General features: G+C 64.3%; 106 protein-coding genes and 1 tRNA gene (1 of these 107 only partly in view). 69 read left to right on the plus strand and 38 right to left on the minus strand.

The genetic code is table 11. The features are described 5' to 3' along the window. Positions 1 to 92: 92 nt before the first annotated feature. Complete coding sequence (locus M2320_RS05400) at positions 93 to 872, minus strand: right-handed parallel beta-helix repeat-containing protein (protein ID WP_264596393.1); 780 nt, start codon at positions 870 to 872, stop codon at positions 93 to 95. Next, positions 869 to 1,888 carry a glycosyltransferase family 2 protein gene (locus tag M2320_RS05405; RefSeq protein WP_264596394.1) on the minus strand — a complete coding sequence of 340 codons (1,020 nt, stop codon included), beginning with the start codon at positions 1,886 to 1,888 and terminating at the stop codon, positions 869 to 871. The genes M2320_RS05400 and M2320_RS05405 overlap by 4 nt, the downstream gene beginning before the upstream one ends. Before the next feature lie 152 nt (positions 1,889 to 2,040). Between M2320_RS05405 and M2320_RS05410 the strand changes: the two genes are divergently transcribed. From M2320_RS05410 to M2320_RS05420, 3 genes are all read left to right on the plus strand, one after another. Further along, positions 2,041 to 2,814 carry an FkbM family methyltransferase gene (locus M2320_RS05410; RefSeq protein ID WP_264596395.1) on the plus strand — a complete coding sequence of 258 codons (774 nt, stop codon included), beginning with the start codon at positions 2,041 to 2,043 and terminating at the stop codon, positions 2,812 to 2,814. Between the two features lie 67 nt (positions 2,815 to 2,881). Beyond that, positions 2,882 to 4,303, plus strand: coding sequence for a glycosyltransferase family 4 protein (locus M2320_RS05415; RefSeq protein WP_264596396.1), 1,422 nt, complete (start codon positions 2,882 to 2,884; stop codon positions 4,301 to 4,303). Beyond that, a complete protein-coding gene (locus tag M2320_RS05420; protein WP_264596397.1) occupies positions 4,300 to 5,577 on the plus strand; it encodes an O-antigen ligase family protein in 1,278 nt (425 codons plus the stop codon). The genes M2320_RS05415 and M2320_RS05420 overlap by 4 nt, the downstream gene beginning before the upstream one ends. Here M2320_RS05420 and M2320_RS05425 read toward each other — a convergent pair. The 11 genes from M2320_RS05425 to M2320_RS05475 all read right to left on the minus strand — a co-directional run bounded on the left by M2320_RS05425 (position 5,558) and on the right by M2320_RS05475 (position 17,772). Then, positions 5,558 to 6,973 (minus strand): class I SAM-dependent methyltransferase, encoded by a 1,416-nt coding sequence (locus M2320_RS05425; protein WP_264596398.1) that lies wholly within the window; start codon positions 6,971 to 6,973, stop codon positions 5,558 to 5,560. The genes M2320_RS05420 and M2320_RS05425 overlap by 20 nt on opposite strands. Before the next feature lie 87 nt (positions 6,974 to 7,060). Then, complete coding sequence (locus M2320_RS05430; RefSeq protein WP_264596399.1) at positions 7,061 to 8,068, minus strand: glycosyltransferase family 2 protein; 1,008 nt, start codon at positions 8,066 to 8,068, stop codon at positions 7,061 to 7,063. 20 nt (positions 8,069 to 8,088) lie between these two features. Further along, complete coding sequence (locus M2320_RS05435; RefSeq protein ID WP_264596400.1) at positions 8,089 to 9,222, minus strand: DegT/DnrJ/EryC1/StrS family aminotransferase; 1,134 nt, start codon at positions 9,220 to 9,222, stop codon at positions 8,089 to 8,091. Continuing rightward, entirely contained in the window at positions 9,219 to 10,211 is a 993-nt protein-coding gene (locus M2320_RS05440) for an NAD-dependent epimerase/dehydratase family protein (protein WP_210304508.1), read from the minus strand. The genes M2320_RS05435 and M2320_RS05440 overlap by 4 nt, the downstream gene beginning before the upstream one ends. A gap of 58 nt (positions 10,212 to 10,269) precedes the next feature. Then, positions 10,270 to 11,379: a DegT/DnrJ/EryC1/StrS family aminotransferase gene (locus M2320_RS05445; protein ID WP_264596401.1), complete on the minus strand. Its 1,110-nt coding sequence runs from the start codon at positions 11,377 to 11,379 to the stop codon at positions 10,270 to 10,272. Between the two features lie 143 nt (positions 11,380 to 11,522). Next, positions 11,523 to 12,029 carry an acyltransferase gene (locus M2320_RS05450; protein WP_264596402.1) on the minus strand — a complete coding sequence of 169 codons (507 nt, stop codon included), beginning with the start codon at positions 12,027 to 12,029 and terminating at the stop codon, positions 11,523 to 11,525. Between the two features lie 16 nt (positions 12,030 to 12,045). Continuing rightward, positions 12,046 to 13,527: an oligosaccharide flippase family protein gene (locus tag M2320_RS05455; protein WP_264596403.1), complete on the minus strand. Its 1,482-nt coding sequence runs from the start codon at positions 13,525 to 13,527 to the stop codon at positions 12,046 to 12,048. 17 nt (positions 13,528 to 13,544) lie between these two features. Then, a complete protein-coding gene (locus M2320_RS05460; protein WP_264596404.1) occupies positions 13,545 to 14,606 on the minus strand; it encodes a Gfo/Idh/MocA family protein in 1,062 nt (353 codons plus the stop codon). Positions 14,607 to 14,636: 30 nt separating this feature from the next. Next, on the minus strand, positions 14,637 to 15,911 hold the full coding sequence (gene wecC / locus M2320_RS05465) for a UDP-N-acetyl-D-mannosamine dehydrogenase (protein ID WP_264596405.1): 1,275 nt from the start codon (positions 15,909 to 15,911) through the stop codon (positions 14,637 to 14,639). Further along, positions 15,904 to 17,019, minus strand: a complete 1,116-nt coding sequence (wecB, locus tag M2320_RS05470; RefSeq protein ID WP_264596406.1) for a non-hydrolyzing UDP-N-acetylglucosamine 2-epimerase — start codon at positions 17,017 to 17,019, stop codon at positions 15,904 to 15,906. The genes wecC and wecB overlap by 8 nt, the downstream gene beginning before the upstream one ends. A 3-nt stretch (positions 17,020 to 17,022) precedes the next feature. After that, entirely contained in the window at positions 17,023 to 17,772 is a 750-nt protein-coding gene (locus tag M2320_RS05475) for a WecB/TagA/CpsF family glycosyltransferase (protein WP_264596407.1), read from the minus strand. 220 nt (positions 17,773 to 17,992) lie between these two features. Between M2320_RS05475 and M2320_RS05480 the strand changes: the two genes are divergently transcribed. Beyond that, positions 17,993 to 18,877 (plus strand): glycosyltransferase, encoded by an 885-nt coding sequence (locus tag M2320_RS05480; protein ID WP_264596408.1) that lies wholly within the window; start codon positions 17,993 to 17,995, stop codon positions 18,875 to 18,877. Here M2320_RS05480 and M2320_RS05485 read toward each other — a convergent pair whose 3' ends face one another. Genes M2320_RS05485 through M2320_RS05510 form a run of 6 tightly spaced genes read right to left on the minus strand, consistent with a single transcriptional unit; the run spans position 18,878 to position 28,776 of the window. Continuing rightward, on the minus strand, positions 18,878 to 20,038 hold the full coding sequence (locus M2320_RS05485) for a hypothetical protein (protein ID WP_264596409.1): 1,161 nt from the start codon (positions 20,036 to 20,038) through the stop codon (positions 18,878 to 18,880). Positions 20,039 to 20,050: 12 nt separating this feature from the next. Continuing rightward, positions 20,051 to 21,370, minus strand: a complete 1,320-nt coding sequence (locus tag M2320_RS05490) for an HlyD family type I secretion periplasmic adaptor subunit (RefSeq protein ID WP_264596410.1) — start codon at positions 21,368 to 21,370, stop codon at positions 20,051 to 20,053. Continuing rightward, positions 21,367 to 23,571 (minus strand): peptidase domain-containing ABC transporter, encoded by a 2,205-nt coding sequence (locus M2320_RS05495; RefSeq protein ID WP_264596411.1) that lies wholly within the window; start codon positions 23,569 to 23,571, stop codon positions 21,367 to 21,369. Before M2320_RS05495 ends, M2320_RS05490 begins: the two co-directional genes overlap by 4 nt. Continuing rightward, positions 23,549 to 23,866: a hypothetical protein gene (locus tag M2320_RS05500; RefSeq protein WP_264596412.1), complete on the minus strand. Its 318-nt coding sequence runs from the start codon at positions 23,864 to 23,866 to the stop codon at positions 23,549 to 23,551. The genes M2320_RS05495 and M2320_RS05500 overlap by 23 nt, the downstream gene beginning before the upstream one ends. A 12-nt stretch (positions 23,867 to 23,878) precedes the next feature. Further along, on the minus strand, positions 23,879 to 28,540 hold the full coding sequence (locus M2320_RS05505) for a DUF4082 domain-containing protein (protein WP_264596413.1): 4,662 nt from the start codon (positions 28,538 to 28,540) through the stop codon (positions 23,879 to 23,881). Continuing rightward, complete coding sequence (locus M2320_RS05510; protein WP_264596414.1) at positions 28,537 to 28,776, minus strand: hypothetical protein; 240 nt, start codon at positions 28,774 to 28,776, stop codon at positions 28,537 to 28,539. The genes M2320_RS05505 and M2320_RS05510 overlap by 4 nt, the downstream gene beginning before the upstream one ends. A 327-nt stretch (positions 28,777 to 29,103) precedes the next feature. Here M2320_RS05510 and M2320_RS05515 point away from each other — a divergent pair, with 327 nt between their 5' ends. The 3 genes from M2320_RS05515 to M2320_RS05525 all read left to right on the plus strand — a co-directional run bounded on the left by M2320_RS05515 (position 29,104) and on the right by M2320_RS05525 (position 34,440). Continuing rightward, positions 29,104 to 31,419 (plus strand): GNVR domain-containing protein, encoded by a 2,316-nt coding sequence (locus M2320_RS05515; RefSeq protein ID WP_264596415.1) that lies wholly within the window; start codon positions 29,104 to 29,106, stop codon positions 31,417 to 31,419. Between the two features lie 160 nt (positions 31,420 to 31,579). Next, the gene (locus tag M2320_RS05520) at positions 31,580 to 32,845 is read left to right on the plus strand and encodes a polysaccharide biosynthesis/export family protein (protein ID WP_264596416.1); all 1,266 of its coding nucleotides are present in this window, start codon (positions 31,580 to 31,582) and stop codon (positions 32,843 to 32,845) included. Positions 32,846 to 32,982: 137 nt separating this feature from the next. Next, positions 32,983 to 34,440, plus strand: coding sequence for an exopolysaccharide biosynthesis polyprenyl glycosylphosphotransferase (locus M2320_RS05525; protein ID WP_264596417.1), 1,458 nt, complete (start codon positions 32,983 to 32,985; stop codon positions 34,438 to 34,440). Here M2320_RS05525 and M2320_RS05530 read toward each other — a convergent pair. Beyond that, positions 34,437 to 34,814 carry an H-NS histone family protein gene (locus tag M2320_RS05530; RefSeq protein ID WP_264596418.1) on the minus strand — a complete coding sequence of 126 codons (378 nt, stop codon included), beginning with the start codon at positions 34,812 to 34,814 and terminating at the stop codon, positions 34,437 to 34,439. The genes M2320_RS05525 and M2320_RS05530 overlap by 4 nt on opposite strands. Before the next feature lie 470 nt (positions 34,815 to 35,284). On the opposite strand from M2320_RS05530, the gene M2320_RS05535 reads away from it, so the two are divergent. After that, positions 35,285 to 35,611 (plus strand): H-NS histone family protein, encoded by a 327-nt coding sequence (locus tag M2320_RS05535; protein WP_264596419.1) that lies wholly within the window; start codon positions 35,285 to 35,287, stop codon positions 35,609 to 35,611. 95 nt (positions 35,612 to 35,706) lie between these two features. Here the strand turns inward: M2320_RS05535 and M2320_RS05540 are convergent, their stop codons facing one another. Continuing rightward, positions 35,707 to 35,958, minus strand: a complete 252-nt coding sequence (locus M2320_RS05540) for a hypothetical protein (protein ID WP_264596420.1) — start codon at positions 35,956 to 35,958, stop codon at positions 35,707 to 35,709. A gap of 434 nt (positions 35,959 to 36,392) precedes the next feature. On the opposite strand from M2320_RS05540, the gene M2320_RS05545 reads away from it, so the two are divergent. The 5 genes from M2320_RS05545 to M2320_RS05565 are packed head-to-tail and all read left to right on the plus strand — an operon-like array spanning position 36,393 to position 39,803. Then, the gene (locus M2320_RS05545; RefSeq protein ID WP_264596421.1) at positions 36,393 to 37,010 is read left to right on the plus strand and encodes an outer membrane protein; all 618 of its coding nucleotides are present in this window, start codon (positions 36,393 to 36,395) and stop codon (positions 37,008 to 37,010) included. 42 nt (positions 37,011 to 37,052) lie between these two features. Then, positions 37,053 to 38,045 (plus strand): methylmalonyl Co-A mutase-associated GTPase MeaB, encoded by a 993-nt coding sequence (gene meaB, locus M2320_RS05550; RefSeq protein ID WP_264596422.1) that lies wholly within the window; start codon positions 37,053 to 37,055, stop codon positions 38,043 to 38,045. Then, positions 38,042 to 38,629, plus strand: coding sequence for a pyroglutamyl-peptidase I (locus tag M2320_RS05555; protein WP_264596423.1), 588 nt, complete (start codon positions 38,042 to 38,044; stop codon positions 38,627 to 38,629). Before meaB ends, M2320_RS05555 begins: the two co-directional genes overlap by 4 nt. Before the next feature lie 16 nt (positions 38,630 to 38,645). Next, on the plus strand, positions 38,646 to 39,329 hold the full coding sequence (locus tag M2320_RS05560; protein WP_264596424.1) for a TerC family protein: 684 nt from the start codon (positions 38,646 to 38,648) through the stop codon (positions 39,327 to 39,329). A 9-nt stretch (positions 39,330 to 39,338) separates the two neighbouring features. Further along, positions 39,339 to 39,803: a copper chaperone PCu(A)C gene (locus M2320_RS05565; protein WP_264596425.1), complete on the plus strand. Its 465-nt coding sequence runs from the start codon at positions 39,339 to 39,341 to the stop codon at positions 39,801 to 39,803. A gap of 10 nt (positions 39,804 to 39,813) precedes the next feature. On the opposite strand, the gene M2320_RS05570 is transcribed toward M2320_RS05565, so the two are convergent. From M2320_RS05570 to M2320_RS05585, 4 genes are read right to left on the minus strand one after another with little or no spacing between them, the layout of a single operon-like run. Beyond that, complete coding sequence (locus M2320_RS05570) at positions 39,814 to 40,086, minus strand: helix-turn-helix domain-containing protein (protein WP_264596426.1); 273 nt, start codon at positions 40,084 to 40,086, stop codon at positions 39,814 to 39,816. Next, positions 40,083 to 40,481, minus strand: coding sequence for a hypothetical protein (locus M2320_RS05575; protein ID WP_264596427.1), 399 nt, complete (start codon positions 40,479 to 40,481; stop codon positions 40,083 to 40,085). Before M2320_RS05575 ends, M2320_RS05570 begins: the two co-directional genes overlap by 4 nt. Further along, complete coding sequence (locus M2320_RS05580) at positions 40,471 to 41,154, minus strand: hypothetical protein (protein ID WP_264596428.1); 684 nt, start codon at positions 41,152 to 41,154, stop codon at positions 40,471 to 40,473. The genes M2320_RS05575 and M2320_RS05580 overlap by 11 nt, the downstream gene beginning before the upstream one ends. An 11-nt stretch (positions 41,155 to 41,165) precedes the next feature. After that, positions 41,166 to 41,675 carry a hypothetical protein gene (locus M2320_RS05585; RefSeq protein WP_264596429.1) on the minus strand — a complete coding sequence of 170 codons (510 nt, stop codon included), beginning with the start codon at positions 41,673 to 41,675 and terminating at the stop codon, positions 41,166 to 41,168. Positions 41,676 to 41,801: 126 nt separating this feature from the next. Between M2320_RS05585 and M2320_RS05590 the strand changes: the two genes are divergently transcribed. From M2320_RS05590 to M2320_RS05605, 4 genes are all read left to right on the plus strand, one after another. Next, on the plus strand, positions 41,802 to 42,536 hold the full coding sequence (locus tag M2320_RS05590; protein WP_264596430.1) for an XRE family transcriptional regulator: 735 nt from the start codon (positions 41,802 to 41,804) through the stop codon (positions 42,534 to 42,536). A gap of 280 nt (positions 42,537 to 42,816) precedes the next feature. Further along, entirely contained in the window at positions 42,817 to 43,299 is a 483-nt protein-coding gene (locus M2320_RS05595; protein WP_264596431.1) for a hypothetical protein, read from the plus strand. A 9-nt stretch (positions 43,300 to 43,308) separates the two neighbouring features. Then, the gene (locus M2320_RS05600) at positions 43,309 to 44,739 is read left to right on the plus strand and encodes a DNA-packaging protein (protein WP_264596432.1); all 1,431 of its coding nucleotides are present in this window, start codon (positions 43,309 to 43,311) and stop codon (positions 44,737 to 44,739) included. Between the two features lie 125 nt (positions 44,740 to 44,864). Further along, entirely contained in the window at positions 44,865 to 46,220 is a 1,356-nt protein-coding gene (locus tag M2320_RS05605; protein WP_264596433.1) for a phage portal protein, read from the plus strand. On the opposite strand, the gene hisC is transcribed toward M2320_RS05605, so the two are convergent. Then, positions 46,200 to 47,258, minus strand: a complete 1,059-nt coding sequence (gene hisC, locus M2320_RS05610) for a histidinol-phosphate transaminase (protein WP_264596434.1) — start codon at positions 47,256 to 47,258, stop codon at positions 46,200 to 46,202. The genes M2320_RS05605 and hisC overlap by 21 nt on opposite strands. A gap of 99 nt (positions 47,259 to 47,357) precedes the next feature. On the opposite strand from hisC, the gene M2320_RS05615 reads away from it, so the two are divergent. The 30 genes from M2320_RS05615 (at position 47,358) to M2320_RS05760 (ending at position 78,240) form a co-directional block, all read left to right on the plus strand. Beyond that, positions 47,358 to 48,350: a hypothetical protein gene (locus M2320_RS05615; RefSeq protein WP_264596435.1), complete on the plus strand. Its 993-nt coding sequence runs from the start codon at positions 47,358 to 47,360 to the stop codon at positions 48,348 to 48,350. A 34-nt stretch (positions 48,351 to 48,384) separates the two neighbouring features. Beyond that, on the plus strand, positions 48,385 to 49,893 hold the full coding sequence (locus tag M2320_RS05620; RefSeq protein ID WP_264596436.1) for a hypothetical protein: 1,509 nt from the start codon (positions 48,385 to 48,387) through the stop codon (positions 49,891 to 49,893). A 70-nt stretch (positions 49,894 to 49,963) separates the two neighbouring features. After that, positions 49,964 to 50,152 carry a hypothetical protein gene (locus tag M2320_RS05625; RefSeq protein WP_264596437.1) on the plus strand — a complete coding sequence of 63 codons (189 nt, stop codon included), beginning with the start codon at positions 49,964 to 49,966 and terminating at the stop codon, positions 50,150 to 50,152. Between the two features lie 2 nt (positions 50,153 to 50,154). Continuing rightward, complete coding sequence (locus tag M2320_RS05630) at positions 50,155 to 50,964, plus strand: head-tail connector protein (protein WP_264596535.1); 810 nt, start codon at positions 50,155 to 50,157, stop codon at positions 50,962 to 50,964. A 1-nt stretch (position 50,965) separates the two neighbouring features. Beyond that, on the plus strand, positions 50,966 to 51,466 hold the full coding sequence (locus M2320_RS05635) for a hypothetical protein (protein WP_264596438.1): 501 nt from the start codon (positions 50,966 to 50,968) through the stop codon (positions 51,464 to 51,466). Further along, positions 51,463 to 51,921: a hypothetical protein gene (locus tag M2320_RS05640; RefSeq protein WP_264596439.1), complete on the plus strand. Its 459-nt coding sequence runs from the start codon at positions 51,463 to 51,465 to the stop codon at positions 51,919 to 51,921. The genes M2320_RS05635 and M2320_RS05640 overlap by 4 nt, the downstream gene beginning before the upstream one ends. 24 nt (positions 51,922 to 51,945) lie before the next feature. Next, a complete protein-coding gene (locus M2320_RS05645; RefSeq protein WP_264596440.1) occupies positions 51,946 to 52,704 on the plus strand; it encodes a hypothetical protein in 759 nt (252 codons plus the stop codon). A gap of 1 nt (position 52,705) precedes the next feature. Further along, positions 52,706 to 53,086, plus strand: a complete 381-nt coding sequence (locus M2320_RS05650) for a hypothetical protein (protein ID WP_264596441.1) — start codon at positions 52,706 to 52,708, stop codon at positions 53,084 to 53,086. A 47-nt stretch (positions 53,087 to 53,133) separates the two neighbouring features. Next, entirely contained in the window at positions 53,134 to 53,340 is a 207-nt protein-coding gene (locus M2320_RS05655) for a hypothetical protein (RefSeq protein ID WP_184428457.1), read from the plus strand. A 15-nt stretch (positions 53,341 to 53,355) separates the two neighbouring features. After that, a complete protein-coding gene (locus M2320_RS05660) occupies positions 53,356 to 54,513 on the plus strand; it encodes a hypothetical protein (RefSeq protein WP_264596442.1) in 1,158 nt (385 codons plus the stop codon). Positions 54,514 to 54,516: 3 nt separating this feature from the next. Beyond that, a complete protein-coding gene (locus M2320_RS05665; RefSeq protein ID WP_264596443.1) occupies positions 54,517 to 56,997 on the plus strand; it encodes a baseplate megatron protein TIM-barrel domain-containing protein in 2,481 nt (826 codons plus the stop codon). After that, complete coding sequence (locus tag M2320_RS05670; protein WP_264596444.1) at positions 56,994 to 57,596, plus strand: DUF2460 domain-containing protein; 603 nt, start codon at positions 56,994 to 56,996, stop codon at positions 57,594 to 57,596. The genes M2320_RS05665 and M2320_RS05670 overlap by 4 nt, the downstream gene beginning before the upstream one ends. Beyond that, positions 57,597 to 58,505, plus strand: a complete 909-nt coding sequence (locus M2320_RS05675) for a DUF2163 domain-containing protein (RefSeq protein ID WP_264596445.1) — start codon at positions 57,597 to 57,599, stop codon at positions 58,503 to 58,505. Positions 58,506 to 58,524: 19 nt separating this feature from the next. Then, positions 58,525 to 58,980, plus strand: coding sequence for an NlpC/P60 family protein (locus M2320_RS05680; RefSeq protein WP_264596446.1), 456 nt, complete (start codon positions 58,525 to 58,527; stop codon positions 58,978 to 58,980). A gap of 3 nt (positions 58,981 to 58,983) precedes the next feature. Continuing rightward, entirely contained in the window at positions 58,984 to 61,092 is a 2,109-nt protein-coding gene (locus M2320_RS05685; protein ID WP_264596447.1) for a phage tail protein, read from the plus strand. A 14-nt stretch (positions 61,093 to 61,106) separates the two neighbouring features. Then, complete coding sequence (locus M2320_RS05690) at positions 61,107 to 62,675, plus strand: hypothetical protein (RefSeq protein WP_264596448.1); 1,569 nt, start codon at positions 61,107 to 61,109, stop codon at positions 62,673 to 62,675. Positions 62,676 to 62,684: 9 nt separating this feature from the next. Further along, a complete protein-coding gene (locus M2320_RS05695; RefSeq protein WP_264596449.1) occupies positions 62,685 to 63,134 on the plus strand; it encodes a hypothetical protein in 450 nt (149 codons plus the stop codon). 37 nt (positions 63,135 to 63,171) lie between these two features. Continuing rightward, positions 63,172 to 64,002, plus strand: a complete 831-nt coding sequence (locus M2320_RS05700; RefSeq protein ID WP_264596450.1) for a hypothetical protein — start codon at positions 63,172 to 63,174, stop codon at positions 64,000 to 64,002. Next, a complete protein-coding gene (locus M2320_RS05705) occupies positions 64,002 to 66,761 on the plus strand; it encodes a hypothetical protein (RefSeq protein ID WP_264596451.1) in 2,760 nt (919 codons plus the stop codon). Before M2320_RS05700 ends, M2320_RS05705 begins: the two co-directional genes overlap by 1 nt. Then, complete coding sequence (locus M2320_RS05710; RefSeq protein WP_264596452.1) at positions 66,758 to 67,540, plus strand: hypothetical protein; 783 nt, start codon at positions 66,758 to 66,760, stop codon at positions 67,538 to 67,540. Before M2320_RS05705 ends, M2320_RS05710 begins: the two co-directional genes overlap by 4 nt. Further along, entirely contained in the window at positions 67,537 to 69,846 is a 2,310-nt protein-coding gene (locus M2320_RS05715; RefSeq protein WP_264596453.1) for a hypothetical protein, read from the plus strand. Before M2320_RS05710 ends, M2320_RS05715 begins: the two co-directional genes overlap by 4 nt. Positions 69,847 to 69,985: 139 nt before the next feature. Next, the gene (locus M2320_RS05720; protein ID WP_264596454.1) at positions 69,986 to 70,531 is read left to right on the plus strand and encodes a peptidoglycan recognition protein family protein; all 546 of its coding nucleotides are present in this window, start codon (positions 69,986 to 69,988) and stop codon (positions 70,529 to 70,531) included. Further along, the gene (locus M2320_RS05725) at positions 70,528 to 71,043 is read left to right on the plus strand and encodes a phage tail tip lysozyme (protein WP_264596455.1); all 516 of its coding nucleotides are present in this window, start codon (positions 70,528 to 70,530) and stop codon (positions 71,041 to 71,043) included. Before M2320_RS05720 ends, M2320_RS05725 begins: the two co-directional genes overlap by 4 nt. A 77-nt stretch (positions 71,044 to 71,120) precedes the next feature. After that, the gene (locus M2320_RS05730) at positions 71,121 to 71,600 is read left to right on the plus strand and encodes a hypothetical protein (RefSeq protein WP_184428472.1); all 480 of its coding nucleotides are present in this window, start codon (positions 71,121 to 71,123) and stop codon (positions 71,598 to 71,600) included. Then, on the plus strand, positions 71,597 to 71,974 hold the full coding sequence (locus tag M2320_RS05735; RefSeq protein ID WP_264596456.1) for a hypothetical protein: 378 nt from the start codon (positions 71,597 to 71,599) through the stop codon (positions 71,972 to 71,974). Before M2320_RS05730 ends, M2320_RS05735 begins: the two co-directional genes overlap by 4 nt. An 8-nt stretch (positions 71,975 to 71,982) precedes the next feature. Next, a complete protein-coding gene (locus tag M2320_RS05740; protein WP_264596457.1) occupies positions 71,983 to 72,288 on the plus strand; it encodes a hypothetical protein in 306 nt (101 codons plus the stop codon). A gap of 55 nt (positions 72,289 to 72,343) precedes the next feature. Next, the gene (locus M2320_RS05745) at positions 72,344 to 72,601 is read left to right on the plus strand and encodes a hypothetical protein (protein ID WP_184428475.1); all 258 of its coding nucleotides are present in this window, start codon (positions 72,344 to 72,346) and stop codon (positions 72,599 to 72,601) included. Positions 72,602 to 72,771: 170 nt separating this feature from the next. After that, positions 72,772 to 73,584 carry an ImuA family protein gene (locus M2320_RS05750; RefSeq protein WP_264596458.1) on the plus strand — a complete coding sequence of 271 codons (813 nt, stop codon included), beginning with the start codon at positions 72,772 to 72,774 and terminating at the stop codon, positions 73,582 to 73,584. Next, complete coding sequence (locus M2320_RS05755; protein ID WP_264596459.1) at positions 73,508 to 75,031, plus strand: Y-family DNA polymerase; 1,524 nt, start codon at positions 73,508 to 73,510, stop codon at positions 75,029 to 75,031. Before M2320_RS05750 ends, M2320_RS05755 begins: the two co-directional genes overlap by 77 nt. Continuing rightward, positions 75,028 to 78,240 carry an error-prone DNA polymerase gene (locus tag M2320_RS05760; RefSeq protein ID WP_264596460.1) on the plus strand — a complete coding sequence of 1,071 codons (3,213 nt, stop codon included), beginning with the start codon at positions 75,028 to 75,030 and terminating at the stop codon, positions 78,238 to 78,240. Before M2320_RS05755 ends, M2320_RS05760 begins: the two co-directional genes overlap by 4 nt. Before the next feature lie 37 nt (positions 78,241 to 78,277). Here M2320_RS05760 and M2320_RS05765 read toward each other — a convergent pair. From M2320_RS05765 to adh, 3 genes are all read right to left on the minus strand, one after another. Then, a tRNA-Ala gene (locus tag M2320_RS05765) sits at positions 78,278 to 78,353 on the minus strand. A 132-nt stretch (positions 78,354 to 78,485) separates the two neighbouring features. Continuing rightward, positions 78,486 to 78,863, minus strand: coding sequence for a DUF779 domain-containing protein (locus M2320_RS05770; protein WP_264596461.1), 378 nt, complete (start codon positions 78,861 to 78,863; stop codon positions 78,486 to 78,488). A gap of 115 nt (positions 78,864 to 78,978) precedes the next feature. Continuing rightward, positions 78,979 to 80,499, minus strand: coding sequence for an aldehyde dehydrogenase (gene adh / locus M2320_RS05775; RefSeq protein ID WP_184428479.1), 1,521 nt, complete (start codon positions 80,497 to 80,499; stop codon positions 78,979 to 78,981). A 464-nt stretch (positions 80,500 to 80,963) separates the two neighbouring features. Between adh and pqqA the strand changes: the two genes are divergently transcribed. From pqqA to M2320_RS05835, 13 genes are all read left to right on the plus strand, one after another. Beyond that, positions 80,964 to 81,044, plus strand: a complete 81-nt coding sequence (gene pqqA / locus M2320_RS23340) for a pyrroloquinoline quinone precursor peptide PqqA (protein WP_184428567.1) — start codon at positions 80,964 to 80,966, stop codon at positions 81,042 to 81,044. Between the two features lie 109 nt (positions 81,045 to 81,153). Then, a complete protein-coding gene (pqqB, locus tag M2320_RS05780; RefSeq protein WP_264596462.1) occupies positions 81,154 to 82,071 on the plus strand; it encodes a pyrroloquinoline quinone biosynthesis protein PqqB in 918 nt (305 codons plus the stop codon). Further along, complete coding sequence (gene pqqD, locus M2320_RS05785) at positions 82,068 to 82,352, plus strand: pyrroloquinoline quinone biosynthesis peptide chaperone PqqD (protein WP_184428481.1); 285 nt, start codon at positions 82,068 to 82,070, stop codon at positions 82,350 to 82,352. The genes pqqB and pqqD overlap by 4 nt, the downstream gene beginning before the upstream one ends. Beyond that, on the plus strand, positions 82,349 to 83,458 hold the full coding sequence (gene pqqE / locus M2320_RS05790) for a pyrroloquinoline quinone biosynthesis protein PqqE (protein WP_264596463.1): 1,110 nt from the start codon (positions 82,349 to 82,351) through the stop codon (positions 83,456 to 83,458). Before pqqD ends, pqqE begins: the two co-directional genes overlap by 4 nt. A gap of 188 nt (positions 83,459 to 83,646) precedes the next feature. Then, positions 83,647 to 84,078, plus strand: coding sequence for a cytochrome c-550 PedF (gene pedF, locus M2320_RS05795; RefSeq protein WP_264596464.1), 432 nt, complete (start codon positions 83,647 to 83,649; stop codon positions 84,076 to 84,078). Positions 84,079 to 84,082: 4 nt separating this feature from the next. Further along, the gene (locus M2320_RS05800) at positions 84,083 to 84,925 is read left to right on the plus strand and encodes a substrate-binding periplasmic protein (protein WP_184428483.1); all 843 of its coding nucleotides are present in this window, start codon (positions 84,083 to 84,085) and stop codon (positions 84,923 to 84,925) included. Between the two features lie 140 nt (positions 84,926 to 85,065). Continuing rightward, entirely contained in the window at positions 85,066 to 86,832 is a 1,767-nt protein-coding gene (locus M2320_RS05805) for a PQQ-dependent methanol/ethanol family dehydrogenase (protein ID WP_319801415.1), read from the plus strand. Between the two features lie 161 nt (positions 86,833 to 86,993). After that, positions 86,994 to 87,668, plus strand: coding sequence for a response regulator (locus tag M2320_RS05810; protein ID WP_155445981.1), 675 nt, complete (start codon positions 86,994 to 86,996; stop codon positions 87,666 to 87,668). Between the two features lie 13 nt (positions 87,669 to 87,681). Further along, a complete protein-coding gene (locus tag M2320_RS05815) occupies positions 87,682 to 88,644 on the plus strand; it encodes an ABC transporter substrate-binding protein (protein ID WP_264596466.1) in 963 nt (320 codons plus the stop codon). After that, entirely contained in the window at positions 88,641 to 89,378 is a 738-nt protein-coding gene (locus tag M2320_RS05820) for an ABC transporter permease (RefSeq protein WP_264596467.1), read from the plus strand. Before M2320_RS05815 ends, M2320_RS05820 begins: the two co-directional genes overlap by 4 nt. After that, positions 89,368 to 90,099: an ABC transporter ATP-binding protein gene (locus M2320_RS05825; RefSeq protein ID WP_264596468.1), complete on the plus strand. Its 732-nt coding sequence runs from the start codon at positions 89,368 to 89,370 to the stop codon at positions 90,097 to 90,099. Before M2320_RS05820 ends, M2320_RS05825 begins: the two co-directional genes overlap by 11 nt. A 17-nt stretch (positions 90,100 to 90,116) precedes the next feature. Further along, positions 90,117 to 90,848 (plus strand): pyrroloquinoline-quinone synthase PqqC, encoded by a 732-nt coding sequence (pqqC, locus tag M2320_RS05830; protein ID WP_264596469.1) that lies wholly within the window; start codon positions 90,117 to 90,119, stop codon positions 90,846 to 90,848. Positions 90,849 to 90,892: 44 nt separating this feature from the next. Beyond that, on the plus strand, positions 90,893 to 92,629 hold the full coding sequence (locus M2320_RS05835) for an NAD+ synthase (protein WP_264596470.1): 1,737 nt from the start codon (positions 90,893 to 90,895) through the stop codon (positions 92,627 to 92,629). Here the strand turns inward: M2320_RS05835 and M2320_RS05840 are convergent, their stop codons facing one another. Further along, entirely contained in the window at positions 92,630 to 93,793 is a 1,164-nt protein-coding gene (locus M2320_RS05840) for a ceramide glucosyltransferase (protein WP_264596471.1), read from the minus strand. It abuts the gene before it with no gap. A 132-nt stretch (positions 93,794 to 93,925) separates the two neighbouring features. Between M2320_RS05840 and gltX the strand changes: the two genes are divergently transcribed. Next, positions 93,926 to 95,290 carry a glutamate--tRNA ligase gene (gltX, locus tag M2320_RS05845; protein ID WP_184428492.1) on the plus strand — a complete coding sequence of 455 codons (1,365 nt, stop codon included), beginning with the start codon at positions 93,926 to 93,928 and terminating at the stop codon, positions 95,288 to 95,290. 3 nt (positions 95,291 to 95,293) lie between these two features. Here the strand turns inward: gltX and M2320_RS05850 are convergent, their stop codons facing one another. The 3 genes from M2320_RS05850 to M2320_RS05860 all read right to left on the minus strand — a co-directional run bounded on the left by M2320_RS05850 (position 95,294) and on the right by M2320_RS05860 (position 98,021). Further along, the gene (locus M2320_RS05850; RefSeq protein WP_264596472.1) at positions 95,294 to 95,542 is read right to left on the minus strand and encodes a hypothetical protein; all 249 of its coding nucleotides are present in this window, start codon (positions 95,540 to 95,542) and stop codon (positions 95,294 to 95,296) included. 142 nt (positions 95,543 to 95,684) lie between these two features. Continuing rightward, complete coding sequence (locus M2320_RS05855) at positions 95,685 to 96,638, minus strand: DUF2865 domain-containing protein (RefSeq protein WP_264596473.1); 954 nt, start codon at positions 96,636 to 96,638, stop codon at positions 95,685 to 95,687. A gap of 9 nt (positions 96,639 to 96,647) precedes the next feature. Next, positions 96,648 to 98,021, minus strand: coding sequence for a class II 3-deoxy-7-phosphoheptulonate synthase (locus tag M2320_RS05860; protein ID WP_264596474.1), 1,374 nt, complete (start codon positions 98,019 to 98,021; stop codon positions 96,648 to 96,650). Positions 98,022 to 98,166: 145 nt separating this feature from the next. Between M2320_RS05860 and M2320_RS05865 the strand changes: the two genes are divergently transcribed. The 3 genes from M2320_RS05865 to M2320_RS05875 all read left to right on the plus strand — a co-directional run bounded on the left by M2320_RS05865 (position 98,167) and on the right by M2320_RS05875 (position 101,983). Beyond that, entirely contained in the window at positions 98,167 to 99,546 is a 1,380-nt protein-coding gene (locus M2320_RS05865; protein WP_264596475.1) for a hypothetical protein, read from the plus strand. A gap of 75 nt (positions 99,547 to 99,621) precedes the next feature. Beyond that, positions 99,622 to 101,073 (plus strand): ATP-binding protein, encoded by a 1,452-nt coding sequence (locus tag M2320_RS05870; protein ID WP_264596476.1) that lies wholly within the window; start codon positions 99,622 to 99,624, stop codon positions 101,071 to 101,073. Positions 101,074 to 101,191: 118 nt separating this feature from the next. Further along, complete coding sequence (locus M2320_RS05875; protein ID WP_264596477.1) at positions 101,192 to 101,983, plus strand: SH3 domain-containing protein; 792 nt, start codon at positions 101,192 to 101,194, stop codon at positions 101,981 to 101,983. A gap of 51 nt (positions 101,984 to 102,034) precedes the next feature. Here the strand turns inward: M2320_RS05875 and M2320_RS05880 are convergent, their stop codons facing one another. Next, positions 102,035 to 102,796 (minus strand): DODA-type extradiol aromatic ring-opening family dioxygenase, encoded by a 762-nt coding sequence (locus M2320_RS05880; protein WP_264596478.1) that lies wholly within the window; start codon positions 102,794 to 102,796, stop codon positions 102,035 to 102,037. A gap of 68 nt (positions 102,797 to 102,864) precedes the next feature. Between M2320_RS05880 and M2320_RS05885 the strand changes: the two genes are divergently transcribed. Together M2320_RS05885 and M2320_RS05890 are read left to right on the plus strand one after the other, a co-directional pair. After that, positions 102,865 to 103,386 carry a CreA family protein gene (locus M2320_RS05885; protein WP_184428500.1) on the plus strand — a complete coding sequence of 174 codons (522 nt, stop codon included), beginning with the start codon at positions 102,865 to 102,867 and terminating at the stop codon, positions 103,384 to 103,386. Between the two features lie 173 nt (positions 103,387 to 103,559). Beyond that, the gene (locus M2320_RS05890) at positions 103,560 to 105,062 is read left to right on the plus strand and encodes an ABC transporter substrate-binding protein (RefSeq protein ID WP_264596479.1); all 1,503 of its coding nucleotides are present in this window, start codon (positions 103,560 to 103,562) and stop codon (positions 105,060 to 105,062) included. On the opposite strand, the gene M2320_RS05895 is transcribed toward M2320_RS05890, so the two are convergent. The 3 genes from M2320_RS05895 to M2320_RS05905 all read right to left on the minus strand — a co-directional run bounded on the left by M2320_RS05895 (position 105,063) and on the right by M2320_RS05905 (position 109,211). Next, complete coding sequence (locus tag M2320_RS05895) at positions 105,063 to 105,413, minus strand: hypothetical protein (RefSeq protein ID WP_184428502.1); 351 nt, start codon at positions 105,411 to 105,413, stop codon at positions 105,063 to 105,065. It abuts the gene before it with no gap. A 126-nt stretch (positions 105,414 to 105,539) separates the two neighbouring features. Beyond that, positions 105,540 to 106,997, minus strand: a complete 1,458-nt coding sequence (locus M2320_RS05900) for a protein adenylyltransferase SelO (RefSeq protein WP_264596480.1) — start codon at positions 106,995 to 106,997, stop codon at positions 105,540 to 105,542. An 828-nt stretch (positions 106,998 to 107,825) separates the two neighbouring features. Then, entirely contained in the window at positions 107,826 to 109,211 is a 1,386-nt protein-coding gene (locus M2320_RS05905) for a M20/M25/M40 family metallo-hydrolase (RefSeq protein ID WP_264596481.1), read from the minus strand. Between the two features lie 170 nt (positions 109,212 to 109,381). Here M2320_RS05905 and M2320_RS05910 point away from each other — a divergent pair, with 170 nt between their 5' ends. Further along, positions 109,382 to 109,627, plus strand: coding sequence for a type II toxin-antitoxin system ParD family antitoxin (locus tag M2320_RS05910; protein ID WP_264596482.1), 246 nt, complete (start codon positions 109,382 to 109,384; stop codon positions 109,625 to 109,627). Beyond that, the gene (locus M2320_RS05915; protein ID WP_264596483.1) at positions 109,614 to 109,925 is read left to right on the plus strand and encodes a type II toxin-antitoxin system RelE/ParE family toxin; all 312 of its coding nucleotides are present in this window, start codon (positions 109,614 to 109,616) and stop codon (positions 109,923 to 109,925) included. The genes M2320_RS05910 and M2320_RS05915 overlap by 14 nt, the downstream gene beginning before the upstream one ends. A gap of 57 nt (positions 109,926 to 109,982) precedes the next feature. Here the strand turns inward: M2320_RS05915 and hemE are convergent, their stop codons facing one another. Continuing rightward, positions 109,983 to 111,020: a uroporphyrinogen decarboxylase gene (hemE, locus tag M2320_RS05920; protein ID WP_264596484.1), complete on the minus strand. Its 1,038-nt coding sequence runs from the start codon at positions 111,018 to 111,020 to the stop codon at positions 109,983 to 109,985. 213 nt (positions 111,021 to 111,233) lie between these two features. Between hemE and scpA the strand changes: the two genes are divergently transcribed. Next, positions 111,234 to 113,376: the 5' portion of a methylmalonyl-CoA mutase gene (scpA, locus tag M2320_RS05925; protein WP_184428569.1), read on the plus strand. It continues 17 nt past the right edge of the window; 2,143 of the gene's 2,160 nt are visible here — the first part of the coding sequence; its start codon is at positions 111,234 to 111,236; its stop codon lies beyond the right edge, outside the window.

Consider the following 113,376-nt stretch of genomic DNA (forward strand, 5'->3'; position numbering starts at 1 on the left):
ATGGGATTCCTCCCTCGCAATCACGAAGAAAGAATCGCATTGTTCAAGCCAGTTGGGAATCCCCCATTGAATCTGAAGCCGCCGAACGCGCTCTAATCCGCGCCCAGCGCCTGTCCGGAGGCGTCATCCACATTGCCCCGCCAGACCGGACTGTTGCCGCGGACGACGGCATAGCCCCATTTTCCCTTGCCGAGCCGATTGCCGATGATCGACACGCCGCTGATGGGGCCGCCATTGAACTGGCCGTCGCTGTAGATCGCGTAGCCGCCTCCCAGGAGGCGATTGCCCTCGACGCTGATGTTGGAGATGGGCTTGAAATAATTGTCGATCATCACCGCGGAGGTCTGATCGTGGTCGTTGACCACCGTGTTGTGGCTGATGACGACGTCGTGGCCGCCGTCGATCTGGATGCCGTCGTAATGCGGCGAACCCGATGCGCGCAGGTCGTGGATGTAATTGTCCCGGATCACCGAGGGCCCCGTGATGTTGAGCCCGTTCTCGACGTCATGAATGTTGTTGGCGAGGAAGGTTCCCTGGCCGTCGATGCCGTTCGAGCCTTCATTGTCGTCGCCGACGCCGTCGATCTCGGAACTTTTCACCGTCGTTCCCGTCACGCCTTCGAGGATTTTCACGACGCTGAAGGTCGCCGCTGTGATCCGGCAATTGACGAGGGTGACATTGTTCGCCTTGACCGTCACCGCGCCGCGAATGTCGAGACCGGAAATCATGGCTCCGGCTTCAGTGATCGTGAGGTCGCCGGAGGGTTTGAGAATGACGCCAGGGGGAACGCCGGTGTTGTGTGCGTCCGGCCAGGTTTCGGCGAAGGCCGAGGTCGCCAGCGCGCAGGCGCAGAGGATCAACGCGCCCCTCATGAGCGCGACCGGCTCCACGCCGGGGCGCCGGTCTCGCCGCGCAGGCCGGCCGCCAGGCCGGCGAGCGTCGCCGCGCTGGCGCCTGGCGCGCGATGAAGCAAAAAACGCAGCGCGAACAAAGCGGACAAGGCGATCCGCGCCGGCACGCTCCAGGGATGGTGCCGGCGCGCGAAATGAATGGCGTTGCGATGCTGCAGATAGACCGCGAGCCGCGACAGCGCCGCGCTGCGTCCGGCCGAGCCGGTGGTGGTGCCCCGCTTGTGCGCGACGACAGACGTGGGCGCATAGCCCAGCCCCAGTTTCTTGGCGCGCGCCCCCCAGTCGAGATCCTCAAAGAACAGAAAATAGCTGTCGTCCATCAGGCCGATCTGCTCGATGCAGCGCCGGGTGACATACATCGAGGCGCCCGAGGGGCTTTCCATCGCCTGCTCGATAGCGGCGAGGTCGATGGGCGCGTCCAGGCGCTCACCGAGCCCAATGGCGACGCTTCGGGCCGACAGCCGCCGCCACTGAAGTCCGCCGCGAAATCGCACCCGCTCGCCGTCGCCATTTTCGAGAATGGTGCTCCCGACCATGCTTTTGCCGCCGGTTTCGGCGCGGGCCACCAACGCGCCGAGCGCGTCCGGCGCCGGCTCGGCGTCGGGGTTGAGAATCCACACCCCCTTCCAGCCCTCCTGGCGCATGAGCGGGCGCAGCCAGGCGTTGACGCCCCCGGCATAGCCGAGATTGTCGTTGGCGCAGCCGATCAGGAGTGTCGTGCTCCGTCCACGCAAGGCCATGCGCTGCGCCGCGACAAAAGGCGGCGCGGAGTCGACTTTTACGGAGGCGCGGCACAGCTCCGCGTCGATCAGGCTTTCGACCAGCCGCTCGTAGGCGGCGCGCCCGCCGTTTTCACAGATGAACACATCGAAACGCGGGGCGGTCGCGGCGCGCGACAAGGCGGCGAGGCATTGAAGGATGTCTTCGCAATTGTTGTAGCCCACGATCACCACGACCGTGTCGGCGATGCCGCTCATGATCTCCTCCTGGGGGCAAAATAGGCCTGTGTCTCGGCGGACATTTAATAATTAATAATTGCGCTCATTAAAATTAAATGCAAGATTATTTTAAAGCCATCCTCGAGCGCGGCCTCCGAGCGCCGCGCCGTCCCTGTGACGGGAGTGCGTTCTTGCCAGTAAGCGCCAAAAAATTCGCGCGATCGGTTTCGCTGTTTTTTCCGGCGCTGCGGCAAAGACGGGTGGCGGCGCAGCTCGCGCTGATCGGGTGGACCCGGCGTCCCTGGCGCCCGGTCGAGGCTGTCGGCGGCCTCGTCGGCGCGGACCCAGTTATCGTCGACGTCGGCGCGAGCCGGGGCTTGTCGGTCGCCAGCATGCTGATGATGAAACCCGCCGCGCGGATCGTCGCCTTCGAGCCGATCAAGGATCTCGCCGACGCGCTCCGCGCCAGGTTTCAGGGTCGGGGCGACGTCCGCGTCTTCGGCTGCGCCCTCAGCGATTCCGATGATGTGATGACCATCCACGTCCCGGTCTACCGGGGCTGTGTGATGGACACGCTGGCCGCGCTGAGGCGCGAGGACGCCGCGGACTGGATCAATCCGGAGCGCGTCTATTGGTTCGACCCGCGCGAACTCACGGTGAAGCCGCAAAGGGTCGACGTCCTGCGCCTGGACGATCTGAATCTCGCGCCCGATATCCTGAAAATCTACGCGCAGTCCCATGAACCCGAAGTGATTGCGGGGGCGGAACAGACCATTCGTCGGCATGCGCCGGCGATCATGGCGCCCGCGCGGATACCACGGATCGACGCCAGCCTGAGAGACCTCGGCTACGCGCGCTTCGCTTTTCGCGACAACACATTCCAGGCCGAAGGCGAGGGCGATTACACATCCTGGTATTTAAGGCCCGAGCACCGTGATCGCTTCATTTATCCCTGGCGAAAATAAATCGTGGAATAAAATGAAACATGATGTTCGTTCGTTTCCTCGAGTGCAAACAGATCGGAGCAGCGGATTGAGCGATTTGGCGGCGATGACCCTTGCGCGCGTCACCCGTCTGGCGCTGCTGGCGCAACGCCTGAGCTGGCCGGCGCCGCGCTTTGTCCGCGCGGCGGGCCGCAGGCTCCTGTCGCGTTTTGGTGATGACGAACAGCTTGTGCAGGACTGGTCCTCGCCGCTGATCCTGCGCGAGAGCGCGGGCAAGCGCGCCCTGCCGGGCCCCTTGCCCCGCCCAATCTCACGCGCTGCGTCCATCTTCGCGAAGGCGCCGGACCTCACGTCCCGGCCGTTTCGCTGCCTGCTCGCGACCGGCGTGCTCGACGCCGGCGGCATGGACGAATTCGTCGCCTTCCTCACCCGCCGGCTGGCGGCGCGCGGGGTCGCCGCTTCCGTGGTCGTGACCGATCGCGGGGCCGGCGGCGGGCAACTCGCCAAATGTCTGCGCGACGAGGGGTTCGAGGTTTTCCATGACTCCATCGCATCGACGCGACGCTGGCTTGCGAAAAATCGCCCTGATGTCATCAGCGCGCACGGGCCGCCCGATTGGCTCCTCGAAGCGGCGGCCGGGCTTCGCATTCCCGTCGTCGAAACCCTCCACGGCGTGCCGACCCCGATGGCGACCGACTGGACCAGAGAAGGTCTTCGCAGCCGAGGCATCCATCGTTTCGTCGCCGTCAGTGACCTCGTGCGACGGCAATATTTGCGCGGCAATCCCGCCTTCGATCCAGAGGCGGTCGTCACCATTCCCAACGGTTACAACGACAGCCATCGCCACACGATCGACCGCGCGGCGGCGCGCAACTGGCTTGGTCTCGAAGACGAGTTCCTTTTCCTGTCGCTGGGCCGCCATGTCATGCAGAAGAACGCCTTCGGTCTGGTCTCGGCTTTCATCGAGGTCGCGCGCGCCAATCCGCGCGCGCATCTTCTGATCGCGGGGCGCATGGACGACGGAATCTACATGCGCCATGTGGCCGAGCTTCGCCGCCGCTCGCCCGCAACGGAGCGCATCCATTTGCGCAGCAATCTCGCCGATCCCTCCGTTCTGTTGAGCGCCGCGGATTGCTGCGTCATGAACCCCTTTTTCGAGGGCTGGCCGCTGGCGTCCATGGAAGCGCTTTGCGCGGGTCTGCCGACCATCATGAGCGATGTCGGCGGCGCGCGCGAACAGCTCGCGGATGGCCGGTTCGGATTTCTGGTCCCCAACCCGGCCGGCGATCCGGAGACGGTGGATTGGGACATGGCGGCGCGGGCGCGCTTTGCGCCGCAGCGCAACAAGCAGGCGCTGGTGGCGGCGATGAACGCCGTGATCGCGGACCAGGACACATGGCGCCTCTCGCGCGAGGCGCGCGCGAAAGACGCCGTTTCGCGGCTGGACGCGCGCAAATGCGTCGACCGCTATGTCGAGCTTCTCGGTCGCGCGGCGGCGGGTGCGCGATGAGCGAGGAAAAGCACACTCCCAATCTCGCGACGCGCGCCCTATGCGTCATCGGCGCGTTGTTTCCCGGCGGCATTGTCACGATCAATGCGGGCGTGAAGCTTACGGTCGGCCGCATCGGCCTGCTGCTCCTGCTCGCGCCGGCGCTGGCGGCGCTCGCAAACTCATCCCGCCGCAAGATCGCTGCGGATCTCTGGGTGCTGGTCATCGCGCTATGGATGATCGGCGTCGCCGCCTATGCCGGTGGTTCCGAAAACTTGTCCTCCGCCGGCGCCCAGGCGCTCGAATTCTCAGGCGGCTATTTTGTCGCGCGCGGGTTGTTTTCTGATCCTGCGGGGGCGCGCGCCTTGGTCGATGCGCTGAAGCCGATCCTCGTGGTCGTCGTTCTCCTTGCTTTGGTCGACACGGCGTCAGGGCGGCCGTTCGTGCACGAGACGCTTGCGCGCCTCGCCGGCGTCGGGCCGATGTTGACGCCCGACTTCCGCATGAACCTAGTGCGCGCCGTAGCGACCTTCGACCATCCCATCCTGCTGGGCTCGTTCTGCACCATCGCCGGCGTATTGTTCATGAATGCGGAACAGACGCGCGGCGGCTGGCTCCTCTGGGTCGGCCTCAGCGCCGCCGGCTGCTTTTTGGCGCTGTCCTCGGCGCCGATGTTGTCGCTGGTCATTGCGCTGGCGCTGTTCGCTTATAGCCGCGCCACGGAGCAACAGAGCTGGCGCTGGTCGCTGATCTGGTTCGTGCTCACCGTTTCAATCGCGACCATTTTTCTTGTGACCAACCACCCCGTGGGCTGGATCATCTCCCACCTGACCTTCGATCCGGTGTCGGGCTATTTTCGCTTGATGATCTGGGACCGGGCGCTGCCGATGATCGGGGACCGGCCGATCACGGGCCACGCCTTCGCCCTGTTCAACGATTATATTCTCGACACCACCGTGGACAGCGTCTGGCTGGTCCTGGGCCTGCGCTATGGCGTTCCGCTGATCGTGCTGCTGGTTCTGGCGAATGTCGCGACCATGATGCCGACGCCGCGCCCGATCGAGTCGCTCGCCGACCGTCGCATGGCGACCGGCTTTTCGATGGCGCTGTTCCTGTTCATGCTGACGGGGTTTACCGTGCACTACTGGCACTATCTCTGGATACTCTGGGGCCTGTGCCTTGGCGTGCGTGGTTCGTTGCGCGCGGATGCGCTGGCTCAGGCCGCCTCATCCGGCGTCAAGGTTTTTGCGGCGCCGATGGAATTGACGCGCGCGGTCAGGATTTCCGCGCGATGACGACGAGGTCCTGCGCTGGAACGAACCAGGGCTGACTCGCTGGCCGCCGAGCAACTTTCGTGACTTGGAGTCCGGCGCGCCCGCACCAGCGTCGCAACGTCCAGGCGGATGTCGGATGTACGCCGGTTTCGTCGAAGCCGCGCCACAGGCGCAGCGTCCGCCTGAGATAGCGCAGGCGCGGCAGGTTAGGCGCGCTGATGATCACTGCGCCGTCCGGCGCCAGCAGCGAAAGGAAGCGCCGGATCAGGTCCGCGGGCTCCTGCACGAATTCCAGCACGTCGAGGAACAGCAGAACGTCAAAAGTCGCGCCCTCCAGCGCGGTTTTGGCCGCAGCGAGATCACCCTCGACGATCGTGACGCCATTGTGCGCGAGCGCCTCGCCAAACACGGGGTCGAGCGGCAGCGCGGCGACGCTGCATTCCCGGTCGATCAGACGCCGCTCGGTCGCTCCTCGGGCGGCGCCGATCGAGAGGACTCGCGCGCGGCGCGGAACCGCCGCGACCACCTCGTCAATCGTCGGCGCGTAAAGATCCTTGGAGTGGCGCGCCTGCCAGAGCTTGCTGTCCGTCGTGAACAGCTTTCTTGCCTTGGGGCCGCCAATGCGCCGCAGCGTCTCCATCTGCCGATCCAATTCGGCCTGGCTCAGGCCGACTTTGCCGGCATATTTGTTGGAGAGGTGATGCACGACAAAATCGTTGAAACGGCTGATCGGGATCAGTTTGGTGAAGCCGCATTGCGTATAGGGGTCCGTGGAGGCGGCGCACAGCAGGTCATAGACCTCCTGGTGTGGCGTGACGTCGAAACCGCCGGAGGCGATCGCCCGCTTCAGCTGCGCGCGCGTCAAAACATAGCAGGCCGAATGCGCGTTGGTGAAATGCGCCAGCGTCAGCGAATCTCTTGTACGCACGGAGGCCGGATCCCAGCGGTAGCGCCAGTGGAAATCCGGATAGCTTCTGTGTCGCTCGGAATCCTCTTCGTATCTGACGAAACCGACGATCTCATCCTCGCGCAGGAGCGCCGAAACCTCGAGAAACGCGCGCAGGTTTCGTTCGGTGATCAGAATGTCGTCTTCGGCATAGATGAAGAGGTCGTGCGTGTCGGCGCATGAGACGAACAGGCGCTTGTGCAGAAAGGGCAGGCTCCAGGGGTCTTTCACAGGCGGAGGCTCGACGCGCACGCTGACGTCGTCGCCGAGCTTTTTGGCGATGTTCGAGAACACCACAATATCGACGACGAAAGGCATCGCGCGATAGGCCGCGATCACCCGTCGAAGATGGACGTCATTGGCGACGCCGTGACTGGCGATCGCCACAAGGATGCGCGGCGACGGCGGCGCGTGCGGATCCATCTGTGTCGTCCGCGCCGCGCGGCCCGACACTTCGAAGGAACAGTTCATGTGGCGATCTCCAAAGCGGCTTAGCTGGCCGTAAAGCGCCGTGGCGTCGGACGCATGTTGCGTCGGTCCGAAAGCAATGTCCGCGCCTCAGGCGCGGGAGGGGGCGCTGAGCACCGCCGGTCTCGCCACGCGCCTTCTGCGCTGGCGTTCGCCGACGGCATAGCGCACGGGCGCGAGCAGTTCGCTCAGCTTCATGAGGCTGGCTTCCTGCTCCGGTCGGTCGTGCCAAACGCTCGAAGCGTAACGCAGACAGTCGACCGCGCCGCGCAACTGCAGCCGCCGCAGCTTTTGATACGCCCACCAGATCCCGCGTTCGGCGAGACGTTGCGAGCACCGCCGCCGCAACGCGTCACAGTCGCGAATGCGTGGCGCCGCGTCCTGGAAGAACGACTCGAAGGCCCGCCGCAACTCGCGATCGTTCACCAGAAAATCGTGGAACCATGCGAAGTGCATGTTCACGTCATGAACGCGATAAAAAGCCTGGGCGCAGCTCAATTGGGCGACGTCGCCATGGGTCGCCAGCCGCAGCCACATCTCGAGGTCGCCGGAATGCGGGAGGTACGGTCGATAGCCGCCCACGGCTTTCTGGGCGGCGGTGCGGACGATGGCCGAGGGCGTCGAGATCGGATTCCATACCTCCGCGCAGCAGCGCGCCAGATAGTCCTGACCGGCCCAGATCTTGACCTCGGGAGACGCTACGTCGGCGGCCTGCGGAAACGCGTCCCGGAACTGCGGCGAGTCCCCGCAGACCAGAACCACCTCCGGCTGGGCGTCGAGCACCGCGCAGGCGCGACGCAACGCCCCGGGCGCTAGCGCGTCGTCAGCCGAAAGCAGAAGGAAATAGTCGGACTGCGCCCAGGCGATGCCTTCGTTGAAGGTTGCGATATGGCCCCAATTGGTCCGATGCGCGATCACGGAGACTCTCGGGTCCTCTCGGGCGAGCCGTTCAGCGACCGCGACGGACTCGTCGGCGGAACAATCGTCGATGATGAGCACGCGAATATCGGTGACGGACTGGGTGAGGACGCTGCGCATGCATTGTTCGAGATAGCGGGCGTAATTGTGGCAGGGGACGAGAATATCGACTTTCGCCATGACCTTGATCTCCGCTTCGCTCAGGATCGCAAGGCGTCCATCAGGGCCTCGGCGACGCGGTCCTGATCCGATTCGCTCATCTGCGCGTAGAGGGGCAACAGGATTGCGCGGTCCTGGGCGCGTTCGGACAGGGGCAGTCGCGCTCCGTCCTGGGCGTAGGGCGCCTCGCGATGCGCGCACATGATCCCGCGCCGGCTGGCGACGCCCCGGTCGAGTAGCTTCTGCATGATGTCGCGCTGATCGGCCCTGTCCGGCAGCCGCACACAAAAACTCTGCCAGTTCGAGCGCGCCCAGTCCGGCTCGCGGGGCAGATGCAGGCCGTCGAGATCGGCGAGCAGCTTGCCATAGCGCGCGGCGAGCGCGCGGCGCCTGGCGACCAGTTCCGGCAACCGCGCCAGCTGGCCGCGGCCGATCGCCGCCTGGATGTCGGTCATCCGGTAATTGTAGCCGACGATCAGATAGTCCTCGATGATCACCTGCTTGGCGCCGTGCCGCACTGTGTCGGGGACGCTCATGCCATGTTGCCGCAACAGCCGGAATTTTTCGTCGAGCGCCGGATCGCGCGTGGTCAGCATGCCGCCTTCGCCGGTGGTGATGACCTTGCGCGGATGGAAGGAGAAGCAGGCGATATCGCCGCGCGGGCGGCCGATAGGCTCCCATGTCCCGTCAAAACGGATTTGGCTGCCTGCGGCGCAAGCGGCGTCCTCGACCAGCGCGATCCCGTGGCGCCGCGACAGCTCCGCGAGGGCGGCGAGATCGCAGGGCATGCCCATCTGGTGGACGGCGATGATGGCGCGCGTGCGCGGCGTGATCGCTTCCCCGACGCGTGCGGGATCGATGTTGTAGCCGTCGGGTTCGATGTCGACGAAAACGGGCTTGGCGCCGCAATAGCGAATGCAATTCACCGTCGCGATGAACGAGTGACTTGGCGCAATGACCTCGTCGCCTGGCCCGATGTCGAGAGCCTTGAGCGCCATGTGCAGGGCGGCGGTGCAGTTCGAGACGGCGCAGGCGTGGGGCGCGCCCACGAGCGCCGAAAAGTCGCGCTCGAAGGCCGCGACCTCGGGCCCCTGCGACACCCAGCCGGACAGCACGGCCGCGCGCGCCGCCTCGGCCTCCTGAGCGCCGAGCAGCGGCAGGGCGATGGGGATCACGACGCCACCGCCTGCGGCCGCGGCGCCGTCAGCTCCGGACGTTCCGCCCGCCACCACTTGACCAGATCGGCCAAGCCTTTTTCCAGACTGATCGTCGCGCGGAACCCCAACAGCCTCTCCGCCTTGCCCGTCGAGGCGAGCCGGCGCGGCACCGGATTGACCGAGCGCTCGGGCGCGAATTCGGGAATCATGCCGGGCCGGCCCATCACCGAGGCGAGCGCGCGCGCCATTTGCAGCAGGCTGGTCTCCGTTCCGCTGGCGACATTGAACACTTCGTCGGTCGCCCGGGCCTTGGCCCCGAGAATATTGGCGCGCGCGACGTCGCGCACATGGACGAAATCCATGGTCTGTTCGCCGTCGCCGAAAATGACCGGGGGCAGGCCGGCCTCCAGCCGCTCCATCCAGCGGATCAGCACTTCCGTGTAGCGGCCGTGGATGTCCATGCGCTCGCCATAGACATTGAAATAGCGGAAAGCGACGTAGTCGAGCCCGTACATGTCGTTGAAGGCGCGAAACAGCCCTTCGTTGAACACTTTTGCGGCCCCGTAGAGGGTGCGGTTGTTGTAAGGATTTTGGCGTTCAGTAGTAGGGAATTCCTCGGCGAGTCCGTAGACCGAGGCCGAGGAGGCCGCGACCAGCTTTTCCACATTGTGCTGGACGCACATCTCCAGCAGATCGAAGGTCGCTTGCGCCATCACCTCCATCGCCAGACGCGGTTCGGCGGCGCAATGGGTGATGCGCAACGCCGCCTGATGGAACACGATGTCGGCGGACCGGACCAGCGAGTCCATCAGGCTCCGGTCGCGGATGTCGCCCTCGACCAGCCGCACCGGACCGCGCGCCAGCGCCCGCCTGAGGTTTTCCGGGCGTCCCCGCACCATATTGTCGACGGCGACGATCTCGATGCAGCCCTCTTCGCACAATTGGTCGACGATATGGGAGCCGACGAAACCGGCGCCGCCGGTCACGAGAATTCGTTTGCCCTTCAGATTAGCCACGGGTGTCTCCTCATGTCGAAACGCAGTTCTTTTGCGATGTCGCGACGGCCTATTGCGCCGCGGCCAGGGATGCGCCCGTCAGCAGCTGCGCCGCCTCGCTCGCGTGCTCCGGCTGCATCTCCGGATAGATCGGCAGCGACAGGAATTCCGCCGCCAGCCGTTCGGTCACGGGCAGGGCTCCCCTTGGGAAGCGTGAAGTTTCATAGGCCTTCTGCAGATGGACGGGGACGGGATAGTGGATGCCGACGCCCACGCCTGCGTCCTGCAGCGCCCTCAGCGCTTCGTCGCGGCGCGGATGGCGGATGGCGTAGACGTGATAGACATGGCGGCAGTGGCGGGGCGGCGTGGGCCGCCCGAGCCCGCTGTCCGCCAGCAGATGGTCATAGATGGCGGCGATCGCCCGCCGGGCGCGCGTCCAGGCGTCGATGTGGTTCATCTTGACGTCGAGGACGGCGCCCTGGAGCGCATCCATGCGGTAATTGAAGCCCGCGACCACGTGCCGGTATTTCGCCTCCTGGCCCCAGTCGCGCAGCAGCGCGATTTTCCGCGCCAGTTCGGGATTGGAGGTCGTCACCGCGCCGCCCTCGCCATAGGCGCCGAGGTTTTTTCCGGGATAGAAGCTGAAGCAGCCGAGATCGCCGATCGAGCCGGCGCGCCGCCCCCGGTATTCCGCGCCATGCGCCTGCGCGGCGTCCTCGATCACCACGATGCCATGGCGCCGCGCGACCGCCATGATCGGGTCCATATCGGCCATCAAGCCATGCAAATGCACGGGCAGGATGGCCTTGGTGCGCGGCGTGATCGCCTGCGGGATGCGCGCGGGTTCCATGGTCCAGGTGAGCGGATCGACATCGACAAAAACGGGACGCGCGCCGCATTGAAGAATGGCTGCGGCCGTCGCGACGAAGGTCATCGACACCGTGATGACTTCATCGCCAGGCCCGACGCCGGCGGCGAGCAGGGCGAGATGCAGGGCGGAGGATCCGCTGTTGACCGCCTTGCATTCGGTGGTCCCGCACCAGGCGGCGAAGCGCTTTTCGAAAGCCTCTACCTGGGGGCCGAGAACGTAATTGCCGCTGGCGATCACGCCCATCACGGCGGCGTCGATCTCGGGCTTGATCTGAGTGTATTGGGCTTTCAAATCAAGGAAGGGGATCACGGCGAGCCTCCGAAGGATGCTGTCAAATCAACAGCTTGGAAATTCCATATTTAATTCTATTTAAATTAAATCACAATAAAACGGAGAAAGAAATTAAATAATGCGGCGCCGCGCAAAAAATGCAGCCTCTCCCTTGCCGCGCCTCATCCCGCCGGCGCCGCCGCCTCGGCGCGCGCGCGCGCCGGCCGCGGCGCGACGATCCGCGCGGGAACGCCGGCCACGATCGCGCCCGCGGGCACATCGCGGGTGACCACCGACCCAGCGCCGACCAGCGCGCCGGCGCCGATCGTGACGCCGCAGAGAATGGTCGCGTTCGATCCGATCGAGGCGCGTTTTCCGACATGGGTCGGCGCCACCGCCCAGTCTCCTGCGCTTTGGAGTTCGCCGCTCTGGGTCGTGGCGCGCGGAAATTTGTCGTTGGTGAACATCACGCCATGGCCGATAAAGACTTCGTCGTCGATGACCACGCCTTCGCAGACAAAACTGTGCGAGGAAATCTTGCAGCGCGCGCCGATGCGCGCGCCCGCCTGAATTTCGACAAAGGTCCCGATCCGCGTCTCGTCGCCGATCGAGCAGCCGTAGAGATTGACGAGATCGGGATGGAAGATTTTGACATCGCGCCCGAGCCGCGCATCATTCTTGATCGGCATTTCTGGTCTCCCGGTTTCAGCACAGGTCGCGCCGCGGCAAGGCGGCGGCGGGCGCGGCGCGTGGAAAAACGCTCCCGGCCCCGGATTTCAATTCGGCGAGCAAGGGATGATCGGTGGCGGCGAGCGCGCCTATCCAGGCGGCGACGATCAAAGCGCCGCTCACGGCGAGGCCCGGCAGAGGATCGAGCCAGCCGGCGTCGATCGCCGCCGCGCCGATCCCAGCTGCGCAGGCGCAGCAAAAGGCGACCGCCGCGCTCTTGCGCAGCGCCCGCGCCACATCGCGCGGTCCGAAACGCAGCCGCCGCCCGATGAAGGCAATCGCCACCGCCGCCTGGAACGGCAAGGTTGCGAGGCTGGCGATCGCCACGGCTTGCACGCCCCAAAAGCTTGCTGCGAAAATCATGGCGAGCGAGGGCGGCAGCGAGATCAGCGACGAGGTCAGCGCGTCGCGAACCCGTCCGGTCGCGACCAGGACCGGATAGCTGAGGCAGGCGGCGAACAAAGCGAGCGAGCCGAGGCAGAGCCAGCGCACCAGAGGCGCCGCCTCCATCCACGTGGGCCCAAGCCACAGGCGAATGATCGGCTCCGCCAGGATCGCGACGCTGAGCAGGAAGGGCCATTGCAGCGCGGCGAGCAGCGAGGCTGATTTCAAATAGACCTGTTTCAGATCGCCGCCGGCGCGCGTCTGCGCGGCGAAGGCCGGCATGATCACCGGATTGATCGCCTGGACCACCAGCCGGTCGAACATTTGCGTGAGGGTGAGCGCGCGGCTGTAGAGGCCCACGGCGGCAAAGCCGAGCACGCGCGCGAGAAAGACTTGCGGCGCGGTATTGTAGGCGAGATTGATCAGCGCGACGCCACTGGAGACGAGGCCGAAATGGATCACCTCGCGGCACCCCGCCAGCGATGGCTTCATGAAGCGAAAGTCGCGACGCGCCATCAGCAAAGCGGCGGTCAAGGCCGCGCTTCCGGCGACGGCGCCCCAGATCGGCGCCATGGCGCCGCCGCCATGCATCGCCAGCGCGATGGAGGTGGCGGCGGTCACCACGTTTCCCGCAAGATTGGCGAGCGACAGAGCGCCGAACTTCAGGTCGCGTCGCAGCAGCGCGATCATGATCGACGAGAATGGCGTGACCGCGAAACCCAGGGCGGCGATCCTGACCCCCTCGGCCAAACCGGCCACCTGCATCCGCGCGTCCAAAACGCCGGCCAGGAGCCAGAGCCCGAGGCCCATGGCCAGCGACAAGAGCAAGGTGATGGTGAAGGCCGTGCGGATATTGGCGTCCGACAGCGACGTTTTCTGGATGATGTAATTGGCGCCGCCGAATTCCTGGGTCGAAACGGAAATGATCGTCGTGACCGCGCTCACCACTGCATAGACGCCGAATTCCGCGGGGCTGAGCAGGCGCGCCAGAACCGCCGTGGACAGGAACAGAATCAGCAGACTGGCGTAGCGTTCGACCGCCGACAGCAGGAAGGAGCGTTGCACCGGGCTCATCGCGCGCAAGCCGCCCCCTAGGCCGTCGCGCGGCGCGCGTTGCGCGCCTGCGTCACGTTTCCAAGCATCACCGGCCGCCCCTGGCCGGCCATGGACCGCGTCGCGGCTTCGAGCGTCTCGACGACGCGCAGTCCCGACACGCCATCGCACAGCGGCGTCGCGCCATTGCGGACGCAATCGACGAAATGTTCGACTTCGCTGGCGAGCGCCTCCCGGGTTGACAGATTGGGCGCCCACATGTCGCCGGCGCGATAGCCGATGCGCAACTGCTGGGCGATTTCCGGGGACGCGTCGACGGTCACTCCCTTGTCATAGACCTTGATCTTCTCGGTGGGCTCCATGTCGTCATAGACGATCATCTTCTTGCTGCCGCCGATCAGGGTTTTGCGCACTTTCACCGGCGACAGCCAGTTGACGTTCACCTGCGCCACGCAGGGGCTGTCGAAGAACAAGGTGATATGCGCCATGTTTTCCGGCGCGCCCTCGACATGGCTGCAGCCCGTGGCGGAAACGGCGACCGGCGGCTCGTCGATGAGATGGTCGACGATCGAGAGATCGTGGACCGCGAGGTCCCAGATCACGCTGACGTCGCTTTGGAACAGGCCGAGGCTGACGCGCGTGCTGTCGTAATAGTAGACGTCGCCGATCTCGCCCTTGCGCGCCAGTTCGCTGATCTTGCGCACCGCCGGCGTGTAGAGAAAGGTGTGATCGACCATCAGCACCAGACCCCGGCGATCCGCCTCGTCGATCAGGCGGCGGGCCAGATCGGCGGTCGGCGCGAGCGGCTTTTCCACCAGCACATGTTTGCCGGCGCGCAGCGCCATCAGCGCCAGATCGTAATGCGAATGGGCCGGCGTCGCCACGGCGATCGCATCTATGGCGGGGTCATCGAGCAGATCCTGATAACGCGCCGTCGCGGCGACGCCCGGATGATTTCGCGTCAGCGCGGCGAGGCGAAGCGGATCGCGGTCGGCGACGGCGACGACGCGCGCCGCCGTGCTTCCGGCGAAATTGCGCACGAGATTGGGACCCCAGTAGCCGTAACCCACGACCCCGACGCCAAGCTGGCTGCTGCGCATCTCAAATCCTTTCGCTTGGTGGTCCTGGGCTCAGGTGCGCGCCGGCATGTCCTGCCAAACACCGCGCGTGTCGATGACGTCGAGGTGGCGCCGCTCCGCGAGAGGCACGAGCTTGAACTCGTCGTGGTCGACGAGCAGGATGGCGATTTCGCAGGCGTGGATGGCTTCGTCGATATCCATGAATTCCGCACCGAGATCGGCGAGGTCGCGCGGCGGATTTCGCAGGTTCGGTTCGACGATTTTTATCCGTGAGCCATATTTGGCGACGAGATGCTGTGCGATCTCCATCGCCGGGCTCTCGCGGAGATCGTCGATATTGGCCTTGAAGGTCAGGCCGCAGCAGGCAATATTGGCATAAGGGTGATCGTCGATCAGCGCCTCTGCCTGCGCAATGATCCGATGCGTCTTGTCATTGTTGACGTCGCGACTGGTGCGCATGACGCGCGCCAGGTCGGGCGCGGAATCGATGATGAACCAGGGATCGACCGCGATGCAATGGCCGCCGACGCCTGGTCCTGGCCGCAACACATTGACGCGCGGGTGGCGGTTGGCGAGGTCGATCACTTCCCAGACATTGATGTCGAAGCGATCGCAGATCATCGACAATTCGTTGGCGAAGGCGATATTGGTGTCGCGATAGGCGTTCTCGGTGAGCTTCACCAGTTCGGCGGCCCGCGCCGTGGTCGCCACGCAGGCGCCGCGCACAAAACTCTTGTAGAAGCGCTGGGCGCGGCGGGTGCAGGCCGGCGTCACGCCGCCGATGCAGCGGTCATTGTTGATGAGTTCGGTGAGAATGCGTCCGGGCAGCACGCGCTCCGGACAATAGGCGACATTGATCGTGGCGTTGGCGTGTCCGTTGGCCTTGCCGTTCGAGCCCACATGAAGGTCCGGGCGCCGTTCGACGATCTGCGTCGCGACGCCCTCCGTCGTGCCGATGGGCGAGGTCGATTCGAGAATGACGAGATTGCCGGGCGCCAGCACATCCGCGATGCTGTCCACGGCGGCGCGCACCATGGAAAGGTCCGGCTTGTTGTCGCGGTCGATGGGCGTGGGCACGGCGATCATGAACACGTCGGCGGCCTGCGGTTTGGTCGCCGTCGTCAGCGTTCCGCTCGAAACCACTTTGGCCACGAGGCCGTCGAGATCCGGCTCGGAAATGTGGATGGTTCCGGCGGCGACGGTTTTGACGACGTCGTCTTTGGTGTCGACGCCGAGCACCTGGATGCCGCGGCTGGCGATCAGCGCCGCCGTGGGCAGGCCGATATAGCCGAGGCCCACGACACAGACTTTTTCAAATTCATGCATGGAGAAGCACCTTCACTATGCGTTCACTGGCGTGTCCGTCGCCGAACGGATTGTGCGACCGGGCCATGGCCGCATAGGTCTCGTCATCGTCGAGCAGTTTGAAGGTTTCGCCGACGATGCGGTCGTAATCGGAGCCGACCAGGCGCGCGGTGCCCGCCTCGACGCCTTCGGGCCGCTCCGTCGTCTCGCGCATCACCAGGACGGGCTTGCCGAAGGTGGGCGCCTCCTCCTGCACGCCGCCGGAATCGGTCAGCACCAGATAGGACATGGAGAGCAGGCTGACGAAATCGGTGTATTCCTGCGGCGAGATCAACGCGACGCGCGGGTGGTTGGAAAACCGCGCCGAAAAGATGTCGCGAACATTGGGATTGGGATGCACAGGCAAAACGGCGGCGACGTCCTCGCGATTGAGGATCGTCTGGAGGGCGTTGACGATGTTCTCGACGCCGCCGCCGAAGTTTTCACGCCTGTGGCAGGTCACCAGAATGATGCGCCGGTTGCCGTGTCTTTGCCTCAGGCCGTCCCAGCGACTGGCCATGGTTGGATCGGCCTCCACCTTCGCCTTGGCGAGGATGAGCGCGTCCACCACGGTATTGCCGGTGACGTGGATGCGCTCCTGCGGCACGTTTTCCGCGCGCAAAGCCTGCGCGGCGCGCTGGGTTGGGGCGAAATGCTGGTCGGCGATGGAGCCGACGATCTTTCTGTTCACCTCCTCGGGGAAGGGGGCGAAAATGTCGCCGCTGCGCAGGCCCGCCTCCACATGCGAGACGGGGATGCGGTGATAGTAGGAGGCGAGCGCCCCGATCATCGCCGTCGCGGTGTCGCCTTGCACGACGACCCGCGTCGGCTTCACCTTTTCCAGCACAGCGCCAATGTCGTTGAGCAGCCGCGCCGAGAGCGCGTCGAGCGTCTGGTTGGGCGTCATCACATTCAAATCGACGTCGGGAACGACGTTCGCGAGTCTGAGCACCTGGTCCAGCATCTGGCGGTGTTGCGCGGTGGCGCAGACCGTCACCCCCACATTTTCCGCCTTGAGGCGATGAATGACCGGGAACAGTTTTATCGCTTCCGGGCGTGTGCCGAGGAGCACGAGGATGCGCTGGTTCACGGCTCACCCCCCCACGCCGATGCGCTGGCGCACGACCGCCTGCGCCAGAATCCCCGCGAACACGGTGTTGGTGCGTATGTAGCGCCAGGCCATGCGGCGCGGCTCCTGGTAGATGCGATACAGCCACTCCAGACCCACGCGCTGCATCGTCCGGGGCGCGCGCCGCACGGCGCCGGCGAGCACGTCGAATGAGCCGCCGACGCCCATGATGAAGGGAACGCCGAGCTCGTCGCGATGGGCGGCCAGAAAACGTTCCTTGCGCGGCGTCGGCATGCCGATGAACAGGCAGTCAGCCCCGCTGGCGCGAATGGCGAGAACGATTTCCGCTTCCTGCTCCCTTGAAAAATAGCCGTCGCGCAGGCCCGCGAATTGAAGGTTTGGATGGCGTTGTCGCGTCGTCGCCGCGGCGCGCTCCAGCACGTTCGGCGCCGCGCCGAGGAAATAAGGCTTGAACCCTTCGCGGGCGCAAAGACCGAGCAATTCGTTGAGCAGGTCGACGCCGGCGACGCGGTTGCTCACGGGAAGCCCGAGCGCGCGCGCGCCCCAGACGATCCCCATGCCGTCGATCCCGACGAGGTCGCTGTTGGCGACATCGGCGGCCAGCATCGGATCGGAGCGCATGTTCACCAGCTTGGCGACATTGAGTGCGACATGCTGCAGCCGTCGCCGGCTGACCATCGCCTCCCGCGCGCGAGCAACCGTCTCCGCCATGGAGAGGACGTCAATAGGGCATCCCAGAAACGACGCGCGCATGAAACCCCTCCTGATCGGCCGGATCGCCCGCCTGCGAGCTTCACCGCGCCTGTTCGATAAATGAGATAATAAGCAGTCGATATTTAATTGCAAGCGACTTTGATTTAATTTTTAATGTCAGAGTGGAGCTCGCACCCTGCTCACATTACTGTGGAATCCGGGGAAATGCTGATTTCCCTTTCTCAAGGGTTGGGAGGGTTTAAAAATGGAATTAAATAAAATGATGATTTCAGTGATTATACCGCATTTGAACCAGCCGGAAGCGCTGGACGCCTGTCTGACGAGCCTGGACGTCCAGTCGTACGAGGGCGGGGTCGAGGTCATCGTCGTCGACAATGGCTCGCGCGCGCTTCCCGAGAATGTGATCGCGCGTCACCCGCGCGCCCGCCTGCTCAGCGAAACCCGGCCCGGCCCCGGCCCGGCGCGCAATTGCGGCGTTGCGGCGGCGCGCGGCGACATCCTCGCCTTCATCGACGCGGACTGTCGCGCCGATCGCGACTGGTTGCGCAACATTGTTTCCGCGCTGGCGGCATCGGGACCGGGCGTGGCGCTCGGCGGCGACGTCCGCATCTGGCGCGCCGACGCAACCCGCGCCAGCGCGATCGAGGCTTATGAGAGCGTGTTCGCCTATCGCTTCAAGCTCTACATCGAGAAGCACGGCTATTCCGGCACGGGCAATCTCGCCATGCGCCGCGCCGACTTCGACCGTGTCGGACCCTTCGCCGGCATCGAAATCGCCGAGGACATGGACTGGGGCAGGCGCGCCCTCGCGGCTGGCGTGCGCTGCCATTATGCGCCCGATATGGTGGTCTATCATCCCGCGCGCGGCTCGATGGAAGAGCTGTACGCCAAGTGGGATCGGCAGATCGCTCATTACCGCCGGATGGCGGAAGGCGAAAGGGCTTGGCGCCTGCGCTGGATCATTCGCGCTTTGCTGGTGCTGGCCTCGCCGCTCGCGGGCGCCGTCACGGTGATGACCAGCGACCGGGTCGCGGGCTCTGAACGTCTGACGGCCATCGCGGTGATGGTCGCGGTGCGGGTCCATCGCGCCGCGACCATGCTGTCGCTGCTGCGCCGCGAGCGCGAACTGGTCTGGAACCGCTGATTACAGGGAGAAGGCGTCGTTCTCCGTCAGTTGCGGGAGATCGACGCGCCGTCCGAACGACCAGAGAATCCAGCCGAGTTCATAGCTGCGGCATTCCAGGCGCAGCCCGAGTTTCTCCGGAGCGATCAAGCCCCCGGAGCGCCCGAGCAAAGCGTTGGAGATGGCGCGCGCCGCGCGCAAAACCTTGGCGTCGCCTTCGACTTTTCTGATCTGCGAGCGAATGGTCAGGCCGCCCGGCGCCAGCATCGGGCGCCCGAGCTGGTTTGCCCCAAAAACCCATTCAAAACCCTTGACCAGCGCTGCGGTGGCGCCGGGAATTTTTTCGCGTTCCGCCCATTCCAGCAGCGCCGGCGCCATGCCGTATTGGTGGACGGAATAGACTTCATAAAAATCGAGCACGCGGCCGCTGACGGCGTCGTAGAACCAGGGCCATTCGCCCTGCGGCCCCTGAAGCGCCATCAGTTTCTCGACGCATTGCGACGCCAGCGTGGTCGCTGAGGGATCATCCATGACGTCGCCGTAATGGTAGCAGGCGAGCGACAGATAGACCTGGGTGGCGAAGGAGGCGAACCGCCGCCGCAGGCCGGCTGGCGTGTCGCAGAACAGGCCGGATTCGCCCAGGAAACGCGCCTGCAGGAACCTGAACAGCGGCGCCGCGAATTCGCGCCAGGCGCTTTGACCGGCGCGCACCTGCGCGGCGACGCCGGTGAGCAGCATGCCGAGATCCTGCGCATGGAAATCACGCCACGCATTCGGGTCTGAGAGCAGGATGCGCAACTCGCGTGCGCAATCCCCTGGCAGTTCCAGCCCCAGCTCGGCGCCCGCCCACAGGGCCATGCCGAACGCATATTTGCGAACCGGAAGCCGCGTGAGCTCCGAAGCATTGCGCGCGAAAATGCGGTTCACGTCCAACCCGTCCGGCGGCGCCGCTACGCGCGAAAGCCCGAGCAGAACGTTGAGCGTATAGAACACGTCACTACGGGGCAGAGACTCGTTCGGCGCAGCGCGGCCATCGAGATGATAGATGTGCGACCAGCGCTCCTGCTCGGGAAGCCAGCACTTCTCCAACCCGTGCAAGGCGTAATTCACCAGCCGCGCGTTTTGGGGGGCGACAGCGGCGTCGGCCGGCTGCGCGGGCAAATCCACAGGACGAATATTCATGGCGTCACCTCGTCAATATTCGCGAATGCTCTCGTCGAGACCCCGCAAGAGCGGGTATAGGAAATAGGACATCACGCTGCGCCGCCCGACCTTCAGTTCGGCGGTCACGGCCATGCCCGGAAGCAATTGTACGCGCGCGCCGGACTCGCGCAGACGCGCATCGGTCAGGTCGACGATCACCCGATAAAACGGCGCCTTCTTTTCTCCGCCCGCTTCCGCCTTCTCGGGCGTGAACGCGTCCTGGCTGATCACCCTGACGACGCCAGAGGCGGTCCCATATTTCTGAAATGGAAAGGCCTCCAGTTTCACGCGCGCGCCTTGGCCGAGTTCGACCTGACCGATGTCGCGCCCCTCGACATTCACCTCGGCTTGCAGCGGCGAGTCGCTTGGCGCGAGCACGAACAGGGTTTCGGCCTCGCGCGCCACCGAACCGACGGTGCGGCTGCCGATTTCCAGCACCACCGCGTCGGCGGGCGCGTGCAGCACGATGAGATTGCGGCGCAGCTCCGCCTTCTTCAGCTCCTCGGCGACGCCCGCGCGCTTGGCGAGATTCTCCACCAAATCCTGATAGGCCGTGCGGCGAAAATCCTCGGCGAAAACCGCGCGGTCCGCGCGCGCCTTGTCGACCCGGTGCGCCTGATCCGCGATATTGCCGCGCACCCGCGCCAGATTGCTTTCGATCTCGAGCCGCGCATCGCGTGACAACAGCAGATTGAGCTTGGAGCCGACCTCCTTTGCGGCGAGCGCCTGGCGCATCGTCTCGATCGAACTCATGGTTTCCAAACGCTTGACCAGCACCGCTTCCTCGTCGCGTGCGGTCTTGAGATTGGCCTGGGCGGAGGCGATCTGCGCATCGTAATCCTGCATCTGCGCGTCGAAATGCGCCTTGCGCTGCACGAACACGTCGCGCTGCAAGCGTTCGTCGGCTCCGGCGGGGTCGGGCAAGCTTGCGCCCTCGAGTTCCGCCCGCAGCCGCGCGACGGTGGCGTCCAGAGCGGCCTGACGCTGGCGCAAAGCGTCGAGATCGGCTTGGGAAAAGGTGGGATCGAGCGTCGCCAGCGCGTCCCCTTTCGCCACGCGGTCGCCCACCCTCACATGCATGGTGCGGATGACCGAGGTTTCAAGCGGCTGCACCACAATGTTCGGGCTGGTGGTGATGAGCTTTCCCGGCGCCGCGACAATCGTGTCGATGCGCGAAAACGTCGCCCAGGTCAGAGCGGCCGCGATCAGCGCCAGCATAGCGTAGAGGGTGACGCGGGCGAGGCGCGGCGGCGGCCGCGTTTCGATCTCGGCCGCGTCCGACTGGAATTCGGCGACGGTTTGCGCGCTCACAGGGCCTGCCTCGTCTGTTGGCTCCACAGTCGCCGATAGCCGGCGCATTGCGACAGAAGCTTGTCGTGCCGGTCGAGATCGACGATGCGGCCGCGTTCGATCACCAGGATCTTGTGGGCGTCGGCGAGCATGGACAGGCGGTGGGAGACGATGATCACCGTGCGCCCCGCCGCGATCCGGCGCAGGTTGGTGCGCACGATCAGCTCGCTTTCCGAATCCAGCGCGCTGGTGGCCTCGTCGAGGATCAGGATGCGGGGATCGGTGACCAGCGCGCGGGCGATGGCGAGACGCTGCTTTTGGCCGCCGGAAAGGTTGCAGGCGTTCTCTTCCAGCAAAGTGTCAAAACCGCGCGGCAGCCGTTCGATGAATTCGTCGGCGCCGGCAAGCCGCGCGGCGCGCACAATTTCGGCGAAGCCGGCGCCGGGTTTCGCTCTCGCGATATTTTCGCGAACCGTGCCGCGAAACAGAAAATTGTCTTGCAGAACCATGCCGACGTTCTGGCGCAAATGCGCGAGATCGAGTTCGCGTGAATCAAAACCGTCGATCCGCAGCACGCCGGCGGACGGCTTGCGCATACCGCAAATCAGGCGCGTCAGCGTAGTTTTGCCAGAGCCGCTGCGTCCAACAATTCCAAAGATTTCGCCGGGCGCGATGGCGAAGCAGATGTCGTCGAGCGCCAGAGCGCCCTCTTCGCCATAGCGGAACGACACGTTCTCGAACTCGATTCCGCCGGCGAAATCTGGGCGCAGACCTTCGCGCGCCGCGTCGCGTTCAGGCTGCTGGTTCATCACCTCGCCAAGCATTTTGACCGCGAGCGCCACCTCCTGATATTCGTGCGCCATGGTCGTCATTTGCACCAGAGGTCCCGACACGCGTCCCGCCAGCATGTTGAAGGCGACCAGCGCGCCCACGGACAGCGCGCCGCTGAACACGTCGAGCGCGCCGAAGGCGATGATGCCGACGGTCATGAGCTTTTCGAGCAAGCCGGTCAGCGCCTGCGCGCCTGCGGAAATTTGTTCGACGCCGAACCGCATGGTGACGGCCTGGGCGCAGCGGTTGTTCCAGTCGCGGTTCTGCGCTGGCTCCATCGACAGCGCCTTGACGGTGGACATGCCGTGCACGGTTTCGACAAGCTGCGCCTGGCGCGCGCCCTCGGCGCGATAAAGCGCGTCGAGACGGCGCCGGAACGGTCCCATCAGCGCCGCCACCACCGCGCCGCTCAGCGCCGTGAACGCGAGCACGATGAGGGTCAGCTTGACGCTGTAAAGCAGCAGCACGGGAATGAACACGATCAGCGACAGCGCGTCGAGCGTGGTCAGGAACAGGCGTCCGGTGAGGAACTCGCGGATGCGCGCCGCCTGCTGCATGTGTTTGACTAGAACGCCCGCCGAAATCTGCTCGAAAAACGCCACCGGGAGTCCCATCAGGTGGCCGAAGGTTTTTGTCGCGACGCGAATGTCAATCTTGTTGGTGGCGTAGAGCAGCAGGTAGCGCCGCAGGAAATTGAATAAGGCGTCGAAAGCCAGCGCCGCGATGGCGCCCGCGACCAGCACGTAAAGCGTGGCGAAACTCTCGTGCACCAGAACCTTGTCAATGACGAGCTGGAAGAAGATGGGGAGCGCCAAGCCCAGCGCATAGAGCATCAACGCCGCGATGGCGACATCGGCGAGCAGCCGCCATTGCCGCGCCAGTTCAGGCAGAAACCAGCGCAGTCCGAAAGCGGGGGCGCTGGCGGGCTGCGCGGCCGGCTTGACGAGAATGGCCTCGCCAGACCATCGCGCGCAAAACACGTCTTTGGTGACGACCAGCGGCTCATCCTGGCGTTCGGCCAGGGGGTCGATGACGCGAACGGCCTCCGCGCCCTCGGCGCCGGGCACAACGATCCAGTTGCCGTTGGCGAGGCGCAGCAGCGCCGGATAGGCTTCGCCGAGCCGGGTCAGCCGCGTCCAGTCGAGATGCGTTGTCCTCGCGCGCAAACCAGCGTCGGCGGCCATGCGCAGCAGCAGCGCCGCGTCGACGTCGCCGTCGACCGCGTGGATATGGCGCAGGCGATCGGCGGAGAGCTCGACCCCATGCGCGCTGGCGACGCGCGCGAGACATTCGAGCGCTGTCCGGGTCGCATGGCCTGGATCGGCGGGCTCGGGCGACGGGCCGCCTTCGGCCTCGCTTTCGCGCGCTTCAGCGGAAATTGGCTGAAGCATTCGGCTTTCCCTTCGACCGCGCATGCAGCATGCCGAGGTCTTCGCCCGTCGTGGCGCGCGGCTCCGGCGTCCGGCGCACGACGCCTGCGTCAACAAGACTTTGCAGCGCCTTCTGCATGACCTCGACGGAATTGGCGAAGGCTTCCACGGACAGGATCAGGCGCTGGCGCAGCACCCGTTTCGGCGCATTGTTCTCGTCGCGCTCGGTGGGCGACAGGCTGACCAGATCGATGCGGACGATCGAGCCGCTCACGGTGATTTCGTCGACGCCATCGGTATATAGTTCGGCATGCATATGCGGCTCCTGTCACGCGAGTTGCGGCTTGAAGAGGACGTCGACGCCATAGCCGGAGGCGTTGTAGGTGTTCGCCGGGAACAGGCTTGTCGAGCCATAGGCATAGACGCCGTTGCCGCCGCTCGAGGCGGAGGAGGGGGCGGTGAGCGGCCCATTGCTGATCGAACTGGCGAACAGGTTCGGATCGACCGAATATTCGCCCGTATTGGTGTGGTAGGAGGCGATATAGGTCGTCCCCGGGGTGACCGTGACCGGCGTGGCGAAATTGACCTGCTGCCAGCCGCTCGCCGTCTCGTTGGTGAAGGTCGCAGAGGCGAGGAGGGCGCCTGTCGCGCTCCACAAATGGGCGACGTGGGTTCCGGTGTTCAGCGGCCCCTTGTAGAATTCGACGCCGGTGACCTGTCCGGCCTGCGAAGCCGTGAACTTGAAGCCGAGCTCCACGGCGAGGCTGTCGTTCTCCGTCACAATGGCCGGCGTCCATGTCGATGGGAACAGGCTGACCACGCTCGGGCTGGTCACGGACAGGCTGACATTCGCCGAGGCGGTTCCGCCCGCCGTGTCGGCGATGGAATAGGAAAAGCTCGCCGGTCCCGTGTAATTTGCATTCGGCGTGAAGGTCACGGTCTTCGCTTGCGCATTGTAGCTGACCGCGCCATTGGCGGCGTTGCTCACGCCGGTCACCGAAAGCGGCAGGCCATTGGGATCGGTGTCGTTGGCGAGCAATTGCGACGCATTGATCGTGAGCGGCGTGTTCAGCGTGGCGACAAAACCGCTGTCATTTTTGGCCACCGGGGCCTGCGTCCCCGAGGATTTGGAATAGACGACGTCCACCCAATAATTGCTCGCCTGATAGGTGTTGGTCGGAAAAGCGCTGCTCGCGCCATAGGCATAGACGCCATTGTTAGCCGCGGGCGCAGTGAGGTCGCCGCTGACCACGTTCGAGGTGAAATAATTGCTGTTGGCGGAGTAATAGCCCGATGTGTGATACGAGGCCGTATAGGTCGTCCCCGCGGTGATCGCGATGGGGCTGGCGAAATTGACCTGCTGCCAGCCGCTCGCGGTCTCATTGGTGAAGGTTGCGGAGGCGAGCAGCGCCCCGCTCGAACTCCAGAGATCGGCGACATGGGCGCCGATGTTCGAGGGACCCTTGTAGAAGCGAATTCCTGAGATCAGACCGTTCGCGGCGGCCATGAACCGCACGCCGAGCTCGACGGCGCTCGAGTCGTTTTCGGTGATGATCGCCGGCGTTGCGCTGGAGGAGAACAGGCTCTGCGTGGCCGTCGCCGGGTTGACGTTCAGCGAGACATTGGCCGATGCGGTTCCGCCGGCGGAGTCCTTGATCGTGTAAGTGAACCCAGCCGCGCCGGTAAAATTGGCCGTGGGCGTGAAGGTCACCGTCTGCGTCGATGAATTATAGGCCACAGTTCCGTTGACTGGCGCGCTGACGCTTGCGATCGACAGGGGCAAGCCGTTGGGATCGGTGTCGTTGGCGAGCAAGGCCGAGGCGGCGATGGGCAGCGCCGTATTGACCAGCGTCGTAAAGCCGCTGTCATTGGTGGCGACAGGGGGCTGCGCGCCCGACGATTTCGAATAGACGACGTCGACCCAATAATTGCTCGCCTGATAGGTGCTGGTGGGAAAGGCCCTGGTCGAGCTATAGGCATAGACGCCATTGTTTGACGCGGGCGCGGTGAGATCGCCGCTGACCAGATTGGCGGCGAAATAGTTTTCGTTGGCCGAGTAATAGCCCGAGCTGTGGTACGCCGCCGTATAGGTGGTTCCGGCGGTGATCGCGACGGGCGTGGAAAAATTCACCTGCTGCCAGCCGCTTGCGGTCTCGTTGGTAAAGGTGGCGGTGGCGAGCAGCGCGCCCGTGGAACTCCAGAGATCGGCGAAATGGGTTCCCGTGTTCGACGGCCCCTTATAGAAGCGGATGCCGGAAATCAGGCCGTTGGCGGCGGCCGTGAACCTCACCCCCAGTTCGACGGGACTCGTGTCGTTGACGGTGACGGTCGCTGGCGTCGCGTTCGCGCTGAACAGGCTTTCCGTTCCCGCGGGATTGGTCACCGTCAGCGACACGCCGGCGGAACCGGTCCCGCCCTTGGCGTCGGTGATCGAATAGGTAAAACTCGCCGCCCCGACATAGCCTGTCGTGGGGGTGAAGGTGACGGTTTGCGCGGCGGAATTGTAGACCGCAGCGCCGCCGACCGGATTGCTGACGCCCTGGAAGATCAGCGGCAGTCCGTTCGGGTCGGTGTCATTGGCGAGCAGCGTCGCCACGGGAATGGTCAGAGCGGTTTTTGCGGTCGTCGTGAATCCGCTGTCATTATTGGCCTGGGGGGCGCCGCTTCCGCCGCTGGTGTCGTTGAAGACCAGATCCACCCAATAATTGGGGCTGGAGGCCAGATAGACGCTGCCCGGAAAGGTCGAAGTCGCGCCATAGGCGAAGACGCCGTTCATTCCGCCGCCGGTTGCGGTCAGCGAGCCGTGGGTGACGCCCGGGCTGACGAAGTAGAAATCGTCGGACGCGTAATAGCCCGAATTGCCCCAATACGAGGCGGTATAGGTCGCGCCCGCCTGGATCTGGACCGGGCTGGCGAAATTGACCTGCTGCCAGCCGCTGGAGGTCTCGTTGGTGAAGGTCGCGCTCGCCAGCAGGCTTCCGGTCGAGGACCAGAGATCGCCGATATGCGTGCCGGTGTTCTGGGCGCCCTTGTAGAAACGGATGCCGGTGACGAGGCCGGAGGTCGAAGACACGAATTGCACGCCCAGCTCCACGCCGGACTTGCCGCCGGCGTCGGCGACATTGGCGGCGACGGGGGTCGCCGTGGAGGACCAGATCGACAGATTGGACGAGGGCGTGACTGTGTAGGCAGAGCCGCCGGTTGGTTTCTCCAGATTGATGCTGTCGTCGACCGCGCGACTCAGGACCGTGTAGGAGCCCGGGCCTTTGGTCGTGAACGTGTAGGACCAGGTCGCGGTCGCCGCGCCGACCGTGCTGGTGGCGGCGCGCCAGGTCTTGCCGCCGTCGCTGGACACCTCGACGCCGCCGATCACGCCGCCGCTATCGCTGGCGGTTCCCTTCACCGTGATGGCCTGTCCCTCGACGACGCTGGTTGCGGAAAGGCTGGTGATCCTGGAGGTCGGCGCCGTGTGGTCCGTCGAAGCGGCGGCCAGCGCCAGGCTCGCCTGCAAGGTTTGCGGTTGCACCCCCATTTCCGCGAGGACATTGACTGTCGCCTGCTGCACGCTCGGGTCGACCGGCTGCAGCGCGCCGTAATTGATGTCGTGGATGTCAGACAGGCCCCAGGACCAGAACACCGTGCCGGTGGAGAAAACCATCGCGCCGCTGACGGGATCGCGGAACTGGACCAGATTGTGGGTCGCGGTCCCCGGGCCGGTGGTGTTGCCATAGTCGAGCAGCAGCGTCTGCACCTGAAGCGTGGTCGAGGACAGGTCGACAAGGCCTGCGGGACGGAAGGCGTCATTGGGCGAGGTGTCCCATTCGTAGCCGAGCAGGCCCGGCGCCAGCGAGGCCGTTCCCCCCGGCGCCGTCGAGGCGACCGCCGTGTTGCGCCAGATGCGCAATTGCGTTTGGCCATAGGGAATGGTGATCGTGTCGTAACGGTCGGAATCGACCGAAAACACCTGACCGGTCAGGGAATTGGAGGGCACGCCGGCCAGCCCGCCCGATGAGGCGAAGCGCGCGTCCATGAACGTGCTGGTCGCCGTGCCCGAGGGATCGATCAGGGCATTGGCGTGGGTGTCCTTGTAATCAACGAGGGTGCGGTTGGGCGTGGCGCTGGCGTCAAGGCTGGGCGCGAGCCGGGTCTGCCAGTAAATCTCATTGCCGCTCAGGAACATCAGGCTGACGCCGGCGTGGCCGGCCGCCTGGACGTTCTTGTACTGGCTGTCGGTCCAGTATTCGTCGTGGCCGCTGTCCATATAGACCTTGTGGTTCAGCAGCAGCGAGCCATTGGTGGCGGCGTCGAGACCGGAGATATAGCTGACGTCGTAACCGTTCCGCTCCATCCAGTAGATGGTCGGAAACTCGGCCGAGAACACCATGTCGTTGGATGTGCCCAGCAGTCCGCCGTCGCGCGTGGTGATCGGGCGATTGTAGCTGACGGCATAGGCGGCGCCGCTGTCGCCTGGCCCATTGCCCTGGTAGAGATTGGCGCCGCCCCAGGGATTATAGGCCTGCCAGGTCTGATCGGCGGTCTGGAACACGATGTCGCTGGTCGACGCGTCATTGCGGACGATGAAGGGGATTTGGAAGACCTGCGCTCCATCGACAATATTGGCGATGTAGACGCCGGATGTCGCGCTCGTCGGCACTTTCCAGCTGTCAGTGACGCTCCAGTTGCCGGCGTCGACCTCGCCGGTGGTGGCGTTCCGGAGCGGCGCCGGTTGGACGACCGATGTCGTGTGCTGGAGCGAGGTGACAAAGGTCGCGCCGGCGCCGCCGTAATAGCCGAGGCGATAGATATTGATCGTGTAATTCGGATTGCCTGTCTGATTATTGACCTTGAACTGCACGGTCCCGCCGAGGTTCGTGCTGATGCCGGTGGTAAACCCCTGGATTGTTGTGGAGTCCTGCCCGGGATCGACCCACCAGGCCGACATCGGCGCGCCCGCTTTCTGGTTCTCGAGCACGATGGCGTTGCTTGTCATGGCGTGGCCTCCCCGGCGATGGCGCCTCCGGCGATCGCCGTGAACGGCGCCGAGGCGCGCCCCGAGACTTTGGTCGGCGCGGTCGTTCCGGGCGAGGCCGGGCTCGCCGGTGGCGGGGCTTGGTCAACGAGCGGCTCAACGCTCGACAGCAGAAAAAGCGCGGCGGCGCGCGGCGATGGTGAAAGAAAGCAGGCGGCCTCGCCCTGGCGTTCTGCCGGCATGGAGAGATTGATCATGGCGACCCTCGCAAGCGGTGGGTGCGGCTTGAGCTGACGATTTAATATCGGGTTGGCGATCTCGTCAAATTAAATATTAAAAATGACACAAAATTACGGTGATAAAAACCATGAAAGCCATGCTTCCTCGAGGGTGTATGGCGTAAAACTTTGCAACACAAAGAAAAATAAATGACTTCAGCAGGGCGGGGCGTCGAGTCTGATTTAAGGTCGACATCGGCGTATTTAATATATATATTTATTAAATCGAATTCAGGCCGCGGCGCGATCTCACCCTCCACCGGGGTCGAGCGCCGGCGGCGACAGGCCCGGCCGGAGAGGCGTCGCATGCTTCAGAGCAATATGCCGCATATGGAGAGAGCCCAATCGCCGTTTTCGCCCGCGCAAAATGGCGGCGGCGCCGACGAGATGATCAGCATGGTTCTCAGCCTGCTGCGCCGCCAATATCTCGTCGTCGCCGTCACCGCCGCGCTGTCGATCGCTCTGGCTGTCGTCTATCTGCGCGTCACGCCGCCGACCTTTGTGGCGGAAGCGCAGATCCTGCTCAAGAACCCGAAGTCGCCTTCGGTGCGGCAGGATTCGCCGCTCTCCGAAACCTATTTCGACGCCGCCGAAATCGAGACGCACCTGCAATTGGTGCGATCCTCGGCGGTGGCCATCGCCGTCATCAGGCAATTGAATCTTTCGCAGGATGTCGACTTCGCCGCCTCGCGGGGACTGTTCGAGCGTCTCGGCGCCTTCCTCCGCGGCCGGTCGCCCGAGGCGCCGGAGACGTCGCCCACAGCGCGCGAAGAACCCCCGGAAGCGCTGATCGACGCCTTCCTGTCGCGGCTCCAGGCGCAGCGCGTCGGCATGAGCAACATCATCGAAATCTCTTACGGGTCGCGCTCGCCCGACCATGCCGCGGAGGTCATCAACGCGGTGGCGAGCGCCTACATCAAGGAGCAAATGAACGCCAAGTTCGAGGCCAGCCGCAGCGCCACCGCCTGGCTTCAGCAGCGGTTGCAGGAGCTTGGCGACCAGGCCCACGCCGAGGAGCAGGCGGTCGAGGCCTATAAGACGAGCCACAACATCGCCTCGAGCGGCGGCAAGCCCGTCGATGACCAGCAACTCACCGAATTGAACACCCGCATCGTCGCCGCGCGCGCGCAGACGTCAGAAGCGCTGGCGCGACTGAATCGTTATGAGACCTTGCTGCGCGCCGACAGTACGACGGCTCCGTCGGAGGAATTGTCGGGCGCCCCGCTTTCTGACGCGCTCAACAGTCCGATCGTCAACGCGTTGCGCACGGAATATCTGCAGATGCAGAGGCGCGAGAGCGAATGGTCGAACCGTTACGGCGACACCCATCAGGCGGTCCGGGACCTTCGCGCGCGCATGCAAGAAATTCGCGGCTCCATCAGGGATGAAGTGCGCCGGCTCGCGGCGACCAGCCGGAGCGACTACGAGATCGCCAAAAAACGCCAGCAGGAGATCGAGAAGCTTTACGGCGAGGCGGTGAAGGCGACGCGAACGACCAATTCGGCGGAGGTCGCCCTGCGCGACATGGAAAGCCGGGCGAGGAGCTATCGCACGCTCTACGAAACCTTCCAGCAACGCTATATGGGCGCCGTTCAGCAGGAGAGTTTTCCGATCACCGAAGCGCGGGTGATCTATCCGGCTCTGCCGCCGGACAGCCAGACCAAGCCGAAAAAAAAGCTGATCCTGGCGCTTGGCGCGCTGGGCGGATTGGCGTTGGGCGTGGGCGTCGCTTTGCTGCGCGACCTGCGCGACCGCGTCTTCCGCACGCCCGCGCAGATCGAGTCCCTGCTGCATCTACCCTGTTTTTCCGTGGTGCCGCGCATGGAGGCGCCGAACAGGCGCCGGCAGACGCCGCAGGAGGATGAGGCGCAGGGGGGGGGCGAGCGCGCCCTGGCGACTGTCCACACCATCGATTCCACGGTGGTCGGCATGCCGCTGTCGCGTTTTGCCGAAACCATCCGCTCCGCCAAGATCGGCATCGACCTCAACCCGAACAAGACGCCGAACCGGGTCATCGGCGTGACTTCCGCGCTGCCGGACGAGGGCAAGAGCACGATCGCCGCGTCGCTCGCCCGGCTGATCGCCCACAGCGGCCGTAGCGTGATCCTGGTCGATTGCGACTTGCGCCATCCCTCGCTGTCGACCCAGCTCGCGCCCGACGCCAGTTTCGGCCTGATCGAGGTGATTTATGGCGCGCGCGCGCTCGAGGAGGCGATCTGGCGCGACCCACAAACCCATTTTTCCGTGCTGCCCACGGTAAGGCGACGGCCGCTGTTCCACAGCAGCGAAATGCTGGCCTCCGAGGCGACGCGGAAATTGTTCGACCATCTGCGGGACGCCTTCGACTATGTGATCGTCGATCTGCCGCCGCTGGCGCCGCTGGTCGACGCGCGCGCCACCGCCTCCTTCATCGATTGCCATCTGCTCGTGGTCGAGTGGGGCCGAACCAAGATCGACGTGGTCAAGCGCGCGCTGCATGAGGCGCCAAATGTCTACGAAAACATCGTCGGCGCCGTGCTCAACAAGACCGATCTCAAGCGTATGGCGGATTATGACCGCATCTGCCACGATTACTATGATGAAAAATACCTTTCCCGCTATGCTTCCGCCAGGGATGAGTGAAGCGGTCGTGGCGTTTCAGCAAAAAAGGTCTGTCTTTGCTTTAGCTTGGCCATAGGTTGTGGCGGAGATGCAACAGCATTGGCGATAATATATTGCAAAATAACTATTCTCTGGCCTGCGAATGACGGAGATGGCAGGTTCGGGAAAACATTCAGTTCATATGGGGGTTCCCCTGATTTCCGTATCGCAAAAATTTGCAGGGATGATCGCCGGACTTCTGGCCCTGTCGTGTTCCGCCTGCACGATCATGCCGGTCAGCGGGCCTCAGGCGGTCGACGTCACCGCGGACCCGCAAAGCGTGCAGGCGCGGATTCTGCCTTACACGCTCGTGCCCGTGACCCCCGCCGTCGTCGAGGTTCTCGGCCGTCACGTGCCCAGGCTGTCGGGCGCCTTTCTCGCGCGCACGCCGCCCAAGGCGTTCCGCTTCGGCAAGAACGACCTCGTCAGCGTCACGATCTTCGAAGCCGCCGCGGGCGGACTTTTCACCTCCAATGCCGGCGTGCGCGCCGGCAATTACATCACGGTGCCAAACCAGGCCGTTGATGAGAACGGCAACATCACGGTCCCCTACGGCGGCGAAATCCGCGCCGCTGGCCGCACCCCGGTCGAGATTCAGAACGACATCACCGCGCGCCTCAAGGCGCGGGCGCTCGAGCCGCAGGTCATCGTCGCGCTCGCGGAGCAGCGCACAGCCCTCTACAGCGTGCTCGGCGACGTCCACAATGCCGGTCGTTTCCCCGCGCAGCCCGGGGGCGAGCGCGTCCTCGACGGCATCGCGCGCGCCGGCGGGCCCGTCAGCCAGGGCTATGATGTCTGGGTCTCGCTCGAACGCAACGGACGCCGCGCCAGCGCGCCCATGGGCGCGCTCCTCGACACGCCTGCCGAGAACATCTACCTGCTGCCTAACGACGTGGTCTTCCTCTACAGCCAGCCGCAGACCTTTGTCGCCTTCGGCGCATCGGGACAGCAGGGCCAATTCAAGTTCGAGGCCTGGCGGCTCTCGCTCGCGGAGGCGCTGGCGAAGCAGGGCGGCCTCAACGATTCCCAGGCCGATCCGGCCTCCGTCTTCCTCTACCGCGGAGAGCCCCGCGCGGTTGCTCTCCAACTGGGCGTCGATGTCGCGCAATTCCCCGGTCCGGTTGTTCCTGTGATCTATCAGGTGAACCTGCGCGATCCCTCAGGCTATTTCCTCGCGCAGAAATTTCCCATGCGCAACAAGGACGTGATCTACAGCTCCAATGCGCCCTCGGTTGAAGCGACGAAATTCCTGAGCTTCGTCCGCACCGTGCTGGCCACGGTCAACGATCCTCTCATCTACGCCACCAATGGCTATGGGCTGGTCAATGTGGCCAAGGGCGGCGCCTCGACGGTGATCACGACGCCCACGCCGATCACCACGACCACGACCGTGGTGGTGCCCCAATAACGCCAAGCCGGCGCGGCCTCACGGGGCCGCGCCGGCTGTGATTTAAATATGCTCTCATTTAATTGATTATTTAATTCTTGTTTTTTTGTCGCGCATTTGTTCAATTGAGCCGCCATCCCATTCATGCGCGGTTTTTCATGAACGCCATCGACCGAACCTATGCCGTCGCGACCCGGGTCGAGCCGGGTTCGCCCCCTCCGGAGCACGGCGGCCGGAGGCGGTGGCCGATCCGCTTTCAGGCGATCGAACCGCTGGCCATGGCGGCCGACGTCATCGTCATTCTGATGTCCTGCCTGCTCGCCGGCGCCCTCAGCGGCGCCGACAGCCACGCCTTCGGCAAGGCGTTCGGCGCGGCGATCGTGATCGCGGCCCTGTTCGTCGGTCTGATGAAGATGCGCGAGCTCTATCGTCCCCTGGAGCTTCTGGCGCTGCGCAACCAGATGCGCGCCGTAACAGGCGCCTGGGTTCAGGTGTTCGTGCTGCTGGCGGCGGCCGTCGGGGCGCTCGGCATGGGGCACAACATCCTGCGCGGCGCCAGCCTGCTGGCTGTGATCGGCCTTGGCGCCCTGGTCCTGCTGCGCGTCGGCCTCAAGCGGACGCTGGTCAAGGGCTTGAACGGCCGCAAGTTCGCCGGACGAACAGTGGTGCTGATCACCGACCAGCCGAAATCTTCGACAACTGGCCTGGAGCATATGCTGGCGACGCTTGGCTTCACCGTCGCCCGACGTTTTTCGCTGCCGTCGGCGGAGGCGGGACTGGGGTACCGCAAGCGCCTCTGCGCCAGTGTGATCGACCATGTCAGCGGCTCCGACGTCGACGAGATTTTCATCGAAGCGGACCTCAAGCGCTGGCCCGAATTGCGGGCGCTTGCGGGCGAGCTGCGCGTGTTGCCGTCGCACATCAGTTTTGCGCCCGCGGGTCCCGCCGCGGAGATTCTGAGGCGCCCGGGGCGCGCGCTGGGCGGCGAAGTCTGCATCGAGTTCCAGCGCGGCCCGCACACACGGCTTGAATATGCGGCCAAGCGGACGCTCGACATCTTTGGCGCAAGTCTCGCGCTCGCCCTGCTTGCGCCGCTGCTGGCGGCGGCGGCGGTCGCGATCAAGCTGGACTCTCCGGGTCCGGTGCTGTTTCGCCAGCAGCGCTGCGGCTTCAACCGCCGGAATTTTGCCATCCGCAAGTTCCGCACCATGCGCGTGCTTGAGGATGGCGAGAACGTGGTCCAGGCGCTGCCGGTCGACAAAAGAGTGACCAGGGTGGGGAAATGGCTGCGGCGCGCCAGCATCGATGAGTTGCCGCAACTCCTCAACGTCCTTGACGGCAGCATGAGCCTCGTCGGCCCGCGCCCCCATGCGTTGGCGCATGAGAACCAGTTCGACAAGGCCGTGCGCAACTACGCCTTTCGCCGCCGCGTCAAACCGGGGCTGACAGGATGGGCGCAGGTCCACGGCTGTCGCGGACCTACGCCGACGCTGGCGGCGATCGAGCGCCGGGTCGAATACGACCTCTGGTACATCGACAACTGGAGCCTGCGGCTCGACCTGGCGATCCTGCTGCAGACGCCTCTCGAAGTCTTGCGCGGGCGAAACGCCTGCTAGCGGCGCGCGTCCTTGCTTTTCGCCGTCTCCCGGAGGGGAGGCGGGGCGCTGATGAGAAACTCATCCATGGCGCGACCGGCCTTCATCGCCGCCGCCATCCAGCGCGGCAGCTTGCCGCGGCCGGACCAGGTTTCGGAGGTTTCCGGGTTCCGATAACGCGGGACCACCACCGGATAGGCGCGGCGCGGCTTGCCGGAGGCGGCCGGCGCCGTGTCGCGGATGGCGCCGACGCCGCGGTTCAGAATGGCGAGACGCTTCTCCAGTTCCCGCTTTTCCTCCTCAATGCGGGCGGACAGCATCGCGCTGATCTCTTCGTGGAGCGACCAGAGCTCGTCCACCGACATGGAGCTGAAGTCAAATTTTTCCGCCACCATATTTTCCCTCGTGGCTTGGCTATTATTCCATCGCTTAAGCCGCATGTTTAATGCGGGCGCAGGAATCCTTTTTAGCAAGCCGCGATCCGGGTCGCCACCCATTTTCTCAACCTATTAATACGGAAACGCAATTTTCTGTGAATTTCGCCACGCTGCACGCCTCGCACACGATGGTTGCATCTAAGTACATGTTTTTAAATACGCTTGCATGCCCGGGCGGCGGGCGGCAGGCTTCCCATGATAAAAGCTTGAGCACGACGACGCGATTCCACCGGCCGCGGGTCAACGCGCGAGCATTTTTTTATTCATTTTTTATCTGGGTTGAATTTACATATATGTAGATTTAATATTAAATAAAATAAAATTAGTTTGGAAACCTCGAACCCGCCTCTGCACAGCCTCGGGTTCTGGCGACCGGCGCCGGCAAAACTGGTCGATCCCGTCGTTCCCCTTCATTTCGTGAGACTCACATGCGTATTTCCGACATCGAAGCCATGGACTTCGAAGAGCTCTGGCGTCTGCACGAGGAACTCACGCGGGTCCTCGCGGAAAAAATCGTTGCGGAAAAGCGCGAACTGGAAAAACGGCTGGCGCAGCTGGTCGGCGGCGAGGCTGGCGGCGACGCGGCGCCAGCGCGCAAATATCCGAAGGTTGTTCCAAAATACCGCAATCCCGCATCGCCTGACGAGACCTGGTCAGGACGCGGCAAGCGGCCGAAATGGCTGGTGAAGGCGCTTGCCGCCGGCCACACGCTGGACGAATTCAAGATCGATGCGGGGGGATCGGAGCGACCGTGAGGGATGAAGCGGGGAGGGCGACGCCGATGGGCGGGGCGATCGGCCCCTCCGGCGGCTTTACGCCCGCCGCCTAACGCGGTCGTGCAAATTGACCTTTAATGTCTGGATTCGCGCGAGCTTGCGAGGAGAGAGGTGGAGCGGCTCCTGAGGTCCTTCGCTAGTCGCCTGCGCACGCCGGAAATTTCCCACAGCAGCCGGTCGTAAAGTCTTATGCGGGAAGCCAAATCCGCCGGCGTGGCGGCGGTCGTGCCGAGATCGCCAAGTTGGCCATGGGCATTCCTGATCGAATCTATGGACTGACCGAGATCGGTGACGAGGGTTTGGTTGGATTGATCGGCTTTCTCCATCGGCTCACTCCGGACACGCACTGGGGCGCGAAAACGCGCGCCTTGAAGATTGCTGGTCGATCAGTGAAGCGCCACGTCCGATCCCAAACGGGTCCAGCATAGCGTCACATGGATATTCACGATTGCATATGAATGCAGCGCAAAACAAGCGTGGAAAAATCGGTAAATTCACCGACACTACGGAAAGCAAAACAATTTTTATTGCTGCGGCTCAGTCGGAATAGGCGTATGATGGAATTCTTGCGAGCTCTTGGATGCAACCTGAGGGCAGTTCCGAATTTGTGCGCAGGGAAGGGCGGTGATCGCATCGCGGCCGCTCGACGGGTGAGTTTTTGCGCCGGCCAAGGGCGGCTTTCCGGCGAAACAATCCGCTCGCCTTGTTGCCGCCGGATTGTTCGGCAAATAAACTACGGCCAAGATTGTCGAGACCTCGCATGAAATACCTCGCGCCGCTCGTCGCATTGCTGTCCGCCGCGCCTGTTCAGGCGCAAGAACTTCTGCCGTTTTTCGCCAATGACGCGACCCTGTCGGTCAAGTCCCCCTGGAACAGCCGCGGCAACGACGATTCGCGGCGCTGGGAAGGCCTGACCATGGGGACCGAGGTTTTCGCAGGCTCCGGGGTCGGCAAGGGGGGACGCGGCGGCTTTGGCGGCGCATTGAATATCGGTTATTCCAAGGAGTTCACCAACAATGTCGTGGTCGGCGTCGGCGCGACTGCCGGCTATGCGCCGTCGTTCAGCACCTACTGGCCGCGAGGGTACAATTTCGGGCTCGCCAGCGTGTCGGTCGGCTATGACATGGGCCGGTTCCTCCCCTATGTCACCGTCGGTCTGGGCACGACCAACGCCAATCCCTACGGGGCGGGCTGGCAGGGCCTCGACAGCCTCAACGGGCTGTTCGGACCCAACAATGCGACGCTGGCCACGGTCGGCGCGGGCTTCACTTACGAGGTCAACGAGCATTTACGCATCGGCGCGGAAATCAACGCCACGCAGGTGCGCGGCGCCGGATTCGGCCCCGTGCTGATCCCCCAGCCGGGCGCGCTGCCTTAAGTCTGACTTCCGCCTCGTCGCCCGCCCGCCTATAAGCGCGCCATGACCGTCCAAGCCCGCACCCTCGACATTTCCGCCCTCGCCGACAAACTGCGCGGCGGAGACCGCGCCGCCCTGGCGCGCGCCATTACGCTCGTCGAGAGCGTGAAGCCCGAACACCAGGCGCAGGCCCGCGAACTCGTTCAGAAGCTCCTGCCGCACACCGGCAAGGCGATGCGCGTCGGCATCACCGGCGTTCCCGGCGTCGGCAAATCCACCACCATCGACACGCTCGGCTCCAACCTCGTCCAGGCCGGGCAGAAGGTCGCGGTGCTCGCCGTCGATCCGTCCTCGACGCGCACCGGCGGCTCGATCCTGGGCGACAAGACCCGCATGGTCCGGCTGTCCGCGGAGCGCAACGCCTTCATCCGGCCCTCGCCATCCTCCGGCACGCTCGGCGGCGTCGCGGCGAAAACCCGGGAAACCATGCTGTTGTGCGAGGCGGCCGGCTTTGATGTGGTGGTCGTCGAAACCGTGGGCATCGGCCAGTCGGAGACGACGGTGGCCGACATGACTGATTTTTTCCTGGTGCTGATGCTTCCCGGCGCCGGCGACGAATTGCAGGGCATCAAGAAGGGGGTGCTCGAAATCGCCGACATGATCGCCATCAACAAATCGGAAGGCGAGGGGCGCAATCGGGCGGTCGCGGCCGCCGGCGAATATCGCGCGGCGCTGCACATCATGCAGCCGGCCTCGCCCAACTGGTCGCCGCCGGTCGTGCTGATTTCCGGCCTCGACAATATCGGGCTGGACGAGATGTGGGCCAAGGTGGTCGAGCATCGCCGCTGTTTCGAGGCCTCCGGCGAATTTGCGCAAAAGCGCCGGGCGCAGCAGGTCAAGTGGATGTGGACCATGCTGGAGGAGCGCCTGCACGGTCGGCTGCGCAGGGACCCGCAGGTCAAGTCCCGCCTGCATGAACTCGAAGCCCGGGTGGCCGAGGGCGCGCTGTCGCCGACTCTCGCCGTCGAGGATATTTCGACGCTGCTCGGCCTATGAGCCGCAAGTCGCTCCTGGTCGCGGGTTTCGGCGCCTTTCCAGGCCAGCGGATCAATCCGGCGCAAATCGCGGTCGAGGCCCTCGCCCGCAGGCGCGCGGCCTGCGCGTTGTCCGGCATCGACCTGCACACCGCGGTTCTGCCAGTCGATCATGCCGAATTGCCTCCGCGCCTGACAAGACTGTTTGCGGAAACCTCGCCCGACGTGGTCCTGCTGCTGGGCGTGGCGGCGCGCCGCAAAGCCCTTTCCATCGAGACGCGCGCAAGGAATCGCGTCACGCTTTTGCGCGCGGACGCCGCCAGGCGACTCGCGTGGAGCCGAGAGATCGCCCACGGCGCCCCTGACCCCTTAACAAGCCCAGCGCCCGTCGAACGGCTCGCGGCGGCGGCGCGCGCCTGCGGCGTCCCGGCGCAAGCTTCCCGCGACGCCGGCGCCTATCTCTGCAACGAAGCCTATTATTTGTCCTTGCTGATGGACCGGCGCGCCGTCTTCGTCCATTTGCCGGACTGGCGGCGCGCCGAGGTGGCGCGCGCCCTGCCGGCGCTCGAAAGTCTGGCGAAGGCGCTGACCTTCATGCAAGACTGAAGGGGGAGGGGCGCGGATGGAGCTGGATCTGACAATCGCGGCGATCGAGATGGTCTGGCTGACGCTGATGCTGGCGGGCGACGGCGGCATGACGCTGGCGCTGGCGACTCGTGCGCTTCCCGAGCGGCGCCGCCGCCTGGGCGTCAATCTCGGCGGCCTGCTGCTCATGGCGATGCGCGCCGCCAGTCTTGCCGCCGCGCTCGCCTGCGCGCCCCTGCCGGGTTTCGGCTTTTTCTGCGCCGCCGCGCTGATTTTCGCCGCCTGGCTGACGGCGCGACGGGGCGAAGCCGGCCCCCCGCCGCCGCCAACCTCCGTCAGTGGGCTCGGCGCTTTGCTTCTGGCGGTTGCGGCGCAGGACGCCCCGGTCGCCTTGACCAACATGCTGGCGGCGCAGGCGGCGGCGCAGGGGAGCCATCCGCTGGCGTGGCTGGGGCTGGCGCTGTCGCTGCCGATGCTGGCGCTGGGCGCCTCGCCGGTCGTTTCGCTGCTGCGCCGGCCGCCGCTGATCTGGGTCGGCGTCCTCCTGCTCGGCTGGCTGGCCGGGCGATCTGCCGCCGCGGATTCAGCGCTCGCATTGACGGCCATGCCGCCGGAGCTGATGGGCGATCTGGCGCCTCCGATAGGGGCGACGCTGGCGCTTCTGGTGGTTTACATTGCTCAGCGCCGTGAGAAATTCCAGCGTTTGCCTGAAGAAGACTAGGAGGCTCCGATGTTGCGCCATATTGCTTTCAGCGCCGCTCTCTTGCTTGCCGTTTCGCCCGCTCTGGCGGGCGGCGTCGAGGTTTCACAGGCCTGGAGCCGCGCGACGGTGCGCGGCGCCAGCGTCGCCGCCGGCTATCTCACGGTCGACAACCAGGGCGGCGCGGCGGACGTGCTCAAAGGCGGCGTCAGCGACCGCGCGGATCGGATCGAAATCCATCAATCCCGCGAGGAAAACGGGATCATGACCATGCGCGCGGTTCCCAAGGGAATCGAGATCAAGCCGGGCCAGCAGCTGGTGCTCAAACCCGGCGGCTATCATCTGATGCTGATCGGCCTGAAATCGGCGTTCCTGCCCGGCGAAACCGTGCGCGTGACCCTGCAGTTCGAAAAGGCGGGCGATGTGGGCGCCGATTTCAAAGTGGTCGGCTTCGGCGCCACGGGGCCAGAGGGCGCCAAACCGGCGGAGAAATAGCGGCCGCGTTTTACTGCAGCCTGGGCAAATTGAAGAAATGGGCCGGCGGCGCGCCGAGCGCATGGGCGATCCGCCGGAGATGTTCGGCGGGCGTGCGCTTTCGCCCGGCTTCATAGTCCGCGATCAGGGCCCGCGTGATCTCCGTGGCCTGCGCCAGCTGATCGTGCGTCATCTCGCACGCGACTCGGCGCCGATGGATCGCGCCGCCGACCAGGCGATCGACGGCGCTCGCGGTCCGATCGCCTCGCGCGATGGCATGGGAGAGAAGGCAAAGGCGCGTCATTTCGAACGAGCCGTGAGCGTTTCGCCGGGGGCTCTGGCGACGAGACCCTTTTCGGGAACGTCGAAATGAATGCCGGTTTCAACCTCATAAATCGAGATTTCGCTGCTCGGCATGAATTTGACGAAGACGCGCGCCTGGTCCGCCGCCGCCGCGAATGTCGACTGATGCGAAAGAGGGTAACCGCCAGCGCAGACAATGAATCTGTCGGAAAGTGCAGTTCTGGTCGATGACTCGAATTCCGCGGCGCCGCAATCGCGCATGATTTCATTCCCTCCGATTTCCGCAGAAGTGATCACGGCAAAGGGCGCTGCGCCTCTCCCATTTGGCAGAGGAGGCGCCGCCATCATCGCCGCCCCCGCTGCGCCGAATTGTCGCGGCCCGATCTCACGGCGCATCCCCCGCGGCGATCATCCGATAATGTCGCGCCAGGGCGAAAAGGCCCCGGCGCAGGATGAACAATGCGACGGCCCCGGCCATTTTGGCGTCGCGATAAGCGCCGATCTCCCGCCCGACGTCGACGATTTCCCGGTCCTCGAGAACGATGGCGGCCAGAGGCGCTCGAAAATCCTCGGGGATCGCGTCGCGCGCGGCCCAAAACCTTTGCAGCGCTTCCAGTTGCGACTCGCTGCGCCACATGGCGCCCGGCGCATAGTCGGCGCCAACCTCCCGGGTCGGGTCCAGCGAATGTAGCGGATCGAGTCCGGAGCGAAAGAACATGTGCCGGTATTTTTCGCCCGCCAGCGCCAGCGCCCAGTTGCGCGCCTTGTCGTCGCGGTCGAGTTGCCCCCGGTCGCGCAGCCGCGCCAGCGGCCCGTCGTCAATGCGCATGCGGACGAAATCCACCGCCACCGCCTCGAACGTGTCGCCGCGCGCCACCTCCACCACTTCGGAAAATCTTTCGATATGCGCGGCGTCGCCGGCCCGCAGGAGGCGCTCGACGCTGGGCCCTTCCACGGCGCGGGATCCGGCGCGATGAAAGGCTTTGAGCATTTTGCGCGCCCCCGCGCCGGTCTCGTCGAGACAGGAGAGTTTGGGCAGCGACACCTTGGTCTTGCGCGGTCTGGCCATGGCGACATCCTTCAGGGCGCGGCGAATTCGGTGAGGGTGAGAGCCAGCTCGCCGCCAAGCCCGCCATAGCTGACCGAAAACCGATCGGGCGAAAGACCGTGGGTGATCACCCGGCAGCGCGTCAGCAGTTCGATCAAAGGCCGCTCCAGCACGCCGAAATGGCGGGTGCGCGCGGTGCGGGGCGCGACGATTTCGAGCGCATAGGCGCCGGACATCCGCCCCGGCTTTTGCGCGATCACCCGCCGCGCCGCCTCGTCCAGCCATTGCTCGAAGGCCTCGGAGCGGACATAGCTCGCGCCATTATGCACATAGAGCTGCGCGGCGGCGGGCGGCGGCGGCGTCTTGATCTCGATCTTGCGCGCCACGGGGCGCGGCTCGGCGGCGAGGCCGAAACGCCCGGTTTTCGGCGCGGCGGCGCGCGGCTTGGCCTTTTCGACCGTCACCGGCCGCGCGCCGGGGCGCGGCGTGAACACGTTCGCGGCGGAAAGGGCGAAACTGCTGAACGGAACGACATTTGTCATGGAGGAACTCGCGGTGGGGGGAATTCGCCTTGCAACTGGAGCTAGAACATAATAAGAACACGGTTGTAGCGTCAATGGGAATCTGCCCACTAGACGTCTTAACGTAAACATGGGAATTATCCCATCATGGACGACCAGTGGAAAAGCCGGCTCGAAGCCGAGATGGCGCGCCAGGGCCTCGACATGAAGGCCCTTTCGGTGCGCGCCGGTCTGGGCGAAACCTATGTCCGCGACGCGCTCAAGCGCGGTCGCGGCGGTTCGCTGCCCGCGCTCAACAAGCTCGCCGGCGCTCTGGGGCGCTCGCTCGACTGGCTCATTGCGGGCAAGGAGACCGAGCGTGAGCCGCCGACCACGCGCCGCTTCGACACCAGCGTCGACCGCCGCCTCGTGGACAACAAGGAGACGCAGACCTCGACCATTTTCGAGGTCGACGTCCGCGCCGGCGCCGGCGGCGGCGGCGTCCCGATCGAGGCCTACGTCCACGACGAGAGCGGCAATTCCTATGCCGCTGCCGCGGTCGCCGCCGAATGGACTCTGCCGGAGACCATCGTCCAGGGCGTGCTGCATTCCGCGCCGCGCCACATCAGGGTTTTTGAGGTGATCGGCGATTCCATGGAGCCGCGCCTCTATGAAGGCGACCGCGTCTTCATCGACCTGCGCTACACCGTCCCGAGCCCCGAGGGCATTTTTGCCTTGTGGGACGGCTATGGCCTGGTGATCAAGCGCCTGCAGATCGTGATGGGCGCAGATCCCATGCGCGTCCGCATCATCTCGGTCAATTCCTCCTATGCGCCCTATGAAGCGGGCGCCGACGAAATCCGCATTGTCGGCCGCTTCGCCGGCCGTTTCACGGTCAACTGAGCACGTGGCCGGCATGGCGGGCTGGTCCCGGCCATCCACGCCAAGACATTGCTATAGCGTAATAAAATCGAGCCGCCGCCCATCCGTTCCTGCCAAAATGGGCAATAGCCCAAAAAAAATCACAAAATCCCATTTTGCCCATTGACGGGTCGACTGACTTCCGCTACAAATATCCATGTTGAAGATTTGCGCCCGGCGGCGCTTCGTCCCCAAACGAAGCGCCCCGGGCTTTGCTTTGCCCGGTCCTTCGGGCCGAGGCCGAGCGGGAAATGGATGGACCATGGCGTCGGCTCCCCGCGGAAGAACAACCACAAGGCAGAAGGCGCAAGCTCCGGAACACCCCCTCGACCGCGTCAGCCGCGACCTCGCCATTCTCAACATGCGCCTCCACGGGCTCACCTTTTTCGAGATCGCCAGAAAACTCCCGGAGGCCGGTTTTAAGCGCGTCTCGGTGAGCCGCGTCTACGCCATTGTCGCCAAGGCGCTGCGCTCCAGCCCGCACGCCCCCGCCCGCGACCTGCGCGATCTCGAACTGATGCGCCTCGACCAGTTGCAGACCGCCCATTACAAACAGGCGCTGAAGGGCGACGCCGCCGCCGCCCAGCGCGTGCTGGCCATCATCGACCGCCGCGCCAAACTCCTCGGCCTCGACGCGAGCCTTGAGGCCGAAACCTCGCTCGAGGACGCGCGGAAAACCCTGATTCAGAAACTCGAGCATCTCGCGCGCGGCCAGGGCCAAAAAGCCAAAAACGCCAAGAGTTAAGTCTGCGCCATGCGTCCCCTCCCAACGCATGCGCGTGAGCTGGCGCGCCTCACCCCCCGTGAGCGCGCCCTTTTTTTTGACAGCCTCGACGCGGACGAGCTGGAATCGCTCAAAACCCTTTGGCCGTTTTGGGCGCGTCCGGAGCAGCTCATTCCCGAAGGCGATTGGGTCTATTGGCTTCCGCTCGCCGGTCGCGGCTGGGGCAAAACGAGGGTTGGGGCCGAAACCGTGCGCCAATGGGCGCGTGAGTTCGGCATGGTCAACCTGATCGGCGCGACCGCCGATGATGTGCGCGACGTAATGGTTGAAGGCGAATCCGGCGTGCTGGCGTCCTGCCCGCGCGACGAACGCCCTCGCTACGTCGCGCACAGACGCAGGCTCGAATGGCCCAATGGCGCCAAGAGTCTCTTGTTTTCCGCCGAGGAGCCCGAGCGCCTCAGAGGCAAGCAGCATCAAAAACTCTGGTGCGACGAAATCGCGGCCTGGCGATATCCCGAGGCTTGGGATCAGGCACTGTTCGGCCTGCGCCTGGGAACAAAACCGCAGGCCATCCTCACCACCACGCCGCGCCCGACAAAGCTGATGCGCGACCTCTTGGCCGACCCGCTGACGCATTCCACCCGCCACTCCACCTTCGAAAACATCGGCAATCTCGCCGAAAATTTTCTGGACCGCGTGGTGCGCAAATACGAGGGCACGCGTCTCGGCCGCCAGGAATTGCATGCTGAAATGCTCCTGGACGTTCCCGGCGCGCTCTGGACGCGCGCCCTGCTCGAACAGGCGCAAATCGGCTACCCACCCCCCCGTCCTGAAGAGTCTGTTCAGCAAGCGTCGAGAAGCCCTCATCCTGAGGAGCCGCCGCAGGCGGCGTCTCGAAGGACGAGGACGCAACTCACCCGCATCGTCGTCGCCATCGATCCGCCCGCCACCTCCGGGGAGAACGCCGACGAATGCGGAATGGTCGTTGCGGGTCTCGACGAGACCCGCAACGTTCATATCCTCGCCGACCTCTCGCGCCAGGGCGAAACCCCGCTGGGCTGGGCTACCCGCGCCGTCGAAGCTTTTAGAAATTTCGAAGCCGATTGCATCGTCGCCGAAGTCAACAATGGCGGCGAGATGATCGAAACGCTGTTGCGCCAGATCGACGCCAACATTCCTTACCGCGCGGTCCGCGCCAGCCGAGGCAAATTCGCCCGCGCCGAACCGGTCGCCGCCCTTTACGAACAGGGTCGTGTCAAACATTGCGGCGTCTTTGCAAAACTCGAAGACCAGATGTGCGCCATGACGCCCGATTTTGATCGGACGCGAACCGGCTATTCCCCCGACCGCGTCGACGCCCTGGTCTGGGCGGTCACGGCGCTGGCGCTCAGCCAGGAAAGCGGCGGCGCTGTCTTCGAATTCTACCGCACCCTGGCGGGAGAACAGAGTGGCGTGGGATGATCGCGCCGCTCTGAATCAGCCCTCATCCTGAGGAGCCCGCGCAAGCGAGCGTCTCGAAGGATGAGGGCGGTCCACGCATCCGCGCCACTCGAGCGCGTCGATCGACTCAATACCTGGAGACTCCCATGACCGAACGCGGCGCGGGCTTGCCACGCTGGTCCCTTTCGCCTGCGGAATTTTCCGCCCGCGCCAAAGCGAGCGCGCAGGCGCCCGACGACTGGTTCGGCCCCTCCACCCCACAAAATCCTGGCGCCCCGAGCGATGTCGCCGGCCGCCAGTGGGATTTCCCGGCCGGCTACAACCTTTCCATACGCGCGAGAGGCTATGAGTCGATCTCCTTCGCCGACTTGCGCGCGCTGGCCGACGCTTACGACCTGTTGCGCCTCGTCATCGAGACGCGCAAGGACCAGGTCGAGCGCATGAATTGGACGGTTCGCGCAAAAGCCGGCCGCCACGCCGACCCCGCCGAACTCGCCCGCGTCGAAACTTTTTTGCAGAGCCCCGATGGCGCCCATGACTGGAACGCCTGGCTGCGCATGATCCTCGAAGACCTGTTTGTCATCGACGCCCCCGCGCTCTGGTGCGAGCGCGACCGCGCCGGCAATTTGTTGGGCCTGCACCCGCTCGACGGCGCCACCATCAAACCGGTGCTCGATTTCTGGGGCCGCACCCCGCGCCTCTTCACCGAAAACGGCAAAACCGTCCACCCCGTCGCCTACCAGCAAATTCTAAAAGGCCTGCCGGCGGTCGACTATACCGCGCGCGACATCATCTATCGCCCGCGAAATGTCCGCAGCCATCGCGCCTACGGTTTTTCCCCGGTCGAACAAATCATCGCCACGGTCAACATCGGCCTGAAGCGGCAACTGCACCAACTCAACTATTACACCGAGGGCAACATCCCTGAGAGCCTGATTGGCGTCCCCGACAGCTGGACCCCCGACCAGATCAAGAATTTCCAGGACTATTGGGACCTCTATTTCGATGGCGACTTGGCGAGGCGCCGGCGGGCAAAATTCGTCCCCGGCGGCGTCGCCAAGACTTTTATTCAGACCCGCGAGCCCGAGCTGAAAAACGCGTTCGACGAATGGATCGCCCGCGTGGTCTGCTTCGCCTTTTCGGTGTCGCCGCAACCCTTCATCAACCAGATGAACCGCTCGACCAGCGAGACGCAGACGCAAATGTCCAGCGAGGAGGGCCTGCAACCCATCCTCGCCTGGATCAAGCGCCTCTGCGACTCCATCATCACGCAACTCGGCGCGCCAAACCTTGAATTCGCCTGGCGCACGGACGCCGTGGTCGACCCCACGGTCCAGCGTGAAAACCTGGTCGCTTTGGTCAATGCGGGAATGATGACCCGCCGCCGCGCCGCCCAAATTTTGGGAGAAACACTCCCCAACGATCCCATGGCCGACGTCCTGACGGTCACGACAGGGCAGGGCGCCAAGCCGCTCGCGGGCTCAGCCGAGAATGTCCCTTAGCCCCCCGATCAAGCGATCGGTCTGCTCCGCGGTCCCGACAGTAATCCGCAGATAGTCGGCGATGCGCGGGGCATCGAAACGCCGCACCAGCACCGCCCGCTCGCGCAACCCTTGCGCCAACGCGGCGCCGCCCACCGCCCGGTGCCGCGCGAACACAAAATTCGCGCTCGACGGTAACACCTCGAAACCAAGCTCCACCAGCGCCGCAGTCATCCGCCCGCGCTCAGCCACAATCGTCGCCAACCCCGCCTGAAAATATGCATCATCCTCGACCGATGCGATGGCCCCGGCCTGGGCGATGCGCCCGACCGGATAGGAATTGAAACAGTTTTTCACACGAGAAAGCGCCTCGATCAGCCCGGCGTCGCCAATCGCATAGCCAACCCGCAACCCCGCCAGCGCCCGCGATTTAGAAAACGTCCGCACCACCAGCAAATTCGGGAACTGCGATATCAGCGGAGTCGCGGTCTCGCCGCCGAAATCGACATAAGCCTCGTCCACCACCACGGGAATGGAAGGATTGGCCGAAACCATCCGCGCCACCTCGTCGCGCGACAGGGCGATGCCGGTGGGCGCATTGGGATTGGCGAACACGATGGCCCCCGCCGAATTCCGGCAGAAATCGTCCACCCGAATCCGCATGCCCTCATCGACCGCCGCCGTCTCATAGGCGACATCATAAAGCTTCGCCCAAACCGGATAGAACGAGTAGGTCACATCGGGCGCAAGCAAGGGACGGTCATGCTTCAGCAGCGCGACGAACACATGCGCCAAAACCTCGTCGGAACTGTTGCCGACAAACACATTTGACGGCGCCACTCCATGATAGCGGGCGAGCGTCTCCCGCAAGGCGACTGACTCGGGATCGGGATAAAGCCGCAGCGAATCCGCAGCCGCCTCGCGCATGGCCTCGACCGCGCGCGGTGAGGGCGGAAGCGGCGATTCATTGGTGTTGAGTTTTACAAGCCCCTCAATGCGCGGCTGTTCGCCGGGCGTGTAGGGGCTCAAACCGCGCGCCTTGTCGCTCCAGAAATCCATCGTCCCGTCCCGTCACGCCGCGAGGAAAGCGGCGACGCCCTCCGTTTAGAAAAAATGCCCGGCCTCGTCAAAGGCGCGGCGAAAGCCAAAGGAGCCAAAGTGTCGGATCGACTGCAAATCTTCATCCCCCTCCGGAAAGCCGACGCCGCCCAGCGCCTGGTCTACGGCTATGCGACGGCGGAATCCCCCGACCGCGCCGGCGAAATCTGCGATTACGCCAGCACCAAGCCGCAATACCAGGCCTGGTCGAAAACTTTCGCCAAGGCCACCGACGGCAGGAGCCTTGGCAATGTCCGCGCCATGCACGGCGCGGTGGCCGCCGGCAAGATCGCCTCGATTCGCTTCAACGATGCGGAAAAACGCATCGAAATCGCCGCGAAAATCATCGACGACGACGAATGGCGTAAGGTGGAGGAGGGGGTCTATACCGGCTTCTCCCAGGGCGGCGTCTATCTGAAACGCTGGCCCGACCCCGAAAACCCCGACCTCGTTCGCTACACCGCAAAACCCAGCGAAATCTCGCTGGTCGATCTCCCCTGCCTGCCGGAAGCCAGTTTCGAGCTGGTCAAGGCCGACGGCGCCTGCGAAACCCGCGCCTTCGCCCACAAAACCCCGAACGCGCTGCGCGACTGGCTGACGGGCAACATCGAAAACGGCGCCCCGGCCGCCGAGATCATCGGCGATTTCTTCGACGCCATCGCCCACGACATCAACGCCGACCCCATTCATGACGAACACATTTCGGTGCTGCTGTCGCGCCTGAAGAGCAAAGTGGTCGCCGCCATGCAGCCGCGTCCCGCGCAAAAATTCGCCGCCGACCCCCGCGTGGAGAAACTGAGCGCAGAGACGGATGCGTTGCGAAAGCTCACGGCGGATCTGCGCCCGAAACTGGCGGATCTCGCCGCCCGCATCGAGGCGCTGGAGCAGACGCCCGCGCCGCCGCCGCTCATTCCTGGTTACGCCGCAGTCTCCAAGTCGAGCGAAAGCGGCGGTCTCGAAGCGCTTGCAGCGGAACTCGCCCGCCTGTCGCCTGCCAAAGCCTCGCTGGTCCTCATCAAGGCCGCCCAGTCCCAGCCGAAGCGTTTCGGCTGATCGTCCAAAATTTCGCAACAGAGAAAGCAAGTCCATGACCGCTGTTCAGAATGCGCTCGAATTGAAGGAAGCGATCCGCAAGTCGCAGATGAACCCGCTGAACGATCCGCGCTTCGCCAGTCTGGAAAAATCCACCTTCGCCGAGAGCGCCTCGGCGACCACCGGACTCACCTATTACGACCTGGAAGCCGGGGCCAAACTGCTGTTCCCGGTGCTGACGCCGCTGCGCAATTCGATCCCGCGCGTGTCCGGCAAGGGCGGCGTCCAGGCCGCTTGGCGCGCCATCACCTCGGTCAATTCCGCGGGCCTGCGCATCGGCGTCTCCGGCGGCAACCGCGGCGGCGTCGCCGCGATGACCACCAAGGACTATATCGCCAACTACAAGGGCCTGGGCATCGAAACCAGCGTCGATTTCGAAGCTCAATACGCCGGCCAGGGTTTTGATGACCTGCGCGCCCTGGCCGCGCAGACCGGCTTGGAAGCCCTGATGATCGGCGAAGAGGCGATGATCCTCGGTGGCAACGGCTCGCTGGCGCTGGGCACGACGGGAACGCCGACGCTCGCCGCCGCGACCACCGGCGGTTCGCTCGCCACCTCCACGCTCTCGGTGATCGCCGTCGCCCTGACCCACGAAGGCCTGATCAACGCCTCCGTCAGCGGCGGCATCCAGGCGCAGATCACCCGCACCAACGCGGACGGAAGTTCCGACTCCTTCGGCGGCGGCGCGGCGCGGAAGTCGGCCAACGCCACCGTCAGCGTCACCGGTCCGACCGGCGCCGTCACCGCCTCCGTCACCGTCAAGTCCGGCGCTGCGGGATATGCGTGGTTTTGGGGCGCGGCGGGCTCCGAACTGCTCGGCGCCATCACCACCATCAATTCCGTGGTCATCACCGCGACCGCGACGGGGACGCAGACTGCCGCCTCGCTGCCGGCCGCGGACTGGTCGGTCAACGCGCTCGCTTTCGACGGCCTGCTGACCCAGGCTTTCACCACTGGCTCGGGCTCGCTGATCGTGACGCAACCGGACGGCGTCGCCGGAACCGGCACGCCGCTGACCGCCGACGGCGCCGGCGGCATCGTCGAAATCGAGAACGTGCTCAAGAGCAATTGGGACAATTTCCGCCTGTCACCCGACGAAGTCTGGGTGTCCTCGCAGGAGGCGATGAACATTTCGAAAAAGGTGTTGTCCGCCGGCTCCAACGCGGCGCAGCGCTTCCTGTTCGACGCGCGCAACGACGCCTTCGCCGGCGGCGTGATGGCGACGACCTACAAGAACAAATATTCGATGGCCGGCGCCAAGTCGCTCGACATCAAGATTCACCCCAACATGCCCGCGGGAACCATGCTGTTCCTCACGCGCCAGCTGCCCTATCCGCTGGCCAATGTCGGCAACGTCATCCAGATGCGCACCCGCCAGGACTACTATCAGATCGAATGGCCGCTGCGCGCGCGCCGCTACGAATATGGCGTCTATGCCGACGAAGTGCTTCAGCACTATTTCCCGCCGTCCATTTCGGTGATCACCAATATCGGCAACGGCTGATTTCTTCGCCACCGCCGTCCCGCGTCAACGGGACGGCGTTTTCGCCCCGCGCCTTTCACAGGATGCCCCCATGAAATTTCAGGCTCCTCCCGGGGTCACCGCGCTCTCCAGCGCGGGCGAGGAAATCATTCCCGACGCCCAAGGATATTTCGAGGCCGACGAAACGCGCGCGAGCGCCCTTCTCGCCCATGGCTGCATTCCCGCGCCGGACGTCGAACCGCCGCCGGCGAAAAGCAAGAACAAGCGGAAAGTAGATTGACCATGGCGCGAGGCGATCTCGTTTCCCTGAGCGCGCTCAAAGCTCATCTCGGCATCCAATCCAGCGCCGACGACATTTTGTTGTCGAGCATGATCAGCCAGATCAGCCGAGCGATCTGCACCTGGCTCAATCGCGCCTTCCTCTGGCCGCGCGATGTCACCGACATTTTCGACGGCAACGGCCGCAACCGCATCCAGTTGCGCAACTGGCCCGTCGTGTCCGTCGCCTCGGTGAGCATCGACGGACAGAAGATTCCACAATCCAGCGATGGCCAAAGTTCTGGCTGGGTGCTCGAACCTGGCGACGACGAACCGCCGGGCGCCATGCAGATGGTCATGCTGCGCGGCGGCGTTTTTTCGCGCGGCTGGCAAAATGTCGCCATCGCCTATCGCGCCGGCTACCAGATCAGCAAGGAGCAGCAGACGGTCCCGGCCGCGGGGGCGCGGATCGCCGCCCTGCAGCCCTACGGCCCCTTCGCGGTCGATTGCGGCGTCGCCTATGCGTCCGGCGCCGCCCTCACGCCGGTCGCCGCCAATCCGGCGCGCGGCCAATATGTGGTCGACAGTTTTGGCGACTACGCTTTCGCGGCCGCAGACGCGGGCGCACAGGTGCTCCTCACCTACGGCTACGTGCCCCACGATCTCGCCGCCTGCGCCCTCGAATGGGCGGCTGATCGCTACCGTCACCGCGACCGGATCGGCATGGTGTCAAAAAGTCTGGGTGGGCAGGAAACCGCCGCCTATCGCATCACCGCCATGCCGGATTTTGTGCAGCAAAGCCTGCGCAACTTCGGCCGCATCATCGCGAATTGACATGCTGGACTTCAGCCTCGAAGGCGCCGCCGATCTGTCCGCCAGACTGGCCGCGCTTCCCGACGACCTGCGCGTCGCGCTCGCGGAAAAGATGGACGCGCTGGCGCAAGAGATTTACGCGCAGGTCGTCGGCGTAAACTTGAGCGGCGGCGTGCTGAACACGCGCAGCGGCGTTTTGCGCAATTCCATCCAGTTGCGCCGCGCCGACCAGGACAATGTGGTGTCCGTCGAGATCGCCAGCGATGGCGGCGCGCCGTACGATGCGATCCACGAATATGGCGGCAAGACCTCCGCCCATGAAATCATCCCGGACAAGGCGAAAGTCCTCGCCTTCATGTTCAACGGCAAGCAGACTTTCGCGCGCCGCGTCAACCATCCGGGATCGCAGATCCCTGAGCGCTCCTACCTGCGCAGCGCGCTTGCGGACAAAAGCGCCGATATCCGGCGGGCCATCGCCGACGCTGTCGCCGAGGCCGCGAGCCGAGCAAAGGACGGGTCATGAACGCGCGCGAAACCATCATGGAAGCCCTGTGCGCGCAATTGGCGCAGGCCCGGTTTTCGGCGCCGATCAACGCCAACGACACCTGGGCGATGCTGTCGCGCCGTCTGAGATTGTGGAGCGATGTGTCGGCGGCCGATCAGCCCGCGCTGTTCGTCACCGAGCATGCGGAAAACATCGCCTTCGCCTCGGAGACCCTACCGGGCAAAACCACGCTCAACGTCGATCTGTTTGTCTACATTTCGTCGGGCCAGGACCCGCAAACCATTCCCGCGCGCGATCTCAACATCGCGCTCGATGCGCTGACGGAAGCGCTCGCGCCGCCCCCCGGGTCCGACCGCCAGACCCTCGGCGGCCTCGTCTATCACTGCCGCATCGAGGGCCGCATCGTGAAGGACCCCGGCGACCTCGACGGCCAGGGCCTCGCGCTGGTCCCGCTCAAAATCCTCGCGCCCTGAGCGCCACCACAAGGAGCCATGTTCATGCCAAGCACAACTTCCGTCGCTTTCGGCTCGGGCGTTCTCATCGCCACGCCGTCGGGCGCCAATGCGACGCCGGTGCAGTTCGGCGCGCTCCAGGACGTCACGCTCGATTTCAGCTTTTCGTCGAAACAATTGTTCGGCCAGTACCAATTCCCCATCGCCTTCGCGCGCGGCGAGGGCAAGATCAGCGGCAAGGCGAAATTCGCCAATATCGACGGCCCTCTCTACAATTCCTGCTTTTTCGGCCAGACGCTCGCGGCCGGGCAAAAACTCTGGTCCTATAACGAGGCTGGCGCGGTCGCCTCGTCCTCGCCCTATACCTATGCGACGGCCAACGCCTCCGCCTTCGACGCCGATCTCGGCGTGGTCTATGCGTCGAGCGGCCTCGCCCTCACGCGCGTCGCCACCGCCCCCGCCGTCGGCCAGTACACGCTTGCCGCCGGCGTCTACACTTTCAATTCGGGCGATTCTGGCAAGGCCATTCTGGTTTCCTATTCCTACACCCAGACCGCCGCCGGCTCCGGCACGCGCGCGGTTCTGTCCAATAAGCTGATGGGCGCCGCCCCGACCTTTCAGATTGATTTCTATCAGAGCAACGCCAACGCCACGGCCGGGCAATGGTCGCTGCGCCTCTACAATTGCGTGTCGACCAAACTGACGGTGGCGACGAAAATTCAGGATTTCGGCATTCCCGAGCTCGACTTCGAGGCCTTCGCCAATGCGGCGAACAATCTCGGCGAAATCAACACGGCGATCTGACATGCGCGCTGATCCCAAAATCGATTGCGCCAAGGCGCCGGTCGCCGCCCTGGGCGGCCAGGAATTCTTCATTCCCCCGCTGTCGCTGCGCCAGGCGCGCGTGGTCGTGCCCGGCTTGCTCAAACTGCTGCCGCGTCTCAACGCCATCCAGGCGCGCATCGGCGCCGGCGATCCTCTCGCGGCGGCGGAAATGGAACAGGACGATTTCGACCTGATGATCGATGTCGTTCACGCCGGCCTGTCGCGCGCCCATCCGGATTTCACCCGCGACGATCTGCTCGATCTCGAAGCCGGTTTTGTCGATCTCGCCGGCGCCCTCGCGATCATCGCCAGGCAGACCGGCTTGTTCACGCCAGGCGAGGCCGCCACGCCGGGGGAGTAGGCGAGGGCGCGCCGGACTTCGACCGGATCGTCGCCCATTACTGCCAGATGTCCGGCGAAGCCTGGACGGACGCGCTGGAAGACGAGCTCACGTTTGCGCGCATTTTCGCCCGTAAGGCCTATTGGCGCGAGAATCCGCCGCCCGCCATGCTGCTGGCGATGGTCGCCGCCGGCATGGGCGTCTGGCGCCCAGAAAAGCAGCCGGAGAAAGATTTGAGCGCCCTGCGCGCGCTGTTCCCGTCGGGTCGCTTCTAAAATTTCGGGTGAACCATGGCCGATTCAAATGTTTCGATTTCCTTCGGCGCCGATGTCTCCGGCTTCCTCGGCGGCATTGCGCGCGTCTCGGCCGCCCTCCAGCAATTGCCCTCCGTCGCCAGCACGGCGCAGCAGGAAATCGCCCGCGCCAGTCTGGTCGCGATCAACGGCGAGATTGCCGCGGAGCGCGCCGGGTTCAGCCAGAAGGAGGCGCTCTACCGGGAGCTGACCAAGCTCAAGATCATGAGCGGCGGCGAGCGCGTCGCCGCGACCCAGGCGGCGCTCGACGCCGAATATGCCGCCGAGCGGGCGCTGCTGCAGAAGGAATTGCAGATCGACAATCTGCGTCTGCCGCAGCGCCAGGCGGTGCTCAGCCGCATGCTGCTGCTCGACCAGCAATATGCGGCGAATAGCCAGCGTCTGATGCTGCAATCTGTCCAGCAGACTGTCGCGCCCTGGAGCCACATGATCGACGCCATGTCGTCATCCATGTCTTCGTCGCTCGCCGGCATGATCATGGGGACGAAAAATTTTCAACAGGCGATGCGCGGGGTCACGACGGCTTTGGTCAACCAATTCGTCAGGATGGGCGTCGACATGGTCGCGGACTGGACGAAGAAGCAGCTCGCCATGGCGGTGCTGGCGGTGTCCGTGGAAGGCCAGAAGACGGCGGCGGCCAGCGCCGGCGCCGCCGCGCGCGTCGGCATATCGGCAGGCGAAGCCGCAGCCGGTCAGGCGACGATCTTTTCGTCGGTCTTGCGCAGCATCGTCGCCTCCGCCTCTGAGACCTTTGCTGGCGTGTTCGGCTTCCTGTCGCCGATCATGGGCCCGGCCGCCGCAGGCCCTGCCGCCGCCGCGCAGGGCGCAGTCATGTCGGTCGCCGCTTTCGATATCGGCGCCTGGTCGATCCCGCACGACCAACTCGCCATGGTCCACCAGAACGAGCTCATCATGCCCGCTGCTGAGGCCAGCGCCTTCCGTTCGATGCTCTCCGGCCAGACCGGCGGCGCGGCGGCGCAAGGTGGCCCGAGCAGCGTCCACCTCAACGTCAGCGCGCTCGACGCCAACTCTGTCAGGAACTGGCTTGGCGCCAATTCGCGGCAGATCATGAAGGCGATGGACCAGGCCGTGCGCAACGGCGATCATCTCGGTCTGCGTCGTCTGGCGCGCTGAGCCATGGCGCAAGTTTTTGGCGTTTGCCTGCTCCCGGCCACGGGCGAGTTCACCTATGACACGCTGCCGGCGCAGGGCAAGAAATCCACGGCGAGCGCTTATTCGCCCATCAACGCCTACCTCGTCCCCAATGGGACGAAATCGGATTATTCCTACGCGCTCGACCAGCTCGCGGCGGCGCATCCGGAATGCCAGACGGTGGCTCTGGTCTGCGCCTGGTTCGGCGATTCCACCGACGCTGCGACCTGCAAGATCTATCCCGCGACGAATTACATCGGCGGCGCCTTCCAGATTTGCGTCAACAATGTCTGGTCCGCGTCGAACTGGAACGTGTCCGGCCTGACGCAAACCTCGTCCGGCCTCATTCCGATCTCGACCGACAGCGGCTCCGCGGTCTATGGCGGCACGCCTTCCGATCAAAGCGTCGTGCGCTGTATCCGCGATCTGCGCGCCAGAGGCTATCGCGTCGTCTTCTACCCGTTCATCCTGATGGATGCGCCGGGAAAGCCCTGGCGCGGCCGCATCGGCCTCGCCACGGACCTGAGCGCCACGACAACGCAAGCCATCCAAAAATTCCTCGGCGCGGCGACCGCAACGCAATTCACGCGCGACGCCACGAACCTGACGGTCGCCTATAGCGGCTCGCCGACTGACTTCACCTATCGCCGCTTCATCCTGCACTATGCAAATCTTTGCGCAGTCGCGGGCGGCGTCGATCTCTTCCTGATCGGCTCGGAATTGCGCGGCCTCGAAATCTTGCGCGGGCCGAATTGGACGCCCGCCGGAACCACCGACGCCAACGGTCGCGCCCAATGGGATTATCCATTCGTCGCCGGCCTGACCCAACTCGCGGCCGATGTGCGCGCCATCTTCGACGGCGCGGGTTTGTCGCGCGACACGACCAACCATAAGAACCTGATCGCCTATTCCCCAGACTGGTCGACCTGGAACGGTTGCCAGCACCCTGGCGCCAACGGGCAATGGCCGCATCTCGACCAATTGTTCGCATCCCCAAACATCGATCTGGTCGCCTTCGACAATTACCTGCCGCTGTCCGACTGGACGCTCGGCGATGGCGGCCTCGACTGCCATAACTGGAGCGCGCCCGCGCCAAAAACCTGGCCGCCGGCGCCTGCGGAAATGAACGGCCTCGCTCTGCCCGGCCAACCCACGCTGCGCAACGCCCATTATCTCGCCGCCAATATCGAGGGGGGCGAGGGCTTCAACTGGTTTTATTATAGCAGCGACACGAACGGCGTCGGCCTCGACCCGCTTGGCACCGACCAGCGCTGCACCCGCCCCAGCGGCGATCGCCTCACACAGACGCGTCACGCCTTTGCCGCCAATCAGCAATTGCTGATGCGAAAAGGCCTGCGCTGGTGGTGGAACAACACGCATCACGCCGTCTACGACAACGGCGATGGAACCGGCTGGAGCCCGCATGGACCGGCGACGGCTTGGGTTCCTCAGTCAAAACCAATCGTCTTCGCCGAATACGGCTTTGCCAGCGTGGACCGTTGCACCAACCAGCCCAACGTTTTCTACGATGCGAGATCAAGCGAAAGCGCTACGCCGTTCTGGTCGCTGTGGAGCGGCGCGATCGGCATCGGATGGAAGCCCCTTCGCGATGACGCCCTCGCCGATCTCGCCCTGCAAACCGTTTACGATTACTGGAGCGCGAACAACGCAACGTCCTCGGCGGGCGTCCCGATGCTCCTCACATCGTTCTGCTGCGCCTGGAACTGGGACGCGCGCCCGTTCCCGGCCTTTCCGCTCGACACGGACGTTTGGGGCGACGGCGGCAACTGGGCGACAGGCAATTGGATTGCAGGCAAGGGGCCGTCGTCCGCGCCGCCAACGCCCGACGCTCCGCCCGCGCCGAAAAACGTCGTCGCCTTTCCCATTCTCAGGGGGCAGGGCTGGAACGCGAAATACAGGCCCTATTTCATCACCCGAGTCCACGCGCATACGAGCGGCCGGGAAGTGCGCGCCGCGCGCCGCATCAATCCGCTGTACGACATCGAGCTGACCTTCGATCTGCTGCGCGGTGACGCCGCCAATGCGGAGATGCAGGCGGTCATCGCCTTCATCGCCGCCCACGCTGGCCAAGCAGAGGCCTTCCTGTTCGCTCCGCCCCAAAACCTCGGCCAAGTCGCAAGCGCCACGGTCGGCGTTGGCGACGGGGTCACCAAAACCTTTGTTTTGACCCGGGGCGTCAGCGGCTTCACCGAAACCGTCCAGGCGCTGATCGGTTCGCCGACGGTCTACATCGACGGCGTCGTACAGTCTGCCGGCGCCTACGCCCTGTCGATTCTGCCGGCGACGCTCACCTTTGTCATCCCCCCCGCGCCCGGCGCCGCCGTGACGGCGGATTTCACCGCCGCGCATCTCGCGCGCTTCGTCGATGACGCCTTGGAGCTCGAGCAATTCATGACCGATCTCTGGGAAACAAAGACCCTCAAACTGGAAACGGTGCGCGCGTGAGCCCTCCCATCTTCCCGACCCTCCCCGGCCAGGGCTGGAGCATCAAGAAGACGCCGAGCTTTTCGACCCGCGTCGCCTCGCACGCCTCTGGACGCGAGGTGCGCGCGTCGCTCTATGCTCATGCGCTCTACCAGTTCGAGTTGTCCTTCGACGCCCTGGACTCCAGCGGCGCCAACGCCAGCCTGCAAGCCAAATCGCTGCAAACGCTCATGGGGTTTTGGCTGACCTGCGGCGGCCAGCAGGGAACCTTTCTCTACGTCGACCCGACCGACAATGTGGTCTCCGCCCAGGTCATCGGCACGGGCGACGGCGTGAGCAAGCGCTTCACCTTCGGTCGCTCGATCGGCGGCTATTTCGAGCCGGTGAGCTACGTCACTGCGGTCAGCAGCGTGACAACCGCCGGCGCGGCGACTTCCGCCTACACGCTCACGGCGCCGAACCTGATCGACTTCTCAACGGCCCCTGCGAATGGCGCGCCGATCGCCGCCAGTTTCGCTTACGCCTTCCAGTGCCGGTTCCTCGAAGACCAGGCCGAATTCGAAAACTTCGCCTCCGGTCTCTGGAAGATCGACGGCCTGAAATTCCGTCAGGTGCGCTGAATGAAATCCGCTCCCGCCGCCCTCATCACCTACCTCAACGGCTTGCGCCCGACATCGGACGCCCCGCTGCTCACGGCCGAATGTTTTACAATCTGGCTGTCGACGGGCGCGATCCTGACCTACACCGATCTCGACACCTCCGTTGCGCTGAACGGTTTCACCTATCTCGCCAACTCAGTTCTGATCTCCGGTCTGAAATACAAGGCGAGCTGCGGCGTCAACGTCGACAGCCAGCAGGTGATGATGTTTGCAAGACCGACCGACACGATCGGCGGCATCCCGTTTCTCCAGGCGGTGCAGCAGGGCGTGCTCGATGGCGCCGCGATCCAGCGCGAAAAAGTGTTTTTCAGCGATTGGAGCACGCCGATCGGCTCCGTCATCCTGTTCAAGGGACGCGTTGCCCAGATTGACGCGATCGGCCGCGTCAGCGCCCAGGTCACCGTCGCCTCGGACATGGTGCTGCTGGATATCGACATGCCCCGCAACGTTTACCAGGCCGACTGCCAGCACGTCCTCTACGATGCGCAATGCGGCCTCGCGGCGGGAACCTATTCAACGGCGGGCGCGGTCGGCGCGGGATCGACACAGACCGCCATCATGTGGAGCGCCGCCGCTCCGGAATACCAGCAGGGCACCATCGCCTTCACTTCCGGCGCCAACACGGGCGCCAATTTGACGATCAAGTCCGCCGGTGAAGGCCGTCTGGTCCTATCCTATCCGCTGCCCTATCCGCCGGCGACAGGCGACGCCTTCGTCGCCACTTACGGCTGCGACCGCACCATGGGCACATGCAAGGATCGCTTCAACAATCTTTGCAAGTTCAGAGGGTTTCCGTTCGTGCCGCCGCCGCAGATCGTCACGGGACCGCTGTCGTCGGTCACCAGCGGCAGCGCCAAGGGCGGAAAGTAACGGCGGAAGGAGGACGCTCATGCCCCAAGCCCATGAGCGCCAAAGCGTTGTCGCCGAGGCGCGCAAATGGCTGCTCACGCCCTATCGCCACGCCGCCGATATTCGCGGCGTCGGCGTCGATTGCGGCATGTTCATCGTGCGCGTGTTCGTGGATCTCGGCCTCACCCCGCCCTTCGATCCGCGTCCTTACGCGCCCGACTGGATGATCCATCGTAACGAAGAGAAATACCTCGAATTCTTCAATCGCCGTTGCAGGCGCGTTCAAGAACCGCGGCCCGGCGACATCGTCCTGTTCCGCTATGGCCGCAGCTATTCGCACGGCGGCATCGTGAGCGAGGCCGACCCGCTCGCGATCATCCACGCCTATCACGACGCTGGCTGCGTCGTCGAGGAAAGGCTGTCGCAAAATCCCGCCCTGACCGATCCCCGGCGCAAGCTCGCCTGGTTCTCGATCTGGCCCCAACCGGAGTTCTAGCCGATGGGCTTTCTCGGCGCCGGAAACGTCAACACCCAGATCACCAAATATTCTGGCCTCCAGGTCCAGACGACGTCGAGCTGCGTGCCCGTGCCCATCGTCTACGGCGCCAATGTGCTCGCGCCCAATTGCTTCTGGTACGAGAACTTCAGGGCTTTCGCGCAAAGCGCAGGCCGCAAGGGTGGGAAAGGCGGAGCGAAGGGATATAATTACGCCTGCTCCATCATGATGGGCATTTGCGAGGGGCCGATCGCCGGCATAGGCCAGGTCTGGCAAACCTCCAGCACGACAACCAGTCTGATCTCGCTCGGACTCAGTCTGTTCAAGGGCGTCTCTCCCCAGGCCGTCTGGTCGTATCTTGCTACCGCCTTTCCGAGCCAGGCCCTGACCTATCCCGGCGTCGCTTATGTCGCCAGCGCCAACTACAATCTCGGCGCTTCCGCGAGCATCGGCGACAACAATTTCGAGGTGCACGGCGTTCTCTACGGCTCCGGCGTCAACGGCGTTGACGCGGATCCGGCGCAGGTCATTTCCGATTTCCTCACCAATCCGCAATATGGCGTAGGCTTCCCCGCCGCTTCCATCGACGCGACTTCGCTTTACGCGAATGCGGGCGACAGCTCCTTCCAGACCTATTGCTGGGCCAATTATCTCGCCATTAGTCCGGTCCTCAACATGCCGGAGACCGCATCGTCCATCCTGACGCGCTGGCTCAAGCTGACCAATGCGACGGCGGTGTGGTCTGGCGGCTTGCTGAAGATCATCCCATACGGCGATAGCCCCGTGACCGGCGGCTCCGCGACGTCGCAAAAAACCTGGACGCCGAACCTCGTTCCCATCTACGACTTGGGCGACGAGGACTTCCTCAACGTCGAGGGCGAGGATCCCGTCAAAATCACGCGCTCCGACCCTTACGCTACATACAACCAGCAAGCCATTGAAATTCAGGCTCGCTCGGATTCCTACAACACGGGCCCCATCGTCGCTTTCGACCAGGGCGCCATCAACCGCTACGGTCGACGCATCGGCTCGACCGTCGCCGCTCACGAAATTTGCGACGCGGTAACGGCGCAGACCTCGGCGCAACTGATTCTCCAGCGCGGACTCTACATTCGCAACACATTCAGCTTCAAACTGTCCATGGAGTTCTGCCTCCTCGAACCCATGGACCTCGTCACACTGACCGACGCGGCTTTGGGGTTGAATGCAACCGTGGTGCGGATTGTCGAGATCGAAGAGGATTCCGAAGGCGCGCTCACGATCACCGCGGAGGAATTCCCGCAAGGCGTGGCCACGGCCACGCGCTATCCGACCCAAGTTCGAACCAATGGCGCGCCCGACGCCAATGCGGCCGCGCCGCCCATCAACACGCCGCTCATTATCGAACCGCCGCCATCTCTCACCGGCGGCGTCGTGCAGGTATGGATTGGCGCCAGCGGCCGGAATGGCGATCCGAACTGGGGTGGATGTTACGTGTGGGCGTCGCTCGACGGCGCCTCGTACACCCGCGTCGCCACTGTTTCTTCTCCGGCGTCGCAGGGCGTTCTCCTCGCCAGCCTGCCGGCCTATGGCGGCGCAAATCCCGATGCCGCCAATTTGCTCAACGTCGATCTGTCGCAAAGCGTCGGCGTTTTGGACTCAGTTTCCGCGACGGCTGCGGCGGCAGGGGTCACGCTTTGCTACGTCGATAGCGAATACCTCAGTTTCGCCACAGCGACGCTCACGGGGCCGGATCAGTTCCGCCTCTCGCAGCTCTATCGCGGTCTCGCGACTCTTCCGGCCGGCGCGCACGCCGCGGGCTCAGCCTTTTGCGCCCTGGATTCGGCGATCCTTCGCTATGACCTCTCGCCTTCGCAGATCGGCCAAACCATTTACCTGAAGTTTCAAAGCTACAACATCTTCGGCGGCGGCCTTCAGGACCTGGCCACCTGTGTCGCCTACAGCCACAAGATCACGGGCGTCGGCGCCATCGGGCCCGTCACGGCCAGCCTGTCGGTCGGCGCGCCTCTGGACTTCGGACTGGTCGTCCAGCCTATCGCAGAGACGGACGACTTCGGCGACTTGTCCTCGCAGGTCAACGCGCTGATCGATCTCGGAACGCTTTCCAACTGAGTCAGGGAAACCAGATGTCCGTTCAATTGAAGCGCCGCCGCGACACGGCGGCGAATGTCGCCGCTTTCACCGGCGCGCAGGGCGAACTGATTGTCGATACCACCAACAATCGCCTGACGGTCCACGATGGCGTGACCCCTGGCGGCTGGCCGTTGGCGAAATTGTCTGACGTCGGCGCGGGGACCTTGACGACTCGCTCGACGGTCGCCGACGCGAATTACGTCATTGTCACCACGGATCGGATGATCGGCATCTCCGCGCTTTCAGCGTCGCGCACCCTGACGCTGCCATCTGCGGCGAGTTTTCCGATTGGCGTCACCCTCGGCGTGTTCGACGAAAGCGGCGCGGCCTCGTCGACGATCACGGCGACCATCGCAGCCAGCGGCTCCGACAAGATCGACGGCGCTACGTCTGTCGCCATCAATTCGCCTTACGGGTTCGTCCAGCTGCAGAGCGACGGATCGGCGAAATGGACGCTTGTTTCGCGCGCGGCGTCAAGTCTTCCGGCGGTTGGCGTCGGGACCCCGGCCGATGCGAGCAACCCTCTGTCCGTCTACGGCGCCTCCGCACTGTTCAACGGGACAAGCTTCAATTTCACGATCAACAAGTCTGCCCCGACCAACACGGCTTCCATTCTCTTCCAGGATGCATTCTCGGGGCGCGCGCAAATCGGCCTCGCCGGCGACGACAACCTGCATGTTAAAGTTTCGGCGAACGGGTCGACTTGGACGGAAGCCTTCGTCGTCAACGCCGCCACCGGTCAGCCGAGCTTCCCGCAGGGCATAGCCGCCGGCGCCCCTGCCGGTTTTCGCAATCGCCTGCGCAACGCCAGTTTCGCCATCAACCAGCGCGCCGTCTCGGGGACCGTGACCCTCGCCGCCGGAGCCTATGGCCATGACGGAGTCAAGGCGGGCGCAAGCGGCGTCACTTACATCTTCGCTGCGAGTGGCGTCGATACGTCGATCACCGTAACGTCAGGCTCGCTTATCCTGCCTATCGAGCCGACGCTGATCGAAGGCGGCGCCTACATGCTGTCCCACGCGGGGACCGCCCAGGCCCGCGTCTGGCAAGGCACGGGAAACACGGGGACGGGGAATTACGCCAGCGCGCCGTTCGCCGCGACGGGCCTGACGGCGGCAAGCCAGACCAACGTCGAGTTTTCGAATGGAACGATCTTGCGACCGCAATTCGAGCCGGGAAGCGTCGCTACGGCGTTTGAGCGCCGGCCGCCCAGCGTCGAACTCGCGATCTGCCAGCGCTATTTCCAGACGAGCTATGGGCCTGGGGTGGCGCCAGGGACAGCCAACGCGATCACGCCCTACGCTCACTGTATGGACGCAACGCAGTCATACGGTACCGTGAACGTCGCGCTGCCTGTATCCATGAGGTCTATTCCAAGCATAACAATATACAGCCCGCATTCCGGGTATATTGGGTACGTTTATAATGGCAATTCTGGGGTCGATGTTGTCGCATTTGCAGGATCGGTGACGCAGAATGGTTTGATGATCACAGTGAATGGGGTGTCTGTTCCGACCTCAAATTCGTTGTATGCGTCGTTTATAGCCAGCGCGGAGCTTTGATCCATGTTTATGTACACGCTCACCAGCGCCGCGCTCGCCGCCGACGCGCAATCCATTCTCAGGTCGGACGGGGCCTATATACCGCCCGATCCGGCGAACTCTGATTTCGCCGCGTATCTTGCGTGGCTCGCCGTCGGCAATGCGCCCACCCCATATGCGCCGCCCCCGCCACCCGTTCCTTCGCAGGTGACGCGAAAGCAATTCTTTCAAGCTGCAGCTCAAACACAGATCATCACGCAGGATGAAGCGCTCGCCGTGCTGGCGACCGGAACCGTTCCCACGCGTCTTGGCGCCGCGATAGCCACACTTCCAGTCCCGGAACAGTTCGCGGCGAAGATGGCGATCCTCGGTGATCCCGTTTTCTATCGCACCGACGCCAAGCTGAGCGCGCTCGGCACGGCAATCGGCAAGTCGAGCGCCGATATCGACGACTTGTTCACGTTGGCCGCCACGCTCTGAACGACAACGCGGCGCGGCAAAATATTCGGAGCCTCTCATGGAATGGAAAAACCCGGACGGGTCAGTCACCCGCGGCATTGTCATCGAAGACGGCGCCGGCAACAAGGTCACGAATTTTAGCGGTGGAGGCGGTGGCGGCTCCAACGCGAGCGTGGGAGCCGCCGGCTCAGCCGCGCCGACCAGCGCCACCGAGATCGGCTTCGTCAATGCCCTCGGCAACCTCGCCGCGGTCGCCTCCGCGAACCCTTTGCCCGTCACTTTTAGCGCCGGCGTGACCACCACCGACAGTGGCGCGGCGATCACCGGCGCCGTCATGCCGACGGGCGGTTCTGGCCTCACGGGATGGCTCTCCGCCATTTGGTCGAAACTGTCGGGGACGCTGAGCGTCAGCGGCGCCGTTTCAGTTTCGAATCTCCCGTCCTCTCAGACGGTCGCCTGGTCAGGTCAAAGCGTCTCGCTGAGCGGAACGCTGCCGGCTTTCGCGACGACGCCAACTTTCAACATCGCCAATGCGATTCCCGCCGGCGCCAATGTCATCGGCTCGGTCAATCTCGCGCTTGGCGGCGCCGCGATCTCCTCGACCAATCCGGTCGCGACCACTGAAACCTACGCAAATCTCGCTACAGGCCAGATCAGCATTGCGAGTTCGGCGACGCAGATCGTTCCCGCGCGCGCCGGCCGCAAGGAAGTCACCATCGCCAATCACGGGACGACCGCCGTCTACATCGGCGGCGCCGCGGTCACGGCCGCAACCGGCCTGTTCCTTGCGGGTGTGCAGGGCCAGGGCATCACCATCACCGGCGGCGGCGCCGTCTATGCGATCACCGCTTCGGGCTCCCAGACCGTTTCATTTCTTGAGGTCTACTAATGCGCCTTGTTCGATTTTCGCTCACAGCCCTGATGCTGACGTCAGCGCAAGTCGCGGGGGCGGGGCAGGAGAACAAGCCGGCGCTTTTCGCCGCCCAGCGCCTCTACAATGCCGGCGGCGCGACCATCCTCGGAAGCGGAGCGCATTTCGCAGGACCTGGCCGGCGCTATATCCAGCCGGCTTTGGTGAACAATTACGCGGTCGCCTTCGGCGATTCCCGCACCGCGAATTCGACCATTTTTCCGCCCTGGAATGCCGCCGCCGCTACCTTCACCGCGTCCACCGACTACTCGAACGGTCATGCGGGCTGGCTCTTCCCCCTCTCCGGCAACAGGTATCTGGCCGAGATCGGTTGGAACTATGGCGTCGGCGCGCAAACCACCGCCGGCATAGCCGGGCGCTTGAATGCGACGACCCAATATTGCAGCGACGCCTCGACCATCGGCTACGCCTGCTTCAACGGCGCGAATGCGACGCTGACCGCGGCGATCACCCCGAATACGAGTTCTCCGCTTACGATCGCTCTCTCGGGCCTTTCCGGCGTCCCAGCGGCCGGCGACTACATCACCATCGCCAATGCGACCAATTACGGCTGTCAGATCACCGATTACAACAGCGCGACTCCGAGCGTCACCGTGCCGGCGAACTGCATCACCGCCTCCACGACTGCGGGTTCCTCAGTCGCGCTCGCCCATCCCGCGGCGGTCTCGGCGTTTACCACCTTCGCGCCGTTCAACGCCACCAGCTCCGCCGGCGCGACCATCACCGACCTCGACACCAACAAAGCCAATGGCGGCGCCTATTTCGGCGGCGCCTATTCCATCGTGACAGATCCCGCGCAAACCATTTTCCTCCTCGCCGGCACCAATGATGGCAATAGAGGCGCGGTCAACGCCATTTCCGCTCTTCAGGCGATCTTCGACGCCTTCGGCCCGACGGCGGCCAACAAAATCGTCATCGTCGGCGACGAGGTTCCGCGCGGTCTCGCCGAAGGCTTTTCGAACGCCAACAAGAGCGCGCTGGGCGCGCCCGAAGTTTGGACCATTCCTTCCGCGTCGCCTTACACGGTGGAGGTTTACAACTCCGCGAATTACTGGGACACCCAACAGGTGTTTTACGCGCCCTGCGGCGCCACGACGACGGGAACGCCGGCCAACACCTATTCGTGCGGCACGGGAGCCTCCGGCGTAACGTTCAGCCCGGGCGCCAACGACGGCGTCGCTCTGACGCCTGTCGCCTCCGCGCCCACACAAGGGCAATATGCCGTCAGCAACGGCGTCTACACTTTTAACAGCGCCGACGCCGGCAAGAAGATCGCCGTCTACTACAGGTGGAAATCGAACAACGCGCCTGCGGGGTCCACCTATCTGACAACGATCCACAATTGGTTGAACGCCACCTCGTGCGGCTCATGGACCGATCCGACTTCGGGGACGACCTATCCCGGCTTGTCCGGCGCGCAATGCCCGGGACTCTACCCCTGGGTCCACGTCGCCCCGACCTGGAGCGCGCATCTGGACCCGGCGGCGGTCGCCTCCGGAGGCTATTATTTCAACCTGCCCTACACGTCGGTGGACGGCCTCCATCCAACCCCGTACGGCGGCGCCCTGCTTGCCAACGCCATGTTGCAGGCGGCGAGCCAGACATCGGCGATTCCGACCAGCCAACCGTTCACGCCCGCCGCCGCGCAAAACTATTTCTTCTACGCCACAAGCGTCACTTCGACGTCGGCGCAGGCATCGACATGTTCCGCCACGACCAAGAATTACTATCTTTCCAACGTTTATGTCGGCGGCACGGCTCTGACCGCGATCCCGCAGGCGACCGCGCAAAACATCTTCAAGACGGGATCGAAACTTTACTTCTCCAACACGCTGCAGTCGCCGTTGAACGGAGCGACGGTCGCTTGCGTGGATGCTGCGAACGGCCTGGTGCAAATGGCTTCCGCCAACAGCGCTTCGAACATGTCCGGTTCGCTCTACAATTGGGGTTTCGTGCAAAACGACAACACAAGCCCCGCCTCGTTCATCGGCGACAGCATCACCGGTCCCAACGTCTACGCGCTTCAAACGAATACCGCCTCGCCGCTCGCCAATACTGGGACCCCATCCGGCTCTGGTATCGGCGCGACCGTCCTCAAGGGCGTTCCTTACGGCTGGACACTCGCCACTGACTCCGGATCGACGGCGGCGCTTTCCCAGGGCGTCCTCGGGCTGTCCTATGGTGTGGAGCAAAATCCATTCGGCGACGGTAATGATGATTTTGTTCTTCAGCTGCAAGGATACGCTGGCTCCGGCGCGCCGCAGGTCACCTTGTCCCAGATTATCCAGGCTCCAATCGCCACGTCCTTCACCGCCGGCCAATCCCATCGCGCCATTTGCCGGGTCAAGATCTCGGCTGGCGCCAACGGCCACCTCTACGGCGTGAAAGGCGTCGCGCTGCAATATTACGACCAGGTGACAGGCGGAACCTTCACGCCGCCGGGTCTGGCGTCGAACACCTATACCACCTGGGCGGCCCGCCATGGCGCGAGCGCAGTGGAATTCAACGACGCCAACATTGCTGCAGGGGCTCCGGGCGTCACGAGCACGAGTCTTGGCAATGTCCTGACGCTCGACGAATTGACCCCAATCGCCTCGGTGCAGGGAGCGGGGACTTTCAGCGCCCAACTCGCCTTCTACGTCACCTTCGCCGCAGGCGATCCTGTGTCCGCAACAATCCGGCTGCAATCATGCCGCGCCATGCAGGTGTCGCAATGACCACGACCTACAATCTTCGCGCGTCCACCAACGCCACGTTCCGGTGGACCCGCGACTTCTCGGCCCTGGCGCGTGTCTATGGCGTCGCTGGCTCCACCCTCCGCATGCAGGCGCGGCTGACAGCGTTTGCGGCCGATCCGCCCGTCTACGAATGGTGTTCGGCCAACATCTCCGGCGGCATGGCGCGGTTCGATGCTGCGACCGGCCTCTGCGTGTTCTCCGCGCCGGCCTCGGATATGGCGCAGATGCCCCCTCGTCTCGTCTATGACTGTCGGCTGGAATTGACGAGCGGCGCCATCGTGCCGCTGTTCACTGGACGCCTCGCCTTCTCTCAGGGCGTCACGCGGTTCGCCTCCGACCTCGCCGCGACGGGACAGGTGCCGCTTGGCGATACGGTCGCTGTCGACGGCGAGACATCGGAGACGCCGACGGTCTTGCCGGTCGCGATGACGGCGGCTGTCTCTGCTATTCAGTCGTCCGTCCAGGCGGCCGCCGCCAGCGCCGCCGGGGCGGCGGACCGCGCTGCGGCTGCGGCCCAGAGCGCCGCAGCCGCCGCTCAGAGCGCGGCCGCCGCCGCCCAAAGCGGGGAAGCCGCCGCTGCCACAAGCGTCACGCCCACCGCCTTGACCGCGTGTTTCGCCGCGCTTTCTCCCTCTCAGACGGCGGCTCTGGCGCAATTGCTCATCGCCGCCCTGCCCGATATGTCTTCCGGCTCCGTTCCTGTCGTGGGCGGGCAGGCCTTCGTTGACGCCTCAGGCTTTCTCGTTAGAGCAGTATGACCATGATCATCAGATTCATCGTTGCGTCGATTTTCGTTTCCACGGCCGCTTTCGCCGCTGGCATGGGATCGAACCGCGTGCTTGGCGTCTCAGAAGGCGGGACCGGGACGCCGAGCGGCCCCGCCGCTGTCCCCTTCATAGCTCCTGGCGGGGTCAGTTCGGCGTCCGCATTGTCGCGCGCCGGTCACCATCTCAACGTGATCGACGACTTCGGCGCCAAGGGTGACGGGCAATGGCCTTATTTGGCCGTGACCTGCCAAGCTGGAAGCGCCACGATCAGCTTCGCCTCGGCGACCTGGTCGAGCAAGACCTATACTCCCGTTTTCTCTGGGGCTGATGTCGGCAAGATCATCGCGGTTCCCGGCTGTGGCGGGACTTGGCTCGCTTATGGACCGGTGACGGTTTCCTCAGCAGGGTCGAGCTATGTCTATGGCGCAATCATCACGCTGAACGGCGGGACGGGCCCCGAGCCGATCAAGGTCATGGTGACGGCCACGACAGCGAGCGACGGCGTCAGCGCGGGAGGCGTCGCCTCCGCTGTGCTTTACAACCCCGGAATTTTCACCACGACCCCATCAGGCGTTTTGTCTCAGGCTTCCACGAACGGGACCGGGACCGGCGCGACGTTTGCAGCGCCGAACTTCACCTCTGTATTGTCCGCGACCATCAAGGCGGTCAATTCCGCATCCAGCGTCACGTTGTCGACCAGTGCGGCGGCGTCGCAAACCGGCGTGGCGCAATTTGTCACCTACGGCCACGACGATCAGCCAGCGTTCGCGTCCGCGCTTTCGGCGATGATCGTGAACCCCACGCGCGGTTCGCGGCTTTACGTTCCGACGCCTCCAGGGCAGGGCTATTTGTTCGGTTCGCAGCTTTCGCTTATCGGCGCGAGCGCAACGCCCTACGATTACGAAAACGCCGTCACCATTGAGGGGGACGGGCGCGCATCCACGATCCGCGCGGCCGCCGTGATGGACAGCGTCATCCAAAAGGATGCGGTCTGGAGCCGCGGCTATCGCGTGGCCGGTTTGCAAATCGACGCCGCCGCCATGGCGATTCACGGCGTCAGTATTTTGAATGGCCAGAACAATTACATCGACCATAACTGGATCACGAACGCGGCGCCGGGTGGGTCGAATGTGTTGCTGGCCCAAGGAGGGACGGGCGCTGGGACGGACACCGTCAGCGACAACTATATTCTGAACGATTCCGCCGTGATCCCCGACCTCGCGCACATGCCCACCTTCGCGCTAGATGTTGAAAGTCCTGACAATAACATCATGTTCAATTTCATGGTGAATGGTTCTTATTGTCAAGTGTACGACGGAGGCTCAAACAATCATTTTGTCACAAATCACGGATACGCAATTCCTTCTGCATTTTACGCTCCCTATAATATGTGCGCGCGTGGCGCATCAACCTGGGTGGGAAACACGTCGGGCGGCGGAACGACCGTCGCCGGCTATTACGTCACCGGCTATGCCTCGCATCTGACGGGCAACCATGCGCAAGGCGATCCCATCGGCTATCTCGTCGCCAGCGGCGTGCAGGACGCGCATCTGGTTGGCAATTGGGCGGACGAGGGCAGCGTTCCGATCGCTGTGCAGCAAAACGGAGCGCCTGGCGTGAACACGGTGGTGGCGGCAAATACCGGGCTCCAACCCGTCTACCAGAACTACAATGGTGGGTTTTATTCTGGGATTGGTCAGCATGTGAAGGGAGGCGCCAGCGGCCCTCTGGGCTGGCTTGGTTCCTACGGCTACGTCAACGGGCAGGGGAATTTCGCGTTGGGGTCTGGCATCGACGACCATTATCGCAAAGGGTGCTTTATTCGCTCGTCGGTCGGAACGAATGGATGGAACGGCGATAGCCAGGTTGTCGATTGCGTCATGTACGGGTCGGGAACAAGCGCCGCCAACATCACCTCGACCGGTAACATGCCTCCCGGCGGCGTAAATGAGATATTCGTACCGATCAATATCCCCTTTTCGGAAGATGTCACGGTCAAGCTGCACGCCTATTGCTCGACACAGGATTATGGATACTGGACCGTCAATTTCGGATTGATCGCCAACAAGAGTGCGGCGGGCGTCCAGTTCGAAGGGGCCAGCGGTCCAACGACCACGCCACCGACCTTCACCTCGGTCCGCAAGTCCACGGGCGCCGCTTCATGGACGCCCTCGGTCGTTCTCGATACGACCAATGGCGGGGCCTACCTGACCGGGACCGGAACCTGCACGGGCGGCAAGACGATTTATTGGGTCGCCGATGTGCATATCGTCGAAACCGGCGCCGGCGCGAACTGATGAGCGGGCGCTAGCGAGTTCGACGCTCTTTGGGATGAGCCCCTCAAGATCTTGATGGGGCTGCGCGATCGGGGGCGGTCTCGAACCATTGATGACGCTCCGCGTCCGTCGTTCCCCTCCGGCTTTAAAGGAGAAATCCGTGACCTTCCTTGTTGATCCGCGCGGGTTCGCCGCCGCGGAATTCAAGACGCATATCTCGACGCTCAAATGGGCCAATTGGCGCCCGCAATTCGTGACCCTGCACAACACCGCCGAACCGAACCTCAAACAGTGGGCGCATTTCGGTCTCGGCAAGGCGCAGGGCGCGCAACGCATTCGCAATCTGAACACGTATTACAGGAAATTGGGTTGGCACAGCGGACCGCACCTCTTTGTCGCGCCGGATTTCATCTGGATCGCTTGCGATCTGGAGCAGGATGGCGTTCACGCGTCCTGCTTCAACAAGACTTCCATCGGCGTGGAAATGGTCGGCGATTTCTCGACGGAGGCTTTTGACAGCGGCGATGGCGCCAAGGTTCGCGACAACGCTGTCGCGGCGGTCGCCGCGCTCTATGGCGTCCTCAAGCTCGATCCGGCGACGCTGCGTTTCCACCGGGAATGTAAGAGGGATCACCACGATTGCCCTGGCGCGCGCGTCGACAAGCCGGATTTTGTCGCGCGGGTAAAAACGGCTCTGGCGGCATGAGCGCGGTGGAGCTTTTCGCGGAGCTGCGCGAGCTCGCGGGCAAGAGCGCCCGCTGTCTGGAGACGACCATGGACAACAAGGCCTACCAAGCCGCCGCGGCGACCATTGTGAAATTCTGGACGACGCGCGGCTTGACCCTCGAACAGGCCTGCGGCCTGCTCGCCCAGGCCGACGCCGAAAGCGCGCTGAACGCCAAGGCGGTGGGCGATCATGGCGAAGCCTTCGGACTCCACCAATGGCATGCCGCGCGCATCGACGCCATTCGCGACGGCTGCGGAGTCGATCTGCGCGAAACACCGCCTCTCGACGACCAGCTGAAGGCGGCGTTCTGGGAGCTGACGCACACAGAGAAGCGCGCGTGGACGGCGATCAGGCAGACGAAAAGCGCCTACGACGCTGGCTATGCCGCATGTCGTTTCTGGGAGCGGCCCGGCGCGCCCGGTCAATGCGCCAAGCGTGGCCAAAGAGCTGAATACTGGGAAGGTTACTTCTCCAGACATCCGGTCGCCTGACCGACCAACCTGCGCGTCGGGCGCCGGCCGGCGATGCGCGGCCATGACGACGCCGGCGGTCCTGAAAGGAAATCAATATGAACAACAACCTGCTCGCCAGGACGGCGTCCGCGTGCCTGCTGTTCCTCGGCATGGCTTCCGCCGCTTGCGCCGGCGATGCGGCCTCGCCCGCCTCTGTCGTTGTGCCTTGGGGCGATTGGGTGTCGTCGGCTCTGGCCTCGCTTGGCTCCATAGCCATCGCGCTCCTGTCTTTCGTCGTGGCCAAATGGGCCCCCGCCTATGTCAAAGTTCTGCTGACGGACGATCTGATCGCCAAGGCCGTGAATTACGGCGTCGGCGCGGTGGAGGGCGCGGTTCACGGCAAGACTTTGACGCTCGAAACGACCAACCTCGTCCTGGCCGCCGCCGAACGCTATGCGGTTGCATCGGCGCCGGCGATTTCCAAATGGCTCGGCGTCAACCTGCGCCCGCTGATCCTCGCCAAGCTGTCCGCGCTGGGCGTTGTCCCTGCCGACGCCTCCGCCGAGTTGGTCGGCGCGGCCGTGGCGACGAAATGAGCGCCTGGGAGCGCCTCGCCTCTTGGGTTTCCAATGCGGCCAAGACGCCTGCGGGCGCCGCCGCGGCGAGGGGGACTGTCGGCCAGGATGTGGCTGCTGCTGAACAGGCGGTGAGATTCCTGGTCGACCTCGCCGCCGGCAAGGCGACGATTTCCGAAGGGCTTGCCGCCGGGCTGGCCCTCGACAAGGCGCTCGCGCCCGTGCTCCCGGTCGACGTCGCCGGCAATGTGGCGCTCGCCCTTTCCCTCGCCGAGGCGCTTGTCGCGCTTTACGAAACGTTCCCGCCTGGCTGGGACGTCATCCAGATCACGCCGTCCAGGCCGCTTGGAAAGGATGGGATCAATCCCGAATCCGGCGCGGCCGTCTTCACCTGAGGAAGCCTATGAAAAAGCTCATCGCCTGCGCGCTCCTGTTCGCGGCTCTGCCGGCGTCCGCCATGTCCTCGAAAACCCCGATCACCGCCGATCAAATTCAGCAGCACGCCAGGACAGCCGCCGCGATTGCGCAAATTTTTGCTTGCGATATCAGCACGGCTGCGAATGTCGCGCTGGTTGCTGAACAGGCGGCGAATTCCGGCGGGCAGGTCGTGCGCACGGGAGCGGCGACCAAAATCGTGAACGTCTCGATGTCGCTCTGTTCGACGCTTGGCGGGGTCGCTTCGACCGTCGCCGTCACCTCGTCGAAATGATGAGCGCTGGCGGAACCACGGGCGGCGCTCTATCCGTTAAGAGGACGCAAATGTCATGATTGGCGAGATACCCAACTGGCTGGTGACATTGGGCGCCAGCGGGCTGACCGCTGTCGGCGGTTTCCTTCTCGCCTTGCTCAATCGCGGACCCGCAATGCAGACTGCGCTCGATGCTCGGTTGCAAACCCTGATTGACGGCTATGAGCGCCGGGTCGATGACCTGATGCTGGAGATCCAAAGCCTGCGCGAGGAAGTCGTCAATCTGCGCCGCGCTCTTGCGGAAGCGCATTATCAGAACAGTCTCGGCCCCTGACTCCCAGCCCCTTGGGGGTATCAAAATTCGCCCCGCCCGGCTCTGCGCCGGGCGGGGCTTTTTTGCGTTTTGATCCTGCCTCTTGACTCTCTCCGCGTTTCGGTTTTTGATGTGAACATAACAGGAACAATCTCGTGAAAACGCCATGCATGTCATGCACGGGGCGAAGGATGTCTCGCGTCAAAATTTTGAGCGACTTGCGTCTGGAACTCGCCCGGGTCGCGCTTCGGCATGGTGTTGCGCTGGAACGCGAGCCGGCCTTCGCTCTGGGCGAGAGCGAAGTGGATCGTTTTCTTGGCGGTGGTCTGAACCGCGCCGCCCTACATGAAGTCCATGCGTCCTGGGCCGATTGGTCGGCCGCGGCCGGCTTTGGTCTCGCCCTGGCCCGCCGCGCCGCGCCGACACGGCCTGTGCTTTGGGCGCGGCCGGATTTTCTCGATGAAGAGGCCGGGCGGTTGAATGGCGTCGGTCTTGCGGAATTTGGCGTCGACCCCGCTCTGCTGTCGCTTGTGCGGGGGCGCGACGCGCAAGCCGTGTTGCGCGCCGGTGTCGAGGCGGCGCGCTGCAAGAGTCTCGGCGCCGCCCTGATCGAAATTTTTGGGGCGCCGTCCGTGCTGAATCTCACCGCCACTCTGCGGCTGGCGCGGGCTGCGGAAAAGTCCGGCGTCACCCTGTTCCTGCTGCGCGTCGGCCTTGAAGAAGAGCAGACCGGACCGCCGCCCAGCGCCGCCGTCTCCCGCTGGCGGGCGCGCGCCTGTCCGTCGCGCGCGCTCGCCGCCAATGCACCGGGCTTCCCCCGTTTTGAAATCACCTTGCTGCGCCATCGTGGCGGCCCAGCGGAGCGTTCGTGGCGTTTGGAGTGGTTGCGTGACCAGGGCCTGTTTCATCAAATCTCAAAACCGGACGATGCGGCTTTACCTCGCGCTCTTCCTTCCCTTCCTGCCGACGGAGCGATTGCGACGCTGCGGCGGCGCGCCGGATGAGGGTCCTTTCGCGCTGGTGGAAAAATCCGCCAACGCCCAAAGACTTTGCGCGCTCGATTCCGTTGCCCTGGAACAAGGATTGACGCCTGGCCTGTCCTTGTCGGATGCGCGTGCGCGCGTGCCGCGCCTTGTCGTCGCGCCCGCCGATTCAAAAGCCGATCGCGACCTGCTTCTCAATCTCGCGGCTCGCTGCGAGCGCTATACGCCGCTGACAGCGCTCGACGAACCCCATGGCCTCGTGCTCGACATCGCCGGTTGCGCGCATCTGTTCGGTGGCGAAGAGACGATGCTCCAGCGCATTATCGCAGATTTTTCCACCTGGGGTTTTACGGCCCGGGCCGCCGTGGCCCCGACGCCCGATTGCGCGCGCGCCTTGGCGCGCTTTTCCGCTGGCGGCGTTTTCACGGACAATGCCGAAGCCGCCGTCGCGCGTTTGCCGCTCGCCGCCCTGGAGGCGGATGAGGACGCTTATTTCGCCCTTCATCGCGCCGGCTTCAAAACCCTCGGCGATCTCTCGGCGCGACCGACGCGGCTGTTCGCCGCCCGCTTCGGCAATGACTTTCCGTATCGGCTCGAACGTTTGTTTGGTCGCGCGGATCGCCGCATCACGCCGCTGCGTCCTCCGCCGGAGCGCATGGTCGAGCGGCATTTTCTCGAACCTTTTTCTGCGCGCGAGGTTTTGGACGCCGTCATCGGCGATCTGCTGCGTGAAGCCGCATATCTGCTGGAGCAGCGCGGTGAAGGCGGACGCAGGTTCGAACTGTCCTTTTTCCGCGCCGATGGCCATGTGCGCTGTCTTTATGTCGAGACCCTGCGGCCGACGCGCGACGAAATTTTTGTGGCGCGATTGTTCCGTGAAAAACTCGACTCGCTCGCCGATCCGCTGGACCCCGGCTTTGGTTTTGACGCCTTGCGTCTCGCTGTCCCGCATGCGGAAAAATGCGACGCCCTTCAGGAGAGTTTCGAAGGCGCCTCTCAGAGCGACAACGAGCGTGAGTTGAGCGAATTGCTCGACCGTCTGACCACACGCTTCGGCCGGTCGCGCGTGCTGCGTTTTATGCGCGGGGATGCGTATGAACCAGAGCGTGAAAGCTGCACCGCGCCCGTCTCCGCGCCGCCCTCTGAATGGCCGAGGCCGATGGCTGGCGAACCGCCAGCGCGGCCGCTCACCTTATTCGATCCGCCGCAACCGGTCGAAGTCGTGGCGCTCGCGCCGGATGGTCCGCCAGCGCGATTCCGTTGGCGACGAAAAACCCATGACGTGCTGCGCGCCGAAGGGCCGGAGCGCATCGCGCCGGATTGGCGAACTCAGGGCATGCAGGCGGCGGAGCGGGATTATTACCGCGTCGAGGATGTGGAGGGACGCCGGTTCTGGCTGTTCCGCCACGGGCTCTACGAGCGCGGCGAGGGAACGCCGCGCTGGTTCATTCATGGGTTGTTCGCGTGACCTATGCGGAACTGGCTTGCGCCTCCAACTATTCCTTCCTGCGTGGCGCCTCGCAGCCGGAAGCGCTGATCGGACGGGCGCTGGAGTTGGGGTATTCGGGCCTAGGCCTGTGCGACCGCAATTCCGTCGCCGGCGTGGTCCGCGCCCTCGGCGCCTTGGAGGATTTTGGGGACGAGGCGAAAGACTTTACGTTCGTTGCCGGCGCGCGTCTGGTCTTTTCTGACGGCGCGCCAGATGTCATCGCCTATCCGCAAAACCGCGCGGGATGGGGGCAATTGTGCCGCCTGCTCACTATGGGAAAACGGCGCGCGAAAAAGGGCGAGTGCCTGCTTGCGTTTGACGATCTGCTGGCGGATGCGCGCGACCTCTTGCTGATCCTGTTGCCGCCGCACGCGCCTCAAGAGTTCGAGAATTTTCTGGCCCGCGCGAAAGAAAAATGCGCGGGGCTTTGGTTGGGCGCTACTATGCCGCGTGGGGGAGGGGATCGACGTCGGTTGCTTGGGTTGCGCGAAATGGCGCGACGAAATGGCGTCAAAATTCTCGCGCACAATGATGTGCTCTACGCCTGTCCCGAAGACCGCCCGTTACAGGATGTTCTGACCTGTGTGCGCGAGCATGTCACACTGGCGCAGGCGGGCCGGCGGCTCGAAAGCAATGCCGAGCGACATTTAAAGGCGCCAGGGGAAATGGCGCGGATATTTTCCGACGCGCCCGAGGCCATTGAGCAGACACAAGTCTTTTTGTCGCGGATAAAATTTCATTTGCGCGAACTTGCCTATGAATATCCCGACGAGCCCGTTCCAAAGGACTGGACGCCGCAGGCTTGGCTTGAGGAACTGGTGCGTCGCGCTCAGCCGGAGCGCTACCCCGATGGGGCTCCGGACAAAGTGCGCGACCTCCTCGCGAGCGAACTGGCTTTGATCGCCCAGCTCGATTACGCGCCCTATTTCCTCACCATCCACGACATCGTTTCCTTCGCGAGGGAAAAAGGGATTTTGTGCCAGGGGCGCGGCTCCGCAGCCAATTCCGCCGTCTGTTATGTGCTCGGCATCACCGCCGTCGATCCGGCCGCCAGCGATTTGCTGTTTGCGCGCTTCATCTCCTCGGAGCGGCGCGAACCGCCCGATATCGACGTCGATTTCGAGCATGAGCGGCGCGAGGAGGTCATCCAGCATATCTACGCCAAATACGGCCGCGCGCGCGCCGGCCTGGCGGCGGAGGTGGTGTGCTATCGCTCGCGCAGCGCCCTGCGCGATGTCGCAAAAGTTTTTGGACTGTCCGAGGACATGATCGGCGCGCTGTCCGCGCTGCAATGGGGTTCGCATGGATCGGCAAGTCGTACGGAGATCGCCGGGACGGGGCTTGATCCTGACAATCCCGTCATCGCCCAGGTGCTTTTTTTCGCACGCAAAATCATGGGGTTTCCCCGCCATCTGTCACAGCATGTCGGCGGCTTCGTGCTGACGCGCGGGCGGCTGGACGAGCTGTGTCCGATCGGAAACGCCGCCATGGCCGATCGCACTTTTTTGGAATGGGACAAGGACGACATCGCCACGCTGGGGTTGATGAAGGTCGATGTCTTGGCGCTTGGCATGCTCTCCTGCATCCGCAAAGGATTTGACCTGCTCGCCACGCATGAGGGAGTGCGCCTCGGGCTTGCCGATGTGCCGCGCGAGGAGAAGGTCGTCTACGACATGCTGTGCCGTGGCGATTCGATCGGTGTGTTCCAAGTCGAAAGCCGCGCGCAGATGAACATGCTGCCGCATCTGCGGCCGCAAAAATTCTATGATCTGGTGATCGAGGTCGCCATCGTGCGCCCTGGGCCGATTCAGGGCGATATGGTGCATCCTTACCTGCGTCGGCGCGCTGGCCTGGAGCCCATCTCGTTTCCATCGCCCGCGCCAGGTCGCGGCGATCCCAACGAATTGGGGAACGTGCTCGGCAAGACCTTTGGTGTGCCGTTGTTCCAGGAGCAGGCGATGAGCCTCGCCATGGTTGCGGCGGAATTTTCGGAAACGGAAGCCAATCGATTGCGCCGCGCCATGGCGACGTTTCGGCATCTCGGAGAGATCGGCCAGTTCGAATCGCTGATGGTCGAGCGCATGGTCGCGCGCGGCTATGAACGCGATTTCGCCCAGCGTTGTTTCGAGCAAATCAAAGGATTTGGCTCCTATGGCTTTCCGGAGAGCCATGCGGCCTCCTTCGCCATCCTCGTCTATATTTCCGCCTGGCTGAAATGCCGTCACCCCGCCGTGTTCGCCTGCGCCTTGCTCAATTCCCAGCCGATGGGCTTTTATGCGCCAGCGCAGATCGTGCGCGACGCCCGCGAACACGGTGTTGAAATCCGTCCGGTCGATGTCAATGTGTCCCAATGGGACAACACGCTGGAGCGCGGCGATGCCGGGCTTGCCCTGCGAATCGGTTTTCGCCAGATCAGCGGATTGCGCGAGGATGAAATTTCAAAATTGGTCGCGGCGAGAGGGCAGGGGTTCGAGACACTGGAAGCCTGTGCGAGTCGCACGGCTCTCTCTTCGCGTGCGCTCAAACTTTTAGCCGACGCCGACGCTTTCCGATCCTGTCGGGCGCTCACCCTCGAGCCGCGCGAGCGATTCGATCGACGCGCTGCGCTCTGGGCCGCAAGGCGTCTGCCGGGTACAAAACCGTTGCCCTTGTTTGAGGCGGCGGGACTTGAGGAATTGGCGGAAGAGCCGGATCCCATGCTGCCGGCGCTCGGAATCGGCGAGCAGGTGGTCGCCGATTACCAGAGCTTGCGGCTGACGCTCAACGCCCATCCCATGCATTTGCTGCGGCCGCTGTTTGCGCGCGAAAAATTTTCCAGCGCCCGTGCTCTGGCAGGTTGTTCCCATGGCGCGTGGCGCAAGGCGGTGGGGTTGGTGCTGGTGCGGCAGCGGCCTGGAAATGGAAAGATGATTTTTGTCACGCTGGAGGATGAGACCGGCGTGATCAATGTCGCGGTTTACGCCCGCCTCTTCGAAAAATTCCGCAGGGAGACCATGGCGGCGCGGTTGATGGCGGTGGAGGGACGGGTGCAAAAGAGTTGGGCTGGCGTGGTCCATCTGCTGGCCCAGCGGATTGACGATCGTTCAGACGAACTGGCGCATCTGGCCGAAGGGCTGCAAAAGCGCGCCGATCGCGCGCGGCATCCGCGCAATGTGCGGGCCATGCCGAGGTCGCGCGATTTCCATTGATCACGCACGCGTTGGTCTTTTTGATTTCAGGATTTTTTGGTGGAGCCAGACGGAATCGAACCGACGACCTCTTCAATGCCATTGAAGCGCTCTCCCAACTGAGCTATGGCCCCCACCGCTCTCCGGCCTTGGGGCGGCCGGCGCTTTTTCTCATGCAACACAAGGACTTGCGTTCCGCAAATCGCTCATGCATTCGCTGAGGGCTGTTCCTTAGCCGTTATCGATCGCGGACGCAATAGGGCATTTCAATCTTTCTTCGCGGCGGCGGCGAGCGCTTCGCTCTCCGCGTCGGAAAAAACCCGCGATCTCGTGTGAAAACTCACTCCTTCCGGCGCTTCCAGCGAAAAACCGTTGGAGCCGCCCTCGACCACGTCGATGATCAATTGGGTGTGGCGCCAATATTCGAACTGGTCCTCGCGGATGTAGAAGGGGCAGCCGCCGATCTCGCCGAGCAGGATGTCCCGCGGGCCAATGTAATAGCCGTCCCGTGGATTGCACAAAGGCGCCGAGCCTTCGCAGCAGCCGCCGGACTGGTAGAACAGCAGCGCGCCGTGTTTTTCGCGCAGGCGCTCGATCCAGCGCAGGGTTTTTTCGGTGGCGATGACTCTTTCGGGCGCCGGCATGGTTGCTCGCTGAAATGACATTGCGCGGCCCGTCGCCGGCGCCGCGCAACAAACTCTTGGCCGCCCTGGTTCGCCGGGGCGGCCTTTTTTCGTTCTCAGAAGAAGCCAGGCCCTCTTAGAAGAAACCGAGCGCCTTCGGGCTGTAGCTGACCAAAATGTTCTTGGTCTGCTGGTAGTGGTCGAGCATCATCTTGTGGGTTTCGCGGCCGATGCCGGATTCCTTGTAGCCGCCGAACGCCGCATGGGCGGGATAGGCGTGGTAGCAGTTGGTCCAGACGCGACCCGCCTGGATGCCGCGGCCGAAACGGTAGGCGCGGCTGATGTCGCGGGTCCACACGCCGGCGCCGAGGCCGAAGATCGTGTCATTGGCGATCTCGAGCGCTTCCGCTTCGTCCTTGAAGGTGGTCACGGAAACCACCGGCCCAAAGATTTCTTCCTGGAAGATGCGCATTTTGTTGTGGCCGTGGAACACGGTCGGCTCGATGTAATAGCCGTTGGCGAGTTCGCTGGTCATGGTCGCGCGCTTGCCGCCGGTGAGGCACTGGGCGCCTTCCTGCTTGCCGATGTCGATATAGGAGAGGATTTTCTCCATCTGCATCTGCGAAGCCTGCGCGCCGCACTGGGTGCTCATGTCGAGCGGGTTGCCCTGTTTGATCGACTGCACGCGCTTGACGATGCGCTCCATGAAGCGGTCATAGACCGATTCCTGAATGAGGGCGCGGCTGGGGCAGGTGCAGACTTCGCCCTGGTTGAAGGCGAACAGGGTGAACCCTTCAAGCGCCTTGTCGAAGAAGTCGTCGTCTTCGGCGAGCACGTCGGCGAAGAAGATGTTCGGCGACTTGCCGCCCAGCTCCAGCGTCGCCGGGATCAAATTGTCGGCGGCGGCGTGGGCGATGGTGCGGCCGGTCGCGGTCGAGCCGGTGAAGGCGATCTTGCGGATGCGGTTGCTCGACGCCAGCGCACGGCCGGCTTCGGCGCCGAAGCCGTTGACAATGTTGAGAACGCCTTCGGGCAACAGGTCGGCGATCAGTTCGATCAGGACGAGGATGCTGACCGGGGTCTGTTCCGCCGGCTTCATGACAATGCAATTGCCGGCCGCGAGCGCCGGGGCGAGCTTCCAGCCAGCCATCAGCAGCGGGAAGTTCCAGGGAATGATCTGGCCGACGACGCCGAGCGGCTCATGGAAGTGATAGGCGATCGTGTCGTGGTCGACTTCCGAAATGGAGCCTTCCTGCGAGCGCAGCACGCCGGCGAAATAGCGGAAATGGTCGGCGAGCAGCGGAACGTCGGCGTAGGTGGTTTCGCGGATCGGCTTGCCGTTGTCGAGGGTTTCGACCAGAGCGAGGGTGGACAGGTTGTCCTCGATGCGGTCGGCGATCTTGAGCAGGATGTTGGAGCGCTGCGCGGCGGGGGTGCGGCCCCAGGCGTCCTTCGCCTTGTGGGCGGCGTCGAGCGCCAGTTCGATGTCTTCGGCGGTCGAGCGCGGCACCTTGCAAAGCACCTGGCCGCTGATCGGCGACAGATTGTCGAAATACTGGCCCTTGAGCGGGGCGACCCACTGGCCGCCGATGAAGTTCTCGAACTTGGCCTTGATCAGGTTCTTGCCTGTCAGTTGCGCTACAGCTTCCTGGTACATTCACGTTCCTCCACTTGGTGCGCATTTGCGCTTATCGAGCCGGCCGCCGCTGGCGGCAAAACCGTCCGAAATTCACGAAGACTCAAGGCCGGGGCGGCATGACAATGTGCCGGCGCGGTCCCGTCGCCCAAAACGTGGCGACGCGGCGCGCTGGTCCGGCGCGGCGACGCGCCTCCTGATGTCGCATGGCCTCCCCAGGACATGTGTTTCAAGATTATGATTTCAACACACTGAAAGGTAATCACGGTCACGCGGCGCAGGATACTGCTCTTTAGTGGGATTGACCCTCTGCCCTGGCTGGGCCGAAAAGCTGATACTTGACGAGTCCCACGAAAATGCTGCGACGCACAAGATTTTCGGGTGCTACTTTGGCGCCGTAGACGCGCTGACCGCCTCCACTATCCTTGCATATGCGCCGATGCGCGAACAACGGGCGAAAAGCCCGGCAACAGGGGATGGAAGCAATGACGAGCTGGACGACGCCGCAGCTGTGCGAAATCTGCGTGGGCATGGAAGTCACCGCTTATATGTCCGCGGAATTCTGAAATTGAAGCATTTTCGCGCGCCGCCGCTCCCTCAGGCGGACGCGTCTTGTTACGGCGCGGGCCGGCCGCGCTCGCGCCGTAACCTTTTCATTTGTTGAGATCGGTCGACATGCGCTTTCTTGTGCTCGGCTCGGCGGCCGGCGGCGGCCTGCCGCAATGGAACTGCCTGTGCGAAAATTGCCGCCTCGCCTATGCCAACAGCCCGCGGATCAAAAGGCGCTCGCAGGCGAGTCTCGCCGTGAGCGCCAATGGCGAGGACTGGATGATCCTGTCAGCGACGCCCGACCTGCGCCAGCAGATCATCGACAATCCGGCGCTTCATCCGAAGTCGTTGCGGCATTCGCCCGTCAAGGCTGTGTTCGCGCCCAATGGCGACATCGACAATATCGCCGGCCTGCTGGTGATGCGCGAGATGCAGCCCTTCACCTTTTTCGCCACCGAAGCCGTGATGGCTTGTGCGAGCGGAGGGGTGTTCGGCGTCCTCAATGCTGAACTGGTGGCGCGCCGCACGGTCAAGCTCGAGGAGCCCGTCGACACCGGTCTGGGTTTTGTCATCACCCCCTTCGTGACACCGGGAAAAGCGCCCCTATATACGGAATCGGCCGATGAGGCGGAGATCGAACTCGGCGCCGAGGGCGAATATACCGTCGGGCTCGAGATCGCGCGGGACGGGCGGCATTTCTACTACATGCCGTCTTGCGCGCGCATGACCGACGCGCTGCGAAAACGCCTCGATGGCGCGGAGATTGTTTTCTTCGACGGCACGACTTTCGAGGATGACGAGATGATCCGTCTCGGCCTGTCGCGCAAGACGGCGTGGCGCATGGGGCATATGGCGATGAACGGGGTCAAGGGCTCGATGCGCGAACTCGCTGACGTGGCGATCAAGCGGCGTGTCTTCATCCATATCAACAATTCCAATCCGGCGCTGTTGTGCGATTCGCCCGAGCGGGCGCAGGTCGAGGCCGCGGGCTGGGAAATTTCGTTCGACGGCATGGCGATCGAGACGGCGGAGGCATTGGCATGAGCGAAGACGATCTCACCGGAGAGTCCCGTCCCTATCTCCTGCGCGGCGTGCGGCTGAAACACGACCAGGTGCGCAAGTGCTGGGTGTTGCTCGCGCCGGAGCGTTTCTTGCGCCTCAATGGAATCAGCGTCGACATTCTGCAGCGCTGTGACGGTGGCGCGCCCCTGGCGCGGATCGTCGACGACCTCGCGGAAAAATACCAGGCCGACCGCGCCGTGGTCGAACGCGACGTGCGCGCGCTGCTCGTCGGCCTCTATGACAAACGGATGCTGGGCCTATGAAACCTCTTCCCCCGCCCACAGGCATGCTGGCCGAGCTGACCTATCGATGCCCGCTGTCATGCCCCTATTGTTCAAATCCGCTGGAGATGGCGGGGCGCGACGCCGAAATGTCGACGCAGGAGTGGAAGCGCATTTTTTCGCAAGCCGCCGAGATTGGCGTTTTGCATGCGCACCTCTCCGGCGGCGAACCCGCGTCGCGGCGCGATCTGCTGGAATTGACGGCGCATGCCGCTCAGGTGGGGCTCTACACCAATCTGATCACTTCAGGCGTCGGGCTCACCAAAAAGCTGTTTGACGATCTCGTCGCCGCTGGACTCGATCATGTGCAATTGTCGATTCAGGACGCCGAACCTGAGAGCGCCGACGCCATCGGCGGTTATCGCGGCGGCTTCGCCAAGAAATTGGAAGTGGCGCAATGGGTGGCGGAGACCGGCATGCCGCTCACCGTCAACGCCGTCATCCATCGCCTCAATATTTCGCGCGCCGCCGAAATGGTGGATTTCGCCGTCAGGCTCGGGGCGCGGCGAATCGAAATCGCGCATACGCAATATTATGGCTGGGCGCTGCGCAACCGCGCCCATCTGATGCCGACCCGCGCGCAGAGCGAAAAGGCTTATGCCGAGGTCGAGGCGCGGCGCGCGCTGTACAAGGGACGCATCGTCATCGACCATGTCGCGCCCGACTATCACGCCAAATATCCCAAGGCTTGCATGAGCGGTTGGGGGCGGTTGACGTTCAACGTCACGCCGACAGGAAAAGTGCTGCCGTGCCATGCGGCGGAGACGATACCGAATCTCGAATTCTGGAACACGCGCGAAAAATCGCTTGCCGATTGCTGGTCCGACTCGCCCGGTTTCAACGCCTTTCGCGGGACGGAATGGATGAAGGAGCCGTGTCGCTCCTGCGAACGCAAGAACGAGGATTTCGGCGGCTGTCGCTGCCAGGCGCTGGCTTTGGCGGGCGACGCTGCGGCAACCGATCCGATCTGCTCGAAATCGCCCTTGCATCATTTGATCGGCGAGATCGCCGCGCGCGACTCCTCGGAGAAAGGGGGGGATTTCACGCCCCGGCGCATGGCGGCGGCCAAGGCGCTCACCGACGTCTGAAAACCGCACCGCGCGGGGCTTGCCGCGCGGGAAAAATGAATCGTCGGAATCCTATGCAAATCAATTGCATAGACTCAATCGTTCCCGTGATTTGACCTGCGAAGGCGGCATTGTTCGTCGAGGGCGCCAAAGTACAATTCCCCTCGGAAGGGCGCCGTCTAAGATCAGGGAAAATACTGGAGGAAAACGTGTCGTCTTTTACCCGCAAACTCGGGCTCTCCCTCGTTGTGTGCCTTTCGATGGCCGGCGCCGGCCGCGTCCTCGCTCATGGCGACGTGACGCCCCAAGCCATCGACACCACCGGCCTGCCGCCCGTCGGCACGGATTGGCTGGAAAAGAATCCCTATCGCGGCAATGAACTGGCGCTGAAGATCGGCAAGTCCGGCTTCAACCAGAATTGCGCGCGCTGCCATGGCATCGAAGCCGAATCCGGCGGCATCGCGCCCGACCTGCGCTATCTCGACAAGGGAGAGGACGGCGACGCCTGGTTCCTCAACCGCATCCGCCACGGCTACACCCAGAACGGCACCACCAAAATGCCGGCGTTCGAGGGCATTCTGTCCCAGGAAGCCATGTGGACGATCCGCACCTATCTCGACTCTCGCTACGCGGGCGATTGATTTTATGCGCGCGATCGGCGCCTTCCTTTCCCTCGCCGTTCTGGGCGGCGCGCTGGCGACGGATGTGCAGGCGCGTCCGCTCGATGCGGTCAAATCGGCCGGCGTGTTGCGCGTCACGGTCTATCGCGATTATCGCCCGTGGTCCTGGCAGGAGGACGGGCGTCTGAAGGGCATTGATGTCGAGATCGGCGCGGCCCTTGCGAAGGCGCTGGGCGTCAAAGTCGACTATCTCGTGCTGCGCCCGGACGACAATCTCAACGACGATTTGCGCAATGGCGTTTGGCGCGGCTCCATCCTCGGCGAGGCGCCGGGCGACGTGATGCTGCACGTGCCCAACGATCCGCGCGTCGAGGAATCCAACGACAAGATCAAGCTGACGGCGCCCTATCAGATCGAGGGCTACGCCCTGGCGGTCGATCCCGCCAAGGCGACGGAGGCGCAGGATTTTTCGCTGTTCGAGCGCGAAAAGGTGGCGGTCGATATCGCCACTTTGGCCGATATCATCCTGCTGTCGGCGCGCGACCACAAGCTGATCAACAATGTCGTGCATGTGCGCGGCGAGGGCAAGGCGGCGCAGGCCTACGAAAAGGGCGAGGTCGTCGCCTTTTACGGCGAATCCGCTGAAGTCGAGCATCTTGCTCATACGTCATCGCGCCCGGTGACCATCATTCACCCGCAGCACAAATTGGCGAAGACCATTGCAATCGGCGGTGCGGTGAAAGCCGATTCCGTCGATCTCGGCGACGAGATCGACCGCCAGATGGCGGCGTTGGCGGAAAGCGGCGAATTGAAGAAGATTTTCGCGTCGCACGGCGTCGAATGGCGTCCGCCGGCGCAGGACAGGTAAGCCTTCAAGCGTGAGGCTTGCGGCGAACTCTTGGCGCGACATATCATCGGCGCGCCAACAAAAGGCAGGGGATTCGGCGAAAATCGTCGCATCCGCAAAACGGCTCCGAAACGGGCCACTTCTTGGGAGGAATGGGACTCATGAAACGCACAATTCTGGCCAGCGTCTCCGTGCTCGGCTTGACGCTCGGCAGCGCCTTCGCCGGCCCCGTCACCGACGCCGACATCCTCAACGACGGCAAGAATCCGAAGGAAGTCTTGACCAACGGCATTGGCCTGCAGGGCCAGCGCTACAGCATCCTCGACAAGATCAACACCAAGAACGTGCAAAACCTGGTTCCGGCCTGGTCCTTCTCCTTCGGCGGCGAGAAGCAGCGCGGCCAGGAATCGCAAGCCATCGTCCACGACGGCATGGTGTTCGTCACAGGCTCCTATAGCCGCATCTACGCCATTGACGCCAAGACCGGCGAAAAGGTCTGGGAATATGACGCCCGCCTGCCGGAAGGCATCATGCCGTGCTGCGACGTGATCAACCGCGGCGCCGCCATCTACGGCGACAAGGTCTATTTCTCCACGCTCGACGCGCAGATCGTCGCGCTCGACTACAAGACCGGCAAGGTCGCCTGGCATAAGGCCGTCGACGATTTCAAGGCCGGCTATTCCCAGTCCGCAGCCCCGATCATCGTTCCGACCAAGGCCAATGGCGCGCTCATCATCACTGGCGTTTCCGGCGGTGAATTCGGCGTCGTCGGCCGCGTGGAGGCGCGCGACGTCAACACCGGCGAACTCGTCTGGACGCGTCCCACCCTCGAGGGCCTGATGGGCACCTACAAGGGCAAGGAAAGCTCGATGACCGGCAAGGCCAACGAGACCTGGGCCGGCGACATGTACAAGACCGGCGGCGGCGCCACTTGGCTCGGCGGCACCTATGACCCGGAAACCCACCTCGTGTTCTTCGGCGCGGGCAACCCGGCCCCGTGGAACTCCTGGCTGCGTCCGGGCGACAACAAATGGGCGGCGTCGCGCCTCGCCATCGATCCGGAAAACGGCGAGCTCAAATGGGCTTTCCAGACCACCCCGCATGAGGGCTGGGACTTCGACGGCGTGAACGAAGTCATTTCGTTCGACCTGAAGAAGGACGGCAAGACCACCAAGGCGGTCGCCACCGCCGACCGCAACGGCTTCTTCTATGTTCTCGACCGCACCAACGGCAAGTTCATCGCCGCCAAGCCGTTCGTGGAAAAGATCAGCTGGGCCAAGGAGATCGACAAGAACGGCCGTCCGGTGTTCATCGATGAGAACCGTCCCGGCGATCCCACCAAGTCGGAAGACGGCAAGCAGGGCAAGACCGTGTTCGCCGTTCCGTCCTTCCTCGGCGGCAAGAACCAGATGCCGATGGCCTATTCGCCCCAGACGCAGCTGTTCTACGTCCCGGCGAACGAATGGGGCATGGATATCCACAACGAGCCCGTCGTCTACAAGAAGGGCGCGGCCTATCTCGGCGCCGGCTTCAACATCAAGCCGATCTTCGACGACCATATCGGCGCGCTCAAGGCGTTCGATCCCGTCAGCATGAGCATCAAGTGGCAGGTCAACAACAAGGCCCCGCTGTGGGGCGGCGTGATGACCACCGCTGGCGGTCTGGTGTTCTACGGCACCCCGGAAGGCTATCTGAAGGCGCTCGACGCCAAGACCGGCAAGGAGCTGTGGAAGTTCAACGTCGGCACCGGCATTGTCGCGCCGCCGATCTCCTGGGAGCAGGATGGCGAGCAATATATCGGCGTCGCCGCAGGCTGGGGTGGAGCGGTGCCGCTGTGGGGCGGCGAAGTCGCCAAGTCCTTCAAGGGCATCAACCAGGGCGGCTCCTACTGGGTGTTCAAGCTGCCTCCCAAATCGGCCGCGAACTGAGCCGAGAGGACATTGCATTGCGAGAGAAGGGCGGCCGGTCGGCCGCCCTTCTTTCGTCGGGGCTTGCGCGCCGGCCCCGCGCGGCGCAAACTCTTGTTGAGAAAAAAACGCCGTGCGAAAAGCCGGCGACGAAAAAGAAGACTGCACTGGAAACGCTCCCGATGACCCGCATCCTCATTGTCGATGACCATCCGCTGTTTCGCGAGGCGCTGGAGAGCGCCGTGCGCATGGAGCGCCCGACCTGCGAGATTTTCGAGGCGACCTCGATCGACGAGGCGCTGGAAGTGTTGAGCCGCGAAAAGAACATCGACCTCGGCCTGTTCGACCTGTTCCTGCCGGGAACCTCGGGCCTCTCGGGACTGGTGCGCATCCGCGCCGCCCATCCGCATCTGCCTGTCATGGTGGTGTCGGGGCATGAAGACCCGCGCGTCGTGCGCGACTTGCTGTCGATGGGCGTCGCCGGTTTTGTCTCCAAGGCGACGTCCAAGAGCGAGCTCGCCCATTCCATCAATGAAGTGCTGAACGGCTCGATCTATGTGCCCGAGCGGTTCCGCGACATCAGCCAGCCGCAGCCTTCTGAAATCGAGCGCGGCGATATGCTACGCCGCTTGCAGGACCTCACGCCGCAGCAATTGCGCGTGCTCGACATGATCCGCGCTGGTCTGCAGAACAAGCAGATCGCTTATGAGCTCGGAGTCGCCGAAACCACGGTCAAGGCGCATGTCTCGGAAATTCTTCGCAAGCTGAACGTCTACAGCCGCACCAAGGCGGCGATCGAAGTCGGCAAGATGGATTTCGCGCAGCTGTCGCTCGACGGCGGCAAGCCCACGCATTGACCGAGGTTTTGGCATGCTTTCGCGCATTCTCGCCTTTGCCGTCGCCTGCCTGCTGGCGGTCGCGCCGGCTTCGGCCGCCGACAAGATTCGCCTCGCCATTCAAGCGACGGGCACATTCGGTTGGGAGCTCGCGGTTGCGCGCGCCTACGGCCTCGACAAGGCCGCCGACCTAGACCTCGAAACCACCGAACTCGCCACCACCGAGGCGGGGAAAATCGCGCTGGTCGGCGGCGGCGCCGACATCATCATTTCCGATTGGCTTTGGGTGGCGCGCGAGCGCAACATCGGCCAGCCCCTGCTGTTCTATCCGCACTCGACCGCGCTGGGCGCGGTGATGGCGAAGGAGCCGCAAAAGTTCTCGACTGCAAAGGATCTGGTCGGGAAAAAACTCGGCGTCGCCGGCGGTCCGCTCGACAAGAGCTGGCTGCTGCTGCAGGCCTGGGGGCTGAAGCAGGGCGTCGATCTGAAGACGCAGGCGACAATCGTCTATGGCGCGCCGGCGCTGCTCGCCGAAAAGCTGGCGCAAGGCGAGATCGACGCCGCGCTCGAGTTCTGGACTTTTTGCGCGCGACTTGAAGCCAAGGGATTTGGCCGGGCCGTCGACCTGATCGATGTTGAAAAGGATCTCGGCGCCAAAAACCCCGTGATCGTCACCGGCTATGTGTTCACGCCCGCCTTCGCCGCGCGGCAGGGACCGGCGCTGGCGCGGTTCTTCACCATGATGGCGCAGGCCAAGAAGCTGATCGCCGAGGATGATTCCGCCTTTGCGAAAATCGCCGGGATGACGGGTCTTCCCGATGCGGCGGGCCAAGCCATCGTGCGCCGTTATTATCGCGCCGGCATTCCCACCGAGTCTCTCGACAGCGAGGTCGCCGACGCCGCCGCGCTTTACAAGGTCCTGGCGAAACTTGGGGGGGCGCAACTGGTCGGGGGCGATGGCGAACTCGATCGCTCCCTGTTCTACCGGACGCCATGATCCGGCTGCTTTCGCTCGGTCTTTTCCTCCTGGCGTGGCAAGTCCTGGCGATGGCGCTTGGGCCCCATTATTTGCCCGAGCCCGCGCAAGTCGCCGCCACTTTTGCCCAGGAATGGCGCAGCGGCGCCATGCAATACAATCTCGGCCTGACCTTGGGCCGTGTGCTCGCCGGATTTTCGTTGGCCATGGTCGCGGGCTCGGCGCTGGGATTGGCGCTGGGACGCAGCCCGGCGCTGGACCGTATGCTCGATCCCTGGCTGGTGATCGCGCTCAATACGCCGGCCTTGGTCGTCATCATCCTCGCCTATGTCTGGGGCGGACTTAACGAAATCTCCGCTTTGGCCGCCATTGCGCTGAACAAGTTTCCCAACGCCGTGGTGACATTGCGCGAAGGCGCGCGGGCGCTCGATCCCGCGCTCGACGAAATGGCGCAGGTCTTTGCGTTTTCGCGCTGGCGGCGCTGGCGCGATGTGCGCCTGCCGCAACTCGCGCCCTATTTCGCCGCGGCGGCGCGCGGGGGGCTCGCTTTGGTGTGGAAGATCGTGCTGGTGGTCGAACTGTTGGGGCGGCCCAATGGCGTCGGCTTCCAGATGAATATGGCGTTTCAATTGTTCGATCTGCGGCTGCTGCTCGCCTATGCCTTGCCGTTCGTCGCCCTGATGATTCTGGCCGAAACTTTTGTGCTGCGTCCCGCCGAACGTTCGGCCAGCTGGTGGCGGCGTCATGGCCATTGAGATTTCCGGGCTGGCCAAGAGTTTTGCGCGCGCCGACGGCGGCCTGCGCGAGGTGTTTCGCGATTTTTCCCTGACTTTGGGCGGGGGCAGGGTGGCGGCGCTTCTTGGCCCTTCCGGCGGCGGCAAGTCCACCTTGCTTCGCCTGATTGCGGGTCTGGAAAAACCGTCGGCTGGATCGATCGCCCTGCCGGCCGGGCGGATCGCCATGGCGTTCCAGGAGCCGCGCCTGCTCCCCTGGCGCAGCGTCGCCGATAATTTGAGGCTGGCCGCGCCGGGGCTGACGGAGGAGGCGCTGAACGCCTCGCTGGCGGCGTTCGAACTCGAGGGGCGCGGCGGCGATTATCCCGGACAATTGTCGCTCGGCCTCGCGCGCCGCGTGGCGCTGGCCCGGGCTTTTGCCGTCGAGCCCGACCTGCTGCTGCTCGACGAGCCCTTTGCGTCTCTCGATCTCGGCTTGCACAGGCGGCTACGGGCGCTGCTGGCGAAACGGATTTCGGCGAAGCGCATGACGGTTCTGATCGCCACCCACGATCTTGATGACGCACTGCTGCTTGCCGATGAGGTGATCCTTTTGGGCGGCGCGCCGGCGCAAGTCAAACGGCGGCTCAAACTCGACATGCCGCGAGAAATGCGTGACGAAAATCTTACAAAGTTGAGAAAACTTGCGCCTTTTTACCCATCGTCGCCTGAAGACGACGATGGTAATTCTGTCTCGTCATAAAAATAAGGGGAGAGGAAATGTCCGGCGATTCGCTGCTCACGCACGAAGAGTTTGAGGCCGCCATTCGCGCCGTGGGCGCGGAGCGCTATCATGACAAGCACGTGTTCCATCAGATGCTGCATGGCGGCAAGCTGAACAAGGGGCAGGTTCAGGCCTGGGCGCTCAACCGCTATTGCTACCAGGAGGCGGTGCCGCGCAAGGACGCCGCGCTGATGGCGCGCACCGACGACCGCGAGTTGCGCCGCGAGTGGATCCACCGCATCCATGACCACGATGGCCTGGAGCAGGAGCAGGGCGGCATCGAGCGCTGGCTGATCCTCACCGATGGCCTGGGGCTTGATCGGGCGATGGTGATGTCGAAGAAGGCGGCGCTGCCGGCCACGCGCTTCGCCGTTGAAGCCTATGTGCGCTTCGTCACGGAACAGCCGCTGGTCGTCGCGGTGGCGTCTTCGCTCACCGAGCTGTTTGCGCCCAAAATCCATCGCGAGCGCATCGCCGGCATGCTCGAAAATTACGATTTCATCGGCGAAGACGTGATGGCCTATTTCCGCCGCCGCCTGACCCAGGCGCCGCGCGACGCCGATTTCGCGCTCGACTATATCAAGAAGAACGCCCGCACCCGCGAGGAGCAGGAGGCGTGCGTGGACGCCGTGCGCTTCAAGTGCAACGTTTTGTGGGCGCAACTGGACGCGCTCTATCTGGCCTATGTGCAGGGCATGGTTCCGCCGGGGGCTTTCGCGCCGGCGTGATGGGCCCGATGGACGGGGGGCGCGTCCTCGCCTAAATAGATTTCATGACTGCCTCCCTCGATCGCCTCGTTCTGGCCCTCGCCCAGGTCAATTCCACCGTCGGCGCGGTGGAAGACAATCTTTTTCGCGCGCGAACAGCCCGGAAGAAGGCGGCCGAATTGGGCGCCGATCTCGTCATGTTCTCCGAACTGTTTCTCGCCGGCTATCCGCCTGAGGACCTTGTGCTCAAGCCGGCGTTCCAGGACGCCTGCCGCGCGGCGCTGGACGATCTCGCCCGCGACACCGCCGATGGCGGCCCGGCCGTCCTGATGGGCCTGCCCTGGATGCAGGACGGATTTTGTCACAACGCTTATGCCCTGCTCGACGGCGGGCGCATCGCCGCCGTGCGGTTCAAGGTCGACCTTCCCAATTATGGCGTGTTCGACGAAAAGCGTGTGTTCCGTTCGGGGCCGGCGCCGGGGCCGGTGGCGTTTCGCGGCGTGCGGCTGGGCCTGCCGATCTGCGAGGATATCTGGCAGGCCGATGTGGTGGAAACGCTTGCCGAAACCGGCGCCGAAATCCTGCTGTCGCCTAACGGCTCGCCTTATTGGCGCGGCAAGGACGACGAGCGCCTCGCCATCGCCACTGCGCGCGTGGTCGAGAGCGGCTTGCCCCTGGTCTATCTCAACCAGATCGGCGGCCAGGACGAACTGGTTTTTGATGGCGCGAGCTTTGTCGTCAACGCCGATTGCGCCGTCGCGGGACGTTTGCCGGCTTTTGAGGAGATTGTGGCGCGCGTCGTGTTCGAGCGTGATGGCGCCGGCTGGCGCTGCGTCGAGGCGCCCAGCGCGCCGCAGCTTGGCGATGATGAGGCCGATTACGCCGCCTGCGTTCTGGGGCTACGCGATTACGTTGGCAAAAACGGCTTTCCCGGCGTGGTCCTGGGCATGTCCGGCGGCGTCGATTCCGCGCTTTGCGCCACCATGGCGGCGGACGCGCTTGGCGCCGACAAAGTCCACGCCATCATGCTGCCATACCGCTTCACCTCGGGCGAGTCGTTAAAGGATGCGGAGGATTGCGCGCGGGCGCTGGGAGTGCGTTACGACGTCACGCCGATCGTTTCCGCCGTCGAAGGCGTCGAACAGGCGCTTGCCAAACTGTTCGAGGGAACGCAGCGCGGCGTTACCGAAGAAAACATTCAGGCGCGGGCGCGCGGGCTGATTCTGATGTCGGTGTCGAACAAATTCGGGCCGATGCTGGTCACGACGGGCAACAAATCCGAAATGTCGGTTGGCTACGCCACGCTCTATGGCGACATGAACGGCGGCTTCAACCCGATCAAGGATCTTTACAAGACCGAGGTGTTCCGGCTGTGCCGGCTGCGCAATGGCTGGAAGCCGGAGGGCGCGCTGGGGCCGGATGGCGTGGTGATCCCTGAAAACATCATCACCAAACCGCCGACCGCCGAGCTGCGCGAGAACCAGAAGGATCAGGATTCGCTGCCGCCTTATGACGCGCTGGACGACATGCTCGAATGTCTTGTCGAGCATGACATGCGCGTTTCGGAAATTGTCGCGCGCGGACATGAGCTTGAGACGGTCAAAAAAATCGAGCGGCTGCTTTATCTCGCCGAATACAAGCGCCGCCAATCGGCGCCCGGCGTAAAAGTCACAAAAAAGAATTTCGGCCGCGACCGGCGCTATCCCATCATCAACCGGTTTCGCGATCCCGGGTTTTCCGCGCGGACTTCCGATGCTGGGCTCGCGCCGGCGTTTTCCGCCGGCGCGAGGTTTGAGGAGTAGTTACGCCGCGCGGTCGGCCGGTTCGTCGGAGGCTTCGCGCACCGTCATGGAATTGCCGAGCCAGACAAAATCGTCGCCGAGCCAGCCGTCGATCCAGATCACCGCGAACACCCAGTCACGCGCGATGAGCGCGAGCGGCGACAGTGCGTTCGTCGGCCAGCGCAAGGCCAGATTGGCGAGCGTTTCGGGGATGGCAAAAGCCAGGGCGACCACGCCGGCGGCCGTCCAGGGTTCAAAACCGAAATCGCGGGCGGCATAGGCGCCGGCGAGCATGGGAATGACCGAACCCACCAGAATTTCCGGCGCGTACATTTCGGGGAACGAGGCGCGGCGCAGGCGCGCCCAGCGGGTTTGACGCTGGTAGATGGCCTTGAGCGTCCGGCGGCCCAACGGCTGGCCGAAGGGGCGGTCGACCAGCGCCACCTTCATGCCGGCGGCGCGCACCAGTTTGGTCGCGGCGGCGTCCTCAGCGATTTCCGACGCCAGCGCGGCGATGCCGCCGGCGTTTTCGACGATTTCGCGGCGCCACATCATGCTCTTGCCCTGGGCGAAGCCGATGCCGAAGGCGGCCGCTGCGAACTGCCAGCGCGCCTGGAAGGAGTTCAGGAACGCGCATTCCAACTCGGCCACCGGGCCTTTCGGCATGATGCCCAGCGGCGGCGAGCAGACCAGGCCGACGTCCGGGGCGAAGCGGACCAGCATCTGCTGGAGATAGTCTTTGGGCGCGAGCACGTTGGAATCCGCCAGCACGATGAAGGCGTGCTTCGCCGCCTGCCAGCCCTTAAAACAATTGTTCAGCTTGGGGTTGGGGCTGATCGGATCGTCGCCGATCAGCAGACGGCCGCGTCCCTCCGACTGCTCGGCGATCAGCTTTTGCACCAGGGGGATGATCGGATCGTTCTTCTTCTGGACGCAGAAAATGACTTCGTAATCCGGATAGTCCAGTTCGAAGGTCGAGCGCAGGGTCAGTTCGGAATGGGGTTCGAGGCCGCAGACCGGGCGCACGATCGACACGGGCGGCGTGGGGTCGGCGAGACCGGTTTGCGCGAGGCGAAGGCTGAGAGACTCATTGCGCCGCCGGCAGCGCCAGACCACGACTCCGAGGGAAAAAACATTGAAGAGGATAAGGGCGATGCACACGCCCGCCGCGATCATGCCGGTCATTCGCGCCGATCTTTCTGTCAAAACTTCGTTTTCAGGCCCAAAGCCTGTTGCGCTTATGCGGAACTTTTTTCACGGCTTGATGACAGGTCCGCGCGAGATGACGCGGCGGCGTAAAAGCGCTAAACCGGGCGCATGACCGATCCCTTGACATCGGGCGATTTCGTCGCCCCCGTGGTCCGCTTCGCGCCATCGCCGACGGGCCGCATCCACATTGGCAACGCCCGAACCGCGCTGCTCAACTATTTCTTCGCCCGGAAACACGGCGGGACCTTTATCCTGCGCTTCGACGACACCGACGCTGAGCGCTCCACCGAGGAATATGCGCTCGGCATTGAGGTGGACCTCGCCTGGCTCGGCGTCGAGCCCGACCGCAAATTCCGGCAATCCGAGCGCTTTGCGCTCTATGACGCGGCGGCGGAGCAGCTGAAGCGGGACGGGCGGCTTTATCCTTGCTACGAAACACAAGAGGAACTGGAGCGCCGCCGCCGCTTGCAGATCGCGCGCGGGGCGCCGCCGGTTTACGACCGGGCGGCGCTCAAAATGTCGGAGGCGGAGCGGGCGGCGCTCGAGGCCGAAGGACGGCGTCCGCATTGGCGGTTCAAGCTCGAGCCGGAAACGGTGTATTGGCGCGACCTCGTGCGCGGCGAGTGCCACATCGACTGCGCCTCTTTGTCCGACCCCGTCCTGATCCGCGAAGACGGCTCCTATCTCTACACCCTGCCGTCGGTGGTGGACGACCATGATTCGGGCGTCACCCATATCATTCGCGGCGAGGACCATGTCACCAATACGGCCGTGCAGATCCAGCTGTTCGAAGCCTTGGGCGGGCGTGCGCCGCACTTCGCCCACCATAATCTGCTGATCGGCGCGGACGGGCAGGGGCTATCGAAGCGCACCGGGGCTTTGTCCATCGCCGGTCTGCGCGAGGTTGGGATCGAGACGCTCGCCGTCGCCGCAATGGCGGCGCTCACCGGCTCTTCCATCGCGGTGCAGCCGGTGCACAGCCTCCCGGAGCTCGCCGGCCTGTTCGATCTCTCCGCGATTTCGCATTCCAGCGCCCGCTTCGACGGCGAGGAGTTGAAGGCGCTGTCGCAGCGCGTGCTGCATGGGCTGGGCTACGAAGCCGTCCGCGACCGGTTGGAGGCGCTGGATATTGTCGGCCACAAGGCGGAGCCGCTCTGGCTTTGCGCGCGCGGCAATCTGGAAATTTTCGCTGATATTGCGGATTGGTGGGCGGTGGTCGAGGGCGACATCGCCCCGCATGGACTGGACGCCGAATTCGCCCGGGCCGCGGCGGAAAACCTTCCGCCGGAGCCCTGGGATGAAGCGACCTGGGGGGCTTGGACGAGCGCGCTGAAGCAGGCGACCGGTCGGAAAGGCCGCGACCTCTTCCACCCGTTGCGCCTTGCTCTTACGGGGCGTGAAGCCGGGCCTGAGTTGGCCAAGCTGTTGCCGCTGATCGGGCGACCCAGAGCGCTGGCGCGGTTGTCCGCCTAAGCTTTATTCGCCGCCGCCCCTCGTCCGGCTGGTGTCGCCGGGAACGGTGGTTTCCGCCGGCGCTGGCGGGTCGGCGCGGGTGGCGCCGTTGGCGCGTTGGTTGGCTTGCGACGGCGTTTCGCCGTAGCTGTTGGTTCCGTTGGTGTCGCGCGCGCCGCTGGCGCCCGGCCCGCCGACCGGACCGCCGCCTCCGGTCTGGGCTGAGGCGGCCTGCGCGGCCGCGAGCACGGCTGCGAGAGCGAGCGCTGTCATTTTCATCGCTTGCATGCGTTGATCCTTGGTTGCTGCAAGCGCGCCCAACCGCCCGAGGAGGGATCCGTTCCTCGCAGACGCTTGTTTTCTTTGCGATTGTGCGTGAGGCTGTAGAGAGCGCGGGCAGGCGGCCGATGCCGGATCAGAAGGGATTCGGCGGATCGAACGGCGACAGAGCTGGCGGCGCGGGCTTGGGCTTTTTCTTCGGCTTGGGCGGGGCCTGAGCCGCGACCGCCGGCGGGGCGGGCTGGACGCGCGAGCGTTCGTCGGCCTGTTTCGGCGTCAGCGGACCTTCGCCGGGCCGCTCCCCTTCAATCTCGGTGAGGATTTGCTCGGCGCGGCCCAAAACCTCGGCCCAGCTCTGTTTGGCCGGGCGGCAGGAGCAGGCGGGTTCGAGTTTCTTGGTGTATTTGAGCGCGTTGGGAAGGTTTTCGTAACGGTCGCCCGAATCGGCTGAGACCGCATTGGAAATTTCAGCGGAGGGCGAGCGGGAGTACAGGGCGGTCTCGGCGTTCGGGCACGAGGCCTGGCAGAGCTCGCGCAGCTCGTTGGTCCGCGCGCCGCTCATCGCGGGCGTCAGCGGGAAATAATAGCCGTCGCACTTGCGCACGCAGACCGCTTCGGCTCCGCCATAGGCGCCGCCCCGGTCGGCCTGGCGCGGGGCCTCTTCCTCACGCGGCATGTCGCCGCATTGCTCGGAATATCGCGCGATCAGCGCCTGTCTGCGACCACCGTCGCCGGCGCGGGCGCGCAGCGATTCATATTGGGCGCGCAAAGCGGCGAGCCGCCGTTGAAGGCCGCCGCATTCCGGCGGCGGCGGCGATCCGAAGAACAGGAAGGGCTTGTTGTTGCAGCCGATGGCGTCGGCGCGCGACGCCAGGCGGTCGTATTCCCCTCGCGCTTGCGCCGCCGCCTGCGCCGCGCCGGCGTCGCCGGCCGGCGCGGCGTCAATGGCGGCGCGAAGCGTTTCGCAGACGGAGTCCGAGTTCGTCGGGTCCCACAGTCTCGTCTGGGCGCTCGCGGTCGCGCCGCTTAGGGCCAGGGCGACGGCGAGCCGCCCCAGGGCCATCAACACATGTGCGATCGGACGCCCCATTCAGCCCTGTTACTCCGCCGCATGGGCGGACGCCGAGGCCAGACGGTCGCGCTTCAGCTTTTCCGCGACCAGGAACGCGACTTCGATCGCCTGTTCGGCGTTCAGACGAGGATCGCAATAGGTCATGTAGCGCGAGCGCAGGTCGGCCTCCGACAGCGCGCGGGCGCCGCCCGTGCACTCCGTGACATTGTTGCCGGTCATTTCCAGATGGATGCCGCCGGCATAGGACCCCTCTGCGCGGTGCACGTCGAAGAAGCTGCGGATTTCCTGCATGACCTTGTCGAACGGACGGGTCTTGTAGCCGCTGGCGGTCACCGTATTGCCGTGCATCGGATCGCAAGACCACACGACGGCGCGGCCTTCGCGCTGTACGGCGCGGATCAGCGCCGGCAGGTGGTCGCCGACCTTTTCCGCGCCGAAGCGCGAGATCAGTGTGAGGCGGCCGGGCTCATTGGCGGGGTTCAGGACGTCGATCAGCTGCAGCAACCCGTCCGGCGTGGTGGACGGGCCGCATTTCAGGCCGATCGGGTTCTTGATGCCGCGCATATATTCGACGTGGGCGTGATCAGGCTGGCGGGTGCGGTCGCCGATCCACAGGAAATGGCCGGAGCAGGCGTAATGTTCCCCGCTGGTGGAATCCACGCGGGTCAGCGCCTGTTCGTAGCCGAGCAGCAGCGCTTCATGCGACGTGTAGACGTCGGTCTGCCGCATTTCCGGGTGATGCTCGGGGTCCAACCCGATCGCCCGCATGAAACCCAGCGTTTCCGTGATGTGGTCGGCGAGCTTGGCGTAGCGCTCGGATTGCGGGCTGTCGTTGACGAAGCCGAGCATCCAGCGATGGGCGTTTTCGAGATTGGCGTAGCCGCCGGTGGCGAAGGCGCGCAACAGGTTCAAGGTCGCAGCCGACTGGCGGTAGGACATGAGCTGGCGCCGGGGATCAGGCTCGCGCGCCTGGGGCGTGAACTCGATGTCGTTGACGATGTCGCCGCGATAGGAGGGCAGCGCCACGTCGTCGATGGTTTCGGTCGGCGCCGAACGCGGCTTGGCGAATTGTCCGGCGATGCGGCCGACCTTGACCACGGGCATGGACGCCCCATAGGTCATGACCACGGCCATTTGCAGGAAGACGCGGAAGAAGTCGCGGATGTTGTCGGCGGAATGTTCCGCGAAGCTCTCGGCGCAATCGCCGCCTTGCAACAAGAAGGCTTCGCCCGCGCAGACTTTCGCCAGCTGGCTTTTCAGCTTGCGCGCCTCGCCGGCGAACACCAGCGGCGGGAAGCCGGCGATCTGCTTTTCCACATCGGCGAGGGCCGCCTCGTCCTTGTAGGCCGGGACCTGGACGATCGGCTTGGACCTCCAGCTGTCAGGCGACCAGCGTTCCATTCTCAACTCTCCGCGCGAAACTTTCGCGTAAAACCTTGGGATGGGGCCCTATACACCACCGCACGCCCAAGGCCAATGTTCAGCTGTACAGATGCGTGTTTTCGTAAAAGATCATGTTCAAACCAAGACCTTGTCGGAGGCGTCGATGGAGGACAAAGGGGCCGGGTGGGAGGCGACGCTCGAGCGCGCGCCGGTCAGGCGCGTCACGATTTTTCGGCGCGTTCTGCTGTGGCTGGCGTTTGTCGCGCTGAGCGTTCTGGCGGCCCTTCTTGCAATCAAGGCCGAGCGGATGTGGTTCGATCAGGCCAAGGTCCTGAAATTCTGCGTGTCTCGCGGCGGGGTCGACCAGCGCTTCGCCGAACGCTTACAGCAACTCGTCGTCAACCGCACGAGCCGCATCCGCATAGCCGTCACGCCGGTTCAGGACCCGGTGGCCGCCTTCGATCACCATGAATGCGATCTGCTGGCGGCGCGTTCGGATGCGAAATTGCCGGCCACCGCCCGCGCCCTCGCCATTCTGGAAAAGGAAATCGTCGTCGTCATCGCCCATCGCGGCAAGGCGGCGGACAATGCGGCGGCGCTGCGCAACCGCAAACTGATCCTCGCCACCCCCGGCGCGGCCAATGAGGCGTTGCTGCGCGGAATCCTCGCCGCCTATGGGTTGCCGCAGGCCGACCGCCGCCTGGTGATCCCGCCCGACCCGGCGGGCGTTCAGGCGGCGTTTCGCACCGGCCCCGCAAATCTGGTCATCGCCGTCGTGGCACAGTCGAAATTGCTGCAAGGCAATTTGCTTGGCGGCCTGACGCAGGACAACAAGGTGAGCTTCGCCGATGTTCCCGATGCGGCGGCGCTGGCCAAGAAACTCAAGGGCTTGACCGAGGAAACGGTGGAGAAGGGGCTGTTTTCCGCCGCCCCGCTGCTGCCGGCCGACGATCTCTCGACCTTGTCCTTGGAGGTCCGCCTGGTGACCCGCGGCAATCTGCGCGACGCCCTGGGCGCCGAATTGACCCGTCTCGTGCTCGAGAACAAGGGCGATCTCGCGATCAACGGCGAATTCGCCGACGCCATCGCGCCGCCGGACACCGACAAATCCGCGCCGATGCTCGCCCATCGCGGCGCCGCGCAATATGTCGACGACGACGAAAAGACCTTCATCGACCTCTACGGCGACTATCTCTATCTCGGCGCGCCCGTCGCGGGCGCGGTGGGTTCGTTCACGATCTGGCTTTTCGGGCGCTGGACGCGCGGCTCCGCGCCTTCGGCCGGCGATTTCACCCAGGAGGTGCTCGAGATCGCCGTGCGGGTCCGCCGCGCTCCGCGCGTCGAAGACCTCGACGCCGCCGATGAAAGCCTCGACCGGATTCTCCATGAACTCCTGGAGGCCTTGCGGGCGAAAACCCTCAGCGCCGAAGGTCTCGATGTGTTCCGGCTCGCCTTCGAGCAGACGCGCGAATGGATCCGCGAGCGCCGCCATTTCCTCGCGCGGCGCGAGCCGGAGAAGGCGAGCGCCGAAAATTTGTTGTGAACGGCGCGCCGCAGGCGGTTTGTCCGCGGCTTCGCCAATGCTATCAACGCCGCCCCGACCTGAACGAGGACGTTGATGGGGCGCAGCATTGACATGGGCGCCGCGGCGCTTGGCGCGCCCGCGCTGATCGACCTGGAGGAATTGCTCGCCACGCGCCTGTTGGTGCAGGGCAATTCCGGCTCGGGCAAATCGCATCTGCTGCGCCGCCTGCTGGAGCAGAGCGCTGGGCTGGTGCAGCAGATCGTCATCGACCCCGAAGGCGACTTTGTCTCGCTGGCCGAGCGCTACGGCCATCTGGCGCTGGACGCCGCCGAATGCGAGCGCGACCTGCCGGCCATCGCCGCCCGCGTGCGCGAACATCGCGTTTCCGTCGTGCTCAACCTCGAAGAGTTGGAAGTGGACGCCCAGTTGCGCGCCGCCGCGCAGTTTCTGGGCGCCCTGTTCGACGCCGACCGGGCGCTGTGGTTTCCGGCGCTGGTGGTGGTGGACGAGGCGCAGCTTTTCGCCCCCGCCGCCGCTTCGGACGGTTCTGACGAGGCGCGGCGGCTGAGCCTGGCCGCCATGACCAATTTGATGTGCCGCGGACGCAAGCGCGGCCTCGCCGGAGTGATTGCGACACAAAGACTCGCCAAGCTCGCCAAGAACGTGGCCGCGGAGGCCTCCAATTTTTTGATGGGCCGCACGTTTCTCGACATCGACATGGCCCGCGCCGCCGATCTCTTGGGCATGGAGCGCCGGCAGGCCGAAATGTTTCGCGATCTCGAGCGCGGCGCCTTTGTCGGGCTTGGTCCCGCCATTTCGCGACGGCCGCTGCGGGTGAAGATCGGCGCGGTCGAAACGGCGGATCGCGGCGCTGCGCCCAAACTGGCGCCCTTGCCGGAAGCGATGGAGGCCGAGGCTCTCCAAAACCTGATTTTCGCGCCTGGCGAAGCGCCGCCGCCGCCGCGTGTGCGCGTCGCGCCCAAGCCCGAGCTTTTGCAGGAGATTTTCGAGCGGATCGAAGCGCCGGCGCCCGATATCGTCGCCGCGCCCCCGCCTGAGCTGACCGAAGAAGAGCGCGAGGCGGCGATCGAAGACATCATCAGCCAGATTGTCGGCGAGGCCAAGGCGTCGCAGCAGGCGGCGGAAACCCTGCACCGCGATTTCCAGCTGCGCTGCCGCATCCGGCGCCTGGGACCGAACACGCCGGATCTCGCCGATTTCCGCCGCCGCCTGACCATTTTTCGCGCGAAACAAGCTTTTCCCGAGGCGGCGGACGAGGAGAGCTGGGGCAGGGCGGTCGATCTTGCCGCCCGCTTGCCGGGCGATCTGCAAAGCGTGTTCCTCTATCTCAGCCGCGCGGCGGCGGCGGGCCAGCCTTGTCCGGACGACGCGGAAATCGCCGGTTTCTTCGGCAGCGCCTCGCCGAGCCGGGCGCGGCGCATGCTGGGTGAGCTGGAGCGCAACGAGTGGATCGTCGCGCGCGTCGATTTCGAGCAGCGCCGCATCATCGCCTTCCCGGAACTCGGTCTGGAGACTGCGGCTTAGCCGTCACGGAACCATGCCGTTCGCTGGCGCGTTGTCGCGCTTCAACGAGAGCGGTCCGGAGCCTTGCTCCTGACATCCCGCGTGCGCGTGGGCCGCTCATCTTCGTGGAGACGACGCGATGCGAACCAAAACTGTGACTGCGCTGGCTGGAGCCTTGCTGGCGATATCGGGCGCGAGCGCGCTGGCGCGCCCCGCCGTCGCCACCAGCAACGCCAATGTGCGCAGCGGGCCCGGGGTCGAGAGCCCGGCGATCGGCGTCATCATGGCTGGAACGCAGCTCGATGTCGGTCGGTGCGCGGGGTCCTGGTGCCGCGTGGCCGGCGCCGGCGGAACCGGTTATGTCTCCCGTTCGCTGCTCGCATTTGGCGGCGGGGGCGGATCGGTCGGAGTCGCCGTGCTGCCGCAAAGCGGCCCGACCTACTATTCCGGCTATGCCTATAACGATTATTATGGCCCCGATTACGCCTACAGCGATTACGGCTGGGGTCCGGGGATCGGGCTGGGCTTTTACCGCGGCTCCTATGCCGGGCGCGGCTGGCGCGGCGGACACGGCGGCTGGCATGGGGGACACGGCCATTTCGCAGGCGGGCGCCAGTTTGGCGGCGGCGGCATAGCGACCGGTCCTGCGATGGGGCCCGGCCGGTTCGGCGGCGCCGGCGGCTTCGCCCGCGGCGGCGGGATCCAGACGACGCCAACCGCCGGCGCGCCCGGCGGGTTCAACGGCGGCGGCGGTTTCCACGGCGGCGCCGGCTTCCATGGCGCGGGCGGAATGGGCGCAGGTGGAATGGGCGGCGGTCATGGCGGCGGCGCCATGGGTGGCGCGGGCGGCGTCGGCGGTGGAGGAATGGGTGGCGGCGGCATGGGCGGCGGGGCCGCAGCGGCTGGCGCCGGCCATGGCGGGGGCCGCTAAGTCCTCTTCTCCGACGAAAACGACATCGAGCGGCGCCCAGCGCCGCTCTTTTCATGCGAACCGATAGGCGTCGAGGCTCAACGGGCCGACCATCGCCTGGTGGATGCGTTCGCCCCGCCCGCCGCCCGCCCCCGCCGCGAAGGGCAGGGGAAGATAGTGCTCGGGCGTGGGATGGTTGCGTCGGGCGTCCGGGGCGTTCTCCCAATCGGCCAGGGCTTCCGCATCCCCTGCGCTTGCTGTCTCGAAAATCCAGTCATTGAAGCTTTTGGCCCAGTCGGGCGTCGTCTGGCTGGTGAAGAAGGCGCGCAAATTGTGCGTCGCCGAGCCCGAGCCGATGATCAGGACATTTTCCGCGCGCAATGGCGCGACGGCGCGCCCGAGCGCCAGATGGCGCGCGCCGGAGAGATGGGGCTGCACCGAAAGCGTCGCCACGGGAATGTCGGCCTCGGGAAAGATCGCCTTGAGCGGCGCCCAGGTCCCGTGGTCAAAACCCCGGCCGCGCGAAAGGACGGGGTCCAGGCCGGCCTCGCGCGCCAGGCTGGCCGCGCGCTCCGCAAGGCCCGGAGCGCCGGGCGCGGCATAGGTCATGGCGTAAAGTTCCGGTTCAAAGCCGCCAAAATCGTGGATTGTGCCGGGGGACGCGCCGGTCTCGAACGTCGGTCTGTCCGTCTCGAAATGCGCGCTCATGACCAGGATCGCGTCGGGTCGGGCGAGGGTGCGCCCGAGACTCTCCCAAAAATCCCGGGTGGCGCTGGGATAGAGGATCAGGTTCGGCGCGCCGTGCGAGATGAAAAGGCTGGGCTGAAGTGTCATGTGGCGCAGGGGGCTTTCAATTGCGGCGATCGCGTCTCATATAAGCTGTGCTTTTTGGAGCGCCAGAAATGAAACCAGTTCTTGCAAAATTGCTGATCGCCGCTGTGGCGTTGACGAGCCTGCCCGCCGCCTCGCGCGCCGACGCCGGCGGTCCCGACCTGATCTTCCGCAAATCCACGGTGTTCAAGCTGCTGACGCCGAACGACAAGCTTGCGACCTATGGCATCGACGATCCGATCGTCGGCGGCGTCGCCTGCTACTACACCGTGCCGGAAAAGGGCGGCGTCGCCGGCATGTTCGGCGTGGCGGAGGAGCGCTCGGAGGTGTCGTTGGCCTGCCGGCAGTACGGCCCGATCACTTTCAAGGAGAAGTCGAAGCAGGGCGACGTGGTGTTCCGCGAAGGGCGCTCGCTGCTGTTCAAGAGGATGCAGATCGTGCGCGGCTGCGATCCCAAGCGCAACGTGCTGGTCTACATGGCCTATACCGACAAGCTGATCGAGGGCTCGCCGCAGAACTCGACCTCGACTGTGCCGATCCAGCCTTGGGGCAGCGAACCCGCGCCCAAATGTTCGGAGTGGATTTCCGACTAGCTCAAGCGGTCTTCCCGCTTTTCCGGATGAGAGGCGCGCGAGTCCAGGCTCGCGCGCTTTTTCTTTGCCTTTTCCGAATCTTGTGATTCGTCGATGAGTCAACCGAAAGGGGTTGACGATTTGTTAACGATTGCGTTTCCTCAGAGAAAACCTAGAGAAATCAGGGAGGAAGCATGACGCAGCGTCAATGCGGGGCGCGCGCGGATGCTCGCGCGCCACAAAGCTGGAATCTCTTCGCCATCGTCTTGATGGCGGCCATTCTTTCGGGGCCAGCGGGCGGGATGGCGCAGAACGCCGTGGTGATCCAGGGCGCGGCGCCCCTGGCGCCCGCAAAACCTCTGCCGGGCCGCGCGCCGCCGGCCGGCGCCGATGTCTGCGCCGAGCGTCCGGGGGAATGTCGGATCGCGCGGGAAAGGCTCTCTGAGGGGCTCAAGGCCGCCGCCCAGGGCGACCGGCCGGCGTCGCCGCCCGCTTCCCCGCCCGCGCCCCCGGCGCCGGCGACGGCGCCGCGCACGGACGCCCCCGCTTACGGTGGCCTGCGCGAGGCGGCCGCCGCCGCCGACTTGCGCTTCGGCGCGATCGTGCCGCTCGGCGGGGCCAACAAGGAGTTTGGCGCCGAACTCAAGCTCGGCGCCGAAACCGCATTCGCCGCCGCCAACGAGGCGGGCGGCGTCAATGGCCGTTCGCTGCGCCTCATCGCCGCCGATGACGGCTACGATCCCGCGCGGACGCCCGACGCCGCGAAATCGCTGGTCGAGAAGGACAAGGTGTTTGGCTTTCTCTGCAATTTCGGCTCGGCGACCTCCGAAGCCATCCTGCCCTATGTGATGGAGCGCAAGCTGATCTTCTTCGGCGCCTATTCCGGCGCGGGCCTGCTGCGCCGCGAGCCGCCGGATCGCTATGTCTTCAACTATCGCGCCAGCTATGCCGAGGAGACCGAGGCGGCGGCGCGCTATCTCGTCAAGGTGCGCCGCATCGACCCCTCCGAGATCGCCGTCTTCGCCCAGGATGACGCCTTTGGCGAGGCTGGCTTCGCCGGGGCGGAAAAAGCCATGCGCGCCATGAACGCCCGCGGTCCCCTGCTGCATCTGCGCTATGTGCGCAACACCATCGATGTCGGCGGCGCCGTGGACGAATTGCGCAACCGGCAGAACCAGAAGAAGGGAAAACCGGCGCGCATCCGCGCGGTGATCATGGTGGCGACCTATCGCGCCGCCGCCAAATTCGTGGAAAAGGCGCGGGAACTGCAGCCGGACCTGATCCTGACCAATGTGTCCGCCGTGGGGGCCAACACCTTTGCCGATGAGTTGAAATTGCTGGGGCCGCGCTATGCCAAGGGCGTGGTCGTCACCCAGGTCGTCCCCGATCCGAACGGCTATTCGTCGCTCGCGCTGGAATTCAAGGCGGCGCTGGCGAAATATTCGCCGCTGGACCACGCGGATTACGTGTCCTTCGAGGCCTATATCAACGCGAAGATCCTGATCGAGGGGCTCAAAAAGGCGGGGCCGTCACCCGATAGCGACAAGGTGGTGGCGGGTCTGGAGTCGATCCACGGACTCGATCTCGGCCTGGGCGCCTTGATCAATTACAGCGCCAGCGAACATCAGGCTGTGCACAAGGTCTGGGGAACGCAACTGGACGAAACCGGGCGTTATCGTCCCATCGATCTGGAGTAATTACTCGCCGCAGAGGATGAAGACGTCGTCTTCGCTGATCGCCTTGGCCGGCGTTTCACGGACGGTGGCCTTTTCGATCGCGCCGGTCACATCGTCGGCGCGCCCGAAAGCCTTGGCTGCGCCGTTGCCGTGCGCCTCGCACCAGGCGTCGGCGACGATTTTGGCGCATTCATCGCCGGTCTTGATGCATTCTGTGACGCCATAGCCGTCCGCGGCGCTGACGATGAAGCTTTTGGGCGCGGGGGCGGCGGCGCGGGCGCCGGAATGGATCGCGCACAGCACGAACAGACCGCCCAGCAAGGGGATCAGAACGCGCGGAAGAACGTCATGTTCGAATTCGCGGAATTTCATCGCCTCGGCTCACGAAATGCGGCGACCGCCGCTTGATCTGCGCGAATGTGAGCCTGGGCCGTGAAAGAAGCGTTAATTTTTCCTTTTGGCTTGCGCAAGTCGCGCAACAAATCGCCAATTTGCGCCTCAGGTGCCGCAAAAGGTCTCGTGCACGACCTCTTCAGGCTTGGGCGGCGCCTGCAGGTCGGCGTCGGCCGGCGCCAGCTCGAACGGATTTCGAAGAGCCGCGCACAGCCGATGAAACGGTTTCAGGTCGCCGTCGTTCGCGGCGGCGAGCGTCTGTTCCACCCGATGGTTCCGGGCGATGATCTTGGGATTTGCCGCGCGCATGGCCGCGAGCGCCTCGATCCTGCAATTCTTTTCCAGCCCTGCGCGCCACGCTTCCATGAACGGCGCCCAGGCCTCGTCGGGCGCAGCGTCCTCGCCATCCGCAATCTCGGTGAGGCGGACGAAAAAATTGGTGAAATCGGCCCGGGTCTCGCCCAACGTCTTCCACAGAAGCGCAAAAACCGGCTCGTTGTCGGGATCGCCGGGACGCAGGCCGAGCTTGCGCTCCAGTCCGGCGGCGAGGTTTTGCGCGTAGAGCGTCGGGAAGGTCGCCAGCGCCTCCTGCGCCACGCGCAGCGCGGTCGCTTCATCATCATGAAACAGCGGCAAAAAACTTTCGGCGAGGCGCGCGAGATTCCATTGGGCGATGGAAGGCTGGTTCTTGTAGGCGTAGCGCCCGGCGGCGTCGATCGAGGAATAGACCTGCCGCATGTTGAAGGAATCCATGAAGGCGCAGGGGCCGAAATCGATGGTTTCGCCCGACACCGCCATATTGTCGCTGTTCATCACCCCATGGATGAAGCCGACCAGCATCCATTGCGCGATCAGACTCGCCTGGCGGGCTACAACGGCGCGGTAGAAGGCGAGATAAGGCTGTTCGGCCTGTGCGAGGTCGGGGTCGTGGCGCAGGATTGCGGCGTCCGCCAGAGCGCGGACGCGGACGGGCCCCTGTTCCTCGGCGGCGTCGCGCCCCGCCGCATATTGGAACGTGCCGACGCGGATATGGCTGCGCGCGACCCGGGTGAGCACGGCGCCGGGACGCGCGCCGTCGCGAAACACCGGCGCGCCCGTGGCGGTGACCGCCAGCGAACGTGTGGTTGGAATCTTCAGGCCCGCCATGGCTTCCGACACCAGATATTCGCGCAACATGGCCGAGAGCGTCGCGCGTCCGTCGCCGCGCCGGGCGAATGGGGTGGGGCCCGAGCCCTTCAAATGGATATCGTAGATTCGGCCGTCCGGGGCGGCGACTTCGCCGACGATCACGGCGCGGCCGTCGCCCATCAGCGGATTCCACACGCCGAACTGGTGTCCGGAATAGGCCAGCGCGATATTGTCGCCGTCCGGGGGCGCGCCGCCCGACAACAGGTTCAACAGGTCCGGCGTGTCGGAATTTTGGGGCAAACCGAGATCGCGGGCGAGCCTCTCGTTGAAAACCACCCAGTGGGGCGCAGGGGGCGGCGACGGTTCCGCCGCCTTGTAAAAATCGCTCGGCAGGCCGAGGTAAAAGCTTTCACGAAACGGAATTTCCGCGCCCATGCCGCCTCCTGTCCCTGCCTAATTGGGGAGAGCGCACCGTCGTTGCAAGCGGCGGGCCAAGGTTAACGAAAACCGACGGAGTTTGCGTGACGAAAGTCCCGTTGCTGGATTTTTGGGACCGGGCGGGAACAAAGCACGCGCGAATCGGCGATATCGCCCAGCGTTGAGCGGGTTAACTGATTATTACGGTTAAGCTTTAGTTAACCGGCAGAAATGGGATTGTGCGGCCATGGCGTGAACGGAGGGCGCCCGAATCAGGACGTTGACACACGGCGGGGCGTGGTTAACGGATTGTTGCGCTTAAGTTTTGATTAACCGGCAGAAATGGGATTGCGCGGCCAGGGCGTGAACGGAGGGCGCCCGAATCAGGACGTTGACACAAGGTGGAGTAGGGTTAACGGATTGTTACGCTTAAGCTTTGATTAACGGGCAGAAACGGGATTGCGCGGTCAGGGCGTGAACGGAGAGCGCCCGAATCAGGACGTTGACGCAAGGCGGGGCAAGGTTAACGGATTGTTACGCTTAAGCTCTGATTAACCGGCAGAAATGGGATTATGCGGCCATGCGGTGAACGGAGGGCGCCCGAATCAGGAGGTTGACACAAGACGGATCAGGGTTAACGAATTTTTACGTTTAAGCTTTGATTAACCGGCAGAAACGGGATTGTGCGCGCAGGGCGTGAACGGAGAGCGCCCGAATCAGGACGTGGACAGAAGGCGGAGCACGATTAACGGTTTGTTGCGCTAAAACTCTGCTTAACCAGTAGAAAAGGGATTGCGCGCCCAGGGCGTGAACAAAGGGCGCGCGAATCAGAGACTTCACGCTTGGCTAATTCGCCAGCGCATCCAGAATGCGCGCCCAGCTGCGCGCGCCCTTCTGGAATGACGACAGCTCGTATTTTTCGTTGGGCGAATGGATGCGGTCGTCATCGAGGCCGAAGCCGACCATCAGCGAGTCGATCTTCAACTCGCGCTTGAAAATGCCGACGATCGGGATCGAACCGCCGGAGGCCGCGAGCACCGGCGCCTTGCCCCATTCCGACTTCAAGGCGCGGCTGGCGCGCTGGATCGCCTCGGAGGCGAAGGGCAGGGTGATGGCGGGGCTGGCGCCGTGGCTGGCAAATTCGGCGGTGCAATCGTCCGGAATATTGGCCTCGACATAGGCGCGGAAATTCTGGACGATTTCCTGCGGGTTCTGCTTGCCGACGAGCCGGAACGAGAATTTGGCATGGGCCTCGGCCGGCAGCACCGTTTTCGAGCCGGGCGCCGTATAGCCGCCCCAGACGCCGTTGACATCGCAGGTCGGCCGCGCCCAGATTTGTTCGAGCAGCGAATAATGGGCCTCGCCCGCCGGGATTTTGAGGCCGACCTCTCCCAAAAAGCCGGCGGCGTCGAATTTCAGCGCCGCCCATTGCGCCTTGATCTCCGCCGGCAGCTCCGGGACGCCGTCGTAAAAATGCGGCAGGGTGATGCGGCCGTCCGCGTCGCGCAGGCCTGCGATCAGGTTCGCGAGCACATGAATCGGATTGACCGCCGCGCCGCCATACATGCCGGAATGCAGGTCGCGGCTCGCCGCCTTGATCGTCACTTCTTCCAGCACCAGGCCGCGCAGCATGCAGGTGATCAGCGGCGTGTCGCGATCCCACATGTTGGTGTCGCACACCAGCATCAGGTCGGCCTTCAGCTCCTTGGCGTTTTCGGCGAGGAAGGCGGGCAGGGACGCCGAGCCACATTCCTCCTCGCCCTCGAACAGGAGGGTGACGTGGCAGGGCAGGCCGCCATTGGCCATGAAGGCGCGGCAGGCCTCGACAAAGGTCATCAATTGTCCCTTGTCGTCGGAGGCGCCGCGCGCAAGAATTTGGCTGCGGCCCGGCTCGGACTCGTTGAGGCGGGGCGTGAACGGGTCAGCGTCCCAGAGCTCCAGCGGATCGACCGGCTGCACGTCGTAATGGCCGTAGAACAGCACGTGGGGGGCGTCCGAGCGCGCGGCCTTCGCCTTGGCGACCACTACGGGATGGCCGGCGGTTGGCCGAACCGAGGCGTCGAACCCGATTTCGCGCAGATGCGCGGCGAGCCAGTCGGCGGTTGTCGCCACCTCGCCCTTGAAGGTGGGGTCCGTCGAGATGCTTTTGAAGCGCAGCAGTTCGAACAGGCGGTCGAGCGCCCCCTGACGGTCGGCGTCGAGGGCGGCGAGAGTTTTGTCGAGCGAGGACATTGTTCAATCCAGTTTTGAGTCTCTGGTCTGAAACTATCAGGGGCGCTGTTGCGCTCCAAGGCGCGTCGCGGAACCGGAACGGCTGCCCGCCTTCGTTTATGACAATGATTGCCATCTATGTTGGCAGATTATGTCATTCCGTGTAGTTTTATTTTGATCAGGAGACAATCATGGCGACAATGAACGTTTCCCTGCCCGATCCGATGAAAGCCTGGGTGGAACGCCAAGCTGAAGGCGGCAGGTATGGCAATGCAAGCGATTATATTCGCGATCTGATCCGCAAGGACCAGCAGCGGCAAGAGGCTGTCGCTGCTTTGCAATCCGCTATTACGGAAGGTTTGGAAAGCGGCGAGCCGCAAGCATTCGATTCCGGCGCATTCAAGCTCCGTATGCGGGAGCGACATGTCGTCAAGTAGTTACCGTCTTGCGCCACGCGCGCTCGCGGATCTCGACGACATCTGGAGGTTCTCGGCTGAGAACTGGGGCCTTGAACAGGCGGACCGTTATCTCGACACGCTGGTTTCGATGTTCGAAACGATTGCGGAGATGCCAACGCTCGCGCGGGAACGCCGCGAGTTCAAGCCGCCCGTGCGCATCCATGTCCATGAAAGCCATCTTATCGTTTACACGAGCGCTGGCGACCGCGTCACAATATTGCGTGTGCTTGGCGGGCGGCAGGACTGGCTTTCAATCCTGAAGGCGTCGGAGCAATAAAAAGAAAAAGGCCACGGCGAACACCGTGGCCCCAAACTCTGCGCGTGCAGAGCAAACTTACGCGAGCTTGCCGCGCACCCGCGCCACCAAAAGCTCCACGTTCTCGATCGGGGTTTCCGGCAGGATGCCGTGGCCGAGATTGAAGATGTGGCGGAAATCCTGGTAGGATTCGCGGATAAAATCGATCTCGCGGCGCAAAGCGTCGCCGCCCGCGATCAGGACCAGCGGATCGAGATTGCCCTGCACGACCTGGTTCTTGGACAAAGCCTCGCTGGCCCAGGCGTTGTTCAGGCTGGTGTCGAGGCCCACTGCGTCCGCGCCGACGCGATCCCCGAAACCGACGAGCGACGAATGCGCCGCGCGCGGAAAAGCGATGATTTTCGCCTGCGGGTTCACCGCCCGGACGCCTTCGATGATGCGCGCCACCGGCTTTTCACACCAGGCGACGAATTCACGGGCCGGCAGAACGCCCGCCCAGGAGTCAAAGATCTGCACGACTTCGGCGCCGTTCTTGATCTGCTCGTTCAGATAGACGATGGACGCGTCAACGATCCGGTCGATCAGCTTTTGGAAAGCGGCGGGATAGCGGTAGGCAAAACGGCGAGCCGGCGCCTGGTCCGGCGTGCCCTTGCCGGCGATCATGTAGCTGGCGATGGTCCAGGGCGCGCCGCAGAAACCAATCAGCGCGGTTTCCGCCGGCAGCTCTTTTCGCACGCGACGCAGGGCTTCAAAGACCGGCTCGAGATGCGACAGCTGGAATTCGCCGACCGCGTCCACTTCCTCCGGCGTGGTGATCGCCGCCATGCGCGGGCCTTCGCCGGCGTCGAAGCGCACCTTGTGGCCCATGGCGTCGGGAACGACCAGAATGTCGGAGAAGATGATGGCGGCGTCGAAGCCGAAGCGGCGGATTGGCTGCAGGGTGGCCTCGACCGTCAGGTCCGGGTTCCAGCAGAAATCCATGAAGGACGGGGCTTTGGCGCGGATCTCGCGATATTCCGGCAGGTAGCGGCCAGCCTGGCGCATCAGCCACATCGGCGGCGCCTCGGGGATGGGAGCCTCGAAGACTTTCAGGAATTTCTTTTGGGTCGTGGTCATGAGGCCTCGCAGGCGTGAAAATTTTCAGGCGCTGGGCGCGCGCGCGATTTCTATTGCGCACCAAGGCCGCGACGGTCAAGACAGGCGCAATGTCGCGCTCCGGAGGTTTGCGGCAGGTCAATCCCCTTAAGCGAAAGCCGCATAGCGCGATTGTGGCGCCCGTGGACGCTGCGCAGTATAAGAGGCGCAAACATGCTGACCACGGACGCCCGGATGACCCGTATTCCCGATTTTTCAACCCTCGCCCTCGATCCCAAGGCCAGCGCGCCGGCACCTGCTTTTTCCGCCGAGCCCTGGCTCACGCCCGAAGGCATTGCGGTGAAAAGCGTTTATGGCCCCGAGGACGTCGAGGGCCTCCCGGCCGTCGAGTCCTACCCCGGAACCGCGCCGTTCCTGCGCGGTCCCTATCCGACCATGTATGTGAACCAGCCCTGGACCGTTCGCCAGTACGCTGGTTTCTCCACCGCCGAGGATTCCAACGCCTTTTACCGCCGCAACCTCGCGGCGGGCCAAAAAGGCCTGTCCGTCGCCTTCGACCTCGCCACCCATCGCGGCTACGATTCCGACCATCCGCGCGTTTCGGGCGACGTCGGCATGGCGGGCGTCGCCATCGACTCCATTTATGATATGCGCACGCTGTTTTCGGGCATTCCGCTCGACCAGATGTCCGTGTCCATGACCATGAATGGCGCGGTGCTGCCGATCCTGGCGCTCTATATTGTCGCTGCGGAAGAGCAGGGCGTGCCGGCGGCCAAATTGTCGGGCACGATCCAGAACGACATCCTTAAAGAATTTATGGTGCGCAACACCTACATCTACCCGCCGAAGGCGTCGATGCGCATCATTTCGGACATTTTTGCCTTCACCTCGCAAAACATGCCGAAGTTCAACTCCATCTCGATTTCTGGCTATCACATGCAGGAAGCCGGGGCGACGCAGGACCTCGAGTTGGCCTATACGCTGGCCGACGGCGTCGAATATATCCGCGCCGGCATCGCCGCCGGTTTGACGGTCGATCAGTTCGCGCCGCGCCTGTCGTTCTTCTGGGCGATCGGCATGAATTTCTTCATGGAGGTCGCCAAGCTGCGCGCCGCGCGGCTGCTGTGGGCGAACCTGGTCAAGCAATTCAATCCGGCTTCCGAAAAGAGCCTGCCGCTGCGCACGCACAGCCAGACCTCGGGCTGGTCGCTGACCGCGCAAGACGTGTTCAACAATGTGGTGCGCACCCAGATCGAGGCCATGGCGGCGACGCAGGGCCACACCCAGTCGCTGCACACCAACGCGCTTGACGAGGCGCTGGCGTTGCCGACCGATTTTTCCGCGCGCATCGCCCGCAACACCCAGCTGTTCCTGCAGCAGGAATCCGGCACGACCAAAATCATCGATCCCTGGGGCGGCTCCTATTATGTCGAAAAGCTCACGGCCGAACTGACGCAAAAGGCCTGGGCGCATATCCAGGAGGTCGAGGCGCTTGGCGGCATGTCCAAGGCCATCGAGGCCGGCATTCCCAAGCTGCGCATTGAGGAAGCCGCCGCCAAAACCCAAGCGCGCATCGATTCCGGCAAGCAGTCGGTGATTGGCGTCAACAAGCATCGCCCCGTCGACGAAAAGCCGATCGACGTGCTCAAGGTGGACAATTCGTCGGTGCGCGCCCAGCAGTTGGAAAAGCTGAAGCGCCTGCGCGCCGAGCGCAACGAGGCGGAAACGCAAGCCAAACTCGAAGCGTTGACCGAAGGCGCGAAAAGCGGCGCCAACCTGTTGGCCCTGTCGATCGAAGCCGCGCGCGCCAAAGCGACGGTGGGCGAGATTTCCTACGCGCTCGAAAAAGTGTTCGGGCGGCATCGCGCCGAAATCAAGAGCATTTCCGGCGTCTACAAGCGGGAGGCGGGTGTGAATTCCACCGCGATCACTTCGGTGCAGGCGCAGATCGAGGCCTTCATCGAGAACGACGGCCGGCGTCCGCGTATCCTTGTCGCCAAGGTCGGCCAGGACGGCCACGACCGTGGACAGAAGGTGATCGCCTCCGCCTTCGCCGATCTGGGTTTTGACGTCGACATCGGGCCGCTGTTCGCCACCCCAGAAGAGGCGGCGCGGCAGGCGGTGGAGAACGACGTGCACATCGTCGGCATTTCCTCGCTTGCGGCGGGCCATTTGACGCTGGTGCCCGCGTTAAAAGTGGCGCTGGAGAAGGAAGGGCGCGGCGACATCATGATCGTGGTCGGCGGCGTCATCCCGCCCCAGGATTTCGATGCTTTGTACAAGGACGGCGCCAGCGCCATCTTCCCGCCGGGGACCGTGGTCGCCGAAGCCGCGGGCAAGCTGATCGACGAACTCAACGCGCGCCTCGGCTATTCCA

This window comes from Rhodoblastus acidophilus (assembly GCF_025961575.1).
Classification (GTDB): Bacteria; Pseudomonadota; Alphaproteobacteria; order Rhizobiales; family Beijerinckiaceae; genus Rhodoblastus; species Rhodoblastus acidophilus_C.

Excerpts from the sequence above, each read along its gene's own strand:
- M2320_RS05850 (WP_264596472.1), bottom strand. The coding sequence starts at position 95,542 with ATGACAGCGCTCGCTCTCGCAGCCGTGCTCGCGGCCGCGCAGGCCGCC.
- M2320_RS05825 (WP_264596468.1), top strand. The coding sequence starts at position 89,368 with ATGGCCATTGAGATTTCCGGGCTGGCCAAGAGTTTTGCGCGCGCCGAC.
- M2320_RS05455 (WP_264596403.1), bottom strand. The coding sequence starts at position 13,527 with ATGAGCCCGGTGCAACGCTCCTTCCTGCTGTCGGCGGTCGAACGCTAC.
- M2320_RS05420 (WP_264596397.1), top strand. The coding sequence starts at position 4,300 with ATGAGCGAGGAAAAGCACACTCCCAATCTCGCGACGCGCGCCCTATGC.
- M2320_RS05555 (WP_264596423.1), top strand. The coding sequence starts at position 38,042 with ATGAGCCGCAAGTCGCTCCTGGTCGCGGGTTTCGGCGCCTTTCCAGGC.
- M2320_RS05800 (WP_184428483.1), top strand. The coding sequence starts at position 84,083 with ATGCGCGCGATCGGCGCCTTCCTTTCCCTCGCCGTTCTGGGCGGCGCG.
- M2320_RS05890 (WP_264596479.1), top strand. The coding sequence starts at position 103,560 with ATGACGCAGCGTCAATGCGGGGCGCGCGCGGATGCTCGCGCGCCACAA.
- M2320_RS05595 (WP_264596431.1), top strand. The coding sequence starts at position 42,817 with ATGGCGTCGGCTCCCCGCGGAAGAACAACCACAAGGCAGAAGGCGCAA.
- M2320_RS05915 (WP_264596483.1), top strand. The coding sequence starts at position 109,614 with ATGTCGTCAAGTAGTTACCGTCTTGCGCCACGCGCGCTCGCGGATCTC.
- pqqE (WP_264596463.1), top strand. The coding sequence starts at position 82,349 with ATGAAACCTCTTCCCCCGCCCACAGGCATGCTGGCCGAGCTGACCTAT.
- pqqA (WP_184428567.1), top strand. The coding sequence starts at position 80,964 with ATGACGAGCTGGACGACGCCGCAGCTGTGCGAAATCTGCGTGGGCATG.
- M2320_RS05525 (WP_264596417.1), top strand. The coding sequence starts at position 32,983 with ATGAACGCCATCGACCGAACCTATGCCGTCGCGACCCGGGTCGAGCCG.
- M2320_RS05690 (WP_264596448.1), top strand. The coding sequence starts at position 61,107 with ATGTCCGTTCAATTGAAGCGCCGCCGCGACACGGCGGCGAATGTCGCC.
- M2320_RS05880 (WP_264596478.1), bottom strand. The coding sequence starts at position 102,796 with ATGACACTTCAGCCCAGCCTTTTCATCTCGCACGGCGCGCCGAACCTG.
- M2320_RS05700 (WP_264596450.1), top strand. The coding sequence starts at position 63,172 with ATGGAATGGAAAAACCCGGACGGGTCAGTCACCCGCGGCATTGTCATC.
- pqqC (WP_264596469.1), top strand. The coding sequence starts at position 90,117 with ATGTCCGGCGATTCGCTGCTCACGCACGAAGAGTTTGAGGCCGCCATT.
- M2320_RS05805 (WP_319801415.1), top strand. The coding sequence starts at position 85,066 with ATGAAACGCACAATTCTGGCCAGCGTCTCCGTGCTCGGCTTGACGCTC.
- pqqB (WP_264596462.1), top strand. The coding sequence starts at position 81,154 with ATGCGCTTTCTTGTGCTCGGCTCGGCGGCCGGCGGCGGCCTGCCGCAA.
- M2320_RS05580 (WP_264596428.1), bottom strand. The coding sequence starts at position 41,154 with ATGGCCAGACCGCGCAAGACCAAGGTGTCGCTGCCCAAACTCTCCTGT.
- M2320_RS05815 (WP_264596466.1), top strand. The coding sequence starts at position 87,682 with ATGCTTTCGCGCATTCTCGCCTTTGCCGTCGCCTGCCTGCTGGCGGTC.
- M2320_RS05695 (WP_264596449.1), top strand. The coding sequence starts at position 62,685 with ATGTACACGCTCACCAGCGCCGCGCTCGCCGCCGACGCGCAATCCATT.
- M2320_RS05590 (WP_264596430.1), top strand. The coding sequence starts at position 41,802 with ATGGACGACCAGTGGAAAAGCCGGCTCGAAGCCGAGATGGCGCGCCAG.
- hisC (WP_264596434.1), bottom strand. The coding sequence starts at position 47,258 with ATGGATTTCTGGAGCGACAAGGCGCGCGGTTTGAGCCCCTACACGCCC.
- M2320_RS05770 (WP_264596461.1), bottom strand. The coding sequence starts at position 78,863 with ATGCCGGCGCCCGAAAGAGTCATCGCCACCGAAAAAACCCTGCGCTGG.
- M2320_RS05885 (WP_184428500.1), top strand. The coding sequence starts at position 102,865 with ATGAAACCAGTTCTTGCAAAATTGCTGATCGCCGCTGTGGCGTTGACG.
- M2320_RS05650 (WP_264596441.1), top strand. The coding sequence starts at position 52,706 with ATGCGCGCTGATCCCAAAATCGATTGCGCCAAGGCGCCGGTCGCCGCC.
- M2320_RS05680 (WP_264596446.1), top strand. The coding sequence starts at position 58,525 with ATGCCCCAAGCCCATGAGCGCCAAAGCGTTGTCGCCGAGGCGCGCAAA.
- pqqD (WP_184428481.1), top strand. The coding sequence starts at position 82,068 with ATGAGCGAAGACGATCTCACCGGAGAGTCCCGTCCCTATCTCCTGCGC.
- M2320_RS05665 (WP_264596443.1), top strand. The coding sequence starts at position 54,517 with ATGGCGCAAGTTTTTGGCGTTTGCCTGCTCCCGGCCACGGGCGAGTTC.
- M2320_RS05870 (WP_264596476.1), top strand. The coding sequence starts at position 99,622 with ATGGGGCGCAGCATTGACATGGGCGCCGCGGCGCTTGGCGCGCCCGCG.
- M2320_RS05735 (WP_264596456.1), top strand. The coding sequence starts at position 71,597 with ATGAGCGCCTGGGAGCGCCTCGCCTCTTGGGTTTCCAATGCGGCCAAG.
- adh (WP_184428479.1), bottom strand. The coding sequence starts at position 80,499 with ATGTACCAGGAAGCTGTAGCGCAACTGACAGGCAAGAACCTGATCAAG.
- M2320_RS05865 (WP_264596475.1), top strand. The coding sequence starts at position 98,167 with ATGGAGGACAAAGGGGCCGGGTGGGAGGCGACGCTCGAGCGCGCGCCG.
- M2320_RS05560 (WP_264596424.1), top strand. The coding sequence starts at position 38,646 with ATGGAGCTGGATCTGACAATCGCGGCGATCGAGATGGTCTGGCTGACG.
- M2320_RS05405 (WP_264596394.1), bottom strand. The coding sequence starts at position 1,888 with ATGAGCGGCATCGCCGACACGGTCGTGGTGATCGTGGGCTACAACAAT.
- M2320_RS05630 (WP_264596535.1), top strand. The coding sequence starts at position 50,155 with ATGGCGCGAGGCGATCTCGTTTCCCTGAGCGCGCTCAAAGCTCATCTC.
- M2320_RS05855 (WP_264596473.1), bottom strand. The coding sequence starts at position 96,638 with ATGGGGCGTCCGATCGCACATGTGTTGATGGCCCTGGGGCGGCTCGCC.
- M2320_RS05600 (WP_264596432.1), top strand. The coding sequence starts at position 43,309 with ATGCGTCCCCTCCCAACGCATGCGCGTGAGCTGGCGCGCCTCACCCCC.
- M2320_RS05485 (WP_264596409.1), bottom strand. The coding sequence starts at position 20,038 with ATGAATATTCGTCCTGTGGATTTGCCCGCGCAGCCGGCCGACGCCGCT.
- M2320_RS05840 (WP_264596471.1), bottom strand. The coding sequence starts at position 93,793 with ATGACCGGCATGATCGCGGCGGGCGTGTGCATCGCCCTTATCCTCTTC.
- M2320_RS05725 (WP_264596455.1), top strand. The coding sequence starts at position 70,528 with ATGAGCGCGGTGGAGCTTTTCGCGGAGCTGCGCGAGCTCGCGGGCAAG.
- M2320_RS05495 (WP_264596411.1), bottom strand. The coding sequence starts at position 23,571 with ATGCTTCAGCCAATTTCCGCTGAAGCGCGCGAAAGCGAGGCCGAAGGC.
- M2320_RS05535 (WP_264596419.1), top strand. The coding sequence starts at position 35,285 with ATGCGTATTTCCGACATCGAAGCCATGGACTTCGAAGAGCTCTGGCGT.
- M2320_RS05635 (WP_264596438.1), top strand. The coding sequence starts at position 50,966 with ATGCTGGACTTCAGCCTCGAAGGCGCCGCCGATCTGTCCGCCAGACTG.
- M2320_RS05475 (WP_264596407.1), bottom strand. The coding sequence starts at position 17,772 with ATGCGCGCGTCGTTTCTGGGATGCCCTATTGACGTCCTCTCCATGGCG.
- M2320_RS05605 (WP_264596433.1), top strand. The coding sequence starts at position 44,865 with ATGACCGAACGCGGCGCGGGCTTGCCACGCTGGTCCCTTTCGCCTGCG.
- M2320_RS05500 (WP_264596412.1), bottom strand. The coding sequence starts at position 23,866 with ATGCATGCCGAACTATATACCGATGGCGTCGACGAAATCACCGTGAGC.
- M2320_RS05430 (WP_264596399.1), bottom strand. The coding sequence starts at position 8,068 with ATGGCGAAAGTCGATATTCTCGTCCCCTGCCACAATTACGCCCGCTAT.
- M2320_RS05835 (WP_264596470.1), top strand. The coding sequence starts at position 90,893 with ATGACTGCCTCCCTCGATCGCCTCGTTCTGGCCCTCGCCCAGGTCAAT.
- M2320_RS05545 (WP_264596421.1), top strand. The coding sequence starts at position 36,393 with ATGAAATACCTCGCGCCGCTCGTCGCATTGCTGTCCGCCGCGCCTGTT.
- M2320_RS05565 (WP_264596425.1), top strand. The coding sequence starts at position 39,339 with ATGTTGCGCCATATTGCTTTCAGCGCCGCTCTCTTGCTTGCCGTTTCG.
- M2320_RS05685 (WP_264596447.1), top strand. The coding sequence starts at position 58,984 with ATGGGCTTTCTCGGCGCCGGAAACGTCAACACCCAGATCACCAAATAT.
- meaB (WP_264596422.1), top strand. The coding sequence starts at position 37,053 with ATGACCGTCCAAGCCCGCACCCTCGACATTTCCGCCCTCGCCGACAAA.
- M2320_RS05460 (WP_264596404.1), bottom strand. The coding sequence starts at position 14,606 with ATGCGCAGCAGCCAGCTTGGCGTCGGGGTCGTGGGTTACGGCTACTGG.
- M2320_RS05745 (WP_184428475.1), top strand. The coding sequence starts at position 72,344 with ATGATTGGCGAGATACCCAACTGGCTGGTGACATTGGGCGCCAGCGGG.
- M2320_RS05425 (WP_264596398.1), bottom strand. The coding sequence starts at position 6,973 with ATGAACTGTTCCTTCGAAGTGTCGGGCCGCGCGGCGCGGACGACACAG.
- M2320_RS05900 (WP_264596480.1), bottom strand. The coding sequence starts at position 106,997 with ATGGGCGCGGAAATTCCGTTTCGTGAAAGCTTTTACCTCGGCCTGCCG.
- M2320_RS05730 (WP_184428472.1), top strand. The coding sequence starts at position 71,121 with ATGAACAACAACCTGCTCGCCAGGACGGCGTCCGCGTGCCTGCTGTTC.
- M2320_RS05675 (WP_264596445.1), top strand. The coding sequence starts at position 57,597 with ATGAAATCCGCTCCCGCCGCCCTCATCACCTACCTCAACGGCTTGCGC.
- wecC (WP_264596405.1), bottom strand. The coding sequence starts at position 15,911 with ATGCATGAATTTGAAAAAGTCTGTGTCGTGGGCCTCGGCTATATCGGC.
- M2320_RS05540 (WP_264596420.1), bottom strand. The coding sequence starts at position 35,958 with ATGGAGAAAGCCGATCAATCCAACCAAACCCTCGTCACCGATCTCGGT.
- M2320_RS05905 (WP_264596481.1), bottom strand. The coding sequence starts at position 109,211 with ATGTCCTCGCTCGACAAAACTCTCGCCGCCCTCGACGCCGACCGTCAG.
- M2320_RS05740 (WP_264596457.1), top strand. The coding sequence starts at position 71,983 with ATGAAAAAGCTCATCGCCTGCGCGCTCCTGTTCGCGGCTCTGCCGGCG.
- M2320_RS05515 (WP_264596415.1), top strand. The coding sequence starts at position 29,104 with ATGCTTCAGAGCAATATGCCGCATATGGAGAGAGCCCAATCGCCGTTT.
- M2320_RS05715 (WP_264596453.1), top strand. The coding sequence starts at position 67,537 with ATGACCATGATCATCAGATTCATCGTTGCGTCGATTTTCGTTTCCACG.
- M2320_RS05860 (WP_264596474.1), bottom strand. The coding sequence starts at position 98,021 with ATGGAACGCTGGTCGCCTGACAGCTGGAGGTCCAAGCCGATCGTCCAG.
- M2320_RS05450 (WP_264596402.1), bottom strand. The coding sequence starts at position 12,029 with ATGCCGATCAAGAATGATGCGCGGCTCGGGCGCGATGTCAAAATCTTC.
- M2320_RS05520 (WP_264596416.1), top strand. The coding sequence starts at position 31,580 with ATGGGGGTTCCCCTGATTTCCGTATCGCAAAAATTTGCAGGGATGATC.
- gltX (WP_184428492.1), top strand. The coding sequence starts at position 93,926 with ATGACCGATCCCTTGACATCGGGCGATTTCGTCGCCCCCGTGGTCCGC.
- M2320_RS05660 (WP_264596442.1), top strand. The coding sequence starts at position 53,356 with ATGGCCGATTCAAATGTTTCGATTTCCTTCGGCGCCGATGTCTCCGGC.
- M2320_RS05750 (WP_264596458.1), top strand. The coding sequence starts at position 72,772 with ATGTCTCGCGTCAAAATTTTGAGCGACTTGCGTCTGGAACTCGCCCGG.
- M2320_RS05620 (WP_264596436.1), top strand. The coding sequence starts at position 48,385 with ATGACCGCTGTTCAGAATGCGCTCGAATTGAAGGAAGCGATCCGCAAG.
- M2320_RS05645 (WP_264596440.1), top strand. The coding sequence starts at position 51,946 with ATGCCAAGCACAACTTCCGTCGCTTTCGGCTCGGGCGTTCTCATCGCC.
- M2320_RS05655 (WP_184428457.1), top strand. The coding sequence starts at position 53,134 with ATGTCCGGCGAAGCCTGGACGGACGCGCTGGAAGACGAGCTCACGTTT.
- M2320_RS05480 (WP_264596408.1), top strand. The coding sequence starts at position 17,993 with ATGATGATTTCAGTGATTATACCGCATTTGAACCAGCCGGAAGCGCTG.
- M2320_RS05505 (WP_264596413.1), bottom strand. The coding sequence starts at position 28,540 with ATGACAAGCAACGCCATCGTGCTCGAGAACCAGAAAGCGGGCGCGCCG.
- hemE (WP_264596484.1), bottom strand. The coding sequence starts at position 111,020 with ATGACCACGACCCAAAAGAAATTCCTGAAAGTCTTCGAGGCTCCCATC.
- M2320_RS05705 (WP_264596451.1), top strand. The coding sequence starts at position 64,002 with ATGCGCCTTGTTCGATTTTCGCTCACAGCCCTGATGCTGACGTCAGCG.
- M2320_RS05875 (WP_264596477.1), top strand. The coding sequence starts at position 101,192 with ATGCGAACCAAAACTGTGACTGCGCTGGCTGGAGCCTTGCTGGCGATA.
- M2320_RS05575 (WP_264596427.1), bottom strand. The coding sequence starts at position 40,481 with ATGCGCCGTGAGATCGGGCCGCGACAATTCGGCGCAGCGGGGGCGGCG.
- M2320_RS05910 (WP_264596482.1), top strand. The coding sequence starts at position 109,382 with ATGGCGACAATGAACGTTTCCCTGCCCGATCCGATGAAAGCCTGGGTG.
- M2320_RS05810 (WP_155445981.1), top strand. The coding sequence starts at position 86,994 with ATGACCCGCATCCTCATTGTCGATGACCATCCGCTGTTTCGCGAGGCG.
- M2320_RS05570 (WP_264596426.1), bottom strand. The coding sequence starts at position 40,086 with ATGACGCGCCTTTGCCTTCTCTCCCATGCCATCGCGCGAGGCGATCGG.
- M2320_RS05755 (WP_264596459.1), top strand. The coding sequence starts at position 73,508 with ATGCGGCTTTACCTCGCGCTCTTCCTTCCCTTCCTGCCGACGGAGCGA.
- M2320_RS05710 (WP_264596452.1), top strand. The coding sequence starts at position 66,758 with ATGACCACGACCTACAATCTTCGCGCGTCCACCAACGCCACGTTCCGG.
- M2320_RS05400 (WP_264596393.1), bottom strand. The coding sequence starts at position 872 with ATGAGGGGCGCGTTGATCCTCTGCGCCTGCGCGCTGGCGACCTCGGCC.
- M2320_RS05585 (WP_264596429.1), bottom strand. The coding sequence starts at position 41,675 with ATGACAAATGTCGTTCCGTTCAGCAGTTTCGCCCTTTCCGCCGCGAAC.
- M2320_RS05895 (WP_184428502.1), bottom strand. The coding sequence starts at position 105,413 with ATGAAATTCCGCGAATTCGAACATGACGTTCTTCCGCGCGTTCTGATC.
- M2320_RS05640 (WP_264596439.1), top strand. The coding sequence starts at position 51,463 with ATGAACGCGCGCGAAACCATCATGGAAGCCCTGTGCGCGCAATTGGCG.
- M2320_RS05820 (WP_264596467.1), top strand. The coding sequence starts at position 88,641 with ATGATCCGGCTGCTTTCGCTCGGTCTTTTCCTCCTGGCGTGGCAAGTC.
- M2320_RS05530 (WP_264596418.1), bottom strand. The coding sequence starts at position 34,814 with ATGGTGGCGGAAAAATTTGACTTCAGCTCCATGTCGGTGGACGAGCTC.
- M2320_RS05510 (WP_264596414.1), bottom strand. The coding sequence starts at position 28,776 with ATGATCAATCTCTCCATGCCGGCAGAACGCCAGGGCGAGGCCGCCTGC.
- M2320_RS05625 (WP_264596437.1), top strand. The coding sequence starts at position 49,964 with ATGAAATTTCAGGCTCCTCCCGGGGTCACCGCGCTCTCCAGCGCGGGC.